Annotated in this window: 108 protein-coding genes, 6 tRNA genes and 1 pseudogene (1 of these 115 cut by a window edge); 79 read left to right on the forward strand and 36 right to left on the reverse strand. The window is 66.5% G+C overall.

Annotated elements, in window-relative coordinates:
• Positions 1-122 precede the first annotated feature (122 nt).
• From ABE434_RS05200 to ABE434_RS05210, 3 genes are read right to left on the reverse strand one after another with little or no spacing between them, the layout of a single operon-like run.
• Positions 123-287 (reverse strand): DUF5668 domain-containing protein, encoded by a 165-nt coding sequence (locus ABE434_RS05200; RefSeq protein ID WP_167390309.1) that lies wholly within the window; start codon positions 285-287, stop codon positions 123-125.
• A gap of 15 nt (positions 288-302) precedes the next feature.
• Positions 303-725, reverse strand: coding sequence for an HIT family protein (locus ABE434_RS05205; RefSeq protein WP_176989270.1), 423 nt, complete (start codon positions 723-725; stop codon positions 303-305).
• On the reverse strand, positions 722-1399 hold the full coding sequence (locus ABE434_RS05210) for a dienelactone hydrolase family protein (RefSeq protein ID WP_346478084.1): 678 nt from the start codon (positions 1397-1399) through the stop codon (positions 722-724). Before ABE434_RS05210 ends, ABE434_RS05205 begins: the two co-directional genes overlap by 4 nt.
• A gap of 204 nt (positions 1400-1603) precedes the next feature.
• On the opposite strand from ABE434_RS05210, the gene rimO reads away from it, so the two are divergent.
• Both rimO and ABE434_RS05220 read left to right on the forward strand, forming a co-directional pair.
• Complete coding sequence (gene rimO / locus ABE434_RS05215) at positions 1604-2968, forward strand: 30S ribosomal protein S12 methylthiotransferase RimO (RefSeq protein WP_176989272.1); 1365 nt, start codon at positions 1604-1606, stop codon at positions 2966-2968.
• Positions 2965-3798: a DUF3025 domain-containing protein gene (locus ABE434_RS05220; RefSeq protein WP_346478085.1), complete on the forward strand. Its 834-nt coding sequence runs from the start codon at positions 2965-2967 to the stop codon at positions 3796-3798. Before rimO ends, ABE434_RS05220 begins: the two co-directional genes overlap by 4 nt.
• 29 nt (positions 3799-3827) lie before the next feature.
• Here ABE434_RS05220 and greB read toward each other — a convergent pair whose 3' ends face one another.
• Both greB and ABE434_RS05230 read right to left on the reverse strand, forming a co-directional pair.
• The gene (gene greB, locus ABE434_RS05225; protein ID WP_346478086.1) at positions 3828-4331 is read right to left on the reverse strand and encodes a transcription elongation factor GreB; all 504 of its coding nucleotides are present in this window, start codon (positions 4329-4331) and stop codon (positions 3828-3830) included.
• A gap of 55 nt (positions 4332-4386) precedes the next feature.
• Entirely contained in the window at positions 4387-5892 is a 1506-nt protein-coding gene (locus tag ABE434_RS05230; protein ID WP_346478087.1) for a helicase HerA-like domain-containing protein, read from the reverse strand.
• A gap of 121 nt (positions 5893-6013) precedes the next feature.
• Here ABE434_RS05230 and ABE434_RS05235 point away from each other — a divergent pair, with 121 nt between their 5' ends.
• Positions 6014-7624: a transglycosylase SLT domain-containing protein gene (locus ABE434_RS05235; RefSeq protein ID WP_346478088.1), complete on the forward strand. Its 1611-nt coding sequence runs from the start codon at positions 6014-6016 to the stop codon at positions 7622-7624.
• Between the two features lie 113 nt (positions 7625-7737).
• The gene (locus tag ABE434_RS05240) at positions 7738-8079 is read left to right on the forward strand and encodes a ribonuclease E inhibitor RraB (RefSeq protein ID WP_176989277.1); all 342 of its coding nucleotides are present in this window, start codon (positions 7738-7740) and stop codon (positions 8077-8079) included.
• Between the two features lie 187 nt (positions 8080-8266).
• On the opposite strand, the gene asd is transcribed toward ABE434_RS05240, so the two are convergent.
• Positions 8267-9109, reverse strand: coding sequence for an archaetidylserine decarboxylase (asd, locus tag ABE434_RS05245; RefSeq protein ID WP_346478089.1), 843 nt, complete (start codon positions 9107-9109; stop codon positions 8267-8269).
• Positions 9106-9756 carry an SCO family protein gene (locus ABE434_RS05250; protein WP_179458333.1) on the reverse strand — a complete coding sequence of 217 codons (651 nt, stop codon included), beginning with the start codon at positions 9754-9756 and terminating at the stop codon, positions 9106-9108. The genes asd and ABE434_RS05250 overlap by 4 nt, the downstream gene beginning before the upstream one ends.
• A gap of 148 nt (positions 9757-9904) precedes the next feature.
• Here ABE434_RS05250 and prmB point away from each other — a divergent pair, with 148 nt between their 5' ends.
• From prmB to ABE434_RS05290, 8 genes are all read left to right on the forward strand, one after another.
• Positions 9905-10834: a 50S ribosomal protein L3 N(5)-glutamine methyltransferase gene (prmB, locus tag ABE434_RS05255; RefSeq protein WP_176989280.1), complete on the forward strand. Its 930-nt coding sequence runs from the start codon at positions 9905-9907 to the stop codon at positions 10832-10834.
• On the forward strand, positions 10831-11934 hold the full coding sequence (gene aroC, locus ABE434_RS05260) for a chorismate synthase (RefSeq protein ID WP_176989281.1): 1104 nt from the start codon (positions 10831-10833) through the stop codon (positions 11932-11934). Before prmB ends, aroC begins: the two co-directional genes overlap by 4 nt.
• A complete protein-coding gene (locus ABE434_RS05265; protein WP_346478090.1) occupies positions 11927-12982 on the forward strand; it encodes a D-glycerate dehydrogenase in 1056 nt (351 codons plus the stop codon). The genes aroC and ABE434_RS05265 overlap by 8 nt, the downstream gene beginning before the upstream one ends.
• A 202-nt stretch (positions 12983-13184) precedes the next feature.
• A complete protein-coding gene (locus ABE434_RS05270) occupies positions 13185-14210 on the forward strand; it encodes an aspartate-semialdehyde dehydrogenase (protein WP_319212422.1) in 1026 nt (341 codons plus the stop codon).
• Between the two features lie 95 nt (positions 14211-14305).
• Entirely contained in the window at positions 14306-16351 is a 2046-nt protein-coding gene (locus ABE434_RS05275) for a FimV/HubP family polar landmark protein (RefSeq protein ID WP_346478091.1), read from the forward strand.
• Positions 16348-16731 (forward strand): VOC family protein, encoded by a 384-nt coding sequence (locus ABE434_RS05280; RefSeq protein WP_179458340.1) that lies wholly within the window; start codon positions 16348-16350, stop codon positions 16729-16731. The genes ABE434_RS05275 and ABE434_RS05280 overlap by 4 nt, the downstream gene beginning before the upstream one ends.
• 50 nt (positions 16732-16781) lie before the next feature.
• Positions 16782-17555: a tRNA pseudouridine(38-40) synthase TruA gene (gene truA / locus ABE434_RS05285; RefSeq protein WP_176989286.1), complete on the forward strand. Its 774-nt coding sequence runs from the start codon at positions 16782-16784 to the stop codon at positions 17553-17555.
• The gene (locus tag ABE434_RS05290; protein ID WP_346478092.1) at positions 17552-18208 is read left to right on the forward strand and encodes a phosphoribosylanthranilate isomerase; all 657 of its coding nucleotides are present in this window, start codon (positions 17552-17554) and stop codon (positions 18206-18208) included. The genes truA and ABE434_RS05290 overlap by 4 nt, the downstream gene beginning before the upstream one ends.
• Positions 18209-18253: 45 nt before the next feature.
• On the opposite strand, the gene ABE434_RS05295 is transcribed toward ABE434_RS05290, so the two are convergent.
• Complete coding sequence (locus ABE434_RS05295) at positions 18254-19144, reverse strand: LysR family transcriptional regulator (RefSeq protein ID WP_346478093.1); 891 nt, start codon at positions 19142-19144, stop codon at positions 18254-18256.
• Between the two features lie 95 nt (positions 19145-19239).
• Between ABE434_RS05295 and trpB the strand changes: the two genes are divergently transcribed.
• The 5 genes from trpB (at position 19240) to glmM (ending at position 24338) form a co-directional block, all read left to right on the forward strand.
• Positions 19240-20466, forward strand: coding sequence for a tryptophan synthase subunit beta (gene trpB, locus ABE434_RS05300; RefSeq protein WP_123730627.1), 1227 nt, complete (start codon positions 19240-19242; stop codon positions 20464-20466).
• Entirely contained in the window at positions 20463-21149 is a 687-nt protein-coding gene (locus ABE434_RS05305) for a hypothetical protein (RefSeq protein WP_346478094.1), read from the forward strand. Before trpB ends, ABE434_RS05305 begins: the two co-directional genes overlap by 4 nt.
• A gap of 1 nt (position 21150) precedes the next feature.
• Positions 21151-21963 carry a tryptophan synthase subunit alpha gene (gene trpA / locus ABE434_RS05310; RefSeq protein WP_346478095.1) on the forward strand — a complete coding sequence of 271 codons (813 nt, stop codon included), beginning with the start codon at positions 21151-21153 and terminating at the stop codon, positions 21961-21963.
• A 138-nt stretch (positions 21964-22101) separates the two neighbouring features.
• Positions 22102-22986: an acetyl-CoA carboxylase, carboxyltransferase subunit beta gene (gene accD, locus ABE434_RS05315; protein WP_019182669.1), complete on the forward strand. Its 885-nt coding sequence runs from the start codon at positions 22102-22104 to the stop codon at positions 22984-22986.
• The gene (gene glmM / locus ABE434_RS05320) at positions 22986-24338 is read left to right on the forward strand and encodes a phosphoglucosamine mutase (RefSeq protein ID WP_346478096.1); all 1353 of its coding nucleotides are present in this window, start codon (positions 22986-22988) and stop codon (positions 24336-24338) included. The genes accD and glmM overlap by 1 nt, the downstream gene beginning before the upstream one ends.
• Positions 24339-24421: 83 nt before the next feature.
• On the opposite strand, the gene ABE434_RS05325 is transcribed toward glmM, so the two are convergent.
• Together ABE434_RS05325 and ABE434_RS05330 are read right to left on the reverse strand one after the other, a co-directional pair.
• Entirely contained in the window at positions 24422-25276 is an 855-nt protein-coding gene (locus tag ABE434_RS05325; protein ID WP_346478097.1) for a polysaccharide deacetylase family protein, read from the reverse strand.
• On the reverse strand, positions 25263-26414 hold the full coding sequence (locus ABE434_RS05330) for a glycosyltransferase family 4 protein (protein ID WP_346478098.1): 1152 nt from the start codon (positions 26412-26414) through the stop codon (positions 25263-25265). The genes ABE434_RS05325 and ABE434_RS05330 overlap by 14 nt, the downstream gene beginning before the upstream one ends.
• A gap of 397 nt (positions 26415-26811) precedes the next feature.
• Between ABE434_RS05330 and ABE434_RS05335 the strand changes: the two genes are divergently transcribed.
• The 29 genes from ABE434_RS05335 to ABE434_RS05475 all read left to right on the forward strand — a co-directional run bounded on the left by ABE434_RS05335 (position 26812) and on the right by ABE434_RS05475 (position 57936).
• On the forward strand, positions 26812-27747 hold the full coding sequence (locus ABE434_RS05335; protein ID WP_346478099.1) for a 2-oxoglutarate and iron-dependent oxygenase domain-containing protein: 936 nt from the start codon (positions 26812-26814) through the stop codon (positions 27745-27747).
• 300 nt (positions 27748-28047) lie between these two features.
• Positions 28048-28803: a triose-phosphate isomerase gene (gene tpiA, locus ABE434_RS05340; RefSeq protein WP_346478100.1), complete on the forward strand. Its 756-nt coding sequence runs from the start codon at positions 28048-28050 to the stop codon at positions 28801-28803.
• Between the two features lie 55 nt (positions 28804-28858).
• On the forward strand, positions 28859-29299 hold the full coding sequence (gene secG / locus ABE434_RS05345; protein ID WP_346478101.1) for a preprotein translocase subunit SecG: 441 nt from the start codon (positions 28859-28861) through the stop codon (positions 29297-29299).
• Positions 29300-29348: 49 nt separating this feature from the next.
• A tRNA-Leu gene (locus ABE434_RS05350) sits at positions 29349-29433 on the forward strand.
• A 112-nt stretch (positions 29434-29545) separates the two neighbouring features.
• On the forward strand, positions 29546-29902 hold the full coding sequence (locus ABE434_RS05355) for an NADH-quinone oxidoreductase subunit A (RefSeq protein ID WP_026069699.1): 357 nt from the start codon (positions 29546-29548) through the stop codon (positions 29900-29902).
• Entirely contained in the window at positions 29893-30447 is a 555-nt protein-coding gene (locus tag ABE434_RS05360; protein WP_019182677.1) for an NADH-quinone oxidoreductase subunit B, read from the forward strand. Before ABE434_RS05355 ends, ABE434_RS05360 begins: the two co-directional genes overlap by 10 nt.
• 32 nt (positions 30448-30479) lie before the next feature.
• Positions 30480-31232, forward strand: a complete 753-nt coding sequence (locus ABE434_RS05365; protein ID WP_346478102.1) for an NADH-quinone oxidoreductase subunit C — start codon at positions 30480-30482, stop codon at positions 31230-31232.
• A complete protein-coding gene (locus ABE434_RS05370) occupies positions 31229-32536 on the forward strand; it encodes an NADH-quinone oxidoreductase subunit D (RefSeq protein ID WP_346478103.1) in 1308 nt (435 codons plus the stop codon). Before ABE434_RS05365 ends, ABE434_RS05370 begins: the two co-directional genes overlap by 4 nt.
• Positions 32537-32630: 94 nt before the next feature.
• Positions 32631-33158 (forward strand): NADH-quinone oxidoreductase subunit NuoE, encoded by a 528-nt coding sequence (gene nuoE, locus ABE434_RS05375; RefSeq protein WP_121038421.1) that lies wholly within the window; start codon positions 32631-32633, stop codon positions 33156-33158.
• A 3-nt stretch (positions 33159-33161) separates the two neighbouring features.
• Entirely contained in the window at positions 33162-34502 is a 1341-nt protein-coding gene (nuoF, locus tag ABE434_RS05380; protein WP_123730636.1) for an NADH-quinone oxidoreductase subunit NuoF, read from the forward strand.
• Positions 34499-36733, forward strand: a complete 2235-nt coding sequence (gene nuoG / locus ABE434_RS05385) for an NADH-quinone oxidoreductase subunit NuoG (protein WP_346478104.1) — start codon at positions 34499-34501, stop codon at positions 36731-36733. The genes nuoF and nuoG overlap by 4 nt, the downstream gene beginning before the upstream one ends.
• Positions 36730-37821, forward strand: coding sequence for an NADH-quinone oxidoreductase subunit NuoH (nuoH, locus tag ABE434_RS05390; protein WP_121038412.1), 1092 nt, complete (start codon positions 36730-36732; stop codon positions 37819-37821). Before nuoG ends, nuoH begins: the two co-directional genes overlap by 4 nt.
• A 3-nt stretch (positions 37822-37824) precedes the next feature.
• A complete protein-coding gene (nuoI, locus tag ABE434_RS05395) occupies positions 37825-38313 on the forward strand; it encodes an NADH-quinone oxidoreductase subunit NuoI (protein WP_121038409.1) in 489 nt (162 codons plus the stop codon).
• A 9-nt stretch (positions 38314-38322) separates the two neighbouring features.
• Positions 38323-38979: an NADH-quinone oxidoreductase subunit J gene (locus ABE434_RS05400; protein ID WP_346478105.1), complete on the forward strand. Its 657-nt coding sequence runs from the start codon at positions 38323-38325 to the stop codon at positions 38977-38979.
• A complete protein-coding gene (nuoK, locus tag ABE434_RS05405) occupies positions 38976-39281 on the forward strand; it encodes an NADH-quinone oxidoreductase subunit NuoK (protein ID WP_019182685.1) in 306 nt (101 codons plus the stop codon). The genes ABE434_RS05400 and nuoK overlap by 4 nt, the downstream gene beginning before the upstream one ends.
• A 7-nt stretch (positions 39282-39288) precedes the next feature.
• Complete coding sequence (gene nuoL / locus ABE434_RS05410; protein WP_346478106.1) at positions 39289-41493, forward strand: NADH-quinone oxidoreductase subunit L; 2205 nt, start codon at positions 39289-39291, stop codon at positions 41491-41493.
• 23 nt (positions 41494-41516) lie between these two features.
• On the forward strand, positions 41517-43025 hold the full coding sequence (locus tag ABE434_RS05415; RefSeq protein WP_019182687.1) for an NADH-quinone oxidoreductase subunit M: 1509 nt from the start codon (positions 41517-41519) through the stop codon (positions 43023-43025).
• A 36-nt stretch (positions 43026-43061) separates the two neighbouring features.
• A complete protein-coding gene (gene nuoN / locus ABE434_RS05420) occupies positions 43062-44522 on the forward strand; it encodes an NADH-quinone oxidoreductase subunit NuoN (RefSeq protein ID WP_176989302.1) in 1461 nt (486 codons plus the stop codon).
• 126 nt (positions 44523-44648) lie between these two features.
• Positions 44649-44725, forward strand: a tRNA-Met gene (locus ABE434_RS05425).
• A gap of 193 nt (positions 44726-44918) precedes the next feature.
• Positions 44919-44995 (forward strand) — tRNA-Met (locus tag ABE434_RS05430).
• Positions 44996-45763: 768 nt separating this feature from the next.
• Positions 45764-46354 carry a ribosome maturation factor RimP gene (rimP, locus tag ABE434_RS05435; RefSeq protein WP_176989303.1) on the forward strand — a complete coding sequence of 197 codons (591 nt, stop codon included), beginning with the start codon at positions 45764-45766 and terminating at the stop codon, positions 46352-46354.
• A 4-nt stretch (positions 46355-46358) separates the two neighbouring features.
• Positions 46359-47870, forward strand: a complete 1512-nt coding sequence (gene nusA, locus ABE434_RS05440) for a transcription termination factor NusA (protein ID WP_176989304.1) — start codon at positions 46359-46361, stop codon at positions 47868-47870.
• 95 nt (positions 47871-47965) lie between these two features.
• Positions 47966-50608, forward strand: coding sequence for a translation initiation factor IF-2 (gene infB / locus ABE434_RS05445; RefSeq protein WP_346478107.1), 2643 nt, complete (start codon positions 47966-47968; stop codon positions 50606-50608).
• A gap of 75 nt (positions 50609-50683) precedes the next feature.
• Positions 50684-51112, forward strand: a complete 429-nt coding sequence (gene rbfA, locus ABE434_RS05450) for a 30S ribosome-binding factor RbfA (RefSeq protein WP_176989306.1) — start codon at positions 50684-50686, stop codon at positions 51110-51112.
• A gap of 118 nt (positions 51113-51230) precedes the next feature.
• The gene (gene truB, locus ABE434_RS05455; RefSeq protein ID WP_346478108.1) at positions 51231-52142 is read left to right on the forward strand and encodes a tRNA pseudouridine(55) synthase TruB; all 912 of its coding nucleotides are present in this window, start codon (positions 51231-51233) and stop codon (positions 52140-52142) included.
• Positions 52143-52314: 172 nt separating this feature from the next.
• The gene (gene rpsO / locus ABE434_RS05460) at positions 52315-52575 is read left to right on the forward strand and encodes a 30S ribosomal protein S15 (RefSeq protein WP_038687260.1); all 261 of its coding nucleotides are present in this window, start codon (positions 52315-52317) and stop codon (positions 52573-52575) included.
• Positions 52576-52722: 147 nt separating this feature from the next.
• Positions 52723-54831: a polyribonucleotide nucleotidyltransferase gene (pnp, locus tag ABE434_RS05465; RefSeq protein ID WP_346478109.1), complete on the forward strand. Its 2109-nt coding sequence runs from the start codon at positions 52723-52725 to the stop codon at positions 54829-54831.
• 270 nt (positions 54832-55101) lie between these two features.
• On the forward strand, positions 55102-56286 hold the full coding sequence (locus ABE434_RS05470; RefSeq protein WP_346478110.1) for a glycoside hydrolase family 18 protein: 1185 nt from the start codon (positions 55102-55104) through the stop codon (positions 56284-56286).
• Between the two features lie 51 nt (positions 56287-56337).
• Positions 56338-57936 (forward strand): winged helix-turn-helix domain-containing protein, encoded by a 1599-nt coding sequence (locus ABE434_RS05475; RefSeq protein ID WP_346478111.1) that lies wholly within the window; start codon positions 56338-56340, stop codon positions 57934-57936.
• On the opposite strand, the gene ABE434_RS05480 is transcribed toward ABE434_RS05475, so the two are convergent.
• The 4 genes from ABE434_RS05480 to ABE434_RS05495 form a co-directional block, all read right to left on the reverse strand.
• The gene (locus ABE434_RS05480; protein WP_346478112.1) at positions 57905-58981 is read right to left on the reverse strand and encodes a serine hydrolase; all 1077 of its coding nucleotides are present in this window, start codon (positions 58979-58981) and stop codon (positions 57905-57907) included. The two genes, ABE434_RS05475 and ABE434_RS05480, sit on opposite strands and share 32 nt — an antisense overlap.
• Positions 58982-59089: 108 nt before the next feature.
• Positions 59090-60655 (reverse strand): PepSY-associated TM helix domain-containing protein, encoded by a 1566-nt coding sequence (locus tag ABE434_RS05485; RefSeq protein ID WP_346478113.1) that lies wholly within the window; start codon positions 60653-60655, stop codon positions 59090-59092.
• A 10-nt stretch (positions 60656-60665) separates the two neighbouring features.
• Positions 60666-60929: a hypothetical protein gene (locus ABE434_RS05490; protein WP_346478114.1), complete on the reverse strand. Its 264-nt coding sequence runs from the start codon at positions 60927-60929 to the stop codon at positions 60666-60668.
• Positions 60929-61225, reverse strand: a complete 297-nt coding sequence (locus tag ABE434_RS05495; protein WP_179458364.1) for a hypothetical protein — start codon at positions 61223-61225, stop codon at positions 60929-60931. Before ABE434_RS05495 ends, ABE434_RS05490 begins: the two co-directional genes overlap by 1 nt.
• 349 nt (positions 61226-61574) lie before the next feature.
• Between ABE434_RS05495 and thrS the strand changes: the two genes are divergently transcribed.
• The 10 genes from thrS (at position 61575) to ABE434_RS05545 (ending at position 70729) form a co-directional block, all read left to right on the forward strand.
• Positions 61575-63479 carry a threonine--tRNA ligase gene (thrS, locus tag ABE434_RS05500; protein WP_346478115.1) on the forward strand — a complete coding sequence of 635 codons (1905 nt, stop codon included), beginning with the start codon at positions 61575-61577 and terminating at the stop codon, positions 63477-63479.
• Between the two features lie 48 nt (positions 63480-63527).
• Positions 63528-64067 carry a translation initiation factor IF-3 gene (infC, locus tag ABE434_RS05505; RefSeq protein WP_172838068.1) on the forward strand — a complete coding sequence of 180 codons (540 nt, stop codon included), beginning with the start codon at positions 63528-63530 and terminating at the stop codon, positions 64065-64067.
• Between the two features lie 435 nt (positions 64068-64502).
• A complete protein-coding gene (gene rpmI, locus ABE434_RS05510) occupies positions 64503-64700 on the forward strand; it encodes a 50S ribosomal protein L35 (RefSeq protein ID WP_017355265.1) in 198 nt (65 codons plus the stop codon).
• Positions 64701-64710: 10 nt separating this feature from the next.
• On the forward strand, positions 64711-65070 hold the full coding sequence (gene rplT / locus ABE434_RS05515; protein ID WP_017355264.1) for a 50S ribosomal protein L20: 360 nt from the start codon (positions 64711-64713) through the stop codon (positions 65068-65070).
• Positions 65071-65265: 195 nt separating this feature from the next.
• Complete coding sequence (pheS, locus tag ABE434_RS05520; RefSeq protein ID WP_176989316.1) at positions 65266-66261, forward strand: phenylalanine--tRNA ligase subunit alpha; 996 nt, start codon at positions 65266-65268, stop codon at positions 66259-66261.
• A gap of 93 nt (positions 66262-66354) precedes the next feature.
• Positions 66355-68736 carry a phenylalanine--tRNA ligase subunit beta gene (pheT, locus tag ABE434_RS05525; RefSeq protein WP_346478116.1) on the forward strand — a complete coding sequence of 794 codons (2382 nt, stop codon included), beginning with the start codon at positions 66355-66357 and terminating at the stop codon, positions 68734-68736.
• Between the two features lie 26 nt (positions 68737-68762).
• Complete coding sequence (locus ABE434_RS05530; RefSeq protein ID WP_005410432.1) at positions 68763-69062, forward strand: integration host factor subunit alpha; 300 nt, start codon at positions 68763-68765, stop codon at positions 69060-69062.
• Entirely contained in the window at positions 69043-69399 is a 357-nt protein-coding gene (locus tag ABE434_RS05535) for a MerR family transcriptional regulator (protein ID WP_019182707.1), read from the forward strand. The genes ABE434_RS05530 and ABE434_RS05535 overlap by 20 nt, the downstream gene beginning before the upstream one ends.
• A 67-nt stretch (positions 69400-69466) precedes the next feature.
• Positions 69467-69543: transfer RNA gene (locus ABE434_RS05540), tRNA-Pro, on the forward strand.
• A gap of 877 nt (positions 69544-70420) precedes the next feature.
• Positions 70421-70729, forward strand: a complete 309-nt coding sequence (locus tag ABE434_RS05545; RefSeq protein ID WP_346478117.1) for a hypothetical protein — start codon at positions 70421-70423, stop codon at positions 70727-70729.
• A gap of 33 nt (positions 70730-70762) precedes the next feature.
• Here ABE434_RS05545 and ABE434_RS05550 read toward each other — a convergent pair whose 3' ends face one another.
• On the reverse strand, positions 70763-71224 hold the full coding sequence (locus ABE434_RS05550; RefSeq protein ID WP_319210467.1) for an Lrp/AsnC family transcriptional regulator: 462 nt from the start codon (positions 71222-71224) through the stop codon (positions 70763-70765).
• A 120-nt stretch (positions 71225-71344) separates the two neighbouring features.
• Here ABE434_RS05550 and ABE434_RS05555 point away from each other — a divergent pair, with 120 nt between their 5' ends.
• From ABE434_RS05555 to ABE434_RS05590, 8 genes are all read left to right on the forward strand, one after another.
• Positions 71345-71962, forward strand: a complete 618-nt coding sequence (locus ABE434_RS05555) for a LysE family translocator (RefSeq protein ID WP_346478118.1) — start codon at positions 71345-71347, stop codon at positions 71960-71962.
• Positions 71963-71993: 31 nt separating this feature from the next.
• Positions 71994-72839, forward strand: a complete 846-nt coding sequence (panB, locus tag ABE434_RS05560) for a 3-methyl-2-oxobutanoate hydroxymethyltransferase (protein WP_179458413.1) — start codon at positions 71994-71996, stop codon at positions 72837-72839.
• Between the two features lie 125 nt (positions 72840-72964).
• Positions 72965-73489: a sigma-70 family RNA polymerase sigma factor gene (locus ABE434_RS05565; RefSeq protein WP_346478119.1), complete on the forward strand. Its 525-nt coding sequence runs from the start codon at positions 72965-72967 to the stop codon at positions 73487-73489.
• Positions 73486-74541, forward strand: a complete 1056-nt coding sequence (locus ABE434_RS05570) for a FecR domain-containing protein (RefSeq protein ID WP_346478120.1) — start codon at positions 73486-73488, stop codon at positions 74539-74541. The genes ABE434_RS05565 and ABE434_RS05570 overlap by 4 nt, the downstream gene beginning before the upstream one ends.
• Positions 74542-74700: 159 nt before the next feature.
• Positions 74701-77751: a TonB-dependent receptor gene (locus ABE434_RS05575; protein WP_346478121.1), complete on the forward strand. Its 3051-nt coding sequence runs from the start codon at positions 74701-74703 to the stop codon at positions 77749-77751.
• A gap of 76 nt (positions 77752-77827) precedes the next feature.
• Positions 77828-79210, forward strand: coding sequence for a hypothetical protein (locus ABE434_RS05580; RefSeq protein ID WP_346478122.1), 1383 nt, complete (start codon positions 77828-77830; stop codon positions 79208-79210).
• Between the two features lie 90 nt (positions 79211-79300).
• A complete protein-coding gene (locus tag ABE434_RS05585; protein ID WP_346478123.1) occupies positions 79301-79756 on the forward strand; it encodes a GNAT family N-acetyltransferase in 456 nt (151 codons plus the stop codon).
• 96 nt (positions 79757-79852) lie between these two features.
• Entirely contained in the window at positions 79853-80026 is a 174-nt protein-coding gene (locus ABE434_RS05590) for a DUF1328 family protein (protein WP_019182774.1), read from the forward strand.
• Positions 80027-80119: 93 nt separating this feature from the next.
• Here the strand turns inward: ABE434_RS05590 and ABE434_RS05595 are convergent, their stop codons facing one another.
• The 4 genes from ABE434_RS05595 to ABE434_RS05610 all read right to left on the reverse strand — a co-directional run bounded on the left by ABE434_RS05595 (position 80120) and on the right by ABE434_RS05610 (position 82501).
• The gene (locus ABE434_RS05595) at positions 80120-80890 is read right to left on the reverse strand and encodes a transporter (RefSeq protein WP_346478124.1); all 771 of its coding nucleotides are present in this window, start codon (positions 80888-80890) and stop codon (positions 80120-80122) included.
• Between the two features lie 152 nt (positions 80891-81042).
• On the reverse strand, positions 81043-81459 hold the full coding sequence (locus ABE434_RS05600; RefSeq protein ID WP_346478125.1) for a hypothetical protein: 417 nt from the start codon (positions 81457-81459) through the stop codon (positions 81043-81045).
• Positions 81460-81497: 38 nt separating this feature from the next.
• Positions 81498-81710: a hypothetical protein gene (locus tag ABE434_RS05605; RefSeq protein WP_121038335.1), complete on the reverse strand. Its 213-nt coding sequence runs from the start codon at positions 81708-81710 to the stop codon at positions 81498-81500.
• A gap of 2 nt (positions 81711-81712) precedes the next feature.
• Entirely contained in the window at positions 81713-82501 is a 789-nt protein-coding gene (locus ABE434_RS05610; RefSeq protein WP_346478126.1) for a MipA/OmpV family protein, read from the reverse strand.
• A gap of 114 nt (positions 82502-82615) precedes the next feature.
• Between ABE434_RS05610 and ABE434_RS05615 the strand changes: the two genes are divergently transcribed.
• The 6 genes from ABE434_RS05615 to ABE434_RS05640 all read left to right on the forward strand — a co-directional run bounded on the left by ABE434_RS05615 (position 82616) and on the right by ABE434_RS05640 (position 87338).
• Entirely contained in the window at positions 82616-83290 is a 675-nt protein-coding gene (locus ABE434_RS05615) for a response regulator transcription factor (RefSeq protein ID WP_179458421.1), read from the forward strand.
• Complete coding sequence (locus ABE434_RS05620) at positions 83287-84651, forward strand: HAMP domain-containing sensor histidine kinase (protein WP_346478127.1); 1365 nt, start codon at positions 83287-83289, stop codon at positions 84649-84651. The genes ABE434_RS05615 and ABE434_RS05620 overlap by 4 nt, the downstream gene beginning before the upstream one ends.
• Before the next feature lie 69 nt (positions 84652-84720).
• The gene (locus tag ABE434_RS05625) at positions 84721-84969 is read left to right on the forward strand and encodes a hypothetical protein (RefSeq protein WP_176989366.1); all 249 of its coding nucleotides are present in this window, start codon (positions 84721-84723) and stop codon (positions 84967-84969) included.
• A gap of 258 nt (positions 84970-85227) precedes the next feature.
• Positions 85228-86286 (forward strand): linear amide C-N hydrolase, encoded by a 1059-nt coding sequence (locus tag ABE434_RS05630; protein WP_346478128.1) that lies wholly within the window; start codon positions 85228-85230, stop codon positions 86284-86286.
• Between the two features lie 118 nt (positions 86287-86404).
• Complete coding sequence (locus ABE434_RS05635) at positions 86405-86608, forward strand: hypothetical protein (protein ID WP_176989368.1); 204 nt, start codon at positions 86405-86407, stop codon at positions 86606-86608.
• Positions 86609-86774: 166 nt separating this feature from the next.
• Positions 86775-87338, forward strand: a complete 564-nt coding sequence (locus ABE434_RS05640) for a DUF3011 domain-containing protein (RefSeq protein WP_346478129.1) — start codon at positions 86775-86777, stop codon at positions 87336-87338.
• Between the two features lie 126 nt (positions 87339-87464).
• Here the strand turns inward: ABE434_RS05640 and dxs are convergent, their stop codons facing one another.
• The 5 genes from dxs to ABE434_RS05665 form a co-directional block, all read right to left on the reverse strand.
• Positions 87465-89375: a 1-deoxy-D-xylulose-5-phosphate synthase gene (dxs, locus tag ABE434_RS05645; protein ID WP_176989370.1), complete on the reverse strand. Its 1911-nt coding sequence runs from the start codon at positions 89373-89375 to the stop codon at positions 87465-87467.
• A 116-nt stretch (positions 89376-89491) separates the two neighbouring features.
• Positions 89492-90151: an HNH endonuclease gene (locus ABE434_RS05650; RefSeq protein ID WP_176989371.1), complete on the reverse strand. Its 660-nt coding sequence runs from the start codon at positions 90149-90151 to the stop codon at positions 89492-89494.
• A gap of 238 nt (positions 90152-90389) precedes the next feature.
• Entirely contained in the window at positions 90390-92183 is a 1794-nt protein-coding gene (locus tag ABE434_RS05655) for an acyl-CoA dehydrogenase C-terminal domain-containing protein (RefSeq protein WP_179458429.1), read from the reverse strand.
• Between the two features lie 46 nt (positions 92184-92229).
• The gene (locus ABE434_RS05660) at positions 92230-92715 is read right to left on the reverse strand and encodes an LEA type 2 family protein (protein WP_346478130.1); all 486 of its coding nucleotides are present in this window, start codon (positions 92713-92715) and stop codon (positions 92230-92232) included.
• A gap of 165 nt (positions 92716-92880) precedes the next feature.
• Complete coding sequence (locus tag ABE434_RS05665; RefSeq protein ID WP_346478131.1) at positions 92881-93420, reverse strand: lipocalin family protein; 540 nt, start codon at positions 93418-93420, stop codon at positions 92881-92883.
• A gap of 124 nt (positions 93421-93544) precedes the next feature.
• On the opposite strand from ABE434_RS05665, the pseudogene ABE434_RS05670 reads away from it, so the two are divergent.
• Together ABE434_RS05670 and ABE434_RS05675 are read left to right on the forward strand one after the other, a co-directional pair.
• Positions 93545-93807, forward strand: a pseudogene (locus ABE434_RS05670) (hypothetical protein); the annotation flags it as partial.
• Positions 93797-94225 (forward strand): hypothetical protein, encoded by a 429-nt coding sequence (locus ABE434_RS05675; protein WP_346478132.1) that lies wholly within the window; start codon positions 93797-93799, stop codon positions 94223-94225. The pseudogene ABE434_RS05670 and the gene ABE434_RS05675, both read left to right, overlap by 11 nt.
• A 29-nt stretch (positions 94226-94254) precedes the next feature.
• On the opposite strand, the gene ABE434_RS05680 is transcribed toward ABE434_RS05675, so the two are convergent.
• Positions 94255-94647 carry a hypothetical protein gene (locus tag ABE434_RS05680; protein WP_346478133.1) on the reverse strand — a complete coding sequence of 131 codons (393 nt, stop codon included), beginning with the start codon at positions 94645-94647 and terminating at the stop codon, positions 94255-94257.
• Positions 94644-95066: a hypothetical protein gene (locus ABE434_RS05685; RefSeq protein WP_346478134.1), complete on the reverse strand. Its 423-nt coding sequence runs from the start codon at positions 95064-95066 to the stop codon at positions 94644-94646. Before ABE434_RS05685 ends, ABE434_RS05680 begins: the two co-directional genes overlap by 4 nt.
• A 306-nt stretch (positions 95067-95372) precedes the next feature.
• Here ABE434_RS05685 and ABE434_RS05690 point away from each other — a divergent pair, with 306 nt between their 5' ends.
• The gene (locus ABE434_RS05690; protein ID WP_346478135.1) at positions 95373-95558 is read left to right on the forward strand and encodes a hypothetical protein; all 186 of its coding nucleotides are present in this window, start codon (positions 95373-95375) and stop codon (positions 95556-95558) included.
• 22 nt (positions 95559-95580) lie between these two features.
• Here ABE434_RS05690 and ABE434_RS05695 read toward each other — a convergent pair whose 3' ends face one another.
• From ABE434_RS05695 to ABE434_RS05705, 3 genes are all read right to left on the reverse strand, one after another.
• Complete coding sequence (locus ABE434_RS05695; RefSeq protein WP_346478136.1) at positions 95581-95979, reverse strand: hypothetical protein; 399 nt, start codon at positions 95977-95979, stop codon at positions 95581-95583.
• A gap of 134 nt (positions 95980-96113) precedes the next feature.
• Positions 96114-96189: transfer RNA gene (locus tag ABE434_RS05700), tRNA-Phe, on the reverse strand.
• A gap of 203 nt (positions 96190-96392) precedes the next feature.
• Positions 96393-97574, reverse strand: coding sequence for a YbfB/YjiJ family MFS transporter (locus ABE434_RS05705; protein WP_346478137.1), 1182 nt, complete (start codon positions 97572-97574; stop codon positions 96393-96395).
• Between the two features lie 94 nt (positions 97575-97668).
• Here ABE434_RS05705 and ABE434_RS05710 point away from each other — a divergent pair, with 94 nt between their 5' ends.
• Positions 97669-98475, forward strand: a complete 807-nt coding sequence (locus ABE434_RS05710; protein WP_346478138.1) for a helix-turn-helix transcriptional regulator — start codon at positions 97669-97671, stop codon at positions 98473-98475.
• Here ABE434_RS05710 and ABE434_RS05715 read toward each other — a convergent pair.
• The gene (locus ABE434_RS05715; protein ID WP_346478139.1) at positions 98465-98854 is read right to left on the reverse strand and encodes a hypothetical protein; all 390 of its coding nucleotides are present in this window, start codon (positions 98852-98854) and stop codon (positions 98465-98467) included. The genes ABE434_RS05710 and ABE434_RS05715 overlap by 11 nt on opposite strands.
• Positions 98855-99077: 223 nt before the next feature.
• On the opposite strand from ABE434_RS05715, the gene ABE434_RS05720 reads away from it, so the two are divergent.
• Both ABE434_RS05720 and ABE434_RS05725 read left to right on the forward strand, forming a co-directional pair.
• The gene (locus ABE434_RS05720; protein WP_346478140.1) at positions 99078-100100 is read left to right on the forward strand and encodes an NADP-dependent oxidoreductase; all 1023 of its coding nucleotides are present in this window, start codon (positions 99078-99080) and stop codon (positions 100098-100100) included.
• A 134-nt stretch (positions 100101-100234) separates the two neighbouring features.
• Positions 100235-100405: a hypothetical protein gene (locus ABE434_RS05725; protein ID WP_183073677.1), complete on the forward strand. Its 171-nt coding sequence runs from the start codon at positions 100235-100237 to the stop codon at positions 100403-100405.
• A gap of 70 nt (positions 100406-100475) precedes the next feature.
• Here ABE434_RS05725 and ABE434_RS05730 read toward each other — a convergent pair.
• Together ABE434_RS05730 and ABE434_RS05735 are read right to left on the reverse strand one after the other, a co-directional pair.
• A tRNA-Ala gene (locus tag ABE434_RS05730) sits at positions 100476-100551 on the reverse strand.
• Between the two features lie 103 nt (positions 100552-100654).
• Positions 100655-101983, reverse strand: a complete 1329-nt coding sequence (locus ABE434_RS05735) for an acetamidase/formamidase family protein (RefSeq protein WP_346478141.1) — start codon at positions 101981-101983, stop codon at positions 100655-100657.
• Positions 101984-102316: 333 nt separating this feature from the next.
• On the opposite strand from ABE434_RS05735, the gene ABE434_RS05740 reads away from it, so the two are divergent.
• Positions 102317-104647: a TonB-dependent receptor gene (locus ABE434_RS05740; RefSeq protein ID WP_346478142.1), complete on the forward strand. Its 2331-nt coding sequence runs from the start codon at positions 102317-102319 to the stop codon at positions 104645-104647.
• Between the two features lie 119 nt (positions 104648-104766).
• Here the strand turns inward: ABE434_RS05740 and ABE434_RS05745 are convergent, their stop codons facing one another.
• From ABE434_RS05745 to rnd, 3 genes are all read right to left on the reverse strand, one after another.
• The gene (locus ABE434_RS05745; protein WP_346478143.1) at positions 104767-106833 is read right to left on the reverse strand and encodes a DUF4034 domain-containing protein; all 2067 of its coding nucleotides are present in this window, start codon (positions 106831-106833) and stop codon (positions 104767-104769) included.
• A gap of 195 nt (positions 106834-107028) precedes the next feature.
• On the reverse strand, positions 107029-108201 hold the full coding sequence (locus ABE434_RS05750) for a serine hydrolase domain-containing protein (RefSeq protein ID WP_346478144.1): 1173 nt from the start codon (positions 108199-108201) through the stop codon (positions 107029-107031).
• A gap of 214 nt (positions 108202-108415) precedes the next feature.
• A complete protein-coding gene (gene rnd / locus ABE434_RS05755) occupies positions 108416-109498 on the reverse strand; it encodes a ribonuclease D (RefSeq protein ID WP_346478145.1) in 1083 nt (360 codons plus the stop codon).
• Between the two features lie 208 nt (positions 109499-109706).
• Here rnd and ABE434_RS05760 point away from each other — a divergent pair, with 208 nt between their 5' ends.
• Entirely contained in the window at positions 109707-111581 is a 1875-nt protein-coding gene (locus ABE434_RS05760) for a formylglycine-generating enzyme family protein (RefSeq protein WP_346478146.1), read from the forward strand.
• A gap of 102 nt (positions 111582-111683) precedes the next feature.
• The gene (locus ABE434_RS05765) at positions 111684-112586 is read left to right on the forward strand and encodes a M48 family metallopeptidase (protein ID WP_319210538.1); all 903 of its coding nucleotides are present in this window, start codon (positions 111684-111686) and stop codon (positions 112584-112586) included.
• 30 nt (positions 112587-112616) lie between these two features.
• On the opposite strand, the gene xseA is transcribed toward ABE434_RS05765, so the two are convergent.
• Positions 112617-113365 carry the 3' portion of an exodeoxyribonuclease VII large subunit gene (gene xseA / locus ABE434_RS05770; RefSeq protein ID WP_319210540.1) on the reverse strand. Its footprint extends 592 nt past the window's final position, so 749 of the gene's 1341 nt are visible here — the last part of the coding sequence; the start codon falls outside the window, past its right edge — the gene reads right to left on this strand; the stop codon is at positions 112617-112619.

The raw sequence follows: 113365 nt of genomic DNA on the forward strand, positions 1-113365 counted from the left end.
GGCCGGCAGCAGGCAGCGGGCAAAAAAAAGCGCGGATCGCTCCGCGCTTTTTTTATTTCACCCGTTGCCGGCCAGCGGCCGGCACTACCGTGGTTTCAGTGCTTGCCGGCCAGCGACCGGCGTTACTTGCGGCCGAACAGCAACCCGATGCCGACCGCCACCAGGACCACCGGCCACCAGGTGAGAATCAGCTTTCCCATGTTCATGTTGGTCCAGCCCAGATTGCTGGCCAGCAGGAACAGGCCAACGAGGATCAGGACGATGGCGGCGACAAGGTTGGAACGCATCAGGGGCAGGGTCCGCTAGGGCTGGGGCGAATATCCTAGCCGTTCCTTCCAGTGTGCGACACGCTCGGCCAGCACGCCCGGATCAAAACGGTGCGCCTGCCCCTGGCCCCAGACCGGGCCCGGCCACGCCGGATCGCCGACATGGCGGCCGATCACGTGGAAATGCAGCTGGCGGACAATGTTGCCCAGCGAGCCGATGTTGATCTTCTCGACTCCATCGGTGCCTTTGAGCGCCTTGCACGCCCGGTTCAATTCGGTGCGCAGCTTGTCCTGCTGCTCGCCGTCCAGGTCGATCCATTCGGTCACGCCGGCCAGGCGCGGGACCAGGATCAGCCAGGGATACCTTTCATCGTTCATCAATCGCACTTGCGATAACGGCCCTTCTGCTACCAGTACGCTGTCGGTGGCCAGGCGTGAATCCAGTTCGAACTCGCTCATCCAAGATGCTCCGCAAAGAAGTCCAGGGTGCGTTCCAGCGCCAGGTGGGCGCTGTCTGGATCATACGCATGTCCGACGCTGCGGTTGAAGGCGTGATCGGCCGGGTAGACGAAGGTGGCCATCTGCGGGAGCTTTTCGCGGTGGGCCTTGATCGCCTCCGGCGGGATGCTCTTGTCCTGGGCGCCGAAGTGGAACATGACCGGTGCCTTGGGCGTTTCGTCCAGGTACTTCACGTTGCGGGCGCCGTAATAGCTGACCGAGGGCAGCCCCAGCCGCAGTGCGGAGAGCAGGGCGATGCTGCCGCCCCAGCAATAGCCGACCGTACCGACCTTGCCGGCCGGGGCCAGCCGCGAGGCGGCCGCGCGGACAATTTCCAGCGCCTTTTCGACCCCGAGCGCGTCGACCATGGCCAGGCCGGCGGCCACGCCATCGCTGTCGTAAGGCAGTTCCGGCGGTTCGGTGCCGTCCGGGGCCGACTCGGCCAGATCGAAGAACGACGGGGCCAGCACTGCATAGCCCTTGGCGGCGTAGTCGTCTGCCACCGCGCGGATGTGCGGGTTGGCGCCGAAGATCTCCTGGATCACCACCAGGCCCCCGCGCGGCTTGCCTTCCGGCGTTGCCTGCCAGGCGCGGACCGGTCCGTAATGCGTATCGAGCGTGACCCACTCACCCATGGTGCGAGACTCCAGTTGGTTCAGGCATTCATTATCGGCCCCGCGCGGGTTAGCGCGATGTCAGGGGGGATGCCGCATCTGGCGGGATCGGCCCGATCCGGTTCAGGGGCGCGGACTGAACGCCGGTATACTTGCCGCCGTTTCCGGCCCCAGGTCCCCACGCCATTCCGGCATGGGCCCAGGCCCCCAGAGTCCCGCGATTCCATGTCACAGCTGAACCCCAAAGTCGGCTTCGTCAGCCTTGGCTGCCCGAAGGCCCTTGTCGATTCCGAGCGCATCCTCACCCAGCTGCGGTCCGAGGGTTACGACATCGTTCCCTCATACGACTCGGCCGACGTGGTGGTGGTCAACACCTGCGGCTTCATCGATTCGGCCGTGACCGAGTCGCTGGATGCGATCGGCGAGGCGATGAACGCCAACGGCAAGGTGATCGTCACCGGCTGCCTGGGCAAGCGCCCGGAGCAGATCCGCGAGGCCTACCCGAACGTGCTGGCGGTCTCCGGTCCGCAGGACTACATGAGCGTGATGGAGGCCGTGCATGCCGCGCTGCCGCCCAAGCACGATCCGTTCGTGGACCTGGTGCCCGATTACGGCATCAAGCTGACCCCGCGCCATTACGCGTATCTGAAGATTTCCGAAGGCTGCAACCACAAGTGCAGTTTCTGCATCATCCCCTCGATGCGCGGCAAGCTGGTCTCGCGCCCGGTCGATGAGGTGCTGCGCGAGGCCGAGCGGCTGGTGCGCGGTGGCGTCAAGGAACTGCTGGTGGTCTCGCAGGACACCTCGGCCTACGGCGTGGACGTCAAGTACGCCGAACGCATGTGGCGCGACAAGGCCTACCAGACCCGGTTGAAGGCGCTCTGCGAAGGCCTGTCCGAGCTCGATGCCTGGACCCGCATGCATTACGTCTACCCTTACCCGCACGTGGACGAGATCGTGCCACTCATGGCCGAGAACCGGATCCTGCCGTACCTGGACATCCCGTTCCAGCACGCCAGCCCGCGCATCCTCAAGCTGATGAAGCGGCCGGGCGCGGTCGACAAGACCCTGGAGCGCGTGCAGCGCTGGCGCCAGCTGTGCCCGGACATCACCGTGCGGTCGACCTTCATCGTCGGCTTCCCGGGCGAGACCGATGCCGAGTTCGAGGAGCTGCTCAGCTTCCTGGACGAGGCGCAGCTGGATCGCGTCGGTGCGTTCGCCTACTCGCCGGTCACCGGTGCGACCGCCAATGACCTGCCCGGTGCGGTGCCCGAAGAAGTGAAGCAGGAGCGCCTGGCCCGCTTCATGGAGCGCCAGGCGGAGATTTCCGCCGCGCGCCTGGAAGCCAAGATCGGCACCGTGCAGCAGTGCCTGGTCGATGCCATCGAAGACGGCATCGCGGTGGCGCGTTCGAAGGCGGATGCGCCGGAGATCGACGGCCTGGTGCATATCCAGAATGCCGACGAAGCCAAGCTGCGTGTCGGCCAGTTCGTCGATGTCGAGATCACCGAGAGCGACGATCACGACCTCTTCGGTGACGCGATCATCGCCGCCGAAGCGCGCAAGCCGTTCGATCTGCAGGTGCTGTGACCGCATCGGCGTCGACGGCCGATAGCGGCGGTCGACGCCGCTTCATCGCGCCGCCGCGCGATGCGGTGGAGGCGGCCTGCTTCGCACAGCCGATCTACGCGGGGCTGGGCGGGTTCCAGGACCTGATGGTCGCGCCCGACTGGCCCACCGTCGCCGCGCTGGACGCGCGCCTCGCATTGCCGGACAAGCAACTGGTCGAGCAGGACGCGACGCTGCTCGCCGACGGCATGCACTATGAAACGCGCATCGCCGGGCGCGGCCGGATCGCTACCCGTGCGGATAACTGGCACGACCTGTTCAATGCCCTGGTCTGGGCGCGTTACCCGTCCATCAAACAGGCGCTCAACCGGCAGCAGTGCCGGCATATCGCGGCGATGGCACCGGGGCAGCGCAACCGCGCGCAGGCGGCACTGACCCAGTTCGACGAGACCGGCGTGATCGTGCGTGTGCGCGATCCGGCGCTGCTGGGCGCATGGGACCGGCACGACTGGCCGGCGCTGTTCGTGGAGGGGACAGGGCACTGGCGCACCGGTGGGATCGCGGTCGCGGCGGTGATCGGGCATGCGCTGATGGAGCAGGCCCTGTTGCCGGAGCGCCTGCTGGTCGGCAAGTGCGTGGTGGTGCAGGGCGATGACGATGCCGCCGCGATCGCCGTGGCAGCGCGGGCGATCACGGACGGTGCGGTGCTCACTGATCCGCTGCAGCTGCGGCCCTTGCCGCTGGCCGGGATACCCGGGTGGCACGTCCACCAGGATGGGGGGTTCTACGCGCAGATCGAGTACTTCCGGCCGCTGCGCGAAGGGCGCGTGTATCCCGCAGCGCTGCGGTAGATCCACGCCATGCGTGGATGCGCTCCCGGTCAGCCCGGATACGCCACCGACAGGATCGCGAACCCGTGGCGCCCGCTCGGCAGCTCCACCTCGAACTCATCGTCCACGCGCTTCTTCAACAGCGCACGCGCCAATGGCGAATCGATGCTGATCCAGCCCGCACCGGCGTCGGTCTCGTCCGGGCCCACGATGCGATACACGTGGATGTCGCCCGAGTCGACGTTCTCCAGCTCGACCGTCGCACCGAAGAACACCGCGTTCGGATCGGTCGGCGCGGTGCCGACGATCCGCAGCGCTTCCAGCCGCTTGGTCAGGTAGCGCACGCGCCGATCGATCTCACCCAGCTGCTTCTTGCGGTAGGTGTACTCGGCATTCTCGGAGCGGTCGCCTTCCGCGGCGGCCGCCGCCAGTGCCTTCACCACTTCGGGGCGCTTGTGACGCCACAGCTCATCCAGTTCGGTCTTCAACCGCTGATGGCCCTGTGCGGTGATCAGGGCCGTGCTTTTTTCCGCGGGGGGACGCCAACGCGACATCAGGTCTGCTTGTGCTCGTCAAAAGGTGCCGCGCCACAGGGCGCGACACGCAGTATCAACGCTTTCCGCCGAAAATGCCGCCGAGCAGGCCACGCACGATCTGGTTGCCAAGCCGGGTGCCGACGGTGCGCGTGGTCTGCTTGGCCATGGTTTCAATCATGCCCTGGCGGCGCTTGGTGCCGAAGATCGCATCCTTGATCGACTGCCCGAAGCCCCCTTCCTGCGCCTCGTCCTGCTGGCGGGTGCGGGCCTTCGGTGCATCGGCCTGCTCGACGGTCTTCTGCGCGCGCTGCGCCAACAGCTCCGCGGCGGATTCGCGGTTGATCGCGGTGTCGTAGCGGGTGCCGACCGGGCTGCCGGCGCGTACCTGGGCACGTTCGGCCTCGGTGATCGCGCCCATCCGGCAGCGCGGCGGTGCGATCTGGGTCTGCTGCACGGGCGAGGGAATCCCCTTGTCCTGCAGCGTGGACACCAGCGCTTCACCGGTACCCAGCTTGGCCAGCGTAGCGGCCACATCCAGTTTCGGATTGGGCACGAAGGTTTCGGCGGCGACCTTCACCGCTTTCTGGTCGCGCGGCGTGAACGCACGCAGCGCATGCTGCACGCGGTTGCCAAGCTGGCCGAGGATGTTGGCCGGCACGTCATCCGGGAACTGCGAGCAGAAGTACACACCCACGCCCTTGGAGCGGATCAGCCGGACCACCTGCTCAATGCGCTGCACCAGCGCCGGCGGTGCGTCATCGAACAGCAGGTGCGCCTCATCGAAGATGAAGACCAGCTTCGGCTTCTCCAGGTCGCCGACTTCCGGCAGCGTTTCGAACAGCTCCGAGAGCAGCCACAACAGGAAGGTCGAATAGAGCCGCGGCTTGAGCACCAGCTGGTCGGCGGCGAGGATGCCGATCACGCCGCGGCCATCATGGTTGACCCGCATGATGTCGGCCAGCTCCAGCGCCGGCTCGCCGAAGAAGGCTTCACCGCCATCCTGGGACAGGCGCAGCAGCGAGCGCTGGATCGCCGCGACCGTCTGCGCACTCACCAGGCCGTACTCGGTGGAGATGTCCTTGCGCTCCTCGGCGACCAGGCCGAGCAGGGCGCGCAGGTCATCCAGATCGAGCAGCAGCAGGCCGCGGTCGTCGGCGAGCTTGAACACGATGTCCAGCACGCCGGCCTGGGTGTCGTTGAGCTCCAGGATGCGGGCGAGCAGGGTCGGGCCCATTTCGCTCACCGTGGTGCGCACCGGGTGGCCGAGCTTGCCGTACAGATCCCAGAAAATGGTCGGGCTGGCGGCGGGCGCATAGTCGGCCACGCCCAGGTCCTTCGCGCGCTGCAGCAGCGCATCCGTCCCGGCACCGGCTACGGCCAGGCCGGAGACGTCACCCTTCACATCGGCCAGGAACACCGGCACGCCGATCCGCGAGAAGCCCTCGGCCAGCGTCATCAGGGTGACGGTCTTGCCGGTGCCGGTCGCGCCGGCCACCAGGCCGTGCCGGTTGCCCAGCCGCGGCAACAGGGTGACGGGGATATCGTCGGTGATGCCTTTGCCGAGCAGAATCGGATCCATGGTCAACTCGCAGTGTGAATAGGCGGGATTCTAAACGTCGGCATGGGCCGGCCGGCAGACGGGTTGCCCCGATGCAAGCGGCACGGCTACTCTGCCCCATCGTTCGCACACAGTGCCAAAAATGCCCGTTCCTGTCTTGCTTGTCCGTGGTTGGCCGTTGCTTGCCGTCACCGCGATGCTGTCGTTCGTCCCCGAGGCCCATGCCCAGCGCGTCTCCGCCCGCGACAAGGCCAAGGTGGAAGCGCTCGATCAGCGCATGACGGCTGCCGAGAAGCGCTACAACGCGGCGCTGGTGCTGGTGAACAACGCCGACCCCAAGGGCACCAACGAGGCCGACGCCGCGCTGGAGGACATGGAGGATGTGATCAGCGCCTGCGTGGCCCAGAAGGGCTGCCAGGTCAGCAATCTGCTGCCGACCTACAAGCGCCTGCTCAAGAGCAACGCCGACAGCCAGCAGGACAGCGAAGACGGCGCGGCCATCGCCGACGGCACCCTGCTGGAGGCCGACCCGGACCATGTCGGGCCATTGGCTGCCGATGTCCCCGAAGCTGCCCGCGCCGCGGCGCTGCTCAATGACAAGCGGCACGCCTTCGACACCATGGTCGAGTACAACCCGGCCGTGCAGGCCGGCATCCGCCGCTGGCTGACCGACATGCGCCCGGCGCTGCTTACCAGCTACGAGAATTACCAGAACCTGCGCGCGGTGATGTGGCCGGAGTGGGAGAAGCGCGGCCTGCCCGAGGCGCTGCTGTTCGGCATCATGGCCAAGGAATCCAACGGCCGCGTGCATGCGTCCTCGCGCGCCGGCGCGGCCGGGCTGATGCAGTTCATGCCGGCGACCGGCCGTCGTTTCGGGCTGGGCCCGGACGGCACCGGCTTCGATACCCGGTTCGATGCGCGCAGTGCCGCCGAGGCCAGCGCGACGTACCTCAACGAACGCATGCGCGAGCTCAACAACAGCGTCGAGCTGTCGCTGGCCGGGTACAACGGCGGTGAAGGCCGCGCCATCCGCGTGTTCCGGCAGTACCCGGGGCAGGGCTTCTGGACCGACAGCGTCTACAACCAGTTCCCGGGCGAGACCAAGGACTACGTGCCGATGGTGATCGCCGCGGCATGGATCTACCTGCACCCGCAGCAGTACGGCGTGGAGTTCCCGAAGATCAGCGCGCAGCCGGCCACGATCCGCCTGGCCAAGTCGACCACGATCTACGAGCTGACCATCTGCCTGGGCAGCAGCGGCACCCGCGACGGTTACATGCGCGCGCTGCGCAACCTCAATCCGCGCTATGAGGCGGACGGCTGGATTCCCGCTGGCACCATCATCAACGCGACCACCCGCATCGCCGGCCTGTACAACCGCTTCTGCGTCAGCGGTCCGCGCGCCGATCTGGCCCGCACCCTGATCACCGCCGATCTGAATGCCGCGATCGTGCGGCCCACCGCGGTCAGCTATACCGGCAACGTGGCGGTGGGCAGCGTGGTCCCGGTCGCCCAGGCCCAGGCCATGCCGGCGGTGACCCCGGCCGCGCCTGTCGCTGTTCCGGCCGCCAAGCCCAAGGCCAAGCCGGCCCGCAGTTACAAGGTCGGCAAAGGCGAGACCCTGGGCAGGATCGCGGCAAAGTTCCAGTGCGATGTGCCCACCCTGGCGCGGGCCAACGGCCTCAAGGCACCGGCCTATTCGCTCCGGCAGGGCCAGAGCATCAAGCTGCAGGGCTGCGACAAGGACAAGTAAGCCATAACCGGGTAGGCTCGCCGGCATCACGCCTGCGGCCGCCCGGCCCAGCACATCCATCGCAGCGCCGGCCGTGCCCGGCGCTCACCGCAACACGCATACAGGACAGCAAGATGGATATCACCGCGATCAACGAGATGTTCGCCAACATCCGTGAAAACACCGATTGGGACCTCAACGGCCCGATGCTGTGGGGTTACTTCTTCGTCAACACCACCCCGGAGCCGCTGCACGGCCTGGGCGAGAAGCTGGTCGAGCTCGGTTACACCCTGGTGGAAGTGTTCGAGCCGGACCTGGAAGAGGGTGAAGCCCCGTACCACGTGCTGCACGTGGAGCGCGCCGAGGTGCACACCGAAGCCTCGCTGGACGCCCGCAACCATGAGCTGCAGGCCCTGGCCGAAGCGAACGGCGTGGAAGACTACGACGGCATGGACGTCGGCCCGGTCGAGATCTGATCGGCGCGATCCGATCGAACCGGACACAACGAAAAACGCCCCGGTTTCCCGGTGCGTTTCTTTTGTGGGCGCCGATCGCGCACTTGAACCACCGGTAGTGCCGGCCGCTGGCCGGCTCCCCGGAACACCTGCGATGCCGGCCAGCGGCCGGCACTACCGCAATGCCGGCCAGCGGCCGGCACTACCGTTACTTCAACGTCGCCAGCGCCTGCCCCAGCTGCACCGCATGCTCGGCATCCAGATGCGGCGCGAACTCGGCCACGCCGGGCGGCAGCAGCACGATCACGGTCGAGCCGTAATTGAAGCGCGCCATCTCCGCGAAGCGCTCCAGGGTGATGCCCTTGCCGCGGTAATCCTTGCGCGTGATGGTATCGCCGTAGGCCGGAATCTCCTCGCCGCCCCACACCGTCTCCACGCCGGAGACCAGCAGCGCGCCGACCATCACCGAGACCATCGGGCCGAAATCGGTATCGAAGTGGCAGACCAGGCGCTCGTTGCGGGCGAACAGCCCCGGTACCTTGTTCACCGCGGCCGGGCCGACACTGAACAACCGCCCCGGCACATGCACGGTCTCGCGCAGGGTGCCGGTCCACGGCATGTGCACGCGGTGGTAATCCTTCGGCGACAGGTACACCGTGGCGAACAGGCCGTGGTGGAACACCTCGGCATCCTTGGCATCGCCCAGCAGTTCGGCGGCGGTGAAGGACTGGCCCTTGGCCTGGAAGATGCGCCCGTCTTCGATCGTGCCCAGCTGGCTGATCCGGCCATCGGCCGGCATCACCAGCGTGCGCGGATCGGCATCGGCCACGCGTGCGCCCGGCTTCAACGCACGGGTGAAGAACTGATTGAAGGTCGGATAGCTGCGCGGGTCCGGATTGGCCGCTTCAGCGAGGTTCACCCCGAACTTCGTGGTCACGGTGTCGATCAGCCAGCGCGAGATCCGCGGGTTGCTGGAATACGCCAGTCTGCGCGCCATGGACGACAGCAGGCGGTGGGGCAGGGCGTAGCTCAGCGTGGTCATCAGACTCATGGGGCGGATTTCTCGGTCAGCAGGTGCAGGTCGCGGGCGATGGCCTGCGCTTGGAAAGGAGGGCGGATCAGGCCGGCCAGGCGGCCTTCCGGGTCCAGCACGGCCAGGCTGGCCGAGTGTTCGAGGGTGTAATCCTCGGGATTTTCATCGAAGTGCTTGCCCGGCACCTTCTGGAACACGAAGCCCAGCGAGGTGGCAAAGCGCTCCAGCGACGGCACATCGGCGGTCGCGGCCAGGGTGTCCTTGTGGAAGGCGTGCACGTACTCGCCCAGTCGAGCCGGGGTGTCGCGCTCGGGATCGACCGAAATGAAGACCAGCCGCGGACGCAGCGTCTCGGGCAGGGCTTCCCACTGTTTCTGGGCCTGGGCCAGGTCGGCAAGGGTGGTCGGGCAGACGTCCGGGCAGAAGGTGAAGCCCAGGAACACCAGGGTCCAATGGCCCTTCAGCTCGCCCGGGATCAGGCGGGTGCCGTCGGATTGGCCGAGGTTGAAATCGGGCAACGGGCGCGGTTGCGGATAGAACGTGATCGATTCGGTGGCGGGGCGGTCACCGCCCGGCGTGGGCGCGAAGACCTTCTGCGCCACGACCAGGCCCAGCCCGGCGGCGAGGGCGATCAGCAGGATGATGCCGACATTGCGATTGAACATAAGGGCCCCGTCCCGGAAGTGGCCACCATGATAGAGGGATGGGGGCGGCGGCGTCCTGTGGGTGGCCAGTCCACCGTTTCGACTGCAACGGATGCCCCGGCCCGCCCCAGCGCCTATAATCGAGGGCCACATTGTCTGTTGCCCCGCCATGACTGCCGAAACGGCCGCCGAACTCCACACGATCATCGATCTGATCCGCTACGGCACCAGCCGTTTCAACGCCGCCGGGCTGACCTTCGGGCACAGCTATGACAACGCCCTGGACGAAGCCACCCAGCTCGTCCTGCACAGCCTGCACCTGCCGCATGACCTCGGCCCGGCCTATGGCCAGGCGCGGCTGCTGCAGGAAGAGAAGGTGCGCGTGCTGGACCTGTTCCAGCGTCGCATCGACGAGCGTGTTCCGGCCGCCTACCTGACCGGTGAGGCCTGGTTCGCCGGCCTGAGCTTCAAGAGCGACACGCGCGCGCTGGTGCCGCGCTCCCCGATCGCCGAGCTGATCGAATGTGGCTTCGAACCCTGGCTGGCGGGCCGCGACGTCCATCGCGCGCTGGACCTGTGCACCGGCTCGGGCTGCATCGCCATCGCCATGGGCCACTACTACCCGAACTGGGAAGTGGACGGTGTCGACCTCAGCGACGAGGCGCTGTCGCTGGCCGAAGAGAACAAGGAACGTCTCCAGGCGCACAACGTCACCCTGCTCAAGTCCGACCTGTTCAACGGCCTGACCGGCCGTCACTACGATCTGATCGTCACCAATCCGCCGTACGTCACCAACGACGAGACCGATGCCCTGCCGCGGGAATACTCCTACGAGCCGGACATGGGCCTGCGCGCCGGCGACGATGGCCTGGACCTGGTGCTGAAGATCCTGCGCGACGCCCCGCTGCACCTGAGCGAGGACGGCCTGCTGATCTGTGAAGTGGGCGAGTCCGAACAGCACCTGATCAAGCTGCTGCCGGAAGTCGACTTTGCCTGGGTCGAGTTCAAGGTCGGCCAGATGGGCATCTTCGCGGTCGAGTGCCGCGAACTGATCGCGCACAGCGCCCGCATCACCGAGCTGGCGGCGCAGCGGCCGTGAGTTCCAACAGCTTCGGCAAACTGCTGACCGTCACCACCTTCGGCGAATCGCACGGTCCGGCGATCGGCTGCGTGGTGGACGGCTGTCCGCCGGGGCTGGAGATCAGCGCCGACGAATTCGCCCACGACCTGCAGCGGCGGGCCACCGGCAAGAGCCGGCATACCTCCGCGCGACGCGAAGCCGATGAGATCGAGATCCTGTCCGGTGTGTACGAAGGCCGTACCACCGGCACCCCGATCGGGCTGCTGATCCGCAATACCGATCAGCGCAGCAAGGATTACACCACCATCGCCCAGCAGTTCCGTCCGGGCCATGCCGACTACAGCTACTGGCAGAAGTACGGCATCCGTGATCCCCGCGGTGGCGGCCGCTCCTCCGCGCGCGAAACCACCATGCGCGTCGCCGCCGGCGTGATCGCCAAGAAGTGGCTGCTGCAGCGTCATGGCGTCACCGTGCGGGGCTACCTCTCGCAGCTGGGCGAGATCACCCCGACCGGCTTCGACTGGTCCGCGGTGGAAGACAACCCGTTCTTCTGGCCGGTCGCCGACCAGGTGCCCGCGCTGGAGAGCTACATGGACGCGCTGCGCAAGTCCGGCGACTCGGTCGGCGCGCGTGTCAACGTCGTGGCCGATGGTGTCCCGCCGGGCTGGGGCGAACCCATCTACGGCAAGCTCGACGGCGATCTGGCTGCGGCGCTGATGAGCATCAACGCGGTCAAGGGCGTGGAGATCGGCGACGGCTTTGCCAGCGCTGCGCAGAAGGGCACCGAACACCGTGACCTGCTGACCCCGCAGGGCTTTGCCAGCAACCATGCCGGCGGCATCCTCGGCGGCATCTCCACCGGCCAGCAGGTCACCGCCTCGATCGTGCTCAAGCCGACCTCGAGCCTGCGACTGCCCGGCGCCACGGTGGACGCCAGCGGCGCCTCGGTGGAGGTGATCACCACCGGCCGTCACGATCCCTGCGTCGGCATCCGCGCCACCCCGATCGCCGAGGCGATGATGGCGCTGGTGCTGATGGACCAGGCGCTGCGCCACCGCGCCCAGTGCGGCGATGTCGGCGAGATCACCCCACGCATCCCGGGCACGATCGATGGCTGATCGGCGCCCCAGGGTCTGGGTCAGCCAGCCGCTGTTCGACGATGTCGTCGATCAGCTCGGGCAGCATTTCGACCTGGCCATGACCGGCGACGTCACCCGCTATACGCCGCAGATGCTGGCCGAACAGCTGGCCCACGTCGACGGCGCGCTGATCACCCTCAACGAACGCATCGGCGCGGCCGAGATCGCCCGTGCGCCGCAGCTGCGTGCGATCGCCAACGTCGGCGTCGGCTACAACAACCTGGATATCGACGCGCTCAGCGCCGCCGGCATCCTGGCCAGCAATACGCCGGATGTGCTGACCGAAACCACCGCCGATCTCGGCTTCGCGCTGTTGATGGCCACCGCGCGCCGCATCACCGAATCGGAACGCTGGCTGCGTGACGGCCAGTGGGGGCAGTGGTCGTTCCAGACCATGCTCGGCGCCGACATCCACGGCAGTACGCTGGGCATCCTCGGCATGGGCCGCATCGGCCAGGGCATCGCCCGCCGCGGCGCGCACGGTTTCGGCATGCGCGTGCTGTACCACAACCGTTCGCGGCTGCCAGAGGCCACCGAGGCCGAGGTCGGCGCGCAGTACGTGGACCTGGATACCCTGCTGACGCAGGTCGATCACCTCGTGCTCGTGCTGCCCTACAACGCCTCCTCGCACCACATCATCGATGCCGATGCACTGGCGAAGATGAAGCCGACCGCGACCCTGGTCAACATCGCCCGCGGCGGCATCGTCGACGAGCTGGCGCTCGCCGATGCGCTGGCCAACGGACGCCTGGCCGCCGCCGGACTGGACGTGTTCGAAGGCGAGCCCACGGTGCGCCCCGAGCTGCTCGCCCTGCACAACATCGTGCTGACCCCGCATATCGGCAGCGCCAGCCAGGCCACCCGCCGGGCGATGGTGCAGCTGGCCGTGGACAACCTGACCGCCGCACTGGGGCAGGGCCCGGATGCCGGCCACCCGCCGAGCGCGATCAACGCCGATGCTGTCGCCGTCGCGAAAGCCGGCGGCGCGACCGTGGGCGGCAAAAAAATCGACGACGCAAAACGATAGGGAACCGCGCCGGCCAACAGGCGAGGTTCCCGAACCGGTAGGTACCGACCGTGGGTCGGTGCAGATCTCCAAGGCATGGCAGGTACCGATCGTTGGTCGGCACGCACATTCAACATTCCGGCAGGTACCGACCGTGGGTCGGTACACATCCCCAAACAAGGTAGCTACCGGCCGTTGGTCGGTAGGCCCAACAGAGGTTCTCATGAGCAATCCAGATCGTCGTTTCCACGTCGCCGTTGTCGGCGCCACCGGTGCTGTCGGTGAAACCATGCTGGCCATCCTGGCCGAGCGCAACTTCCCGATCGCCACGCTGAGCCTGCTCGCGTCCTCGCGTTCGGCCGGTGGCGAGATCGAGTACCAGGGCGAGAAGATCAAGGTCCAGGACCTGAGCACGTTCGATCCGAACGGCGTGGACATCGCGCTGTTCTCCGCCGGTGGCAGCGTCTCCAAGGAGTTCGGTCCGAAGTTCGCCGCCGCCGGTGCGGTGGTGATCGACAACTCGTCGGCCTTCCGCTACGACGATGACGTGCCGCTGGTCGTCTCCGAAGTGAACCCGGAGGCGCTGAAGAACCGCCCGCGCGGCATCATCGCCAACCCGAACTGCTCGACCATGCAGATGCTGGTCGCGCTCGCCCCGCTGCACCGCCAGTACGGCATCGAGCGCATCAACGTGGCCACCTACCAGTCCGTCTCCGGCGGCGGCCGCTCGGCGCTCGAAGAACTCGGCAAGCAGACCGGCCAGCTGCTCAGCTTCCAGGAAATCGACCCGCAGCGCTTCCCGGTGCAGATCGCGTTCAACCTGATCCCGCACATCGATGATTTCCAGGAGAACGGCTACACCAAGGAAGAGATGAAGCTGGTCTGGGAAACCCGCAAGATCCTCGGTGATGACAGCATCCTGGTGAACCCCACCGCCGTGCGCGTGCCCGTGTTCTATGGTCACTCCGAAGCGGTCACCATCGAAACCCGCGACAAGGTCACCCCGGATGCCGCGCGCGAGCTGCTGGCGCGTTCGCCGGGCGTGGAAGTGGTCGACCGGCATGAAGCCGGCGGCTATCCGACCCCGGTTACCCACGCCTCGGGTACCGATGCGGTGTATGTCGGCCGCATCCGCGAGGATCTGTCGCATCCGCGCGGCCTGAACCTGTGGATCGTCTCGGACAACATCCGCAAGGGCGCGGCCCTCAATGCGGTGCAGTTGGCCGAACTGGTTGCTGCCGAAGGCTGATCGCAGGGGTGGGGGCGGCGGGGGGGGGGCGCCCCCCCCCCGCACCCCGCATCGAAACATCGCCGATCACGGGGGGAGCCGCTATATTGGCCGCCATGAAGAACCGGGCTCCGGGCGCAGTGCGTCCGCTCAAGTATGTGTCGACGCTGCTGCTGGCCCTGGCCAGCAGTTCCGCCCTGGCCCTGGGCCTGGGCGATATCCGGGTGCTGTCCAAGCCGGGCCAGCCGCTGCTGGCCGAAATCCCCGTCATCTCCGCCGATCCGGCCGAGCTGGAGAACCTCCGTGTGGCGCTGGCCTCGCCGGCGACCTTCGCCCGGGTCGGGCTGGAACGGCCGTCCGGGCTGGTCAGCGAGCTGCAGTTCGAGTTGACCCGCAATGCGCAGGGTCGCGCGGTAGTGCGCGTCAGCAGCCAGAGCTCGGTGGTGACCCCGTCGCTGAACTTCCTGATCGAAGCCGATTGGGGGCAGGGCCGTCTGATCCGTGAATATTCCGCCCTGGTGGACGCGCCCAACAGCGCGGCCGCCGTGGCCGAACCGGAGATCGTCGCCCCGGCGGGCGCGATGTCCAATGCCATCATCCGCGAGCCGGCACCGGCGGCAGCACCCGTCGCCGCGACGTCGCCGCGCCGTGCGGAGCCGGCTGCCACGCCGCGCCCGGCCGCGCCGCGCGCTGCGCCCGGCACACCCGCGGCCGCTGATGGCAGCGTCACCGTGCAACGGGGACAGACGCTGTCGCAGATCGCCGGTTCGCTGGCGCGCGAGCAGGGCGTCAACCGCGACCAGGCGATGATCGCGCTGCTGCGGGCCAATCCCGAAGCCTTCATCCGGGGCAACGTGAACCTGCTCAAGCAGGGCGCCGTGCTGCGCACGCCGGGCGCCGAGGGCGTGGCCGAGATCGATGCACAGCAGGCTGCGGCGATCGTCCGCGAGCACACCGCGCGGTGGCGGCAGTCGCGCGCCGCCATCCCGCAACCGGCAGACAGTGGCGTCGCCTCTGCGCCGACACCTGCCACCGCGACCGCGGCAGCGAGCCAGGGCGCGCGCCTGGAAATCGCGCCGGCCGTCGCCGCCGCCGGCACCACCGCAGGCACAACCACCGGCACCGCTGCCGGCACCGAGGGCGACATGCTGGGTAACGAACAACTGCGTCAGGCCAAGGAAGACGTCGCCACCCGCGATGCCGAGATCCAGGAACTGCGCGAGCGCGTGGCCGAGCTGGAAAAGCTCAAGGCCCAGCAGCAGTCGCTGATCGCAATGAAGGACAACGATCTGGCCGCCGCGCAGCAGCGGCTGGAGCAGGCACCCGGGGCGCGCGACAGCGCCAGCGGTGGCTGGTACTGGCTGGGCCTGGTGGTGCTGCTGCTGGTGGTCGGAGGCTGGGCGCTGGTGCGCCGGCGCAAGCCATCGCCATTGCCGCCGCTGTCGCGTGATGGGCTCGATGGCGCCTCGCTGGCGGCGGCCGTGCCGGCCGTCGATCCTGCGGATGCGCTGGCCGCACAGCAGGATGACGCGCACCGTGCGCCTGATGAAGAGGCCATTGCAGAGGCCGACGTCTACGCCGGGCTGCGTCGCGAGCCGGTCTTCGCGCGCGATGCTTCCCCGCACGAAACCGTCCCGCAGGACCGCATCGACGATACGCGCTGGAGCACCTCCGCGACGGACGAGGCGCCGATGTTGCCGGAGGTCGAGGCAACCGCTGCGTCGGCCTACGGCATCGACGCCGATGCCCAGCATGTCAACGTGGACGACGCGCTGTTCCGCGAACCGGCCCCGCTGATCGAGCCGCCGGCCCACGCGCTGGAAGCTGCGGCGCAGCCGTCGTTCCGCGGTGTGTTCGAGTTCCCGGACGAGTCGGTGACCGCCGAAGAACACGCTTTGGATGCGGGCGCCGATCGCGCCGGCCACGATGCTGCGCCGGCCCTCGCCAGCGGAGACGAGACCTCCGACGCTGCCGATCCGGCCGTCGACGAGGCGCCCATCGCGCCGATCGGCAGCCCCGGGCGTGATCGCCTGGAACTGGCCATCGCGTACCTGGATCTGGGTGACGCCGAAACCGCGCGTACCCTGCTGCATGAAGTGGCCGTCGGCGCCGATCCGCACAGCCAGGCCGAAGCGCGCGAACTGCTGGCGCGGCTGGGATGAGCGACGCCCGCCCGGTAGCAGTGCGGGAGCGCCGCCTGGACTACGTGGAGTTCGCCTCGCGCGATCCCGCCGCCAGCCGCCGCTTCTTCGAACAGGTGTTCGGCTGGTCGTTCGTGGATTACGGTCCGGACTACACCGCCTTCGACGACGGCCGCTTCCAGGGCGGGTTCTTCCGTGCCGAGCCGCAGACCGCCTCCGCGGGTGGCGCACCGTTGCTGGTGATCCATGCCGACGACCTGCCGCCCATGCTCGAGGCCGTGCTGGCCCAGGGCGGGCAGGTGGTCAAGCCGGTGTTCGCCTTCCCGGGCGGCAGCCGGTTCCAGTTCCTGGAGCCCGGCGGCAACGAGCTGGCCGTGTGGTCCGAGCGCGACGCCGCCTGATGCACTACCCGGCGCCTGCGCCGGTTCTCCCGAAAACACAGAGGTTCACCATGCGCTACGCACTGGGCGTGGAATACGACGGCAGCGAATTCAAAGGCTGGCAGCAGCTCGGTGAGAGTGGCTGTCCCAGCGTGCAGGCCAGCCTGCAGGACGCGTTGTCCTCGGTGGCCAATGCGCCGATCCAGGTGGTGTGTGCCGGGCGTACCGATGCCGGCGTCCACGGCGAATGCCAGGTCGTGCACTTCGATACCGATGTCGTGCGCGATCCGCGCAGCTGGATGCTGGGGACCACCACCCGCCTGCCACGCTCCATTGCGGTGCGCTGGTGCGTGCCGGTGGCCGACGAGTTCCATGCGCGTTTCGCCGCGCGTGCGCGCCGCTACCGTTATCGCCTGCTCAATCGCCAGGTCCGCCCGGCGCTGTACCGGCAGACGCTGAGCTGGGAGCGCCGACCGTTGGACGCCGGGCTGATGCACGCGGCCGGCCAGGCCCTGCTCGGCGAGAACGACTTCAGCGCCTTCCGCAGCGTGCAGTGCGAGGCCCTGCACGCACGCCGGAACATGCAGTCGCTCTCGGTGACCCGTCAGGGCGAGGTGGTGGAGGTCGCCGTTCAGGCCAATGCATTCCTTCATCACATGGTGCGCAATATCGTCGGTTCATTGATCCTGGTCGGTTGTGGTGAGCAGCCGGTCGCGTGGATGGGGCAACTGCTGGCCGGGCGCGACCGCACCGTGGCCGGCCCGACGGCTCCGCCACAGGGATTGGTCTTCGTTGGTCCCCTGTACCCCGACAACTGGCAGCTGCCTGCCGAGGTCACCTTATGAGCCGCTCCTTCTACCGCACCCGTATCAAGTTCTGCGGCATGACCCGTGCCGGCGACGTGCGCCTGGCCGGCGAACTCGGCGTGGACGCGGTCGGTTTCATCTTCGCCCGCGAGAGCAAGCGCCGCGTCGCGCCGGCCGAGGCCCGGGCCATGCGCCAGGCAATCGCGCCGATGGTCGACGTGGTGGCCCTGTTCCGCGACAACAGCAAGGAAGAGGTGCGCGAGGTGCTGCGCACCGTGCGGCCGACCCTGCTGCAGTTCCATGGCGAGGAAGACGAATCGTTCTGCCGCAGCTTCAACATGCCGTACCTGAAGGCCGTGGCGATGGGCGGCAAGGACGAGGTCAATGCCCGCCAGCTGCAGCTGCGTTACCCGAGCGCGGCCGGCTTCCTGTTCGACAGCCATGCGCCCGGCGGTGGCGGCGGAACCGGCGTGGCCTTCGACTGGACCCGCCTGCCGACCGGCCTGCATCGGCCGTTCCTGTTGGCCGGCGGGATCACCCCGGACAACGTGTTCGACGCGATCGTGGCGACCCTGCCGTGGGGCGTGGATGTGTCCAGCGGCATCGAATCCGAGCCGGGCATCAAGGACGGCTACAAGATGCGCAAGTTCGTGGAAGAAGTCCGCCGCGCCGATTGCCACGAAGCAGATTGATCAGCCGGCCCTGCGGGTAGGCCACGACCGTCGGTCGTGGCGCACTCATCCCTGCAGCTGCGCCTGCAGCCACCCGGCCAGCGCATCCACCCGCGGATCCGCCGCGCCCTCGGGCGTGGCCAGCACCCAGAACCCGCCGGTGGCGCCAAATCCCCAGGGGGCCAGCAGCCGGCCGGCCGCCAGCTCATCGGCCACCAGCGGCTCCGGCGCGATCGCCACGCCCAGTCCGGCCACCGCCGCTTCCAGCAGGTAATACAGATGCTCGAAGCCGCTGCCCAGCTGCAGCTGCGCAGGCTCCAGCCCATGCGACAACGCCCACGCCGGCCACGCCTGCGGGCGTGAGGCGGTGTGCAGCAGCGGTTCGCCCAGCAGCGCGGAGGGCGGTTGATGCCGCAGCCGTGCCGCGGCCGGGTGCTGTGGACTGACCACCACGCCCACCCGCTCCGGCGCCAGCTCCCGCACCTGCCAGCCGCGCGGCCACGGTGGCTGGGCCAGCAGCAGGACCGCATCCAGACCCTGCTGCCCGGGGGTGAAGCTGCCGTCCTGCGCGGACCAGTGCAGCGGCAGCTGGGGCAGGGCAGTCTGCAGGGCCTGCAGGCGCGGGATCATCCAGCGCGCCAGGATGCTGCCGCTGCAGCCGAGCACCAGCGCTTCGGGCCGCTGTTGGCGCTTGAGGACCACCACCGCCTCGCGGATCTGCTCGAAGGCGCCCTCGCAGGCGGCCTGCAGATCCTCGCCGGCGCGGGTCAGGCGCAGCCCACGCCCTTCGCGCTGGAACAGCACGACGCCCAGGTGGTCCTCCAGCAGGCGCAGCTGGCGGCTGATCGCGCCATGGGTGACATGCAGGGCGTCGGCGGCCCGACCGACGCCGCCCAGGCGGGCGGCCGCCTCGAAGCTGCGCAGGGCATTGAGCGGGGGCAACGGTCCGTCGGTCATGTGAGTTTTCCTGACAGGTCGTGGCAGATATTATCGATATTCCTGTCATGACAGGTGCGTTAAATTGGCAGCCTGTCTCCACCGGCTGTCGCGCTATGTCTGCTTCCCCCGTCTCCCCCATCGTCGATTTCCACGCCTACCCCGATGCCAACGGCCATTTCGGCCGCTATGGCGGGAGCTTCGTCGCCGAGACCCTGATCGGGCCGCTGCAGGAGTTGGCCGCCGCCTATGACGAAGCACGCCGTGATCCGGCCTTCATCGCCGCCTACGACAAGGACCTGACCCATTACGTGGGCCGTCCCAGTCCGATCTACCACGCCGAGCGGCTCAGCCAGCAGGTCGGCGGCGCGCAGATCCTGCTCAAGCGCGAGGACCTGAACCACACGGGCGCGCACAAGATCAACAACACCATCGGCCAGGCGCTGCTCGCCGCACGGATGGGCAAGACGCGCATCATCGCCGAGACCGGCGCCGGCCAGCACGGCGTGGCCAGTGCCACCGTGGCCGCGCGGCTGGGCCTGGAGTGCGTGGTGTACATGGGGGCCACCGACATCGAGCGGCAGAAGATCAATGTCTACCGCATGAAGCTGCTCGGGGCGACGGTGGTGCCGGTCACCTCCGGCTCCGCCACGCTGAAGGATGCGCTCAACGAAGCGATGCGCGACTGGGTCACCAACGTGCGCGACACCTTCTACATCATCGGCACCGTGGCCGGCCCTGACCCGTACCCGCGCATGGTGCGCGATTTCAATGCGATCGTCGGCCGCGAGGCGCGCGCGCAGATGCTCACCGACTACGGCCGCCTGCCCGATGCGATCACCGCCTGCGTGGGCGGTGGCAGCAATGCGATCGGCCTGTTCCATGCGTTCCTCAATGATCGCGACGTGCGCATCGTCGGTGCAGAAGCAGCCGGCGACGGCATCGAGACCGGGCGCCATGCTGCCTCGATCGCGGCCGGTCGCCCGGGCGTGCTGCACGGCAACCGCACCTATGTGATCTGCGACGACGACGGCCAGATCACCGAAACCCACTCGGTCTCGGCCGGCCTGGACTATCCGGGCGTTGGTCCGGAGCACGCCTTCCTGGCCGATGCCGGGCGCGCCGAGTATGTCGGCATCACCGATGACGAAGCCTTGGCGGCGTTCCACCAGCTGGCCCACAGCGAAGGCATCCTGGCGGCACTGGAGTCCAGCCACGCGGTGGCCCAGGCGATCAAGATCGCGCGCGATCTGCCACGCGACAAGCTGGTGCTGTGCAACCTGTCCGGGCGTGGCGACAAGGACGTGCACACCATCGCCGCCCGGGAGGGTCTGGTCCTGTGAATCCGCTGCTGCGCCAGGGAAGTGCGCTGCTGATGGTGGTCGGCCTGACCGGATGTGCGCCGCCGGACCCGCCGGTGTTGCCGGCCCCTGCGGCACCGCTCGGTGTGGTGGCGCCGGCACGCGAACAGGCCAGCAATGACGATGACATCGCCAACCGTCCGATCGAGGACGCACCGGCCGCCGAGGCAGCCGTGGCGGCCGACGCCGTGCCGTCGGTGGTCTCGGTCGCGCTGGATCATGCGGGCGATGTCGTGATCGGGCAGCGGTTCACCGAGCTCGCCGCCGACGGCCCCTGGCATTCGGCCGGCCTGAGCGAAGGCGAACCCGCCGGCGCCTGCGAGTATTACGAGCGGGGCAACCTGCCCGAAGGCGTGTCGATGATGGTCGAGGACGACCACGTGCAGCGCTTCGAGCTGGCCCCGATTGAAGATTCCTACGAGGCCATCACCCAGCCCGGGCCGTTCGGCCTGCGCCTGGGCATGACCCGTGACGAGGCGCTCCAGCGGTTGCCGCCCGGCAGTACGCGCGCACCGCACGCCTATGACCCGGAAACGGGCGAATACCTGACCTGGCAGGATCCCGGTTCGGATCTGGCGATCCGGCTGGAGATCTTCGACGGGGTGATATCGAAGCTGTACTGGGGCGCCAGTGGCGCCGTTGAACTGATTGAAGGATGTGCCTGAGATGTCCGTGGACCGTATCGATGCCTGTTTTGCCCGCCTGCGCGCTGAGCGTCGCAAGGCGCTGATTCCCTTCATCACCGCCGGTGATCCGGGCCTGGATGCCACCGTGCCGGTGATGCACGCACTCGCCACCGCCGGCGCGGACGTGATCGAGCTCGGGGTGCCGTTCTCCGACCCGATGGCCGACGGCCCGACCATCCAGCGCAGCTCCGAGCGTGCGCTGGCCCGTGGGGCAGGGCTGCGCTATGTGCTGGAGACCGTCGCCACGTTCCGCAAGGACGACGCCACCACCCCGGTGGTGCTGATGGGCTACCTCAACCCGATCGAGATCCACGGCACGGCCCGCTTCGCGCAGTCGGCCATCGCCGCCGGCGTGGACGGCATCCTGCTGGTCGACCTGCCGCCGGAGGAGGCCGCCGAAACCCGCGAGATCTTCACCGCCGCCGGCCTGGCGCTGATCCTGCTGGCCTCGCCGACCACGGCCGATGCGCGCCTGGATGCGCTGTCCGCGATGGCACAGGGCTATCTGTACTACGTCAGTTTCGCCGGCGTGACCGGGGCGTCGGATCGTTTGGACAGCAGTGCCGCCAGTGCCCGCCTGCGCGACCTGCGCAGCCGGTCGGCGGTACCGGTGGTGGCCGGCTTCGGCATCAAGGATGCGGCCAGTGCCGCGGCCATGGCCGTGGAGGCCGATGGCGTGGTGGTGGGCAGCGCGCTGGTGGCTGCGTTGGGCGAGGCCCCCGATGCCACGACCGCCGCACAGGCCGCGGAGACATTCCTCACGCCGCTGCGACGCGCACTCGACGCCGCCTGAAGCACGCAAACGTACGTACCAGAATGGTTTACGCCAGCCCCCCGGCAACCGCCGGGGGGTGCCCGAGCATGGAAACGGTGAGCTAGACTGTCCGTCTTTGCGGCCCCCGGGCCGCCCTGAACGGAAGTAGCATCCCGCATGAGTTGGCTCAGCAAGTTGATGCCGTCTGGCATCCGCACCGACAACGTCCCCAGCAAGAAGCGCAGCGTCCCCGAGGGCCTGTGGGAGAAGTGCAGCAGCTGCGGCAGCGCGCTCTACCGTCCTGAGCTGGAAGAGAACCTGGAAGTCTGCCCCAAGTGTGGCCATCACATGGCCATCCGCGCGCGCGCGCGCCTGGCCGCGCTGTTCGACGCGGACAGCACCACCGAGATCGGTGCGCGCCTGGGCCCGACCGACCTGCTCAAGTTCAAGGACCAGAAAAAGTACAGCGAGCGGATCAAGGCCTCGCAGAAGAACACGGGCGAGTACGATGCCCTGATCGCCATGCAGGGCCTGATGAAGGGCCGCCCGCTGGTCGCCTCGGCCTTCGATTTCGCCTTCATGGGCGGCTCGATGGGTTCGGTGGTCGGTGAGCGCTTCTCGCTCGCCGCTGAAAAAGCGCTGGAGATCGGTGCCCCTTACGTGTGCTTCTCCGCCAGTGGCGGCGCGCGCATGCAGGAAGGCCTGTTCTCGCTGATGCAGATGGCGAAGACCTCGGCCGCGCTGGGTCGCCTGCGCGACGCCGGCCTGCCGTACATCTCGGTGCTGACCCATCCGACCACCGGCGGCGTGTCGGCCTCGTTCGCGATGCTGGGCGACATCAACATCGCCGAGCCGCAGGCGCTGATCGGCTTCGCCGGCCCGCGCGTGATCGAACAGACCGTGCGCGAAAAGCTGCCGGAAGGCTTCCAGCGCTCGGAGTTCCTGCTCGAGCACGGCGCGATCGACCAGATCTGCGACCGCCGCGAAATGCGTGACCGCCTGTCCGAGATCCTGGCCATGCTGGCGCGCCAGCCGGCGCCCGCACCGGATGCAGCGGCCTGATGGCGTCGCGCAAGTACTTCGGCACCGACGGCATCCGCGGCAAGGTCGGTGAGGGCGTCATCTCCGCCGATTTCGTGCTGCGCCTGGGCAATGCGCTCGGGCGCGCGCTGACCGAGCGCAACGGGCGCCGCCCGGTGGTGGTGATCGGCAAGGACACCCGCATCTCCGGCTACATGTTCGAGGCCGCGCTCGAAGCCGGGCTGGTCGCGGCCGGCGCCGATGTGCAGCTGCTCGGCCCGATGCCGACCCCGGCGGTGGCCTTCCTCACCCGCACCCTCGGTGCGGATGCGGGCATCGTCATCAGCGCCTCGCACAACCCGCACTACGACAACGGCATCAAGTTCTTCTCCGCCGATGGCGAGAAGCTGGATGACGCCACCGAGCTGGCGCTGGAAGCCGCGCTCGATGCACCGTTCACTACCGTCGAGTCCGAACGTCTGGGCAAGGCCATGCGCGCGCGCGATGCGGTCGGCCGCTACATCGAGTTCTGCAAGGCCAGCGTGCCGCGCGGCTTCGACCTGCGTGGCCTGAAGATCGTGCTCGACTGCGCGCACGGTGCCACCTACCACGTCGCCCCGCTGCTGTTCCGCGAGATGGGCGCCGAGGTGATCAGCATCGGTGATGCGCCCAACGGCCTGAACATCAACGATGGCGTCGGCTCGATGCACATCGACAATCTGGCCGAGAAGGTCCGCGAGGTCGGCGCCGATTTCGGCATCGCCTTCGACGGCGACGGCGACCGCGTGCTGATGGCCGACGACGAGGGCAACCCGGTCGACGGCGATGACCTGCTGTTCGTGCTGGCCCAGGCCTGGCAGCGCAGCGGGCGCCTGCATGGTCCGGTGGTCGGCACGCTGATGACCAACTTCGGCCTGGAGCAGGCACTGGAACGGTTGAACATCCCGTTCCAGCGCAGCAACGTCGGCGACCGCTACGTGCATCAGGCGCTGGTGGAAAACAACGGTGTGCTCGGCGGCGAAGCCTCCGGCCATCTGCTGTGCCTGGACCGTGCCACCACCGGTGATGCGATCGTCAGTGCGCTGCAGGTGCTGGAAGTGCTGCGTCGCGACGGCACCTCCCTGCGCCAGGTGCTGTCGGTGCTCGACAAGGTGCCGCAGAAGACCGTCAACGTGCGTCTGCAGGGCGCTGCCAAGGCGACCGTGCAGGCCGAGAGCGTGCAGGCCGCGCTGGTGGCCGCGCAGCAGGCGGTGAAGGGACGCGGTCGCGCGTTCCTGCGCCCCTCCGGCACCGAGCCGGTGGTGCGCGTCACCGTCGAAGCGGACAGCGCCGAGCTGATGCAGTCCACGCTGGACAGCCTGTCGGCAGCGGTGAAGGCGGCGGCTGCGGCCTGAGCCAGCGGAAACACGGCTGAATTGAAAACGCCCCGGGAGACCGGGGCGTTTTCGTTGCGGATCCGCTGCGGATCCGCTGCGGGTCAGGGCCCTGCCACCATCTTCTTTTTCTTCGCCTTGAAGCGGTTGAACAGCGGCGCGATCAGCGGGTGGTAGCTGTAGGCGATGCGCTTGCGCAGCCAGCGGGCAGGACGGTCGCGGATCGCGAACCGGTAGATGTGCTCCGGATCGCCGCCGACCACGTTGCGGCCGAACGGGTGGGTGGTGTGCAGGTACTTGAAGCCCTGCGCCCGCGCGATCTGCACATAGTCCTCGTCGAAATCGCCGTAGGGCCAGCACAGCGTGTCCGATACGTCGCCCAGCTGCTGCCGGAGCACGTCGCGTGCCACCGACAGGTCGCCGCTGATGCCCTGGCGCTTGTGTTCGCGGGAGATGTCCTGCTTGAGCCAGCGGGTATGCGTGTGCGTGTGGCAGTGCACTTCGAAGGTGCCGGCGGCGATCATCTCGCGCGCTTCGCTCCAGCGCATCATGACGTCGTCGGGGCGGTTCTCGTGCAGGATGGCCGCCTCGCAGCCGCGATGGTCCGGCGTCGCGGGCAGGGTGGCGCCGGGCTGCCCGGCATGCGGGCGGACTTCGCCTTCGCCCATCCAGCCGGTGACCACGAACACCACCGCGTGCATCCCGTACCGCGCCAGGATCGGGTGCGCGTACACCCAGTTGTCCAGGTAGCCGTCATCGAAGGTGATCACGATCGACTTGGCCGGCGTCGGCTTGCCGGCGAGGAAACCGGCGTACTGGTCCAGGGTCAGCGAGGTCCAGCCGTTGGCTGCCAGCCAGGCGATCTGGCTTTCGAAGTTCTCCGGCGAGACCGTGATCATCCCCGGCGACGGGGAGACGTGGTGGTGCATCAGCACCGGGACGGATCTAGCGTTGGCCATGGCCCAGTTCCTTCAACCACTGGTGGTAATAGTATTCGGTCGCTTCAGTGTGACCGGTCGGGGTGAAGCGGTGGGCGCTGCGCATCCATTCCCAGCCGGCCAGCCCCATCTGCTCGCGTCGGTCGGGCTGTTCGATCAGGGTGCGCAGCGCGCCGGTCAGCGCGGCCTGGTCGCCCAGTGGCGCAAGCAGGGCATTGCTGCCCTCCACCACCATTTCCGGGACCCCGCCGACACGCGTGGCGACGATCGGCACACCCACGTAAGCGGCCTCGAGAAACACCGTGCCGGCCGCTTCCTTGTGGGTGGCGAGGGCGAAGATATCGAAGGCGGTCATCAACCGGCAAGCACCCTGGCGGTAGCCGAGCAGGTGGACCTGCGCGGTGATGCCGAGCTGCTCGCGCAGGGCGATCAGGCGCTCCATCACCGGCTGGCCGTCGCCCACGATCACCAGCTGCACGCGTGGATCGGCGCGGCACAGCGGGGCGATCGCCTGCAGCAGCTCGAGGTGGCCCTTGGGCTCGCGCAGCACGGCGACGCAGCCGACCACGATCTGGTCGTCGCCGAAGCCCAGTTCGGCGCGCGTTTCCGCACGGGTGTCCTGCCGGCACTGCCAAGGATCGCGCTTGGCGATCTGCGACCACTGCGGCGGCACCGCGATCGGCGGGACGATCCCCACGTGTGCGTCGTCGATGCCGCGGCTGACCATCAGCTTCTTGACGAAGCTGCTCACCGTCATCACCCGGTGGGGCAGGCCGGTGTAGGTCAGCAGCGAGTTGATCGGGCTCATCAGGTGGCGCGAGCGCACCACCAGTGGCGTACCCCCGAGCCGGGCGCCGGCCGCGGCGATCAGGCTGTCGCGGCGGCTGGTGGTGTTCACCACGTGGTAGCCATGGCGGCGCACCAGGCGCGACACCGACCAGATCCCGCGCAGCATGCGCAGCAGGCCGCCCATCTTGAGCGCGTGGACGGTGAAGCCGGCTTCGCGCGCCAGCTCACCCAGGCGCGCGTCGGGCTGGCACAGCAGGGAGACGTCGTGGCCGCGGTCGCGCATCGCCAGCATGTGGCGGTAGATGTAGATCTCCTGCCCGCCAAATCCCTTGGCAGCCTCGGTATGGAGAATTTTCAGTGGAACGTTCATCGGTGGACAGTCCATGTGTGGAAACGCGCCCGCGGCGTGCGCGGGCGGCCGTCGTCATTGCCTGCGGGATCGCGCCAGCGCATCCCATGCGCTGTGCGGTGCCGTGGGTGGGAGGTCGTGCGGGGTCGGCAGCCACGGGCGCGGCCCTGCCGGCGTGGGCCAGCGCAGCGCCGTCGGCGATGAGGGGGAGGGCAGGGCAACCATGGGGCGGACCGGGCGACGCAAGGAGTAAAGGGGGCGGCGCGTGAGCGTCGCCGGTGGCCCGTTGTGGCCGTCCGGGCGCGCGCATTGTATCGGTTTGTATCAATGTATCGGTGGCGGGGGTGGCCCGATCTGGCACAATGTTCAGCCGGGCCACAGCTGGCCCACCGACCACCATGAACAAGCAGGAATCGCTGTGAGCCAGATCCCCACCCTCGACATCACCCGTTTTGACACCGACCGCGACGCGTTCGTGGCCGAGCTGGGTGCGGCCTACCGCGAATGGGGCTTTGCTGGCATCCGCAACCACGGCATTCCGCAGGCCGACATCGACGCCGCGTATGAGGTCTTCAAGGCCTTCTTCGCGCTGCCGGAAGAGACCAAGCGCCAGTACCACGTGCCCGGCAGCGGCGGCGCACGTGGCTACACCGCCTTCGGCGTGGAGACCGCCAAGGGCTCCCAGCACTTCGATCTGAAGGAGTTCTGGCACATCGGTCGCGAGATCCCGGACGACTCCAAGTACCGTGACGTGATGGCCCCGAACCTGTGGCCGAGCGAGGTCCCGGGCTTCCGTGAGCGTGGCTACGGCATCTACCAGGCTCTGGACAAGCTGGGTTCGCGCGTCCTGTCGGCGCTGGCCCTGCATATCGGTCTGCCGGAAGATTTCTTCGCGGACAAGACCAACAACGGCAATTCGATCCTGCGCCCGATCCACTACCCGCCGATCACCGCCGAGAACATCCCCAACGTGCGCGCCGGCGCCCATGGCGACATCAACTTCATCACCCTGCTGGTCGGCGCCAGTGCGGCCGGGCTGGAAGTGCAGTCCCGCGAGGGCAAGTGGGTGCCCTTCACCTCGGACGCGGACACCATCGTGGTCAACATCGGCGACATGCTGCAGCGCCTGACCAACCATGTGTATCCGTCCACGATCCACCGCGTGGTCAATCCCCCGGGTGAACAGGCGCGCCAGCCGCGCTATTCGGTGCCGTTCTTCCTGCACCCGAACCCGGATTTCCTGATCGACGTGCTGCCGACCTGCATCACCCCGGAAAACCCGAGCCGCTATCCGGAGCCGATCACCGCCCACGGCTTCCTGGAAGAGCGCCTGCGCGAGATCAAGCTGAAGTAAGCGATCCTGCCGGGACAAGAACGAAGGCCGCCGAAAGGCGGCCTTCATCGTTCCAGTAGTGCCGGCCGCTGGCCGGCTCCACGCAATGCTGGCCTCGCCGCATTCGGCTATTCGCTCTGCTTGGTTGGGCGATCGCTGCCATGCCCAGCCCGGGCACGTCCACCGGCCCCGTCGCCCTTGCTTTTGATCTGGGACTGCGGCCGAAAATAAATATCCAATTGAAATGTAAGCGTTTTCCCGCCCACGCCATTTCGTTGCATCCGTTATCATGGCCGGCTGATACCCAAAGGAGCCATCGCCATGCGCCGCAAGATCGTCGCCGGTAACTGGAAGCTGCACGGCAGCCGCCAATTCGCCACCGACCTGGTCAGTGACCTGGTTGCCGACCTCCCGCTGCAGGGCGTCGAAGTCGTGGTCCTCCCGCCGCTCCCGTACCTGGGCGAACTGGTCGAAGCCTTCGAGGGCCGCGCCGTCGCCTTCGGCTCCCAGGATGTCAGCAGCAACGAAAAGGGCGCCTACACCGGTGAAGTCTCGGCCACCATGCTGGCCGAAGTCGGCGCCCGCTACGGCCTGGTCGGTCACTCCGAGCGCCGCCAGTACCATGCGGAAAGCAGTGAGCTGGTCGCGCGCAAGTTCGCCGCCGCCCTGCATGCCGGCCTGACGCCCATCCTGTGCGTGGGCGAAACCCTCGAGCAGCGTGAGGCCGATCAGACCGAGGCAGTCATTGCGGCCCAGCTCGCCCCGGTGCTGGAACTGGTCGGCGCCGCCGGCTTTGCCCAGGCCGTGGTCGCCTACGAGCCGGTCTGGGCCATCGGTACCGGCCGGACCGCCTCCAAGGAGCAGGTCCAGCAGGTCCACGCGTTCATCCGTGGCGAAGTGGCCAAGCTGGATGCTAGAATTGCGGATTCACTGTCGATCCTCTATGGCGGCAGCGTGAAGCCCGACAACGCCGCGGAACTGTTCGCACAGCCCGATGTCGATGGTGGGCTGGTGGGCGGCGCCTCGCTGGTGGCCGCGGACTTCCTTGCCATCGCTGCCGCGGCGGCGGGGCGCTAATTAGTAATGTTGCCGGCCCAACCGCCGGCACGACATGTCCGAGGACGGATTCGAAATGCTGATGTTGATCCTCAATGTGGTCTACGTGCTGGTCGCAGTGGCCATGATCGCGCTCATCCTGATGCAGCGTGGTTCCGGCGCGGCCGCAGGGTCGGGTTTCGGTGCCGGCGCCTCGGGTACCGTGTTCGGCGCGCGTGGCGCGTCCAACTTCCTGTCCAAGTCGACCAAGTGGCTGGCCGTGGTGTTCTTCGGCATCAGCCTCTTCATGGCCTGGTACGCCAGCCATGGTTCGCGCCCGGCGGCGCAGCAGGACCTGGGTCTGATGTCGGCTCCGGCCGCATCCGCGCCGGCCGCACCGGCAGGCGAGCTTCCGGCCGTGCCGAAGGCCCCGGAAACCCCGGTCCAGCAGCCTGTTCCGTCGGCCACTGTGCCGGCTCAGGCGGAAACTCCGAAATCTGGTGAAGAAAAGCCTTCGGAAGGCACCCAGACTCGCTGAAGACGGTTACAATATGCGGCGCACTGGAGAACAACCGGTGCGATCGTAAGCCCAGGTGGCGGAATTGGTAGACGCACTACCTTGAGGTGGTAGCGACGAGAGTCGTAGGGGTTCGAGTCCCCTCTTGGGCACCATTTGTTTGTAAGCGGGTTCGTCTGGCGCGCAAAGCGCCAGGTAGCGGTATCCGTCCACTCCCCCATGCCAAAGCGCCTGCAGGCGCAGCGGCAGAGGCAAGAGAGAATCGCTGTGCTGGCCGAATATTTGCCGTCTCTGCTGTTTCTGATCGTTGCCACTGGTATCGGCGTTGCGCTGATGCTGGTTGGCCGATTCCTCGGTCCCCGACGTCCTGATCTGAAAAAGCTCTCGCCGTACGAATGCGGCTTCGAGGCTTTCGAGGACGCGCGCATGAAGTTCGATGTGCGCTACTACCTGATCGCGATTCAGTTCATCGTATTTGATCTGGAAATCATCTTCATCGTGCCGTGGACCCAGGTGTTCATGGAACTGGGCGCACGTTCGCTGGTCACGATGGGCCTCTTCGTAGGCATGCTTTTCCTCGGTTTCATTTACGTCTGGAAGAAGGGAGCGCTGGAATGGGAGTAATTCAGACGCTCGACGGCCTGATGAACAACCCGGTCCCGGAAGGGCGGGTCGATGACATCCTGCGCCCCGAAGGCGACAACCCCCTGCTCGAAAAGGGCTACGTGACCACCAGCGTCGATGCGCTGTTGAATTGGGCGCGTACCGGTTCGATGTGGCCGATGACCTTTGGTCTGGCCTGCTGCGCAGTGGAAATGATGCACGCCGGCGCGGCGCGCCTGGACCTTGACCGCTACGGTGTGGTGTTCCGCCCGTCGCCGCGTCAGTCCGATGTGATGATCGTGGCCGGCACCCTGGTCAACAAGATGGCTCCGGCCCTGCGCAAGGTCTATGACCAGATGCCGGACCCGAAGTGGGTCATCTCGATGGGCAGCTGCGCCAACGGTGGCGGCTACTACCACTACTCGTATGCAGTGGTGCGTGGCTGTGACCGCGTCGTGCCGGTGGACATCTATGTCCCCGGCTGCCCACCTACCGCCGAAGCGCTGGTGTACGGGATCCTGCAATTGCAGAAGAAGATCTGGCGTACGCAGACCATCGCCCGCTGACATCCCTCCTGACAAGAGCACGCCAAGCCCCCATGGCAGAGCAAGCACCTTCCTTCATCGACCGACTTTCCGCACGTTTCGCAGGTGCGCAGGTCTTCGTGGTCGAACCCCGCGGCGAAGTGACGCTGGAAGTGCCCGCCGCTGACTGGCATGCCACCGCTCTGGCGCTGCGCGACGAATTCGGTTTCGAGCAGGCGGTTGACCTGTGCGGCCTGGATTACCTCGGCTATGGCAGCGACGAATGGGATACGGCCGATGTGTCGTCCCAGGGCTTCAGCCGTGGCGTCGAGGGCAAGTCCGTCGGTCGTTTCGCCTGGGGTGAATTCCCCACCCGCGAAACCAGCGATGGCGCCCAGCCGCAGCCGATCCCGCTGCAGCGTTTCGCCGTGGTCACCCAGCTGCGTTCCTACCAGCACAACCTCACGATGCGCATCCGTTGCTTTGCGCCGAACGAGGAACTGCCGGTGGTCGCGTCGTTGACCAACATCTGGCCGGGCCTGAACTGGTTCGAGCGCGAAGCGTTCGATCTGTTCGGCGTGATCTTCGAAGGCCACCCGGACCTGCGCCGGATCCTGACCGACTACGGTTTCGTCGGGCATCCGTTCCGCAAGGATTTCCCGCTGATCGGCAACGTTGAAGTGCGTTACGACGAAGAGAAGCAGCGCGTGATCTACGAGCCGGTGACCTCGGTCGAGCCGCGCGTCGGCGTGCCGCGTGTCATCCGTGACGACGCCCGTTTCCAGACCGCTGCCGGTGAATCCGCGCAGTCGGAGGCAAGCAAGTGAGCGAATTCACCCAGGCCCACCAGGCCTTTGCGAGCAACCCGGCCGAACTGCGCCAGGAAATCCGCAACTACACCATGAACTTCGGTCCCCAGCATCCGGCCGCGCACGGTGTGCTGCGCCTGATCCTGGAAATGGACGGCGAAACCATCATGCGTGCCGACCCGCACGTGGGCCTGCTGCACCGGGGTACCGAAAAGCTGGCCGAGTCCAAGCCGTTCAACCAGTCGATCGGCTACATGGACCGCCTGGATTACGTGTCGATGATGTGCAACGAGCACGCCTACGTGCGCGCGATCGAGACCCTGATGGGAATCGAGGCGCCGGAGCGTGCGCAGTACATCCGCACCATGTTCGACGAAATCACCCGCATCCTGAATCACCTGATGTGGCTGGGTTCCAACGCGCTCGATCTGGGCGCGATGGCGGTCATGCTGTACGCCTTCCGCGAACGCGAAGAGCTGATGGACTGCTACGAAGCGGTCTCCGGCGCGCGCATGCACGCGGCGTATTACCGTCCGGGCGGCGTCTACCGCGACCTGCCGGACCACATGCCGAAGTACAAGGAATCGCGCTGGCACAAGGGCAAGGCCCTGAAGAGCCTCAACGCCTCGCGCGAAGGTTCGCTGCTGGACTTCCTGGAGAACTTCACCGTCGAGTTCCCCAAGCGCGTCGACGAATACGAAACCCTGCTCACCGACAACCGTATCTGGAAGCAGCGTACGGTCGGCATCGGCGTGGTCACCCCGGAACTGGCCCATGCGTGGGGCATGACCGGCGTGATGCTGCGCGGCTCGGGCGTTGCCTGGGATCTGCGCAAGAAGCAGCCGTATGCCAAGTACGACGCGGTCGAGTTCGACATCCCGCTCGGCAAGGAGGGTGACTGCTACGACCGTTACCTGTGCCGCGTGGCCGAGATGCGCGAATCCAACCGCATCATCAAGCAGTGCGTCACCTGGCTCAAGGCCAACCCGGGCCCGGTCATGGTCAAGAACTTCAAGGTCGCGCCGCCCAGCCGCGAAGACATGAAGGACGACATGGAAGCGCTGATCCATCACTTCAAACTGTTCAGTGAAGGCTACTGCGTCCCGGCCGGCGAAACCTACGCCGCCGTCGAAGCGCCCAAGGGCGAGTTCGGCTGCTACCTGATGTCCGATGGTGCCAACAAGCCGTTCCGCGTGCACCTGCGCGCGCCGGGCTTCGCCCATCTGTCCTCGATCGACTCGATCGTGCGCGGGCACATGCTCGCCGACGTGGTGGCCATGATCGGCACCTACGATCTGGTGTTCGGTGAGGTGGACCGGTGATCGCATCCGCCTGCACGATGCCTGACACCCGCCGGCTGCTGCCGGCGCTGCAGGTTCTGGTTTTTAACGATTTCGTATTCGCTGAGGTCGGCCGATGAAGGCGACAGGTAATTTCGAGGCGGCGCGCGACGTCGACCCGATGGTGGTCTTGAATGACAAGACCCGTGCGCACATCGATCACTGGCTGGCCAAGTTCCCGCCGGATCGCAAGCGTTCGGCTGTCCTGCAGGGCCTGCACGCCGCACAGGAACAGAACGCAGGCTGGCTGACCGACGAGCTGATCGCCGGCGTCGCCAAGTACCTGGATCTGCCGCCGGTGTGGGCCTACGAGGTCGCCAGCTTCTACTCGATGTTCGAACTGGAGAAGGTCGGCCGCCACAATGTCGCCTTCTGCACCAACATCAGCTGCTGGTTGAACGGTGCCGAAGACCTGGTCGCGCACGCCGAGAAGAAGCTCGGCTGCAAGACCGGTCAGTCCACCGCCGATGGCCGCATCTACCTCAAGCGCGAAGAAGAATGCCTGGCCGGTTGCGCCGGTGCGCCGATGATGGTCATCAACGGCCATTACCACGAGCGCCTGACCGTCGAGAAAGTCGACGAGCTGCTGGACGGGTTGGAGTAAGACATGGCACATCATCACGCACCCAGTGGTCCGGTCGGTCCCGCACCGTTGCCGCACCAGGTGGTCTACACCACCCTGCATTACGACACTCCGTGGTCGTATGAGAGCTACCTCAAGACCGGTGGCTATGCCGCCCTGCGCAAGATCCTCGAAGAGAAGATCTCGCCGGAGCAGGTCATCGAGATGGTCAAGCAGTCCAACCTGCGCGGCCGTGGCGGCGCGGGCTTCCCGACCGGCCTGAAGTGGTCCTTCATGCCCAAGGGCACCATGCAGAAGTACATCCTGTGCAACTCGGATGAATCCGAGCCGGGGACCTGCAAGGACCGCGACATCCTGCGTTACAACCCGCATTCGGTCGTGGAAGGCATGGCGATCGCCTGCTACGCCACCGGCTCGACCGTGGGCTACAACTACCTGCGTGGCGAGTTCCACCACGAGCCGTTCGAGAACTTCGAGCAGGCCCTGGCCGACGCGTACGCGAACGGCTGGCTGGGCAAGGACATCCTCGGCAGCGGCGTGGACATCGATATCTACGGTGCGCTGGGCGCCGGCGCCTACATCTGCGGCGAAGAAACCGCGCTGATGGAGTCGCTGGAAGGCAAGAAAGGCCAGCCGCGCTACAAGCCGCCGTTCCCGGCCAACTTCGGCCTGTACGGCAAGCCGTCGACGATCAACAACACCGAGACCTATGCCTCGGTGCCGGCGATCATCCGCAACGGCCCGGAATGGTTCGCAGGCCTGAGCCTGACCAAGAACGGCGGTCCGAAGATTTTCTCGGTCTCCGGTTGCGTGCAGAAGGGCGGCAACTTCGAAGTGCCGCTGGGCACCACCTTCGACGACCTGCTGGAAATGGCCGGTGGCCTGAAGCCGGGCCGCACGCTCAAGGGCGCGGTCCCGGGCGGCGTCTCGATGCCGGTGCTGAAGGCCGAAGAGCTCAAGGGCCTGCAGATGGACTACGACACCCTGCGTGCCCTGGGCACCGGTCTGGGCTCGGGCGCCATCGTGGTGCTGGATGACAGCGTCTGCTGCGTCAAGTTCGCCTGCCGCATCTCGCAGTTCTTCCACAAGGAATCCTGTGGGCAGTGCACCCCGTGCCGTGAAGGCACCGGCTGGATGCACCGCGTGCTGGAGCGCATCGTCGCCGGCAAGGCCACGATGGAAGACCTGCATCAGTTGAAGACGGTGGCCGGCCAGATTGAAGGCCACACCATCTGTGCGTTCGGTGAAGCGGCGGCATGGCCCATCCAGGGCTTCCTGCGCCAGTTCTGGGACGAATTCGAGTACTACATCGTCAACGGTCATTCGATGGTTGACGGCAAGAAGGTGGAGGCAGCCGCCGCATGAGCGCGCAACCCGTAAACCCGAGCGTGCCACCGGATCATGTGACCGTCGAAATCGACGGCCAGTCCCTGGTCGTGCCCAAGGGCTCGATGATCATCCAGGCCGCCGACAAGGCCGGCATTCCGATCCCGCGCTTCTGCTACCACGAGAAGCTGCCGATCGCCGCCAACTGCCGCATGTGCCTGGTCGACGTGGAAAAGTCGCCCAAGCCGGCGCCGGCCTGCGCCACGCCGGTCATGGATGGCATGAAGGTCGCCACCCGCAGTGAAAAGGCGCTGAAGTTCCAGCGCTCGGTGATGGAATTCCTGCTGATCAACCATCCGCTGGACTGCCCGATCTGCGATCAGGGCGGCGAGTGCGAGCTGCAGGACGTTTCGCTGGGCTATGGCCGTTCGGTCAGCCGCTTCAACGAGCGCAAGCGGGTGGTGCCCGACGAGGACATCGGTCCGCTGGTCGCCACCGAAATGACCCGCTGCATCCAGTGCACCCGCTGCGTCCGCTTCACCGCCGACGTTGCCGGTACCTATGAACTGGGTGGCATGTACCGCGGTGAGAACCTGCAGATCGGCACCTATGACGGCAAGCCGTTGACCACCGAGCTGTCCGGCAACGTCGTCGACGTCTGCCCGGTCGGCGCGCTGACCAACAAGGTGTTCCAGTTCCGCGCCCGTCCGTGGGAACTGACCGCGCGCGAATCGCTGGGCTACCACGACGCGATGGGCTCGAACCTGTTCCTGCACGTGCGTCGCGGCGAAGTGCTGCGCGTGGTGCCGCGCGACAACGAGTCGGTCAACGAATGCTGGCTGTCCGATCGCGACCGCTATTCGCACCAGGGCCTGTACAGCGAAGACCGTGCGGTCAAGCCGCTGCGCAAGGTCAATGGCGAGTGGAAGGAAGTGAGCTGGGCGGAAGGCCTGGCCGCCGCCAAGGACATCTTCGCCGCCCACCAGGGTGACGACCTCGGCGTGCTGGTGCACCCGTCGGCCTCGAACGAGGAGGGCGCACTGCTGGCCCGTCTCGCGACCGGCCTGGGCACCACGAACATCGATCACCGCATCAACAACCGCGATTTCTCCGACGCCGCCACCGCCGAAGTGTTCGGCCTGCCGCTGGCTGAGATCGAAGGCGCGGACAGCATCGTCGTGCTCGGCAGCAACATCCGCCACGAGCTGCCGTTGCTGCACGCCCGCCTGCGCAAGGCGCAGACCACGCGCAACGCGAAGATCCACGCCGTCAATCCGGTGGACTTCGATTTCGCTTTCAAGCTGGCCAGCAAGCAGATCGTCGCCCCGTCGGCCTTCATCGACGCACTGGGCAACGCCGAGCTGCGTGACGCCGTGAAGGGCGCGAGCAACGCCGTGCTGATCATCGGTGGCATCGCCGAAAACCACCCGCAGGCCGCCGCGATCCGCGCCGCTGCGCGTGATTTCGCCGCCGCGACCGGTGCCAAGCTGTGCCGCATCCCGCAGGGCGCCAATGCCGTGGGCCTGACCCGCGCCGGCGTGCTGCCGGCCGGCAAGGACGTCAACGCCATGCTGGCCCAGCCGCGCAAGGCCTATGTCATCTACGGCATCGAGCCGGGCCTGGACTTCGCCGACGCCGCTGCTGCCCGCAAGGCGCTGGCCGGTGCCCAGGTGGTGGCTTTCAGCCAGTTCGCCTGTGCCTCGACCCGCGACGTCGCCGACGTGATCCTGCCGATCGGCGCACTGCCGGAAGTGGATGCCACCCTGACCAACCTCGATGGTCGCGAGCAGTCGGCCCGTGCCGGCGGCAAGCTGCCGGGCGAGGCGCGTGAAGGCTGGCGCGTGCTGCGTGCACTGGGCGGCGAGATGTCGCTGGCCGGTTTCGAGTTCACCGACCTGGCCGGCCTGCGCGCCAGCCTGGCCCCGGTCAGCGTCAACGTCTCGTCCTCGGCGGCAACGCCGGTAGCGGGCGAGGGCCTGGAAGTGACCTCGACCGCCGCGATCTACCGCACCGATGCGGTGGTCCGTCGCGCCCAGGCGCTGCAGTCGCATCCGCTCAACAACGCCCCGCGCATCGTGCTCAACGCCGACGACGCCGCCCGCCTGCAGTTGGTGGAAGGCCAGATGGCCAAGGTCGGCACCGATGCCGGCCGTGCCACCTTGCCGGTGGTGGTCGACGCCCGCGTTGCCGCAGGGTCGGTCTGGATTGAATCGGGCCACGGTGCAACCGCACCGCTGGGTGCCGCACGCGTAACGGTGGTGGCTGCATGAACGAATTGCTGTTGAACGCGGTCGACCCGCTGCACCAGTGGCTGCTGTCACTGGGCGACATCGGTGCGCTGCTCTGGATCATCCTGAAGATCCTGGTGATCGCCATGCCGGTGATCATCTCGGTGGCCTTCTACGTGGTCTGGGAGCGCAAGCTGATCGGCTGGATGCACGTGCGTCATGGTCCGATGTATGTCGGCATGGGCATCTTCCAGGCCTTCGCCGACGTCTTCAAGCTGCTGTTCAAGGAAATCATCCAGCCCAGCAGCTCGCACAAGGCGATGTTCATCCTGGCGCCGCTGATCACGCTGGGCCCGGCCTTCGCGGCCTGGTCGGTGATTCCCTTCGACGCGCAGATCGTGCTGTCCAACGCCAACGCCGGCCTGCTGTACCTGCTGGCGATGACCTCGCTGGGCGTGTACGGCATCATCCTGGCGGGTTGGGCCTCCAACTCGAAGTACGCGTTCCTCGGTGCCATGCGCGCCTCGGCGCAGATGATCAGCTACGAAATCGCGATGGGCTTTGCCCTGGTCGGCGTCATGATCGCCTCGGGCAGCCTCAACCTGAGCAGCATCGTGATGGCGCAGGCGGGCAACTCCGGTCTGTTTGACTGGTTCCTGCTGCCGCTGTTCCCGCTCTTCATCGTGTACTGGGTGTCCGGTGTCGCCGAAACCAACCGCGCGCCGTTCGACGTCGTGGAAGGTGAATCGGAAATCGTTGCCGGCCACATGGTCGAATACTCCGGTGGTGCGTTCGCGCTGTTCTTCCTGGCCGAATACGCGAACATGATCCTGATCAGCTTCCTGATCTCGATCTTCTTCCTCGGTGGTTGGCTGAGCCCGCTCCAGGGCTGGATCACGGCAGACATCTCGCCGTGGATCGACTGGATCTGGAAGGGCGGCTGGCCGTGGCTGCTGCTGAAGGTCTTCTTCTTCGCCAGCTCCTACATCTGGTTCCGTGCCAGCTTCCCGCGCTTCCGTTACGACCAGATCATGCGTCTGGGCTGGAAGGTCTTCATCCCGCTCACCATCTTCTGGATTGCAGTGACGGCGTTGATGGTGTTTTACGGCGTGATCCAGAAGGGCGTCTAAGCGATGAACCGAATTACCCATTACTTCAAAAGCCTGCTGCTCCTTGAGCTGCTCGGTGGTCTGTGGCTGACCCTGAAGTACGCCTTCAAGCCGAAGTACACGATGATGTACCCGATGGAGAAGTTCCCGCAGTCGCCGCGTTTCCGCGGTCTGCATGCACTTCGCCGCTACCCCAACGGCGAGGAACGCTGCATCGCATGCAAATTGTGCGAAGCGGTGTGCCCGGCGCTGGCGATCACCATCGATTCGGCCAAGCGCGAGGACGGCACCCGCCGTACCACCCGTTACGACATCGATCTGTTCAAGTGCATCTTCTGCGGCTTCTGTGAAGAAAGCTGCCCGGTGGACTCGATCGTCGAGACCCACATTCTCGAGTACCACTTCGAGAACCGTGGCGAGAACATCGTTACCAAGCCGCAGCTGCTGGCCATCGGTGATCGGCTTGAAGCCGAGATCGCCGAGCGTCGCGCCGCCGATGCCGCTTTCCGCTGAGGTCGAATGATGGATTGGGTAAATATCAGTTTCTGGGTCTTCTCCATCGTGGCGGGCATTTCCGCCGCGGCGGTGATCAGCGTGCGCAATCCGGTCTATGCCGTGTTGTGCCTGATCCTGACCTTCTTCTCCGTGGCCTGCATCTGGATCCTGGTCGGCGCCGAGTTCCTCGGTGTCGCGCTGGTGCTGGTCTACGTCGGCGCGGTCATGGTGCTGTTCCTGTTCGTGGTGATGATGCTGGACATCGATCCCTCCAACCTGCGTGAGGGCTGGGTGCGTTACCTGCCGCTCGGCCTGGTGGTGGCGGTGACGATGCTCGTGCAGATGCTGGTGCTGATCGGCGTGAAGGGCAGGGCGGTCAATCCGTTCCCGGCCGACAACGCTGCCGCGCTGGCGGCCGACACCTCCAACATCACCTGGCTGGCCCGCAGCCTGTTCACCGAATACCTGCTGCCGTTCGAGTTCGCCGCCGTCATCCTGACCGTGGCCGTGGTTGCTGCCGTGATGCTGACCCTGCGTCGCCGCACCGGCCTGAAGACCCAGAACCCGTCCGAGCAGACCATGGTGAAGGCACACGATCGCCTGCGCGTGGTCAAGATGGACGTCGAGAAGCCGGTCGTGCACACCAACATCAAGCCGTCCAGCAACGAGGAGGCGCAGCCATGATCACTCTTGGCCACATTCTGGCGCTGGGCGCGGTGCTGTTCTGCATCAGCCTCGCCGGCATCTTCCTCAACCGCAAGAACATCATCGTGCTGTTGATGTCCATCGAGTTGATGCTGCTGTCGGTCAACATCAATTTCGTCGGGTTCTCGCGTGAGATGGGTGATACGGCCGGACAGCTGTTCGTCTTCTTCATTCTGACCGTGGCCGCGGCCGAGGCCGCCATCGGCCTCGCGATCCTGGTAACCCTGTTCCGTACTCGCCGCACCATCAATGTCGGCGAAGTCGATTCGCTGAAGGGCTGATCCGTAGATGGAAATCACTCTCTCCAAGAGTCTGTTGATCGCAGTGGTGCTCGCACCGCTGTTCGGCAGCATCATCGCCGGCCTGTTCGGTCGTCAGGTCGGTCGCGCTGGCGCGCAGGCGGTCACCATCCTCGGCGTGGCGGTCAGCTGCGTGCTGTCCAGCTACGTGCTGTACATGCTGCTGTGGGGCGGCGCCCAGCCGTTCAACCAGAACATCTATACGTTCTTCGAAGTGGGCCAGTACTCGGCGCACGTCGGCTTCATGGTCGACAAGCTGACCGCGATGATGATGGTCGTGGTGACCTTCGTGTCCTTCCTGGTGCACGTGTACACCATCGGCTACATGCAGGATGACCCGGGCTACCAGCGGTTCTTCAGCTACATCTCGCTGTTCACCTTCTCGATGCTCACCCTGGTGATGAGCAACAACTTCCTGCAGCTGTTCTTCGGCTGGGAAGCGGTGGGCCTCGTCTCGTACCTGCTGATCGGCTTCTGGTTCAAGCGCCCGACCGCCATCTTCGCCAACATGAAGGCCTTCCTGGTCAACCGTGTCGGTGACTTCGGCTTCATCCTCGGCATCGCCGGCGTGTTGTGGGTGTTCGGCACCCTCGATTACGCCACCGTGTTCGCCAATGCCCAGGTGCTGGGCCACCCGGATGCGGTGATCCAGATCTGGTCGGGCACGATCGACCTGTTCGGGACCTCCATCCCGGTGATGAGCGAGCCGGTGATCTGGTCGGTCGCCACCGTGATCTGCATCTGCCTGTTCATTGGTGCGATGGGCAAGTCGGCCCAGGTGCCGCTGCACGTCTGGCTGCCGGACTCGATGGAAGGCCCGACCCCGATCTCGGCGCTGATCCACGCGGCGACCATGGTCACCGCGGGCATCTTCATGGTCACCCGCATGTCGCCGCTGTTCGAGCTGTCGCAGACCGCGCTGAACTTCGTGCTGTTCATCGGTGCCACCACCGCGTTCTTCACTGGCCTGATCGGCATCGTGCAGAACGACATCAAGCGCGTCGTCGCGTACTCCACGCTGTCCCAGCTGGGTTACATGACCGTCGCCCTGGGCGTGTCCGCGTACTCGGCGGCCGTGTTCCACCTGATGACCCACGCCTTCTTCAAGGCGCTGCTGTTCCTCGGCGCGGGCTCGGTGATCATCGCCATGCACCACGAGCAGGACATGCGGAAGATGGGCGGCCTGCGCAAGTACATGCCGATCACCTTCGTCACCATGTGGATCGGTACGCTGGCCCTGGTCGGTACGCCGTTCTTCTCCGGCTTCTACTCGAAGGACACCATCATCGAGGCTGCCAAGCACCACGCCGAGATTTCCTCCAACTGGGTGGCCACCTATGGCTACTGGGCGGTGCTCGGTGGCGTGATCGTGACCAGCTTCTACAGCTTCCGCCTGCTGTTCCTGACCTTCCATGGCAAGGAGCGCTTCCGCGATGCGCATGACGACCACGCGCATGGCCATGATGATCATCATGCCGACGCGCATGGCGCCGATGCACATGCTGCCGACGCTCACCACGGCGACGCGCATCATGACGACCACGGCCATGGTCACGGCCCGCATGAACCGCATGAAACCTCGTGGGTGGTCACCCTGCCGCTGATCCTGCTGGCGATTCCCTCGATCTTCATCGGTTACTTCAGCATCGGCCCGATGCTGTACGGCACCGACTGGAAGGGCACCCACGCCGAGCACGCGATCCCGGGACAGGTGCATTCGTTCTTCACCGGCATCGTTGATTTCTACGTCCCGGCGCGAGACACCATCGGTGCGCTGGCCGGTGAGTTCCATGGCCCGCTGGGCTTTGTCGGTCACGCCATGAAGGGCCCTGCGGTATGGCTGACCTTGGCAGGCTTCCTGCTGGCGGCGCTGTTCTACCTGTGGAAGCCGGAGCTGGCCGGCAAGGCCCGCAAGACCTTCGCGCCGATCGTGTCGGTGCTGGAGAACAAGTACGGCTTCGACAAGCTCTGGATCGGCGGTTTCGCCGGCGGCGGTATCAAGCTCGGCAAGGTTTCGCGCGCGATCGACACGAATGTGGTCGATGGTGTGGTGGTCAACGGTTCGGCGCGCCTGATCGATCTGGCGGCCAACCTGCTGCGTCGCACCCAATCCGGTTTCCTCTATCACTACGCCTTCGCGATGATCATCGGCCTGATTGCCCTCCTGGGCGTCCTGATGCATTACCTGCGTTGATGACCTGTACGGAATAAGAAGACGTGTCGAACTGGCCCCTACTTAGTGTTCTCATCTGGCTGCCGATCATCGGCGGTGCATTGATCCTTGCCATCCGGGATGCCCAAACCGCCCGGTGGGCGTCCCTGGGCGTCGCGGTGCTGACCTTCGTGGCCAGCCTGTCGCTGCTCAGCGGCTATGACACGGGAATCGACGCGCTGCAGTTCGTCGAGACCCGCGCCTGGATCCCCGCCTACGACATCGGCTACAACCTCGGCGTCGACGGCATCGCGATCGCGCTGATCCTGCTGACCACCCTGGTCTCGGTGCTGGCCCTGATCGGTGCCTGGAGCGCGATCGACAAGCGCGTGAACCAGTACGTGGCCGCCTTCCTGATCCTGGAAGGCGTCACCGTCGGTATCTTCTCGGCGACGGACGCGATGCTGTTCTACGTGTTCTTCGAAGCGATGCTGATCCCGATGTTCCTGATCATCGGTGTCTGGGGCGGCCCGCGTCGCATCTACGCCGCGTTGAAGTTCTTCCTGTACACCTTCCTCGGCTCGGTGCTGATGCTGGTGGCCCTGATCTACCTGTACCTGAAGGGCGGCAGCTTCCAGCTGGCCGACCTGTACCAGCTGCAGCTGTCGGGCAAGGAACAGACGTGGATCTTCTTCGCCTTCCTGATCGCCTTCGCGGTCAAGGTGCCGATGTTCCCGGTCCACACCTGGCTGCCGGACGCCCACGTGGAAGCGCCGACCGCCGGTTCGGTGATCCTGGCGGCAATCGCCCTGAAGATCGGTGGCTACGGCTTCCTGCGCTTCAACCTGCCGATCGTGCCGGACGCCTCGCACGAGTGGGCCTGGCTGGTGATCGCGCTGTCGCTGGTGGCGGTGATCTACGTCGGCCTGGTCGCCCTGGTGCAGGACGACATGAAGAAGCTGATCGCCTATTCGTCGATCGCGCACATGGGCTTCGTGACCCTGGGTACCTTCATCGCCATGTGGCTGGTGCGTGACGCCGGCAACCCGGACGCGGCCCGCCTGGGTCTGCAGGGTGCGATGGTGCAGATGGTCTCGCACGGCTTCGTGTCCGGCGCGATGTTCTCCTGCGTCGGCGTGCTCTACGACCGCATGCACAGCCGCCGCATCGCCGATTACGGCGGCGTGGTGAACGTGATGCCCTGGTTCGCCACCTTCGCCATGCTGTTCTTCATGGCCAATGCCGGCCTGCCGGGTACCAGCGGTTTCGTCGGTGAGTTCATGATCATCATGGCCAGCTTCCAGCGCAATCCGTGGCTGGCACTCGGCGCGGCGAGCACCCTGGTGATCACCGCGGCGTATACGCTGTGGCTGTACAAGCGCGTGTTCTTCGGTGAAGTGGCCAATGCCCATGTCGCCGAACTGAAGGACATCAACGGTCGCGAGTGGCTGGTGTTGGGTGTATTCGCCGTGGGCACCCTTGCCCTGGGCCTGTACCCCAAGCCGCTGACCGACCTGATGGAGCCCTCGATCGCGAAGCTGGCGATGCAGATCGCATCCAGCAAGCTGCTGTAATCGGGCCGTCGAGAGTATTGATTCCAGGATTTGATGATGACCACCTCGCCGCTGTTGCCACTGACCGCCGCTGACCTCCCGCCGCTCGCTCCCGAGCTGGTGCTGGTCGGCAGTGCGTTCGCCCTGTTGATGCTTGATCTTTTCATCAGTGAGAAGAACAAGATCTGGACCCACCTGTTCTCGATCGCTGCGCTGGCGGTCGTGTTCTTCATGCTCGCCACCGGAGTGGGCGGGCAGGGCGAGGTCTTCCACGGCATGTTCGTCCGCGACAACGCGGCCGACGTGATGAAGACCGTGATCGTGCTGTGCAGCGGGCTGACCCTGATCTACGGCTGGAGCTACCTGCGCGAGCGCAAGCTCTACCAGGGTGAGATTCCGGTGCTGATCCTGTTCGCCACCGCGGGCATGATGATCCTGGTCTCGGCCGGCAGCCTGCTGATGGTCTACCTGGGCCTGGAACTGCTGGCCCTGTGCTCCTACGCACTGGTCGCCAGCAACCGTGAGAACGGCCTGGCCTCGGAAGCGGCGATGAAGTACATCGTGCTGGGTTCGCTGGCCTCGGGCCTGCTGCTGTACGGCATGTCGCTGATCTACGGCGCCACCGGCTCGCTGCACCTGGACGCCATCAATGCGGCCATCCCGCACACCGAAGAGAAGATGCTGCTGCTGACCGGCGCGGTGTTCATGATCGCCGGCGTGGCCTTCAAGCTCGGTGCGGCTCCGTTCCACATGTGGCTGCCCGACGTCTACCAGGGTGCCCCGGCACCGGTCGCGCTGTTCATCAGCTCGGCCCCGAAGCTGGCTGCGTTCGGCATGGCCTACCGCCTGCTGGAAATGGGCGTGGGTCCGCTGGCCGACGAGTGGAAGTACCTGATCGGTGGCCTGGCCGCACTGTCGCTGGTGATCGGCAACCTGATGGCGATCGCGCAGACCAACCTCAAGCGCATGCTGGCCTTCTCGACCGTCTCGCACATCGGCTTCCTGCTGATGGGCATGGCCGGGGGTGGCGAGCGGGGTTACTCGGCGGCGCTGTTCTACGCCCTGAGCTACGCGATCATGTCCACCGCGGCGTTCGGTGCGATCATCGCGTTGTCGCGCAATGGCTTTGAAGCCGAGAAGATCGAAGACTTCAAGGGCCTCAATGCCCGCAACCCGTGGATGGCCGGCCTGGTGCTGTGCATCATGGCGTCGCTGGCAGGCATCCCGCCGTTCCTGGGCTTCTGGACCAAGCTGGCCGTGCTCGGCGCGGCGATCCAGGGCGACATGCTGTGGCTGGCCATGGTCGGCGTGATCTGCGCCGTGATCGGCTGCTTCTACTACCTGCGCGTCATCAAGGTCATGTACTTCGATGAGCCGGTGGGCGAGCCGCTGCCGGCCAACAACGACCGCGTGCTGGGCGTGGTGCTGGGCGTGAATGCCCTGGCGCTGCTGGCCCTCGGCGTGGCGTGGAACCCGATCATGGTGTGGTGCCAGCAGGCATTTGCACATATTTCGTAAAAAACGATACAAACGTGCGCAACTCGTGTAATATTCATCTCCTGAGTTGTTGATGCAGCGGTTTCGCCAGAACATCGTTGCGGTAGGTGCCCACCTTTGGTTGGCACGCAACTCATCCGCTTCTGCTGCGGGGTGGAGCAGTCTGGCAGCTCGTCGGGCTCATAACCCGAAGGTCGCAGGTTCAAATCCTGCCCCCGCTACCATATAGCTCCGGTGCAAACCGGAGGCAGTGGACGAATCAAGCGATACCGGAAACGGTGTCGCTTTTTTCGTTCCAGGGTTCGGCTCGCGCTGGTTGTTTGGCGTTGGCGTTGGCGTTGGCCAATGGCTGCCGCACAGCAAATGTTTCAAAGGGGTTGCACGGGATCTCAAACTCCCTTACAATTCCGCTTCTGCTGCGGGGTGGAGCAGTCTGGCAGCTCGTCGGGCTCATAACCCGAAGGTCGCAGGTTCAAATCCTGCCCCCGCTACCACAGAAAATCTGCAGTGCAGATGCAGTAGACGAAAAGGCGATCTCGGCAACGAGGTCGCTTTTTTCGTTATGGCATCGGCATCGGCATCGGCATCGGCATCGGCATCGGCATCGGCATCGGCATCGGCATCGGCATCGGCGCGGCAGTGGAAGGGCGGCGATGGCGGCAGCGGTTGCGGTTGTTGTTGCGCCAAAGATGATCGACGCACGCCCAGGGTCAACGACAGTCTGTCGCTTCGAATGCTGCCCGCTTTTGCTTGTGACCTCAGTGACTGACCAGGCATCTCCGTAGGCAGCGGTGGGGGCAGGTTGGCGGGACCATTGGGGCGACATGGATGTCGCCCATGAGCCCCCATGGACGGGTTCACGGCGCGTCCCGCGGACCTGCCCCCGCCGCTGCCCACGACGAAGGTCACACGCCCGCTTGGCTGTTCAGCTTTCCGAATAGGGACACCAGAAGCCACCCCAACCATTGCACCAGCGCGGTGCAACGGCTATCATCAGTGGCTTAGCGGACTGTCTACTCATATCCCCTCAACGGATATGAACAGGCCCCGCAACCGGCTTCCAGGAACGGCAACCTGTACCCAGGCCGCCGTGACCCCCGGAACGCTGGGCTCGCAGACGCGCACCACGTGCGCATCTGCACCGGAATCCAGCATGACCGGAGTTGTACCGGACAGGGGCCCAACGGGCCCTTTGTTGTTTCCGGAAGGTGGTCCATGCACTGGACCAGACCGTATTTCTTTTCAACGAATCAAGGCCGACTGTGAGCGACAAGGCAACCGAAATCGCGAATCTGCTCGCCCCCACCGTTCAGTCGCTGGGTCTCGAGCTGCTGGGCGTGGAGTATCTGACCGCACCGGGCGGCGCAACGCTGCGCCTGTACATCGACGTGCCGCTGGCCGAACAGCCCGAGCGCATCGTCAACATCGACGACTGCGAGCGCGTCAGCCGCGAAGTGTCCGCCCAGCTGGACGTCGAAGACCCGATCACGGCGAACTACACGCTGGAAGTGTCTTCGCCGGGCGTGGATCGCCCGCTGTTCACCGGCGCGCAGTTCGAGCGCGCCATCGGCGAATCCGCCAAGGTGACGCTGAGCCTGCCGCAGGACGGCCGTCGCCGTCTGCAGGGCGAGATCCTCGCCGTGGATATCGAACAGGGCACCGTGACCTTCAAGGTCGACAATGCTCCGTTCACCGCCGACATCGAGAACATCGACAAGGCACGCATCATGCCGGACTGGGCCGCCCTCGGCCTGGCTCCGACCAAACCGACTGGCCCGGCACCCAAACAGGGTGGCAAGGCGAACAAGAAACCATCCAACGAGCCGGCGGCCAAAAAGCCGCGCGCGGAGTGAGCCAATGAGCAAGGAACTTTTGCTGGTAGTGGATGCGGTCGCCAACGAAAAAGGCGTCCCGCGCGAAGTCATCTTCGATGCCATCGAGGCCGCGTTGGCTTCGGCTGCCAAAAAGCGTTACCCGGAAGAAGAAGTGCTGGCCCGTGTGTCGATCGACCACAAGGACGGCAACTACGAAACCTTCCGCCGCTGGGAAGTGGTGGCCGATGACGTGGTCATGGAGTCTCCGGACCGCCAGATCCGTCTGATGGACGCCATCGATGAAGCCGACGGCGTGGAAGTCGGCGATTTCATCGAAGAGCAGATTGAAAACCCGGACTTCGGCCGTATCGCCGCACAGGCCGCCAAGCAGGTGATCGTCCAGCGCGTGCGCGAGGCCGAGCGTCAGCAGGTGGTCGATGCGTGGAAGGATCGCGTCGGCGAACTGGTCACCGGTGTGGTCAAGCGCGCCGAGCGCGGCAACATCTATGTGGACCTGGGCGGCAACGCCGAGGCCTTCATCCCGAAGGACAAGGGCATTCCGCGCGACGTACTGCGCGCTGGCGACCGCGTGCGCGGTTACCTGGCCGAAGTCCGTTCGGAACCGCGTGGCCCGCAGCTGTTCATCAGCCGCGCCGCCCCGGAATTCATGATCGAACTGTTCAAGCTCGAAGTGCCGGAAGTCGGCCAGGGTCTGGTCGAGATCAAGGCCTGTGCACGTGATCCGGGCGACCGCGCCAAGATCGCCGTGCTGGCCCACGATTCGCGTACCGATCCGATCGGTGCCTGCATCGGCATGCGCGGTTCGCGCGTGCAGGCCGTGTCCAACGAGCTCAATGGCGAGCGCGTGGACATCGTGCTGTGGAACGAGAACCCCGCCAACTTCGTCATCAATGCGATGGCGCCGGCGGAAGTGCAGTCGATCATCGTCGATGAAGAAAAGCACTCGATGGACCTGGCCGTGGCGGAAGAGCGCCTGGCCCAGGCGATCGGCAAGGGCGGCCAGAACGTCCGTCTTGCCAGCCGCCTGACCGGTTGGCAGCTCAATGTGATGACCCAGGACCAGGTGACCGCCAAGTCCGAGGCAGAGCAGACCGTTGCCCGCCAGCTGTTCATGGACAAGCTGGAAGTGGATGAAGAAATCGCCGCCATCCTGGTGACCGAAGGCTTCAACACCGTGGAAGAAATCGCCTACGTCCCGGTCGGCGAACTGCTGGCCGTGGAAGGCTTCGACGAAGACATCGTCGAAGAGCTGCGTGCCCGTGCCCGCGATGCGCTGCTCAACGAAGCGCTGGCGGTGGAAGAAGGTCTGGAAGACGGCTCGCCGTCGGAAGACCTGCTCGCCCTGGAAGGCATGGACGAGGCGACCGCCTACGCCCTGGCCGGTCATGGCGTGCGTACCAGTGAGGACCTGTCGGACCTGGCCGCCGACGAGATCCTCGAGTTCGGCATCGAGGACATGGACCAGGAGCGCGCCGCCGCCCTGATCCTTGCCGCCCGAGCCGAGGAGATCGCCCGCCTGGAGCGCGGCGAATGAGCCAGCGATGAACAGTGCCCTGACCCGCTCAGGGCTTAGACTCCGCGCTGCCTTCGCACGTTTCGAGGGAGCGCCAACCAGATCATAGGATCCGAATGTCGCAGCAAACCACCATCCGCAAGCTTGCCGAACTGGTCAATACCCCGGTCGATAAACTGCTCGTACAACTTGCCGAAGCCGGCATGAAGTTCAGCGGTCCCGACCAGGTCGTGACCAGTACCGAGAAGGTGAAGCTCCTGGGCTTCCTTCGTCGCTCGCACGGCAAGACCGAGCAGCCCGTCGAGAGCACCGACGAAGCCGCCAAGAAGATCACCCTGAACCGTCGCAAGTTGCAGGAAGTGACCGTCAGCGCCGGCCGCAGCAAGACCACCGTCAACGTGGAAGTGCGCCAGAAGCGTACCTACATGAAGGACGCCAGCGGCAAGCCGATGACCGCGGATGAGGAGCGCGCCGACATCCTGCGCAAGCTGGAGGAATCCCGCCAGCGCAATCTGGACGAGCAGCGCGCACTGGCCGAGAAGGACCGTGCGCGCGATGAAGAAATCGCCCGCAAGCGTCAGGAAGAAATCGACGCCAAGGAACGTGCCGAAGCCGAGCGCAAGGCGGCCGAAGCCGCTGCCGAAGCGGCCAAGAACGCACCGCCGGCTCCGGCCCCGGCTGCGGCCAAGCCCGCTGCGGCCGATGCTCCGGCCCGCAATGCGCGTCCGGCCGCACCGTCGGCTGCCCGTCCGGCACCGCGTTCGGACGATCGCAACTCGAACAACAACAACAACCGCCCGGGCGCCAAGCGCGACGACGATGGTGGCAACCGCTTCGCCGGTCAGCTGCATCTGTCGGCCGCCGATCGTGCCCGCCGCGGCAACAACAGCAACTCGCGCGGTCGTCCGACCGGGCGCGTGCAGCACGGCAGCCGCCGTGACAGCAACCAGTCGCGCAGCGGCGGTGGTGCCCATGGCTTCGAACGTCCGGTCGCTCCGATCGTGCGTGACGTGACCATCGGCGACACCATCACCGTCGCCGATCTGGCCCAGAAGCTGGCCGTCAAGGGCGGCGATGTGGTCAAGGCGCTGTTCAAGATGGGGGTCATGGCGACCATCACCCAGACCATCGACCACGATACTGCCGCGCTGGTGACCGAAGAACTCGGCCACAACGTGATCCGTGCCAACACCAACGACGCCGAAGACGCGCTGCTGGCGCTGGCCGGTGGCAACCAGGGCGAGCCGGTGGCACGTCCGCCGGTCGTCACCATCATGGGCCACGTCGATCACGGCAAGACCTCGCTGCTGGATTACATCCGCCGCACCAAGGTCGCCACGGGCGAAGCCGGTGGCATCACCCAGCACATCGGTGCGTACCACGTTGAAACGCCGAAGGGCGTGATCAGCTTCCTGGATACCCCGGGCCACGCGGCGTTTACGTCCATGCGTGCCCGCGGTGCCAAGCTGACCGACATCGTGGTGCTGGTGGTGGCTGCCGACGACGGCGTCATGCCGCAGACCAAGGAAGCCATCCAGCACGCCCGTTCGGCGGGTGTGCCGCTGATCGTGGCGATCAACAAGATCGACAAGTCCGGCGCCGATCCGATGCGCGTCAAGAACGAGCTGCTCACCGAGCAGGTCGTGTCCGAAGACTTCGGTGGCGACACCCAGATGGTCGAAATCTCGGCCAAGGCTGGCCTGGGCATCGACGACCTGCTGGATGCGATCTCGATCCAGGCCGAACTGCTGGAACTGAAGGCCGTGGCCGACGGTCGCGCCACCGGCGTGGTCATCGAGTCCTCGCTGGACAAGGGCCGGGGCCCGATCGCCACCGTGCTGGTGCAGCAGGGTTCGCTGAAGAAGGGCGATTACCTGGTCTGCGGTATCCAGTACGGCCGCGTGCGCGCCCTGTTCGACGAAACCGGCGCACAGCCTGAGCAGGCGGGTCCGTCGATTCCGGTCCAGGTGCTGGGTCTGTCCGGCGTGCCGGATGCTGGCGATGACTTCGTCGTGGTCGAAGACGAGCGTCTGGCCAAGGACGTCGCGCAGCAGCGCGAAACCAAGCGCCGTGAATCGCGCCTGGTGCAGTCTGCCGGCAGCCGCATGGAAGACATCATGGCGACCCTGGGCAAGGGCGATGGCCAGCAGGTGCTGAACCTGGTGATCAAGGCCGATGTGCAGGGTTCGGTGCAGGCGCTGAGCCAGGCACTGGTCGCGCTGTCCAACGACGACATCCGCATCAACGTGATCCACTCCGGCGTGGGCGGCATCACCGAGTCGGACGCCAACTCGGCGGTTGCCTCCAAGGCCACCGTGATCGGCTTCAACGTGCGTGCCGACGCCTCCGCGCGTCGCATCATCGAGTCCAACGGCGTGGACCTGCGTTACTTCTCGATCATCTATGACGTGATCGATCAGGTGAAGCAGGTGGCATCCGGTCTGCTCGGCGTGGAAATCCGCGAAGAGATCATCGGTATCGCCCAGGTCCGCGATGTGTTCCGCAGCTCGAAGTTCGGTGCGGTCGCAGGCTGCATGATCATCGAAGGTACGGTGAAGCGCAGCAAGCCGATCCGCGTCCTGCGCGACAGCGTCGTGGTCTTCGAAGGCGAGCTGGAATCGCTGCGTCGCTTCAAGGAGAACGTCGAGGAAGTCCGCAACGGTACCGAATGCGGTATCGGCGTGAAGGCTTACAACGACGTCAAGCCGGGTGACCAGATCGAGTGCTTCGAGCGTATCGAAGTGCCGCGCACCCTGTAATGTTCCAGGCCGGGCCGCATCACGCGGTCCGGCTTTTTCGCTTACGCATCACCCTTCAAGACGAGTCCGCCTACCGTGCCAAAGACCTTCCATCGAACCGACCGTGTTTCCGCCCAGATCCGCCGCGAACTGGGGACGCTCGTGCACAACGCCGTGCGTGTACACGGCCTGCCTTCGGTGAGCGTCTCGGACGTGGAAATCACCCGTGACATGGCGCATGCCAAGATTTTCGTCACCGCGCTGATGCCCGAACGTTCGGTGGAAGCGATGAAGGGCCTGAAGGAACTGGCCTGGGAATTGCGCATGGAGCTGGCGCGTGCGATGAAGCTGCGCCACGTGCCCGAGCTGCACTTCCACTACGATGATTCGGTGGACCGTGGTGAGCGCATCGACAACATCCTGCGCGACCTGCCCGATACGCTGGCGGCAGAGAAGAGCCGGCAGGGTGATGAAGGCGATGAAGGTGTCGAAGACGACACCGACGAAGGCGAAAAGAAAGTCTGATGGACCAACAGCCCGAAAGGGCTGTTGTCTTATGGGGCGGGGCCTGTCGCAGCGCGACCGCTTCGCCGGAGGCCGGATTGACCGGCAGCGCCACACGGCGCCGTTTTGAATTGAATGCATGGCACCTCGAATTTCGTTCCGTCGCCTGGATGGCATCCTGCTGCTCGACAAGCCCACCGGCATGAGCTCCAACGCGGCCCTGCAGGTGGCACGTCGCCTGTACCGGGCAGAGAAGGGCGGCCACACCGGCAGCCTGGATCCGCTGGCCACCGGCCTGCTGCCGCTGTGCTTCGGTGAAGCCACCAAGATCGCCGGCCTGCTGCTCGGCTCGGCCAAGGCGTACGACGCCGAGGTGGTGCTGGGCCAGACCACCGATACCGATGACGCCGATGGCACCGTGCTGCGCGAGCGGCCTGTTCCTTCCATCAGCGCAGCGGAGCTGGAGGCGGCGCTGGCCCCGCTGCGCGGTCGGATCCGCCAGCGCGCCCCGATCTATTCCGCGCTCAAGCAGGGCGGTGAGCCGCTGTATATGAAGGCCCGTCGCGGCGAGGCGATCGAGGCACCCGAGCGCGATGTCGAGGTGCACGCGCTGGAGGTGCTGGACCAGCAGCCGACGCGTCTCTCCCTGCGGGTGACCTGCGGTTCAGGCACCTACATCCGCAGCCTGGCCCGGGATCTCGGCGAGACCCTGGGCTGCGGTGCGCATATCGCCGGCCTGCGCCGGCTGTGGGTGGCCCCCTTCCGCGAGGCCCCGATGGTCACCCTGGAGACCCTGCGGGCCCTGGCCGAGCAGGGCGATGAGGCCGGCATGGAGGCCCTGTTGCTGCCGCTGGACGCGGGTCTGGCCCATTACCCCCGGGTCACGCTGGACGACGAGCAGACCCCCCGCTTCCGCGTGGGTCAGCGCATCCGCGACGCCGGCTGGCCGCAGGGTGGGGTGGTCGTCTTCGGCCCGGGCGAGGCGATCCAGGGCCTGGGGCAGGTCGATGAGACCGGTCTGCTGGCGCCGCAGCGCCTGTTCAACCTCTGACCGACCCGGCCCGGGACCCGCCCGGTCCTTGTTCCGGAGGGCCGCGGACGTTACAATTCCGCGGCCTTTTCAGGCTTCCCGCGTTCTGCGGGTTCATCCTTTCGTTCACGGCGAGTCGCGCGGTACGTCAATGGGACGTTTCTGCGGGCCACGCATCCAAGAGAAAAAAGATATGTCGATCGACACCCAGAAGGTCATTGAAGACAACAAGCGCAGCGCGGCTGACACCGGCTCCCCGGAAGTCCAGGTCGCTCTGCTGACCGCCCGCATCGAACTGCTGACCGGCCACTTCAAGACCCACAAGAAGGATCACCACAGCCGTCGTGGTCTGCTGCAGATGGTCAACCGTCGCCGCAGCCTGCTCGACTACCTGAAGAAGAAAGACGCTCCGCGTTACAAGGCCCTGATCGAAAAGCTCGGCCTGCGTCGCTAAGCACGAACCCCCACCGCGGCGCAGGAATGCGCCGCGGTTTTGTTTTGGCAGTACCGCATCAAACGTATGGGCCGGACAACCGGTCACCCGTCGGCGGCAAGGGTCGCCCGCGGTCCATTGAAGAAAGCATCATCCAAGGAAACCCCCGTGGCAAAAATCACCAAAACCTTCCAGTACGGCAAGCACACCGTCACGCTTGAAACCGGCGAAATCGCCCGTCAGGCCGGCGGTGCCGTCATCGTCAAGTTCGACGACACCGTGCTGCTGGTCTCCGCCGTTGCCGCCAAGAGCGCGCGTGAGGGCCAGGACTTCTTCCCCCTGACCTGCGACTATCAGGAGAAGTTCTACGCAGGTGGCCGTATCCCGGGCGGTTTCTTCAAGCGCGAAGGCCGCGCGACCGAAAAAGAGACGCTGATTTCGCGCCTGATCGATCGCCCGATCCGTCCGCTGTTCCCGGAAGACTACAAGAACGAAGTCCAGATCATCGCTACCGTGATGTCGCTGAACCCGGACATCGATGGTGACATCGCTGCCCTGATCGGTGCCTCGGCTGCGCTGTCGCTGGCCGGTACCCCGTTCAAGGGTCCGATCGCCGCCGCCAAGGTCGGTTACAAGAACGGTGAGTACATCCTCAACCCGACCGTGACCGAGCTGAAGGATTCGGAGCTGGAACTGGTTGTCGCCGGTACCGCCAACGCCGTGCTGATGGTGGAATCCGAAGCCGCGCTGCTGTCCGAAGACGTGATGCTGGGCGCCGTGACCTTCGGTCACCGCGAAATGCAGAAGGTCATCAACGCGATCAACGAGCTGACCGTGGAAGCCGGCACCAAGCCGTCGACCTGGGAGGCCCCGGCCAAGAACGACGTGCTGATCAGCGCCCTGCAGGAAGCCATCGGCCCGCGCCTGGGCGAAGCCTTCCAGGTGCGCGACAAGCTGCAGCGCCGTGACGCCATCTCGGCGATCAAGAAGGACGTGGTCGAGTCGCTGGCTGGCCGTGTGGCCGCCGAAGGCTGGAACCCGGCCGAGCTGTCGAAGGAATTCGGCGAGCTGGAATACAGCACCATGCGCAACTCGGTGCTGGACACCAAGGTCCGCATCGACGGCCGTGCGCTGGACACCGTCCGCCCGATTTCCGTGAAGACCGGCATCCTGCCGCGTACCCACGGCTCCTCGCTGTTCACCCGCGGTGAGACGCAGGCGATCGTGACCATCACCCTGGGCACCGCCCGTGATGGCCAGGTCATCGATGCCGTCGCCGGTGAGTACAAGGAAAACTTCCTCTTCCATTACAACTTCCCCCCCTACTCGGTGGGTGAGACCGGCCGCATGATGGGCCCGAAGCGTCGCGAAATCGGCCACGGCCGCCTCGCCAAGCGCGGCGTGCTGGCAGTGATGCCGTCGCTGGAAGCCTTCCCGTACACCATCCGCGTGGTCTCGGAAATCACCGAATCCAACGGCTCCTCGTCGATGGCCTCGGTCTGCGGTTCCTCGCTGGCCCTGATGGACGCCGGCGTGCCGGTCAAGTCGCCGGTGGCCGGTATCGCCATGGGTCTGGTCAAGGAAGGCGAGCGCTTCGTCGTCCTGTCCGACATCCTGGGTGACGAAGATCACCTGGGCGACATGGACTTCAAGGTGGCCGGTACTGCCGAGGGCATCTCCGCCCTGCAGATGGACATCAAGATCGAAGGCATCACCGAAGAGATCATGAAGCAGGCACTGCAGCAGGCCAAGGCTGGCCGTCTGCACATCCTGGGTGAAATGGCCCACGGCCTGACCGCCCCGCGCGAAGAGCTGTCGGACTACGCGCCGCGCCTGCTGACCATCAAGATCCACCCGGACAAGATCCGCGAAGTGATCGGCAAGGGTGGTTCCACCATCCAGGCCATCACCAAGGAAACCGGCACCCAGATCGACATCCAGGATGACGGCACCATCGTCATCGCGTCGGTCAACGCCATCGCTGCGCAGGCTGCCAAGGCCCGCATCGAGCAGATCACCTCGGACGTCGAGCCGGGCCGCATCTACGAAGGCAAGGTCGCCAAGATCATGGACTTCGGTGCGTTCGTCACGATCCTGCCGGGCAAGGACGGCCTCGTCCACGTGTCGCAGATCTCCAGCGACCGCGTCGAGAAGGTCGGCGATGTGCTGAAGGAAGGCGATGTGGTCAAGGTCAAGGTCCTGGAAGTCGACAAGCAGGGCCGTATCCGCCTGTCGATGAAGGCCGTCGAAGAAGGCGAGGGCGTCACCGCCGAGTAATCGGCCCACGCCGATCTCGCGGTAGGTGAGGACCGCTGGTCCTCACGCTTTCGCAGACACGAAAAGCGGGCTTCGGCCCGCTTTTTTTGTGCCCGATGCGACCCGCGTGACACGAACAGTCACGCTGCAGCACGTTGCATGACGTCACGAGGCTGCACGGAAGACCGCATTGACTGTCCGCCGGACGGATTCGCAGGACATCGTCACCGATGGCACGCACAGCGTGCGCCGCACTGCTAACGTGGCCTCGCCTTCGACCGGGGAGATCCCATGTTCCGTCCTGCCGTCGCTGTTCTCGCCGTCCTGATCGCCAGCGTGTTGCCGCAGGCGGCCTCCGCCGCCGAGCCGTTGCCCAGGGTCATCGGCGCGTATTACCCCGGCGGCTCCGCCGACCGCTATCCGGTGGAAAACATTCCGGCCGACACGCTGACCCATCTGTTCTACGCGTTCGCCACCATCGACCAAGGTGAGTGCGTCGTCGCGCCGCAGGCCGACGCGCACTTCAAGGCACTGGCCACGCTCAAGCGCGCGCATCCGACGCTGCATACGCTGATCTCGATCGGTGGCTGGAACGCCGGCGGCTTCTCCGATGCAGCGCTGACCGCGGAAAGCCGCCAACGCTTCGTGTCCTCCTGCGTGGCGATGTTCTTCGAGCGTCATCGCGGCAGTTTCGACGGCGTGGACATCGATTGGGAGTTCCCCGTGTATGGCGGCCCGACCGAGATCACCGACCGCCCGGAGGATCGTCGCAACATGACCCTGCTGGTGCAGGAGTTCCGGCGCCAGCTTGATGCGCTGGACAAAGCCGACGGCCAGCATCGGCTGGTCACCGCCGCATTGCCTGCGGGTCGGGTGCAGACCGATGGTCCGTACGATCCGGCACGCAGTTATGAGCTCAAGGCGCTGGGCCGCACGCTCGATTTCATCAACCTGATGAGCTACGACATGGGCACCGGCTTCTCGGCGGTATCCACCTTCAACGCGCCGCTGCACGCGGTGCCGGAGGATCCGCTGGCGCCGGAACTCAAGCGCTGGAACAGCGTGGCCGGGGCGGTGGCCTACTACGAGCAGCAGGGGGTGCCGAAAGAGAAGCTGGTGCTCGGCCTACCGTTCTACGGTCGTGGCTTCACGCTGGAGGGCGACGCCAACCATGGCCTCTACCAGCGCTACAGCGCGCCGCATCCGGCCGGTGACTGGCGGCAGATCCAGGCCGGCATGCTCGGCCAGCCCGGCTGGGAGCGGCACTGGCACCCGGTTGCGCAGACCCCGTGGCTCTACAACGCTACCGAGAAGGTCTTCGTCAGCTTCGAGGATCCCACCTCGATCGGCCTGCGCGCGAGCTTCGCCAGGGACAACGGCCTGCGCGGCGTCTTCATGTGGGAGCTGACCGGCGACGATGCGCAGGGCAGCCTGCTCAAGGCCATGGTGGCGCCGTTCCAGGGCCCTGCGAAGTAACCCCACGGGAAGGGGCGCCGCGACGCAGTCGCGTGCCCTATGCTTGCCCGCATGGAGAGCGTCCGCCTGCTGGATCTGCACATCGACCGCAACGCACAGCACGTGCGGCGCGGGGATGAGCTGTTGCCGGTCAACGGGCTGAGTTGGCGGCTGTTGGAGTGCCTGTTGGCCCATGGCAACGCCGTCGTCGATTTCGACACACTGGCCGATCAGGTGTGGGCACCGGCGGTGGTCGGCGAGGATGCGATCAGCCAGCGCGTGAAGCTGCTTCGGCAGGCGCTGGGCGATGACAGCCGACGGCCACGGTATGTGCGCTCGGTGCGCGGCCGTGGCTACCAGCTGTGCGCGCCGCCGCAGCCGGTGATGCACGACACCGTGGCCACCGTCAGCGCGGAGGGCGCCCTCGCGCCACGCCGGCACGGCGGTGCTCGCTGGATCTGGTTGGGGGCGGGCGTGACCGTCGTCGCGGTGGCTGCCGCGTTGATCGCGGTCCGTCCCGGCAACGCGCCGGTGTCGCCTGCCGATCCGGTCCTGCAGCGCGCTGCGTACTACGCGGGCATCGGGCAGGCCAGCAACAACGAGCGTGCGATCGGGCTGTACCGCCAGGCGCTGCAGATGGATCCGGAATCGTTGATGGCCAAACGTGGGCTCGCCCGTGCACTGGCGGCCGACGCCTGTCTGTTCAACGGCGCACGCGAACGCGCGCAGGAAGCGCTGGTGTTGGGCGACGAACTGGTGCGCAAGGTGCCGGACGATGCGGCCAGCTGGGCCGCGCGCGGTTATGCCCACGATTGCCTCGGCGCGATGTCGCAGGCCATGGCGGACTACCGGCAGGCCCTGCAGCACGACCCGGGTGACGAGCGCACGCGCGCGTCGCTGGCCTATCTGCAGCAGGAAAAGGGCGACCTCGCGCAGGCCCTGCAGGACAACCTGTCGCTGCGCGCGCCCGAGCGTGTCCGCTTCCGCGACGTGCAGGTCGCGCGCGAACTGGAACTGCTGGGTTTCACCGATGCCGCCGCGCGCCGGCACGCACGCAACTTCCAGCTCTATCCGGACAATGTGTTCGCCAACATCGCCTGGCCGCACAGCCTGTTGTCGATGGGCGAGCCGGGCAAGGCACGGCAGGCACTCGATCAGGCACTCGCTCGCGGGACACCGCACCCGCAGTTGCTGCGCCTGCAGGGCGAGATGCTGTTGTTGAGCGGGAATCGCAAGGGCGCCGCTGAAGCCTTCGAGCAGAGCCGTGCCCTGCGCCCGCAGCAGTCGATGGGCCAGACCTTGGCCGGCCTGTACGGCGATGCCGCAGCCACACCCGCGTGGATCGCCGGGCACCTGCAGGTGCTGGAGCGCCAGGCCGACGATGGCTGGTCCGACACCGCGCTGGAGCGCGCGATGTTGCTGCAGGCCCAGGGCGACGACGCCGCAGCGCTGGCCGCCCTGCATCACGCGGTGAACGCCGGCTTCCGCGATGCGGGGTGGTTGCGCGCCACCCCCTTGTTTGCGCCGCTGCACGGTGCGGCCGGCTGGCAGGGACTGCTCGACACGATCGAGACGGACGTAGCTGCCCAGCGTGCCCAGGTGTTGGCCGCCCCGTGGCGGCCAACAGACCTCGAGGGCCTCAGCGCAGCGCGGGCAGCAGGAACTCGGTGAGGATGCGGCGCGACTGCGGGTGGGCGAAGCTGCGGTTGTAGGCCTGGCTGGTGATCACCGCCACCAGCTTCTTCTCCGGCATCACGAACACGTAGTTGCCACCGTTGCCGGACATCGTCCAGACCGTGCGTTCGTGCCCCTCCACGGGAAGCTTCAGCCCCCACCACTGGTAGCCGTAATCGCTGCCGTCACCGGTGGTCGCCTGGGCGCTGAGCATCGCCCGGACATAGCGGGCCGGGATCAGCTGCCGGCCCTGCCAGCGCCCCTCGGCCAGCACCAGCTCGCCCAACCGCGCCAGGTCACGGCTGCGGTAGCGCGTTCCGCCGCCACCCATGCCGATACCTTCGGGTGAGCGGTTCCACCTGCTCGCGGTGATGCCCAGCGGGCGCTCCAGCACCTGCGCGGCGTAATCGGCCAAGGGCCGCTTCGTGGCCTGCTCCAGTACCGCGCCGAGCACGAAGGAGTTGGCCGTGCAGTAGGCGTGTGACCGGCCATGCGGGCTGTCCTCCGGGCGCGTCATCCACGGTGCGAAGCCTTTGACCGGCAGCGACAACGCGAAGTCCAGCCAGTGCTCGGTCACGTACATGCGCTCTTCGTTGCCGGCCGAGAACGCATTCTCGTCATCGCACTCCCACAGCGTGCTCATCGTGAGCAGGTCTTCCACCGTCATCGAGCGCAGCCGTGCATCCACCGGATGGCGGGCGGTGAACGCGGGGAAGTAGTCATACACACGGGCCTGCACGCCGGGCAGGTGACCATCGCCGATGGCCGCGCCGATCAGCATCGCGGTCACGCTCTTGCTGGCCGAGCGCACGTCATTGAGGGTCTCCGCCGTGCCGCCGTTGAAGTAACCCTCGTAGGCCACCTGGCCGTCCACCAGCAGCAGGACGCTGGTGACCTGTTTGATGTCCTGGGTGGCGATCGCCGACTCCAGTGCGGTGATCCGGGCGCTATCCAGCGCCGCGGGTGCGGCGGGAGAGGTCAGTGGCAGCGCGGCCGCCAGGGCGAAGGCCAAGGCGGCAAGTCGGTGTCGGTAGTGGTGCATGGGCAGGGCTCCTCGAGATGAGGGCCGACTACGCCATGACGCGGTCTGAAGTGCTGGAAACGCGGCTGAAGAATTCTGAAAGCCCGCCGCAGCAGGCGTCCAGGGTGATCAGCGCGGTGCACTCCACACGCTGTTCGGGTCGCCATGCCGCGCGCGGCGCAGGCTCGCACGGGCCAGCGTGGCAAACCCGAAGGCCAGTGCCAGCGCCACCGCGTCCACCCAGAACAAGGGCCAGTAGCCACGTGCCGCGCTCGCCCACGGCCAGTAGCCGGTCAGCGCCCCGTGTACCACCGCCACCAGCGTGGTACTGATGGCGGCCGCCCAGAGCAGCTCACGGGCGGCCTGGTCGGGGCGACGCAGTGCCGCCCACAGCGCACACGCGGCCCAGGTGGCGAAACAGATCCAGCGGATGCCGTGATCGACGGCCTGCGGCGCGACCTGCTCCAGGATCTGCGCGCCCACGAAGCTCGCCGAAACCGCGACGCACAGCCCGATGCACACGCCCACGGTGGCCCGGGCCATGTTGATCTGCGCGCGCCCCTGTTCCACCTGGCGCCGCTTGCGCCGCGATTCGATCCACAGCAGGTTGCCGGAATAGAACAGGAAGGCGCCGCCCAGGCCGAGCAGGAAGTACAGCCAGACCACCACGCCATTGCCGAACTCGCCGAAATGCAGCGCGTAGGCCGCACTCAGGGTGGCGTGGTTGGCATCGCGCTGGCCGGGCAGCTGGCTGCTCAGCAGCCGTCCGCTGGCCGCATCCAGGCCGACCGCGCCGAGCGGTCCCAGGGTGCCGCCGGATTCACCGGTGATCTCGATCGTGGCATTGGCATCGCCGGCATGGGCAAGCTTCAGGAAGGCCGGTTCGAAATCGGCCACGCCCTGGGTGCGGGCCACCTCGATGGCACGGGCGTGCAGCATGCGCAGGTTCGTTCCATTGCCGGACTGGCCGCTGGGCTCGCGTACCGGCGCGGTGTCCATCGCGGCCGGCACCGCCTGCAGCAGCTTGCCGTCGAAGATCAGCGGATTCAGCGCCGCCATCTGCAGGAAGATCAGGCAGAGCAGCGCGCCGGTGACCGCGAACATCAGGTGGAAGGGCAGGCTGAGCACGCCGATCACGTTGTGCGCGTCCTGCCACATCTGCTTGAGGTTGCGACCCGGGCGCAGCGCGAACAGATCACCGAACAGCTTGGGCAGGTGGATGACCAGGCCGCTGAGCAGGGCCACGCCATACAGCAGGCTGACGATGCCCATCAGGTAGGTGCCCGCGACCGGCAGGCCGAGGCTGTAGTGCAGTTCGTTGACCAGCTCGGCCAGCCCGGTCTGCGGCGGCGTGATGCTGCCGTCGTAATGGTCCAGCCAGGCATACAGCCAGGTGCCCTTGGCATCCTGCCAATACGCGATCGGTTGCGGGTGGTCGCCGCCGGGGAAGGTCATGCCCACATGGGTGCGTGCGGCCGGGTGGCGCTCGAGCACGCCGTCGAGCAGGCGCTGCGCGTCGTCCAGGCTGGCGGCGGGCGTGTCCACCGCATGCGGGGTCTGCCACAGCGGCAGATCGTGGTGGAACAGGGTCAGCGCGCCGGCGTAGAACGCCACGAACAGCGCGAAACCGGCGACCAGGCCGACCCACGTATGCAGCGTGGTGAAGGTGCGCAGGGTGGTGGAACTGAACTTCATCGCATCGCTCTCATTGCACCGCGCCGGTCAGGCGCAGCAGCCACAACAGGCCGAACCCGGCCACGGCGGTCGCGCTCATCACCGCCCACGCGCGCGCGCCGGTGCGGAAGCTGAAGGCCCAGATCGCGGCCAGCATCCACAAGGGAATGAAGGCGATCAGGCTGGGCACCAGCGCGTTCTGCCACGGCCCCGGCGGCAGCCAGGCGACCAGGCCGGTGGCCGCGGCCGCGACGAAGAACCCCGCCAGGAGGCCGGCGCCGGCGCGGGCCCACATCAGCGCATCACCTGTGCCGGGCGGTGCCACGCGGCCAGCAGCGGGAGCAGGATCGCCACCAGCATCCAGCTGCACAGCATCACCACCACACCGGTGGCGATGCCCAGGTTGGCGATCCACAGCCACAGCGCCGCCACGGCAGCCACCAGGCTGATCTGCCGGCCAAGGCGGCCGGCGCGGCGCAGGCGCGGCCAGCGGCAGTGCGGTGAGGCGGCATACAGCGCCAGCGCGGAAAAGGCGGAGCCGGCCAGCGCCAGGCTGCAGAAGCCGAGCGAGGTCAGCGCAACAGTGATCATCGGGAATCCAATCGGCAAACCTGTCCTGGGCAGGACAGTAATGCGCGCATGGTAATCATTGCGGTTTGTGGGCGCCACACGGACGCATTCAGGCGGTCCTGTCCGTTGGCCGCCGCCGGGGCGGCGCATTCATCGGCGGATTGGTTTAAGATCAGGGCAACTCTATCGAGGCAACAAAGGTGGCCCGCGCCCTGCGCCGGTCTAGCGTGTGACATGAGCACTACCACCGCCCACCGCTGAACGCCCCCGACGGCCCCTGACGCAGGCGCCTTCGTGGCGCTTTTTTTGTTGCCGCCTCGCCCCCGGATTCTCCAGGCCCCCTTGCGGGCCACCAGACCAAAGCACTCTCATGATCGCGATCACGCTCCCCGACGGCAGCCGCCGTGAATTCGAACATCCCGTCAGTGTCATGGACGTCGCCCAGTCGATCGGCGCCGGCCTGGCCAAGGCCACCATCGCCGGTTCGGTGGATGGCGTGCTGGTCGATGCCAGTGACGTCATCGACCACGATGCCAGCCTGCGCATCATCACCGCCAAGGACGAGGAGGGCGTTGAGATCATCCGCCACTCCGCCGCCCACCTGGTCGGCCACGCGGTCAAGCAGCTGTACCCGGACGTCAAGATGGTGATCGGCCCGGTCATCGCCGAAGGCTTCTACTACGACATCTACTCCGAGCGCCCGTTCACGCCCGACGACATGGCCGCCATCGAAAAGCGCATGGGCGAGCTGATCGCGCAGGACTACGACGTCATCAAGAAGGTCACCCCGCGTGCGGAGGTCATCGAGATCTTCAAGGCGCGTGGCGAAGACTACAAGCTGCGCCTGATCGAAGACATGTCGCCGGAGATCCAGGCGATGGGCATGTACTACCACCAGGAATACGTAGACATGTGCCGCGGCCCGCACGTGCCCAACACGCGCTTCCTGAAGGCCTTCAAGCTGACCCGCATTTCCGGTGCCTACTGGCGCGGCGATGCCAAGAACGAGCAGCTGCAGCGCATCTACGGCACCGCCTGGGCCGACAAGAAGCAGCTCGAGGCCTATATCAAGCGCATCGAAGAAGCTGAAATGCGCGATCACCGCCGCATCGGCAAGCAGCAGGAGCTGTTCCACCTGCAGGAAGAGGCGCCGGGCCTGGTGTTCTGGCACCCCAAGGGCTGGGCGCTGTGGCAGGTGGTCGAGCAGCATATGCGCCGTGTGTACCGCGACAGCGGCTACGGCGAAGTGCGCTGCCCGCAGATCCTGGACGTGTCGCTGTGGCAGAAGTCGGGCCACTGGGACAACTACCAGGAAAACATGTTCTTCACTGAATCGGAGAAGCGCACCTACGCGGTCAAGCCGATGAACTGCCCGGGCCACATCCAGGTGTTCAACCAGGGCCTGCACAGCTACCGCGACCTGCCGATCCGCTACGGCGAGTTCGGCTCGTGCCACCGCAACGAGCCGTCCGGCGCGCTGCACGGCATCCTGCGCGTGCGTGGTTTCACCCAGGACGACGGCCACGTGTTCTGCACCGAGTCGCAGATCGAAGCCGAAGTGACGGCCTTCCACCAGCAGGCGCTGGCGGTCTACACGACCTTCGGTTTCGACGAGATCCAGATCAAGATCGCGCTGCGCCCGGAAAAGCGCCTCGGCGATGACGCCACCTGGGACAAGGCCGAAGCCGCGCTGCGTTCGGCGCTGGGCAACTGTGGCGTGGAGTGGCAGGAGCTGCCGGGCGAGGGCGCCTTCTACGGCCCGAAGATCGAGTACCACCTCAAGGACGCCATCGGCCGTACCTGGCAGCTGGGCACGATGCAGGTCGATTTCATGATGCCCGGCCGCCTCGGCGCCGAGTACGTGGACGAAAACAGCCAGAAGAAGCACCCGGTCATGCTGCACCGGGCGATCGTCGGCTCGATGGAGCGCTTCATCGGCATCCTGATCGAGCACCACGCCGGGTCCTTCCCGTCCTGGCTGGCCCCGACCCAGGTGGTGGTGGCCAATATCACCGACGCCCAGGCTGAATACGTCAGCGAAGTGCGGAAAACCCTTGCAGATCAAGGCTTCCGCGTGAACGCCGATTTGCGCAACGAGAAGATCGGATATAAGATTCGCGAGCATACGCTGCAGCGGGTCCCGTACCTGCTGGTGGTTGGCGACCGTGAGAAGGAAAATGGCGCCGTGGCCGTGCGTACGCGCTCTGGCGAAGATCTGGGCAGCATGTCCGTCCAGGCCTTCATCGAGCGGTTGCAGGCAGAACAGTCCGTGTAAGAAAGTCCCGGCCCTGCGGATGCTCCGCGATGGGCCGGTTTGATTCCTCTGGGAGATTGCAATATCAGTACCCCTGACAACAAACAGAACCGCAAGAATCAGGAAATCCGGGTGCCGCGCGTCCGCGTGATCGGCAGCGACGGAGAAATGATTGGTGTGTTGACGCGTGACGAAGCGCTGTCGATGGCCGAAGACGAAGGTCTGGACCTGGTCGAGATTCAGCCGCAGGCTGATCCGCCGGTGTGCAAGATCATGGACTTCGGCAAGTTCAAGTTCGAAGCGCAGAAGAAGGCCAACGAGGCCAAGAAGAAGACCAAGCAGGTCGAGATCAAGGAAGTGAAGTTCCGCCCGGTCACCGATGAAGGTGATTACCAGATCAAGCTGCGCAAGATGCGCGGATTCCTGGAAGAGGGCGACAAGATCAAGGTCAACATCCGCTTCCGTGGCCGTGAAATGAGCCATCAGGAACTGGGTCGCGAGATGGCCAGCCGGATCGAAGGTGATCTGGGCGAGGACATCGTGATCGAGTCCCGTCCGCGCCTTGAAGGCCGGCAGATGGTGATGATGATCGCGCCGAAGAAGAAGTAACAGGCCGGCCCCAGCCCGAACGGGTGGGGCGTAGAGCCGGGCCATGCCCGGCTGCCGGCGCCGCCGGAGTCGATTGCTTCAGATTCGCGTCAGAAGGCAAGGGCGTTCTTTCAGGCGCCTGTTGCCGTTTGCCGTGGCCGCAGCCTCCTGTGGCCCGCCCGGCGGGCGTTCCACGCCCTGCCGGCACCGGTAAACACCCGCCCAATCAAGCGTTTGCAACTGCCTGGATTCACGGGCATAATGGGCGGCCCCGTTTTGCGGGGGTGCTGTTTTGAACGGTTTCCCGCCCCACAAAGGCACGCTATTTCAACGGCAAACAGGACCGGCCTGGTTCCCATAGGGGATCCCGGGCTTACAAGCAGGCAAGGGCACGGACGGAAAGTGTGGCAATGCCACCGCCCTGGTCAGTGACAAAACATCATCAAGGACATAGCAATGCCCAAGATCAAGACCAACCGGGCGGCGGCCAAGCGCTTCCGCAAGACCGCGTCCGGCAAGTTCAAGGCTGGCCACGCCAACCGTAGCCACATCCTCACGAAGAAGTCGACCAAGCGGAAGCGCAATCTGCGTCAGACGAACCATGTTCGTGCAGAAGACGCAGGCCGTTTGAACCGTATGCTTCCCTACCTCTGAGGACTGACCCATGGCACGAGTAAAGCGTGGCGTACAGGCGCGTCGCCGCCACAAGAAAATTCTGACCCTGGCGAAGGGTTACTACAACGCTCGCCGCAAGGTCTTCCGCGTTGCCAAGCAGGCCGTGATCAAGGCGCAGCAGTACGCCTACATCGGTCGTAAGCAGAAGAAGCGCAACTTCCGTTCGCTGTGGATCACCCGCATCAACGCGGCTGCCCGCATCAACGGCCTGAGCTACAGCCGTTTCATGAACGGCCTGCTCAAGTCCGGCATCACCCTGGACCGTAAGGTTCTGGCTGACATCGCCGTGCACGACGCAGCTGGTTTTGCTGCACTGGCCGAAAAGGCCAAGGGCGCACTGGCGGCATAAGTCCATTCCCCTGCCGTTGCCGTTCACGCGCAACGGCTGTGGGTAAGGCAAATGCATGGGGAAGGGCGCAAGTCCTTCCCCATTCTTTTTTGTGTTGGCGGTGGCCCTCCCGGTGCCATCGATCGACAGCGGTGGCGACGGGGGTCGGCCCGACGCGCATCGCGATGGCATACCGACGCGAGGCTCCGGCTATCCATGAGTGACATCCAATCCCTGACCACGCAGGCACTGGCCGACGTGGCCGCTGCCCAGAGCCCCGATGCGCTGGAAGCCCTGCGCGTGGCCCTGCTGGGCAAGAACGGCAGCATCACCGCACAGCTCAAGCAGCTCGGTGGCCTGCCGGCCGATGAGCGCAAAGCCGCCGGCGAAGCCATCAACCGTGCCCGTGACGCGCTGACCAGCGCGCTGGGTGATCGCAAGACCGTGCTGGAAGACGCTGCGCTGGACGCGCGCCTGGCCGCTGAAGCGATCGACATCACCCTGCCGGGCCGTCGCGATGAGCGCGGTGGCCTGCACCCGGTGACCCGTACCCTGGAGCGCATCACCGAGATCTTCGGCCGCCTCGGTTACGAGCTCTCCGAAGGCCCGGAAATCGAAGACGACTGGCACAACTTCGAAGCGCTGAACTTCCCGCCGCACCACCCGGCGCGTGCGATGCACGACACCTTCTATTTCGGCGACGGCCGCCTGCTGCGCACGCATACCTCCGGGGTGCAGGTGCGCTACATGGGCGAGCATGCGCCGCCGCTGCGCATGATCGCGGCCGGCAAGGTGTACCGCAGCGACAGCGACCAGACCCATTCGCCGATGTTCCACCAGGTCGAAGGCCTGCTGGTCGATGAGCATTCCACGTTCGCCGATCTGAAGGGCACGCTGTCCGAGTTCGTACGCGCGTTCTTCGAACAGGATTTCGAAATGCGCTTCCGCCCCAGCTACTTCCCGTTCGTGGAACCCGGTGCGGAAGTGGACATCGCCTGGCAGCAGCCCGACGGCAGCACCCGCTGGCTGGAAGTGCTCGGCTGCGGCATGGTCCATCCGAACGTGCTGCGCAGCGTCGGCGTCGATCCGGAGCGCTATACCGGCTTCGCCTTCGGTATGGGCGTGGAGCGCTTCGCGATGCTGCGTTACGGCGTCAACGACCTGCGCGCGTTCTTCGAAAACGACGTGCGGTTCCTGAAGCAGTTCGCGTAAGCGCGTCAGCGTAGCGCCGGGCCATGCCCGGCTGGACAGGATTCAAGACCATCACGGCCCAGGCGCCTGCGCCGGGCCCACCAGGGTGACACCATGAAATTCTCTGAAAACTGGCTGCGCAGCCACGTCCCGACCACCGTTTCGCGCGATGAACTCAGCGCGGTGCTGACCGCGATCGGTCTGGAAGTGGAAGAGATCGATGCGCTGGGCAATGGCCTGCAGCATGTCGTCGTAGCCAAGATCATTTCCGCCGAGCGCCATCCCGAAGCCGACCGCCTGCAGATCTGCCAGGTCGATGCGGGGCAGGGCGAGCACCTGCAGATCGTGTGTGGCGCGCCGAACGCACGGCCGGGCCTGGTCGCCCCGCTGGCGATGGTCGGTGCGCAGATCGGCGACCTGAAGATCAAGCCGGCCAAGCTGCGTGGCGTGGAGTCCAACGGCATGCTGTGCTCGGCCAAGGAGCTGGGCCTGGACACCGATGCCTCCGGCCTGTTCGAACTGCCGGACGATGCGCCGGTCGGCCAGACCCTGGTCGAGTACCTCGGCCTGCCGGACGCCAGCATCGAGATCAAGCTGACCCCGAACCGCGCCGACTGCTTCAGCATCCGCGGCATCGCCTTCGACGTGGCCGCCGCGTGCGCCAGTGAAGTGGTGCCGTTCGACGCCGCCCCGGTGCCTGCCGTGGGCACGCGTGAGCTGGCGATCCGCCTGGATGCCGGTGCCGAAGCGCCGCGTTATGTCGGTCGCGTGATCGAGGGCGTCAACGCCCGCGCCGCGACCCCGCTGTGGATGGCCGAGCGCCTGCGCCGCAGCGGCGTGCGCCCGGTCTCGCTGCTGGTGGACGTCACCCAGTACGTGATGCTCGAGCTCGGCCAGCCGATGCACGCCTTCGATCTGGGCACCCTGCAGGGCAGCATCGGCGTGCGTCGTTCGCGCGCCGGTGAAACCCTGAAACTGCTCGACGGCCGCGACGCCGCGCTGGACGACAGCTTCCTGCTCGTCACCGATGCCGACCGCCCGATCGCGCTGGCCGGCCTGATGGGCGGCTTCGATACGCGCGTCACCGACGACACCACGAACGTATTTCTGGAAGCCGCGCATTTCGCGCCCGCCGCGATCATGGGCCGGGGCCGCAAGCTCGGCCTGCACACCGATGCCGGCCACCGCTTCGAGCGCGGCGTTGACCCGGTGCTGCCGCGCACGGCGATCGAGTACGCCACCCGCCTGATCCTGGACCTGGCCGGCGGCACCCCGGCGCCGGTCACCGAGGCCGTGCGTGAGGCCGACCTGCCGGCGACCGCCACCATCGCCCTGCGCCGCGCCCGTATCGCGCGCGTGCTGGGCATCCAGATCGCCGATGCCGATGTGGAGCGCATCCTGCGCGCGCTGGGCATGGACGTGACCGCGTCCGCCGATGGCTGGCAGGTCACCGCGCCGAGCCGCCGCTTCGATATCGCCATCGAAGAAGACCTGATCGAAGAACTGGCCCGCATCCACGGCTACGAGCAGATTCCGACCACGCTGCCGGGCGGTGCCTCGCGCGTGGCGATGCCGACCGAGACCCGCCTGGACGACCTCAGCGTGCGCCGCCAGCTGGTCGCCCGTGACCTGCAGGAAACCATCAACTACGCCTTCGTCGATGCCGCGCTGCTCGCGCAGTGGCAGCTGGACGAGGGCCTGGTCGCGCTGGCCAACCCGCTTTCCGCCGAACTGGCGGTGATGCGCCCGTCGCTGCTGCCGGGCCTGGTCGCGACCCTCGGCCGCAACGCCGCGCGCCAGCTGGGCCGCGTGCGCCTGTTCGAAATGGGCCGCGTGTTCCATCAGCAGGCCGGTGAGGGCCAGCCCGCCCCGCTGGAGACCCTGCGCGTGGCCGCTGCGATCTGTGGCGATGCCGACACCCAGCAATGGGGCCTGCCGACCCGCAAGGTCGATTTCCACGACCTCAAGGGCGACCTGGAATCGCTGGCGGCCGCCAGTGGCGCCGAGCTGGAGTTCAGGCCGTCGCAGCGTCCGTATGGCCACCCGGCACGCTCGGCCGAGGTCTACCGTGACGGCGTCAGCCTGGGCTGGATCGGCCAGATCCACCCGCGCCTGGCCAAGGCCATGGATATCGACGTGGACGTGTTTGCCTTCGAGCTGGACCTGGCCCCGCTGGCCACCCGCGCGCTGCCGCGGGCGACCGAGCTGTCGCGGTTCCCGTCGATGCGCCGCGATCTGGCCTTCCTGGTGCCCGAGGCCGCGGCCTGGGCCGACCTGGAAGCCACCCTGCGCCGGGCCGTCGGCCCGCTGCTGCGCGAGGTCACCCTGTTCGACCGGTACGTCGGCCAGGGGGTCGAGCCGGGGTTCAAGAGTCTCGCTATGGGCTTGATTTTGCAGGACAAGTCGCGCACTCTGACGGACCGCGACGTGGATGCGGTGGTGGCCGAGGCGGTCTCTGCCATGGAGCGTGAACATCACGCCCGGATCCGCGGCTGAGCGGGAAGCATGGGGGATAGCAGGCAATGGCATTGACCAAGGCGGAGATGGCCGAGAAGCTGTTCGACGAAGTCGGTCTGAACAAGCGCGAAGCCAAGGAATTTGTCGACGCGTTCTTCGATGTGCTGCGTGAAGCATTGGAACAGGGACGTCAGGTGAAGCTGTCCGGCTTCGGGAATTTCGACCTGCGGCGCAAGAACCAGCGCCCGGGTCGCAACCCCAAGACCGGTGAGGAAATTCCGATTTCCGCCCGTACGGTGGTCACCTTCCGTCCGGGCCAGAAGCTCAAGGAAAGGGTAGAGGCATATGCTGGATCCGGGCAGTAACCGAGAACTTCCGCCGATACCGGCCAAGCGCTACTTCACCATCGGTGAGGTCAGTGAGCTGTGCGACGTCAAGCCGCACGTGCTGCGCTACTGGGAAACCGAGTTCCCCAGCCTCGAGCCGGCCAAGCGCCGCGGCAACCGCCGCTACTACCAGCGCCACGACGTACTGATGGTCCGCCAGATCCGCGGCCTGCTCTACGAGCAGGGCTACACGATCGGCGGCGCGCGCCTGCGCCTGGAAGGTGCCGATGCGCGCGAGGAATCGGCGCTGAGCAACCAGATCATCAAGCAGACGCGGATGGAACTGGAAGAAGTGCTGCAATTGCTGCGCCGCTGAACCATTTTTCACGCAAACCCGTTATACTCGTCGGCCCGCTGAGAGGCGGGGACATTGCCAGCATCATCGGGGCGTAGCGCAGCCTGGTAGCGCATCTGCCTGGGGGGCAGAGGGTCGTCGGTTCAAATCCGGCCGTCCCGACCAATGTTGGTGATTCGATCAAAGGCTTGTGCAGCGATGCGCAGGCCTTTTTTCTTTTTCGTTCCTGGTCGTTGGACTACGCCCTGATGCGTGAGTCGACTGGACAGATCGCCCTGGTGACCTGTCCAGATTCCTACCTGCCATTGCTCGTAAATCCCAGTCCTTCGAGAGGGCTCGACTGATGGCGTGGCAAATAAGATCCCGTCAATGTGGGTCCTCTTCGTCGCGAACCAGTTTCTGCCGCAACGTGCGGCAAGAGCTGACGAGCACGTTCATATGACTCGATAGGAGAGGCTCCATGGCGATACGCCCGCAGTCCTTTGTTTTTGCCTGTGCACTGATCTGCGCAATACCCGTTCTTTCCCATAACGCTTCTGCCGCCGTCCCAGACAAGATGACCGTAGAAACCCAAGCGAGGTATACGGTGGGCCGGTCGGAAGCGGATGCCCTTGACCGTTGGCTCGCAAGTACACGGGAGGCCGAACCCCGTACTTTGGACTGGGGAACGGTGACCATTTCGTCGTTCAAGCGTGTAGATCTCCGCGCCATAACAGTGGCGAATCGTCCTCCCGTCCCGCTGCCCACAAGGGGCGCGCCTGGAGAGCGGATAACCATCATCAATGAGCTGCCTGGCGGCTTCAAGGAGCGTTGGACGTTCCAGTGGGTTCCTGCGAGCAGTGGTGGTGGTGGTGGAGATTGGAAGCAGACACACTATGAATCACACGCGCCTGTCAGCGGCGAGGATCGAGCAGACGAGGTGTGAACATGCGCATGCATCATCCACGCGCAGTGCGACCTGCGTGTACGAACCACTCAACGCGGAGCGCATCTGCGCGCGGTGGATCACCGATCAGGCTCGCGCTGGGGATAATGGGGAAGGGTGGTCAGGGATCGATACTCGCCGACACCTTCGGTCCGCATTCCGAATAGTCCTTCAGCGGACGTCGCCGCATCGTGGGGCGGACAGTCGCTGGTCGACAGTGCGCTGATCCAGATTCACGTGCTGATCGTGCGCGGCGAATGGGATCACGTCACCACCGATGAGGACGCGCGACGTCTCTTCGATGCACTGCGCGGTGCCAGCGACAAACGCGACGTCAAGATTTCCGGGGGCAACCATTGGCTGCACCTGCAGCCGCGCCGTGTCGCGTTGTGGGCCGAGGTCAGAAGCTTCCTCGGCGAGCGTTGAGCCACCGGGCGGGGGAACGCTTCAGCGCGGGCCTCAATGCCCGTTCAACGGCAGCGGCCGGTCGATCACCACGTCCTTCATCACCAGGGTCGAGGTCAGCCGCTGCACGCCGGGCAGGGCGGAGAGGTGTTCGTCGTACAGGTGCCGGAACGCGGCCAGGTCGCGGGTGACCACGTGCAGCAGGTAGTCCGGGTCGCCGAACAGGCGCTGTGCCTGCAGGACCTGCGGCACCTCTGCCACTGCGTGTTCGAAGGCGTCCACGGCGTGGCGGTCGCCGTCGCGCAGGGTGACGAAGACCAGCGCTGAGAACTTCAGGCCCAAGGCGGCGGGATCGAGCTCGGCACGGTAGCCGCGGATCGCGCCGGACTGCTCCAGGGCACGCACGCGGCGGTGACAGGGCGAGATGCTCAGGCCGATGCGCTCGGCCAGCTCGGTCACGGTGAGGCGGCCGTCTTTCTGCAGCTCGGCAAGAATTCGCTGGTCGGTGGCATCCATGCGCAAGAGTTTCCTCCTGCAGGCCGGCGTGGGGCAAGTATTTGGAAGCACATTCCAGAGACGCGGGAATATTCTTCTGTCCATCCCGCAGATCGCGGCAAGACCGCCCCCTTGGATCCCATGCAACCCAGCGTCATTGCCGCCTTCTGGGCGGTGTCCATCCTCTTCGTGCTCACCCCCGGTGCGGATTGGGCGCACGCGATCGCCGCCGGCCTGCGCGGGCGGGCGGTGGTGCCGGCGGTGGCCGGATTGCTGTCTGGTCATCTGCTCGCGATCGGGCTGGTCGCCGCGGGCGTCGGTGCGATGCTCGCCCGCGTGCCGGTCGCGCTGCACGTCCTGACCGTGCTGGGTGCGGTGTATCTGCTCTGGCTGGGCATCGGCCTGCTGCGCCACCCGCCGGTGGCTGCGGCCGACGCTGCGGGGGCGGTGACGGGGTGGCGCCATTGGGCGCTCAAGGGCGCCTGCGTCAGCGGGCTCAACCCCAAGGTGCTGCTGCTGTTCCTGGCCCTGCTGCCCCAGTTCATTTCCGCCAGCGCGGCGTGGGCGATGCCCGTGCAGATCATCGCGCTGGGCATGGTCCATCTGGTCAGCTGCGGCGCGGTCTATCTTGCGGTCGGATATGGCGCCGGTGCCTTGCTGCGCACGCGCCCGCGTGCATCACGCGCCGTCGGCCGTGTCTCTGGCGCTGCGATGATCGTGATCGCCGCGCTGTTGTTGAGCGGAACCGGCACACTCTGACCCCACGTTGTTCTCTACCAGGATGCTTCGCATGACCGAACAGCTCCATCCCTACGCGACGCCGGGCACTGCCCCGGTCCCGGCACCGCGCGTGCGCATTCCGCACCTGCAGCAGATGAAGGAGCGCGGCGAGAAGTGGGCGATGCTCACCGCCTACGACATGTACACCGCGGCGATCTTCGAAGATGCCGGCATTCCGGTGCTGCTGATCGGCGACTCGGCGTCGAACAATGTGTTCGGCAACGACTCGCTGCTGCCGGTCACGGTCGATGAGTTGATGCCGCTGGTGCGCGCGGTCAGCCGCTGCACGCGGCGCCCGCTGGTGATCGCCGATCTGCCGTTCGGCTCCTACCAGGCCTCGCCGGAGCAGTGCTTCCACACGGCCGTGCGTTTCATGAAGGAGGGCGGCGCACACGCAGTGAAGCTGGAAGGCGGCATCGAGATGGTGCCGCAGGTGCGCAAGCTGGTCAGCTGCGGCATCCCGGTAATGGCGCATATCGGCTTCACGCCGCAGTCGGAGCATCAGCTCGGCGGCTTCCGCGTGCAGGGGCGGGGCGAGGATGGCGCACGGCTGATCGAGGAAGCGCGCGCGCTGGAGGCTGCCGGTGCGTTCGCGGTACTGATGGAAATGGTCCCCGGCACGGTGGCCGCACAGATCACCGCGGCGCTGAAGATTCCCACCGTCGGCATCGGAGCGGGCAGCGACTGCGATGCGCAGGTGCTGGTCTGGCAGGATATGGCAGGGCTGCGCACCGGCAAACTGCCGCGCTTCGTGAAGCAGTACGCGGACATGCACGGGCTGCTGGAAAAGGCCGCGCGTGAGTTCGCGGAAGAGGTGGGGGCAGGCACGTTCCCCGGTCCGGAACACACGTTCTGACCGACGCACGTCCCGGCTGAGGCGCGTTTCCACGGTACCGCCGCGCGGCGGTACCGTGCTCCCCGCGTCATCCAATCGTCATGCAGGCCACGTACCTTCGCCGCACCTGGGGGCGAGGCGGGATCGTGGCCGAACACGCAAAACGGCGTTTGGCGCGCATGTTTCTGGAGCAGGGGCCGGTGCTGAGGGGATTCTTCACCCGCCGCGGTGCGCGTCAAGATGCCGAGGACATGGTGCAGGAAACCTATCTGCGCCTGCTGCGCGCACATGAGGATCAAGGCGAGGCGATCGCCAATCCGGAGGCCTATCTGTTCACCGTCGCGCAGAACCTGGCGCGCGAGCAGGCCGCGCGTCGGCGCTGGTCGATGCTTCCGATCGATGATCTGGAAAACCTCACCACGCTGCTGACCGGCGAAGAATCCGTCGAGGATGCCGCCGAGCGCGAGCAGCGCCGCACGCACCTCCAGACGTTGCTGGGCACCTTGCCCGAGCAAACCCGTGCGGTGTTGGTGATGCAGTACCGCGATGGACTCAGCTACAAGGAGATCGCCGAGCGGCTGGGCGTGTCCTCCCATATGGTCAAGAAGCACGTAGTGCGTGGCTTGTCCGTGTGTCGCCGCGCGCTGGCCGGTCATGCGGAGGCGTGGTGAGCGAGAGTCCCGCGCCGCGTCCTTCCCTCGCCAACGAAGCCGCGCACTGGCATGCGCTGCAGCGCCAGGGCGGGGTGACCCCTGATCAGCAACGCCAGTTCATGACCTGGCTGGTGACCTCGCCGGCCCACCTGCGCGAGTACATCACGGTCAGCCGCGTGGCCAGCGAGCTCAGCGATGCGCTGCGGGGCATGGCGGTCGACCTGGATGCACTGATTGCTGCAGGGCCACCGCCGGCCGACGACAACGTGGTGGCGCTGCCGGTGCGGCGGCGTCCGCAGCAGCCGATGGCGTTGCGTGCGTCACGCCGGCACCTGCCGAGTATCGCCGCGGCCGCCGCGCTGCTGCTGGGCGTGGGGGTGGTCGGCCACATGGCTTGGCCACAGACCCGCCACTACGTCGCGGCGCATGGCGCGCCGCGCAGCTTCGCGCTGCCCGATCACACCGTGGTGCATCTGAACGCGGAGAGCGAACTGTCGATCCGCTTCACCCTGCTGAGCCGCCGCGTGGAGCTGTCGCGCGGGCAGGCCAGCTTTGTGGTCGCCGAGGAACATCGTCCCTTCGCCGTGCATGCGGCCGGGCTGGAGGTGCGCGATATCGGCACGACCTTCGACGTGTCGCTGCGGCGCGAGCAGGCGAGGATCGAGGTGGCCGAAGGCAGCGTGCAGGTACGCGGCGACTCGGGCCAGGGCCGTCTGCTCGCCGATCTTCGCGCCGGGCAGAGCGCCCATATCGACTACCGCGACCAGTACGTCAGCATCCGCCAGCAGCATGCGGACACGATGACCGCATGGTGGCGACGCCGCGTCGTGTTCCAGGACGAGCCACTGCGCGAGGTCGCCGAGCAGTTCAACCGGCTCAACGACGTACGCCTGCAGGTGGATGACGATGTCGCCGGCGCGCTGCGCCTGACCGGCAACCTGCGTGGCGATGATCTTGCATCGCTGCGTAACTTCCTCGATCAGCAACCCTCGCTGCATATGCGTGTGGTCGACAGGAAGATCCGTGTGGGCAGCCGCTCTGCCGCTGGGGCCGCGCAGAAACCGCAGTAATGGCAGTTCCCCGCGTGACCGAGCGGGGCACTGGCAAGGGCTGTCAAAAAAAATTCATCGAAATACCGGTGCCCGATCCTCGCCCTGCGCCCTCGTAGTCCAGGCAAGCGCGAACGATTCCGTCTCGCGACGCTCACACCACCCCACTGGACTTCTACGATGCGCCGCATTCTTTTCCTTTCGATCGCTCTTGCCCTGCAGAGCGCTGCCGTCACCGCCACCGCGCAGGAATCGCGTGTTGCCAGCGAGGCGATTCCGGCCCAGCCGCTCGACCGTGCGCTCAATGATCTGTCGCGCCAGACCGGGCTGCAGTTCGTCTACAACGCGCAGCAGGCCGGCAACCCGCGCACCCGCGCCATGCCTGCCGGCCTGGCGCCGCAGCAGGCCCTGGAGCAGCTGCTGGATGGAACCGGCCTGCGCTATCGCTATCTCAACGACACCACGGTCACGATTGAAGCGCGCAGTGACGCCGCACCGTCGGGCACGTCTGCCGTGCCCGTCGCCACATCCGCCGTGGCGTTTGAAGCGGCACCCGCGGGCGCGGGCGATGTCAGCCTGCAGCAGCTGGAGCGCATCGACGTGGTCGGCAGCTACAGCCGCAGCCTGGAGCAGGCCGTGGACATCAAACGCGCCACCATCGGCTTCTCCGATTCGATCGTCGCCACCGACGTGGCCGACTTTCCCGAGCAGAACCTGGCCGAAGCCCTGCAGCGCATGCCCGGCGTGACCATCGAGCGCGACAAGGGCCTGGGCAGTCGCGTCAATGTGCGTGGCCTGCCATCGGAGTACACCCATGTCTCGATCAACAACCTGGCCACCGCGTCGGGCAGCGGTGGGCGTGACATCGAGTTCGACATCTTCGCCTCGGAGATCATCCAGCAGGTGACGGTGCTGAAGTCGCCGACCGCGGCGGACGAGGAGGGCGGCATCGCCGGCTCGGTGCAGATCTCCACCGCGCGCCCGTTCGATTACACCGGCCGCAAGCTGGTGGCGTCGGTCGAAGGCGCGCACAACTCGATCTCCGAAGAGGTCGATCCCAAGTTCTCGTTCCTGGCCAGTGATACCTGGGGCGACTGGGGTGGCCTGGTGTCCTTCGCCACCGCCAAGCGCAGCAACCGCACGGACGCGACCTCCGGGATCAACTTCCGTCCGATGTCGCGCTTCCTGGGGGCCTCCGGCACGCGCGGTACGCAGGCTGCCGCGGTGCTGGCCCGCGATGCCGGTGTGGTGGTCAAGAACCGCAACGACACCGATGAAAGCAACCTGATCGTGTTCCAGGACAAGGTCGGTGACCGCGTGTTCGTGAATGACCAGGACAAGTGGGGTGCCACCGCCTCGCTGCAGTACCGCCCGAGCAGCCGTTTCAGCGTGACCTTCGATGCGATGCTCGGCGGCTACGACACCACCGAAGATGAGTACGACGCGGCCGCGTATTCCGCCTCGAGCCGCAGCACGCTGGAGACCATCCATGACTACGACGCCAGTACGCTGTCGCAGTACGGCATCGTGGTGCTGCGCGATGTGTCCTACACCGCCACCCAGCACGAAATGCTGAGCAAGGAGCGGATCAACAAGACCGATTTCAGCCAGTACAGCATGGCGATGGATTGGAAGGGCGATACCTGGGGCGTGGATGCGATGGTCGGCTATTCCGGCGCCGACAAGACCCTGGATGCCAGCAACCTCAAGCACGTGGCCTACGCGCCCTCGCGGACCCGCTGGACCGGCAAGAGCGGCGAGACGATCCCCAGCGCCAACCCGGCCAGCATCGACATGTACAACGCTTCGGACAAGTACCTGTTCGAGGCCTATGAAACCACGCTGGAGAAGGTCAGCGATGACAAGTACGCCGCCCAGGTGGATGTGACCAAGGCGCTGGAACTGGCCTTCCTGCCGGCCCTGCGCAGCGTCCAGTTCGGTGCGCGCTACACCGACAAATCCAAGCAGCGCGAGTACGGCGAAGCGAAGATCTACGGGCCGGGTTCGGGCAACAACAGCTGGGTCAACAAGCGCACCCTGGCCGACAGCCCGTTGCAGTCGATCGGCGACATCGTGCCGGGCGGTGGCTACTCGGTGAAGGACCTGGACTGGAAGATGGTCTCCAACGACTACGCACGCAATGCCTTCCGCTATCCGGGCTTCGCGACGCCGTTTGATCCGGGCCAGTACTACCGGGTCGATGAGAACGTGACCAGCCTGTACGCGATGACCGACATCGGCTTCGATGTGGGCCGCGTGCCGGTCTCGATCAACGCGGGCGTGCGCTATGTGGATACCTCGGTGCAGTCCTCCGGCTTCCACCCGATCCAGCGGGCAGACGGTACCACCGGCTATACCGACACGCCTGTCTCGCGCAAAGGCAGCTACAACGATCTGCTACCGAGCCTGAATGCCACCGCCGAACTCGCCGAAGGCCTGATGCTGCGTGGCGCGGCCTCCAAGACCTTCATCCGACCGGCGTTGACCGACATCGCCTACAAGCGCACCGCCAGCTGGAGCTCGTTCCGCTTCACCGATGGCAACCCGGATCTGCAGCCTACCTATGCCAAGCAGTGGGAGCTGGGGCTGGAGAAGTACCTGGACAACGGTGGCCTGCTCGCGACCTCGTACTTCCACAAGAAGATCGACGGCGTGGTGATCAATGCGCTGACCGGCGTGGTGCCGGATGTGGCGGTCTACAACGCCAACGGCTCGCTCAACGGCACCTATGATTTCGATGTGTACCAGCCGATCAATGCCGAGGGCACCTATGTCGTGAAAGGTGTCGAGCTGATCGCGCAGCTGCCGCTGAGCATGCTGCACCGTTCGCTGGAAGGCTTCGGCATCAACGCCAACTACACGATGCTGGACAGCTCGCTGGCCGGGGAATCCGACCTGGGCGTCAGTACGCCGATGCCGGGTCTTTCGGAGAAGTCATACAACGTCACCGTGTACTACGAGAACGCGCGCTTCGACGCGCGCGTGTCGTACAACCACAAGGGCGAGTATGTCGAATCGATCGGCTACAACATGTACCCGATCTGGCGCGATGACTACGGCCAGGTGGATGTGTCGATCGGCTATCGCCTCACCGACAGCATCAAACTCAGCCTGAAGGGCATCAACCTGACCAACCAGGCGACCACCGGCTACACGATGGATCCTGCGTTCCCGACGATGTACGAACGCTCCGGCCGCCGCATCAGTCTCGGCCTGCGCGCGGACTTCTGAGCCGCCCGCTTCGCGGTGCATCCGGAGGCGCGTACGCGTGCCCCGGATGCGGCCGCCCGTTTGTGAGGAATACTTGATGCGACATTTCTTTTTCCTGCCGCTTGTGGCCGTGCTGGCGTGGCCGGTGGTCGCCCAGGCGGCGGATGACGATGCCGGCCGCAGCTGGCAGGCCGGTGATCACCATGTCCACAGCGAGTGGAGCGTGGACTGGGATCGCAGCACCCTGCCGCCGACACCGATCCGTGGCGGCGACTCGTCCTACACCCGCACCCATAACGCCCGGCAGGCGCTCGCCAATGGGCTGACCTGGATGGTGCATACCGATCATGGCGGGCCGGGGCATTCCGCGGTCACCCGGGACCATGCGTGGCCGGCGCTGCTGGATGCGCGGCGCGAGGTGCCCGGGCTGATCCAGTTCAACGGCATGGAATTCGACGTGCCGGCGGGCGAACACGCTTCGCTGATCATCGCGCCAAGCCCGGATGAGCGCGATCAGCTGGTCGCGATCGAACGCGGGTACAGTCGCAGCGAGCCGCTGCAGGGCAGCCGTGATGATGGGCAGACGATGCTCGATGCACTGGCCCACATGCGGGCGCTGCCGGCACCCCCGTTGATGTTCATCAATCACCCCTCGCGCACCGCCACGGCGATGGGCCGGTGGGGCGATGTCGAGCCCGATGAACTGCGGGCGTGGCATGGCGCCGCACCGCAGGTCCTGGTCGGCATGGAAGGCGCGCCGGGCCATCAGGCCACCCGTGTCCATCGTGGCCTGTATCGCAATGCCGATGCACCGACACTGGGCGGCTTCGACCAGATGACCGCGACGGTGGGCGGGATCTGGGACACGCTGCTCGCCGAAGGCCACCGCTTCTGGATCACGGCCAGCTCCGATTCGCACGTCAACCAGCGCGATGGCGGCAGTGACTTCGATCCCGGCCAGTACAGCAAGACCCATGTCTGGGCGCGGCGGGATGCCGATGACATTCTTGATGGCCTTCGCCACGGGCGCATGTTCGCGGTGACGGGCGATCTGATCGATGCACTGGAGCTGCGGGTGAGTGCGGACGGTCACGATGCACGCACTGCAACGATGGGCGGCACGCTGTCGATGTCGCCTGGCGCCTCCATGCGCGTTGAACTGCGGGTGCGTGCGCCGGCCTCAGCCAATCACGCTGGGCGGCACCCGGTGCTGGATCACGTCGAATTGATCGTAGGCGGCCCCGGCAGTGGAAATGGACCTGTGATGCAAACGCGTGTGTTCGGCGCCAGCGACTGGCAGGTGGACGGCGCATGGCGCTCGGTGTCCTGGGTGTTGCCGGTCCCCGCCCGGGGCGGTTTCGTCCGTGCCCGCGGCAGTAGTACTGCGGAGCGGACGCCGCTGCCCGATGTGCCAGGCGAAGATCCCTGGCAGGACCTGTGGTTCTATTCCAATCCCGTCTTTGTGGAGGCCGTGCGCTGAGCGGGTGTCGATCCGCTGGCGCGGCGTGCGCGGCGCGGGGCCAGCGGGGTAGAGTGATCGCTGACCTCATGGACGCGAAAGGAGAAGCAGATGGCGGTACGAACCCTGATGGCAGCGGATCTCGAAAAGGCGAGCCACATCTGCATGGCGGCCTTCATGGGGGCGGTGGCGCAATCGCTGCCTGACCTTGGGATCGAGACCTTTGCCCGTATCGCCTCGGTGGAGGGGTTCCGCGCGCGCATGGCGCAGGACAATGTGATGCTGGCCTACGCGCATGAGGATCGGCTCATCGGTATCGCCGAGCTCAAGGAAGGCCGTCACGTGGCCATGCTGTTTGTCGACCCGGCGGACCAGCAGCAGGGGGTCGGCAAGGCCCTGATGGCGGCCATGATCGAGCAGGCGCGTGTGGAGGTGCTGACCGTGAGCGCGTCGCTCTCGTCGGTACCCGCCTATGAGCGCTATGGCTTCACCTGCACAGGGGAGGCAGCGGAATCTTCCGGGCTGCGCTACCAGCCGATGGAAATGCGCTTGGCGCCGCGCGCCTGACTTCACGCCGTTCAGTCGGCGCGTTCACGAAGGTGAGACAGCCGGCTGGCTACCGTGGAGTCCTGTCATTCAACCCGATTCGGGGAAAGGATCATCATGATCAAGTGGGCCATCATTTTTGCCGTCATCGGCCTGATCGCCGGTGCCCTCGGTTTTGCCGGCATCGGCGGCGCTGCGATTGGCATCGCCAAGTTCCTGTTCTGGGCCGGCATCATCATCGCCGTCGTGCTGTTCGTGCTGGGCATGACGATCGCCAAGAAGGTGACCTGACCCGTCGCGTAAACACGCGGCGGTGCCAGATAAAGGCCTGCGCGGTTTCGCGCAGGCCTTTTCGTTGGCGAGGCAACAGGTGCCCCGCAAGGCTCAGTTGAAGTACACCGACACGCCCAGCCCGGCCTGGGTATCCGGGCTGTCGTCGTCCAGCCCCACATCGAAGGACGCATCGAGCTGCACGGTCGGGCTCGCCATCCAGGTGATCCCTGCGCCTGCGATCGTGCTCGACGGCTCGCCGTCCGTATGGGTGAAGCCCGCTTCCAGGTAGGTGCTGACCGTGTCGGTGGCGGCGAAACTCAGGCTGGGCGCCCAGGTGACGCTGTCCTCGCTGCCGCCGCGGGTCACGTTGGCGTAGAGCGCGCCGGTCCAGCGGTCGCTGACCTCGTACTCATAGCTGGCGCCCAGCGCGTACTGCGTCGCGCCCTCGCTGAAGTCGCGTGAGCCGGTGGCAAAGGTGGTGGTGGCCAGCAGGGCCACGGCGTGCCTGTCCGATGGCAGGGGCAGGGCGACTTTGAGGCCGATGCCGAGATCCCCGGCCCCACGGCTGCGCGCAGCCGGCGCATCGCGCGGCGCCACGCGCAGGTGGTTCCAGGGCGAAGTGAAGGCCTGCAGCTCAACGTGGCTGGCCACGCCGATCCGCAGGGCGAGGTCGGCACTGTACTGCGTGCTCAGCACCCCGTCCGCGTCGCGGTCGCGGCTGAAGCTGGGCAGTCCCGCCTCCAGCGCTACGCCACCGCGGGGCAGCGTCGAAGCCGCAAACCCGATGCCCGGGCGATCAAAGGCCAGCTCGGGTGGCGCATCCTCCTGCGCGGATGCGGCAGTGGAAAACAGCAGGGACAGCAGCAGCGCTGTACATCGCATGGAAATACTCCAGGCCGGACTATCACGGCATCAAGGAGCAGCCAGCCTGCTCCTTGGCCGGAATGTAGCACGGTGATTTTCGCGCTTCCGTGCAGATCCCGGCGCAGCGTCCTGCGCCGCGGCGCCACCGCGACGGAGTGGCGCTGCAGCGCTCAGTGTGCCGGGCGGGTCATGGCGATGAGAGCATCGCGCATGCGCACGGTCGCTCCGTCGGGTGTCGCGTCACAGCCGAGCACGCAGGCGCGGAGCAGGAATCCATCGGCGGCGTGCCGGGCGGCGGTCAGCTGCGCATCGCGACGGTCGAGCGGATGCTCGCGCAATACGGCATCCAGCCACGAACGCCGCGCGGTGACCCATTCGCTGTCAACGTGGTGCGGCCGGCACTCGACGCTGATGGTGCGCCCGATGTCGAACAGCTCGGCGATGTAGGCACGCGAGAACCGGCCGTGGGCCTGGCTGTCGCGGTCCATGCGGTGCTGGATCGCGCGGTGGAGATTGGCCACGATCGCATGCGCGGCGAGGTCATCATTGGCTGCTTGCAGCAGCGAGGTATCGGTTGCGTTGTGCATTCGCGCCTCCAGGACACCGGTGGGGGAAAAACGAGGAATCAGCCGCGCGGCAGGACGGGATCACCCTGCCGCAGCAGGGTGTCCAGCAGCGCGACGACGCGCTCGCCCTGGCCCTCGCAGGCCAGTTCGAACGTGGTCTGCCCGTCGAGTGCGGGCAGCGGGGAATGCAGAATCCATTCAAGAACGGCGGCGCGGTCCGGCTCGATCTGCAGGGCCAGATCCGCGACACGACGTACGATTCCCTGACGCATGATCAGAATCCGTAACTGAGGGAGAGGGCGGCGGTATCCATGTGGTCGCCACGGGTCATCGGGCTGTCACGCACGGCATCGGCCAGCGAGGTGCGGCGGATCGAGGCGGTAGCGGTCCAGCGCGGCCCCAGCGGCATCACTGCGGCGATGTCCAGGTAGGGCGACACGCCGCTGCCGGCGGAGTAGTGCGCCAGGCCGCTGCGGGCGGCTTCGCGCTCGCTGACACCGAAGTAGTAGTCGTTCAGATCGGAGCTGGCGTAGTTCAGGCCCACCGCAGGCATGAAGGTCACGCGGCCGGCCGGGACCGGATAGGCATAGCGGGCGTCGGCCGAGAAACCGCCGCCGTGCCCGGTCACTTCTGCCTGCGCATTGGCCTGCAGCACGCCCCATTCGGCCTGGTGCCGCCAGGAGACGCCGAGCATGCCGGACAGGCTGCGGTTGTCGAGCTGGCGCAGCTGCGGGTCGTGGCTGTCGCGGCGCTTGAAGCGCATGACGTAGGGCGAGGCGGTCAGGGCCAGCTCGGACTGCGCCGTCTGGTGCAGGCGATAGCCTACGCTGCCCCCGCGGAAGAAGAACGACCGGCCTTCCCAGCTCACGATCGGGGCGGCCAGGCGATCGGTGTCATAGCCGGCGTAGGGGGCCTTGAGCGCGACGACGGCAATGCCGACGCTGCTTTTCCTGCCCGTCTCGGGGGCATCGGCTGCCTGGGCGGCCGATGCGGTGAACGCGCTGGCCAGGGCCAGGCCAGTCAGGGTGGGAAGCGGACGCGAAAAACGAAAACGGACGTGCATGGACCTGCCGAAGGGGAACAACCGGAGTGTCATGGTGGGCGCCCTACATTGTCGGAACGTTACGTCCGGCTGCGCGGTACCATCGCCTCCTTCGTACCCGCAGGCACCGCTCCCATGCGCCTTCTTCTCCTGGAGGATGATCCGGAAATGGCCAGCGCGATCCAGGTCAGCCTGGCGCGCCACGGCATGGTGGTCGACGTGGTCGGCACGATGGCGCAGGCCGATGAAGCGCTCAAGGCCGGCGTCCACCAGATCCTGCTGCTGGACCGGCAGCTGCCTGATGGCGATGGCGCCAGCTTCGTCCGGATCGCGCGCGAGCACGTGCCGAACCTGCCGGTGATCATGCTGACCGCGCGTGCGTCGGTGGCCGACCGGGTCACCGGGCTGGACGTCGGCGCGGACGATTACCTGACCAAGCCGTTCGCCGTCGAAGAGCTGCTCGCGCGGATCCGCGCGATCTCGCGGCGGCCCTCGCAGATCACCTTGCCGGTGTTGTCGCTGGGCCGGCTGCAGTTCGATTTCGTCTCGCGCGAGGCGCGCGTGTCCGAGGTGCTGCTGGCGCTGCCGCGACGGCAGCTGCTGGTGCTGGAAGCACTGGCGCTGCGCCAGGGGCGCACGGTGGGGCGCGCCTCGTTGCTGGAGGCCGTGTACGGGTTCGACGACGCGATCCAGTCCAACGCGCTGGACGCGCATGTCTCCAAGCTGCGCAAGGCGCTGCTGGAAGCGGATGCGGGCGTGGAGATCCACGTCATGCGCGGGATTGGTTATCTGCTCAAGGACACGCCGTGAGATTGCTCAAGCCCGATTCCCTGGCGTTCAACCTGGTGTGGAAGGTCTGCCTCATCCAGGCCGCCACGATCGCGCTGGCATTGAGTGCGATGGTGCTGACCTACGGCGATCGCCGCTCGGCCTACATCGACTGGAAAACCAGCGACCAGATCGCCTCGGCGATCAGCCTGGGTCCCCGGGGACTGGAAGCAGATCTGCCGAAGGTCGCGGCAGTGGTACCACGGCCGCCGGCGACCTTCTGGTTCGCCGCCGCCGATGAGCATGGCCGACGCCTGGTGCATGGCGATGTTCCCGTGCAGTACCGCCAGTTGGTGGCACGGCTGGATCAGATCGAGCAGACCGACATCCGTACCCGCATCAATGCCGATGCGCTCGCCGTGCGCGTGGTGGTCGCCGATCGGCCGGAAGGGCGACTGCACGTGGCGGTGGGGGGCATTCCCGAGCGCAGCATCGTGCGCCAGCTGCTGTTGATCTTCCGCTATCTGGGCGGCTGGATCGCGCTGCCGGTGCTGGTGATCACCCTGGTGGTGGCACCGTGGGTGATCCATCGCGCGCTGCGCGGGGTCAACCGTGTGGCCGCGCAGGCGGCCGCGATCCAGGTCAACGAGCGTGGCAGCGGCCTGGATACCCGCGCGGTACCGCTGGAAATCTACCCGCTGGTGGACGCCTTCAACGCGGCCGTCCGCCGCATCGGTGAAAGCTACGACGCGCAGGACCGCTTCCTGGCCGGTGCGGCGCATGAACTGCGCATGCCGATCGCGATCCTTGCCACGCGCCTGGCCGACCTGCCGCCGGGCGATGCGCGTTCGCGCCTGCAGCTGGACCTGAGCCGCCTGAGCAACATTGCCGAGCAGCTGCTGGATCTGCAGCGGCTGGACCGGCATGGCAGCCAGTCCCAGCGCATCGACCTGTCCGCGCTCACCCGCGACGTGGCCGCCGATGTGGCGCCGCTGGTGGTGGATGCCGGCTACGGGTTCTCGGTGGATGCCCCGGAGCAGCCGATCTGGGTGCGCGGCGACCCGCATGCGCTGCACCGGGTGATCGCCAGCCTGCTGCAGAACGCCATTGCCCACGGCGGCGGGCGGGGCATGATCGCGGTGGCGCTGCACGACGACGGCTGCCTGTCGGTCAGCGATGAGGGCCCGGGCGTACCGGAGGCCGAGCGGCTGTCCGTGTTCGAGCCGTTCCATCGCTTGCGGCCCAGTGGCAGCGGCAGCGGCCTTGGCCTGCATCTGGCCCGGGAAATCGTGCTGCGCCATGCCGGGACCATCGCCGTGGATGGCGCGCCCGGTGGCGGTGCGCGGTTCCGGGTCGTGCTGCCGGTGGATCCGCGGCCGCAACCGGGGCTGGCCCCGGCATGACCAATGGCAGGTGATCCGGCCCGGGCATCGTGGGACAACAGGCGCGTCCCCCTTTCAGGTGCCGGTTCGATGCGCGTACGTTCGCTGTTCCCTGTGATCGCGGTATCCGCCCTGTCCCTGCTGGGCCTGTCCGGGTGTGCCACCTATGACGACGTCGCTTCGCGCCCGCAGTGCGAGGATTCGCCGCAGGTGAAGGACCTGCCGGCGCAGGTCGCCCGCCGTGAAAGCCGCTGCAATGAGTTGAACATCCGGTTCAACGACGATCGTGGCGGCGACAGCAAGCCGCTCGATTTCGGCGGCAAGAACAAGGACGGTTGATCCCGCGTTGGTCAGCGTTTCGCCGGCCCGGCCGGCGGCGCAGCACAGTAGGCGGCAGGATGCAGGGTTCACTCCTCCATCACCGGGCGTGGGCTGATATGACGCTCGACGATTCTGCCGATGCTGCGTTGTAGTCCGTGACGAGCACCGCGGAACGCGATGATGCGTTGAAGCAGGATGCGTGCGACCCGCCTGTGTGGACATCGCCGGTATCAGGTTTGACGCCAGGTTGTCAGCGCCACTGCCAGGAGGCACGTCATGAAAACACTGTTTTCGCTGCGTCACATCGCACTCGCTGCGGCGCTTACCTGTGTCTCCGCCCAGGCCGATGCCTGCACGCGCGTGGTCTACCTGGGCGACAACCAGGACGTCATCACCGCCCGCTCGATGGACTGGAAGAGCGACGTCGCCACCAACCTGTGGGTGCTGCCGAAAGGCATCGCCCGCGACGGTCAGGCCGGCCCGCGTTCGATCCGCTGGAGCTCGCGCTACGGCAGCGTGGTCGCCACCGGCTATGACATCTCCACCACCGATGGCCTCAACGAAGCCGGGCTGTCGGCCAACCTGTTGTGGCTCGCCGAATCCGAATACCCGCAGCAGCGCAGCAGCAGGCCAGGGCTGGCGATTTCGTTGTGGGCGCAGTATGTGCTCGACAATTTCGCTACCGTCGCCGAGGCCGTCGCCGCGCTCGAACGCGAACCGTTTTCGATCGTGACCGACAAGGTGCCGGGCGAGTCGCGGCTGGCCACGCTGCACCTGTCGCTGTCCGATGCCAGCGGCGACAGTGCCATCGTGGAATACATCCACGGCAGGCAGGTGATCCACCACGACCGTGCCTACCAGGTCATGACCAACTCGCCGGTGTTCGATCAGCAGCTGGCGCTCAACGCGTACTGGCAGGACATCGGCGGCACCGTCATGTTGCCCGGCACGAACCGCTCGGCCGATCGTTTCGCGCGCGCGAAGTTCTACATCAACGCCATTCCCAAAAGCGAAGACCCGGTGGTGGCGCTGGCCAGTGTCTTCAGCGTGATCCGCAACGTCTCCGTGCCCTATGGGATCACCACGCCGGGTGAACCGAACATCTCTTCCACGCGCTGGCGGACCGTGGCCGACCACAAGCGCAGGCTGTATTTCTTCGAATCGGCGATGACGCCCAATACCTTCTGGGTGGACCTCAACAAGGCGGACTTCTCGCGCGGTGCACCGGTGCTGAAACTCGATCTGGGCCCGGACCAGCGCAATGTATTCGCCGGCGACGCGCTGCCCCGGTTCCAGCCGTCCGAACCGTTCCAGTTCCTCGGCACCGACGGCTGAGCAGAATCAGACTAATCCGATACCGGCAGGCTGCGGCCTGCTCTATCGTTCCTGGCGAGGGAAGGATCCCTCCCGTCGTGAGCTTCCCGCCCTGACATGCCGCAAAGGAACGATCCACATGGTGATCAAACTGCAACACATCGAACGCCGCTGGCACGTCGTGCACCCGGCCAAATCCGCGCCGATCGCCTTCCGCAGCGGCGCCATCGCCTTCGATTTCGCCGATGCGCTGGCGCGCGAGCACTACGCCGAGACCGGTCACAGCAGCGCGGTCCGCGTGCAGGTGCTGGAAACCTACGTGGACGCGGTCCGCTACGGCTGAGCCGGCCAGCGGCGGCTGTGGGCCGGGTGTGACCGCCCACCGGCCATCCAGTCAGCCTCGCGTCGGGTACCTAAATAGGGGATGAAATCAGCGACTTCTGGCCTATGTCGCCGCGCAGGACGATCACCGATCCTGTGCGCCTCCCCCAACACGTAACGAGGTTCCCATGTCGAACAACAGCCCCTCCCCGGCGGCCAGACGATTGCGCTGGGCCGTGGTGCCGGCACTGATGGCGCTTGCTGGCGCCGCCCAGGCGCAGAACTACGACCGCTATTACGACGACGGCTACAACGGCGGCCCGGTGCGCTGCGAATCCATCAAGAACCGCACCCAGCAGTGTGCGCTGCCCGGTCGTGCACGGCTGGTGCGGCAGATCTCCGGCTCGCCCTGTGTCGAAGGCCAGACCTGGGGCCAGGCACGCGGCGGCGTATGGGTGACGCAGGGCTGCCGGGCCGAGTTCATCGCCGAAGGTGGCCGCGGTGGCGGCCGCTGGAATGGCGGCGGTAACGGCTGGGGGCACAACGGCGGCGGCAACAGCGGCCGGGGGCAGATCCTGACCTGCGATTCCAACGACCATCGCCGTCAGCGCTGCGTGGCCAATGTCCGGCGCGAGGCGCGCCTGATCCGCCAGACCTCACGCAACGCCTGTATCGAAGGCCGTACGTGGGGCTGGGACCGGACGGGCGTGTGGGTGGACGGCGGCTGCCGCGCCCAGTTCCAGATCTACTGAGTACCGGCGTACGGCGCCTGAGCGCCCCATCAGCGCTCCATGCACGCTCAAACAAACGAGGCCGCGTCGAATCGACGCGGCCTCGTTGTTGCTGGGGAAATGCCCACCCCTGGGTGAGGGGGCGCTTCAGCCTGTTGCGCTGAGCGGCTGGCCGCTCTTGACCAGCATCGGCCAGCGCTTGAGCACGGCCTGGCGGATGCCGGCGGCATCGATGCCGGCCTCGGCCAGCAGGTCTTCGCGGCTGGCATGGTGCTGGAAGCTGTCCGGCAGGCCCAGGTGCAGGAACGGCCTGAGCACGTCTTCGGCGTTGAGCAGCTCGGCCACACCGGAGCCGGCACCGCCGGCGACCACGTTGTCCTCGATGGTCACGAAGCCTTCGTGGCGCTGCGCCAGTTCCAGCAGCAGGGCGCGGTCCAACGGCTTGATGAAGCGCATGTTGACCACGGTCAGGCCCAGCTCGCGACCCACCTGTTCGGCGGCGCTCACGGTGCTGCCAAAGGCGAGCAGGGCGATGCGGCTGCCCTGCAGACGCAGGTCGGCCTTGCCGATCTCCAGCGTGGACAGGTCCGTGCCGGCAGCGATACCGGTGCCACTGCCGCGCGGATAGCGCACGGCGGCCGGGCCGGCGTAGCGCAGGCCGGTGGTCAGCATCTGGCGGCACTCGGCCTCGTCGGACGGCGCCATCACCACCATGTGCGGCACGCAGCGCAGGAAGCTCAGGTCCAGGTTGCCGGCATGGGTCGCGCCGTCCGGGCCGACCACGCCGGCGCGGTCGATCGCGAACAGCACATCCAGCTCCTGCACGGCCACGTCGTGGACCAGCTGGTCATACGCGCGCTGCAGGAAGGTCGAATAGATCGCCACCACCGGCTTGGCGCCCTGGGTGGCCATGCCCGCGGCCAGGGTCACCGCGTGCTGCTCGGCGATGGCCACGTCGAAATAGCGCTCCGGGAATTCCTTGCTGAAGCGCACCAGGCCCGAGCCTTCGCGCATCGCCGGGGTGATCCCCATCAGCTTCGGCTCGGCGGCCGCGGCATCGCACAGCCAGTCACTGAAGACATCGGTATAGGTCGGCTTCTTGGCCCCGCCCTTGGAGACCAGGCCCTTGTCCGGATCGAACGGGCCCACGGCGTGATAACCGATCTGGTCGCCCTCGGCGCGCTCGTAACCCTTGCCCTTGGTGGTCATCACGTGCAGCAGCTTCAGGCCCTTCAGGCTCTTGAGCGTCTTCAGCGTGGCGACCAGCGCCGGCACGTCATGGCCGTCGATCGGACCGGTGTAATGGAAGCCCATTTCCTCGAAGAACGTGGAGGGCACGAACATGCCTTTCCAGTGCTCTTCCCAGCGCTTGACGAAGCGCGCGGTCGGGTTGTGCTTCTTGTCGCCGAGGATCTTCTTGCCACCTTCGCGCAGCGCATTGAGCGTGCGGCTGCCGGTGGCGCGGCCGAGCATCTTGGTCAGCCCGCCGACCGCCTCGGAGATCGACATGTTGTTGTCGTTGAGGATCACCAGCAGGTTCGGCTCGCTGTCCATGCCGCCGGCGTGGTTGAGCGCTTCATACGCCATGCCGGCGGTCATCGCGCCGTCGCCGATCACGGCCACGACCTTGCGGTCATCACCTTCGGCCTGGCGTGCGATCGCCATGCCGAGCGCGGCCGAGATCGAGGTGGAGGAATGGCCGACGCCGAAGGTGTCGTACTCGCTTTCCTCGCGCTTCGGGAACGGCGCGACGCCGTCCTTCTGCTTGACCGTGTGGATCTCGTCGCGGCGGCCGGTCAGGATCTTGTGCGGGTAGGTCTGATGACCGACATCCCAGACGAGCTGATCGACCGGTGTCTGATACAGGTAGTGCAGGGCAACGGTCAGTTCGATCACGCCCAGGCCGGCGCCGAAATGGCCGCCGCTCTTGCCCACCGATTCAATCAGGTAGGCACGCAGTTCATCCGCGATCGCGGGCAGTTCGGATTCATCGAACCTGCGCAGGTCATCCGGTGACTGGATGCGCGCAAGGCGGGGATAGCGGGCGGAGTCGATCATGTTTATCGCGCTTCTTCTGAGCGCCTATTTTCCCCCCCAAATGGGGGTGGGGCAAGCAAACCGCCTTTTCAGTGAGTAAACGGTGACGGTGGCTGCGACAGAACGTCGCAGCGCGCTCAGGCGGAGAGCTTGGAACGCTTGGGAAGCTGCGCCTTCAGGAACGCCATCTGATCGGCCAGGATGTTGCGGTTGGACAGGATCATGTGTTCGATCCAGCTCGGCCGGTAGGGCACCGCGAGCAAGGGCATGCTGGCCTGCTGCGGGGTTCGGTTGCTCTTGCGCGAATTGCAGTGGAAGCACGCGCTGACCACGTTCTCCCACACGTCCAGGCCGCCCTTGGAGATCGGCATGACGTGGTCGCGGGTCAGCTGGGGGCGATTGAACTGTTGCCCGCAGTACAGGCACAGGTGCGAATCGCGCGCGAACAGCGCGGGATTGGACAGGTTCGGGGTGGGATCGATCGCGCGGGAGCGGGCGTGGCCGCGGGCGGCGATGATCGGGTGCAGGTCCAGGCCGCTCTGCAGGCCGGTGGTGCGGCAGATGCCGCCATGGATGTGCAGGCAGGGGTCGCCGAGGGTCCAGGCCACCGCGCCGCGCGCGTAGAGGCAGGAAGCATCCTGCCAATTGATCCAGTCGAGCACGCGCCCGTGGGCGTCCAGGGCCAATAACCGTACCGAGCCGGGCCGATGCAGCGTAACGATCGGCGACACCTCGGCGACCGGGGCTGACGAGGCTCCGGTATCGATCAGACCCAAGCGTGTAGTGTCTGTCTCCATCGGGAAAACAGCTTATACCCGAATCGTTACGAATTGGGTATAGGGGCTTGCGCCCCTACCCGATTCGTAACGATTCGGACAGGCATTCCACCTAAGCCCCGTGCCTGTCGGCGCGCCCCCGTGAACATCAAGGGGGCGTTTCTCCAGAAGGTGTATCGGGGTGCCGACCAACGGTCGGCACCTACCCGGGTTGATCGACCGGTAGCCACCGACCGTTGGTCGGTGGTCTGGCGACCGATCAACCTTCGCCGAAGTGCGCGTCGGTCATCGCCATCAGCGGCTCGGCGCCGGCCTGGATCGCGGCGGCGTGGCTGAGCGTGCGCGGCAGCACGCGGGCGAAGTAGAACCGGGCGGTTTCGCGCTTGGCCTGCTTGAACGCCGCGCTCTGCGCGGAGGCATCGGCGGCGGCGACGCTGCGCGCCCACCAGTAGGCCAGCACCACATAGCCCGAGTAGAACAGGTAATCGAAGCTGGCCGCGCCGAGCTCATCGGGGTTGCCGGCCGCGCGCTGCAGCGTTGCCATGGTCAGCTTGCCCCATTCGTCGGCCTTGGCGCGCAGCGGCGCGATGAACTCGGCCAGCGCCTCGTTGCCTTCATTGGCCTTGGCGAAGGCCTCGATCTCGGCGAGCATCAGCTTCAGTCCGGCGCCCTGGCTGGACGCGGTCTTGCGGCCGATCAGGTCCAGCGCCTGGATGCCGGTGGTGCCTTCGTACAGCGTGGTGATGCGCGCATCGCGGGCCAGCTGCTCCATGCCGTGCTCGCGGATGTAGCCGTGGCCACCGAAGCACTGCAGCGCGTTGTAGGTGTTCTCGATGCCCCATTCGGTCTGGCAGGCCTTGGAGATCGGGGTCAGGAAGCTCACCAGCGTATCGGCGCGCTCACGCTCGCCGGCATCGTCGGCATGGTGGGCGATGTCGATCAGGGTGGCCGCGTGCAGCGCGAGCAGGCGGCTGCCTTCGACCAGCGATTTGATGGTCAGCAGCATGCGCCGCACGTCCGGGTGGACCAGGATCGGATCGGCCGGCTTTTCCGGGTTCTTCGGGCCGCTCAGCGAGCGCGACTGCAGGCGCTCGCGGGCGTACTTGAGCGCGTTCTGGTAGGCACGCTCGGACAGGCCGATGCCCTGCAGGCCAACCCCCAGGCGTGCGGTGTTCATCATGGTGAACATTGCCTGCAGGCCCTTGTGCGGCTGACCGACCAGGTAGCCTTCGGCACCGTCGAAGTTCATCACGCAGGTGACCGAGCCCTTGATGCCCATCTTGTGTTCGATCGAGCCGCAGCGCAGCGCGTTGCGCTCGCCGACCTTGCCCTCGCGGTCGACCTTGAACTTGGGGGTGACGAACAGCGAGATGCCCTTGGCACCGGCGGGGGCGTCGGGCAGCTTGGCCAGCACCAGGTGCACGATGTTGTCGGTGAGGTCGTGCTCACCGGCGGTGATGAAGATCTTGGTGCCGGTGATGGCGTAGCTGCCGTCCGCGTTCGGCTCGGCCTTGGTCTTGAGCAGGCCGAGGTCGGTACCGCAATGCGGTTCGGTCAGGCACATGGTGCCGGTCCAGCGGCCTTCGATCAGCGGCTTGAGGAAGGCATCCTGCTGCCACGCCTCGCCGTGCTGCTTGAGCGCTTCGATCGCGCCGTGCGAGAGCAGCGGGAAGTTGCCCCAGGCCAGGTTGGCGGCGTTGATCATTTCGTTGAGCGGCACGCCCAGCGTATGCGGCAGGCCCTGGCCACCCAGCTCCGGCGCAGCGGTCAGGCCGGTCCAGCCGCCGTCGACGAACTGCGTGTAGGCCTGCTTGAAGCCGGGCGGGGTGGTGACCTCGCCGGTGGCCTGGTCGAGCACGCAGCCGATCTCGTCGCCCACGCTGTTCAACGGTGCCAGCACGCTGGTACTGAAGCGGCCGGCTTCTTCCAGCACGGCATCGACCACATCGGCGGTGGCATCGGTCAGGCCGAGGCGCGCGAACAGCGGCTCGACCTTCAGCACGTCATGCAGGGCGAAACGGATATCGGAAAGCGGGGCGGTGTAGCTGCTCATCGGGTACGGTCTCGATCAGTGGCGAAGGAAGGCGGAAAGCCGCCGGTCAGCGCAGGACGCCGGGCAGGCCGGGGGCCTGGTTGAGCGTGCTGCGGCTGTCAATCTCGAAGGTGCGTTGCTTCTTTTCCTGCGGGGTGGCGCTCACCGACCCCTTCAGCGAATACCCCAGGGTGCGGTTGCCGGCGAGTGCATCGGCCATCACCAGGCGTGCGCCCGAGCTTGGCTTGAGCTCCACGTTGACCACATCGGCCGACACCCCGCCGATCGACAGGGCCGGCTGCAGCTGCAGCTGGCCGGCGTCCTGGTCGCTGACCGTGAGCTGGAGCGAGACGGTGTCGAAGGTCATCGGCATCGAGCTGAAGTTCTGCAGGCGCAGCGCGACCGTCCAGCTGCCATCGGCACGCACCGTCAACTCCTGCACGCTGGCGGCCGGCTCGGAAACGCGTTTGACCGTCTTGTTGCAGGCGGTCAGGGCCAGCGAGGCGATGACGATCAGGGCGAGGGCGAGGCGGGGACGGAAGCGGTGGGACATGGCGCAATCCTCAGGCGGGTGTTGCATGGGTATGAGCATACTACGGCGTATGGTGTTCGCGCTGCCTGTGGCAGCGTGACGCAAGGGTAGGGCACCGGGAGGAGGACGCCACGTGCTTTTAGTCTTGGGCGCGCGCCCGGCAGGCCGCCGGGCGGCGTGGGCGGGTCAGTCCAGCGGCGCCATCACCCGCAGCGGGGCGAGGTCATAGCCCATCGCCTCGGCGCGGGCCTTGAGCTGCCCGAACAGGGCGGTGTCCATGCTCGGCGAGCGCGACAGGATCCACAGGTACTTGCGGTCCGGCTCGCCGACCACCGCCCATTGGTACTCCGGGTCCAGTGCGATCACCCAGTAGTCGGCCCAGACCAGCGGTACCCAGGACAGCCAGTCCGGCACGAAGCGCACCTGCAATTGCCCAGGGTGGCCCTCGACCGGGCGCGCCACGCCATCGGCGGCCACGCGGTCGCCATCGGCCACGCGGCAGGCGTTGTGCACGCTGATCCGTCCATCGGCACGCAGGCTGTAGGTGGCGGTGATGTCGCCGACGCACTTCTTCTGGAACGAGACCGGCAGGTGTGCGATTTCATGCCACTGGCCGGCATAGCGGTCCATGTCCAGCGCCTCCACCGAGGTCACCGGCGCGGCGGCCCAGGCCGACCCGGAGGCGGCGAGGGCGAGCAGGGCACTGATCAGATAGCGGCGGCGCATTCTCGACACTCCACACAAGACGCAGCGAGCTTAGGCACAGGCAGGACGGAAATTGTGAATATTCCGTCATTCGGTGCTGGGAGGTCGCCGCGGATCAGGCGAAGCCAGCCAGCGTGACGTGTGGCTGCCGGCGGGCCGCCTGCACCTGTGGCTGGACTTCTACCAGGCGCCGGGCAAGAGGCTGCCGGACGACGACGACATGCACGGCCGCTGCAACGGGTACCGGGACGGGATCGCCCAGGCTCTGGGCATAGACGACAAGCGGTTCAAGAGCCCCCCGGGCGTGAAGACCGAGCGCCGCCCGGGTGCGGGCAGGTGGTGGTGCGGATCACGGGCGGGCCGGAAGAGACCGCCCAACAGCGACAGCAGCGGGGCAATGCAGGTTGATACTTTTGGGGCCTACGTCCGCGCGGAACGTGAGCACTGGGGCAGGGAGTATGTGTTGCATCGGGAAGGCGACTACTTGGGCCACCAGTCGAAGAATGTGCTGCAGGTGCTGATCGAGCACAAGGAGGACATGCCCGGCAGGGCGCAGGGTTACAAGCCGCTGGAGTCGGACAGCCGCGCGCACATGATCGAGGACATCGTATCAAGCATGGCGCGGGACCATGCGGTGATGGCTTGCTGCCTTCGCGCGTACCATTGCGGGCTGGGGCGGCGCAAAGTCGAGCGGTACGAGAGGGCTAACATGTTAGTAGCGCGCTATTCCCTTGGGCCTGTTTCAGCCAGGCAGTACCTATCTATGGTGGAACTTGGATTCCAGCGGATAGGCGGTAGGCTCGAAGGGTTCGCGCAGGTCGCGTAAGCGACCTGCGTCAGGGATAGTGGTGAGTTTCACTCGTCAGTCTCCCCGAAGCCAGAAAAGGAGGGGGGGGGAGAGTGCTCCCAACCGCTCACTTCAACGAGCACGGCGCTGTTCTTGCCACTCGCCCATTGGGGTTCATTTAATCCCCAATAGTAGAAATGAGCTCGGCGTCCTGCCGTAAGGTCTTTTTGCTTTGCCGTGCCTGTCTTTGTATAAAGAACGACAAGATCGCCGTTGGAAATATCGTCGTCGGGGAACCAAAATGCCGCCTGTGTGCCGCTCAGCACTTCGCCCTTGTTGTTGATCGGAGATGCAAAAACTGCGTAGTCACCAATCAGTAAATCTTCATAGGCTCGGAAGACAACACGTTCTTTCGCAAGTTCTCCAGCATTGGCATACTGAGTGAACCTAATCTCCCTCATTTCAGTGTCCTCGCCCAGATTCCGGCACCAAAGATGAGTGCGAAAAAGATGGTTAGAAAGAGGGCAGTGTCTTGCTGTGTACCCCATAGCGTCAAGCCATAGCTAACCCCGGCTCCACCAACGGTGGTGCCTGCTGTGGAGAATATGTCTCCTTTCATCTTCACTGTGAGTTGAGACTCAAGCTTAGCTGTCTTCACTTGTTCCTTGTGAAGATCGGCCTCGCACTGCTTAAGGTCCATCTCTACGTCTGCCAGTTCGTCAAGCCTGTGGGCCATCATCTTGGCGACACCGCTACTCTGTTGCTCAGTCTGAGTTAGCCGTCGAGTAGCATCCCAAGGCTTAACCTTCTCCTTTGTCGCTACCCGCGTCGTCGCTCCGCTTTCATCGGGTGCTTCTTCCTGTCCGGGCTGCGTACGCACGTTTCCACAATCCTTGGTAGGGCAGTCGATCCAATTCTCGTCCACTCACCGCTATCTCGCCACTGTTTGACAGGTGCGCACCTCTAGACTAGCTAGACTAGATTGTGCTTCACGATGACATAGAAGCCTCCGGTTCCCGCCGGGGATTTTTCTTTGCTCGCTTTCCAGACCGGATCAACCCTTGCCCCCAGCCGGCGGCGGGGCGGGGGCCCGACAGAGAATGACCATGGCACGCATCACTCCCCAACAAGCAGGCGGCGTGAACGTCGTGGCGTTCCTAGACATGCTGGCCTGCACCGCGTCCGGATGATTGCTGACTACCCGTTCCCCACTGCGCGCGCCGCCCGTGTGCTGTTGATGGGCGACAGCATCACCGAGGGCTCGCAGATCGGTGCCGCCAACTATGGCAAGACTTGGTGCTGCATGGAGGTCGCGCGGTTTGACGGTGTCGCCAGGCGGCTCGTCTATGCGATGGGAGAAAAGATCGCCTAATGCGCTCTGTTGGCGGCGCGTTCTAAAGCCTTATGCCCACAGCGGACTTGCAATGCGGGCAAGTGAACTTTGCCAGCCGTGCAAAACGCCCTTGTAATGCGGTCAAACGGATTTGAAGCTTGCTCGCGTCCCAGCAGGCGGGGCAGTAGCCGCTTTCGTCTCCATCCTTGCGGTAGACAGTCCCATCGAAGGTCATCTGATCAACCGCGGCGACCGCTCCCTCCAAAATCGCGATCCGTGCTCGCAGCTCTGAGCCTTCCACAACGAGATCAGCGATACGAACTTTCGCCTCTGCCAGCTCTAGCTGTAGCTCAGCGAGCAAGCCGCTGAACTCAGCGTTGCCGATCGTATTGTTGATATCGCGTAGTCGGCCTGCGAGAGAGATCGCCTCTGAAAGTAGACCCATACCGGTTGCGGCCATGGAGGTCATCCTGACGTGTCTGTGATTTGCTGAGTATAGAGGGTGAGCTGATAGGTGGCTCCATACCCATCCGTGCAAATTCCGTGCAACACGCTCAAAGAAAAAGGCCCGCATCGCTGCGAGCCTTTGAAAAGTGGTGGCCGGGGACGGAATCGAACCGCCGACACGGGGATTTTCAATCCCCTGCTCTACCAACTGAGCTACCCGGCCACTTCATCGCTGCGTTGCCGCTGGCGAGGACGCGAATAATACGGAGGTATGCAGGGTTCGGCAAGCGTTTCGCGAAAAAAATTTCACATTTGTTTCCGAGCCCTTGTCCGCAGGCGTCCAAGTACTTGATCCAGCGGGTGAGGGCGCGTCACCCGAGCGCATGAACATCGGTTCAGGCGGCCGCGCGGCGCGGCTGCCCTCGATCACGCCGCGGTCGATCCTGCATCGTCGGGCATGCACCACAACAGCACGATGCCGATCGCCATCATGGTCGCCGCCAGCACCAAGGCGCCTTGGTAGCTGCCGCTCTCGCGCGCCAGCGTGCCGGCGATCGCGGGGGCGATGATCTGGGCGACGCCATAACTCAGCGTCAGCGTCGCCATCGCCTTGGCCGGGTTGTGCGGATAGTGGCGGCCGACCACGGTCAACGTCAGGCTGACGATGCCGGCGAAAGTCAAGCCGAACAACACCGCGCTGGCCGCGCCCGCCGCTATTCCATCGTCGAGCAGGGGCAGCACGAACGAGACCACCTGCAGTGCATACGCGAGCATCAACGCGCGAATCAGCCCCAACCGTGCCGCCAGCCGGTCCCAGGCAAACGTCGAGGGAATCGCGGTGATACCGACCAGTACCCACACCCAGCTGCCGCGACCGGCGAAGGCAGGGGTCTGCACCAGGATGGCAACGATGAACGTCGCGCTGACCACGAAGCCGAACCCCGCGCAGAAATACGATGCGATCAACAGCCCGCGCCAACGCCTGCCAGGCGCGGGAGGAGCGGCCGCACCGGTCGCGTTGGAGATGGGTACCGGCGCCGGCATCCAGGCCCAGGCCGGGACCAGGAACACGATCGCCACTGCGCCCAGCGCCATCCATTGTCGGGAGGAGGCCAGCTGGTCGGCCATCACCGCGGCCGCCAGCCCGGAGACCGCGATTCCCAGCCCAAGGCCGGCGAAGTGCAGGCCCAGCTGCGGGCGTCGCTGGTGGGCGAGCAGCCAGTTGAGCACCAGCCCCGAGGCGAGCAGCAGGCCGGCGGTGCTGGACAGGCCCGCCACGAAGCGCAACACGCCCCAGCTGCCCATCTGGCCGGTCGCGCCCATCAGGCCGGTGGAGACCACCGCAAGCACCAGGCCGATGCGGTAGAAGCGGAACTTCAGCTGCATGTCACCGACCCGGGCGACCAGCAACGTGCCGGCCAGGTAGCCCAGATAGTTGAACGTCGCCAGCCAGCCGCCCCCGGCTGCCGACAGTCCCGCGTCGGCGCGCATCACGGGAAGCAGGGGCGTATACGCGAAGCGTGCCAGGCCCACCGTAAGCACCAAGGCACAGATGCCGGCAGCGATGACCTGCCAGGCATGACGGGGCGGCGGGGCGACAGGGGACATGTGCGTCGGTGGCAGCGGGGAGAACCCTATCGTGCGGCGAACGCAGTGACGGCGTCTTTCGATAGAATGACCGCTTATGTCGATGAGGCGTCACATGGCCGCGATCGAGCGAACTGCCCCGGGCTGGCGTGAAGTCCCCGTGCCGCCGCTGCGCCGGTTGCCATGGCCGGTGGTGGCACGCAGCCAGCGGCTGGACGCCGGCGAGCGGTTTCCGCCGCACGTCCACGCCTGGAACCAGCTGGTATACGCCAGCACGGGCGTGCTCCAGGCCAGTGCCGGACACGCCCGCCACGTGATCACGCCGCAGCAGGCGCTGTGGGTGCCGACCGGTACGCTGCATCACACCGGTGCATTGAGTACCTCGGCCTTCCGTAATCTGTATGTGGGTGACGACCCGGCGCTGGGGATGCCGACGCACTGCGTGGTGCTGGGCGTGTCACCGCTGCTGCGCGAGTTGATCATCGAACTCGACCGCGCCGTGCCCGATCACGACCGCACCTATTACGCCACCTTGTGCACGCTGATCACCGCGCAGCTGCCGCGCCAGCCGCAGCATGCCCGGCATCTGCCGTGGCCGCAGGATGCCCGCCTGCAGCGCTGGTGCCAGGCGCTCTACGAGCAGCCTGCCGATACCCGCAGCGTGGAGGACTGGGCGCGGCTGCTGGGGGCATCACCACGCACCCTGGCACGCCACTTCGAACGCGAGACCGGCATGCGCCTGCGCGACTGGCGGTTGCGGCTGCGCCTGCTGCGCGCCATCGAGTGGCTGGCGCAGGGGCGTTCGCCGACGGTCATCGCACACGCGCTGGGCTACGCCTCGGCGTCGGCGTTCAACTACATGTTCCGGATCGAGATGGGCATGAGCCCGCTGCAATGGAAGCGGGCACGCACTACGGCGTAACCGGGCACGCCAGGCTGACCAAGCGCTCGTTCTTGAAGCGTGCGTGGATCATGCCGTTGTCGGCTTTGCCTTCGGGCCACTCTGCTTCGTCGCCCGCGCCGGGCAGGGGATCGCCCAAGTGGAAATACACGCGGCCACGGCTGTCGCCGATCCGCACCTTGTCGCATGCCGCGGCCGGCGAGGCCATCTCGCCGCAGTCGCCCTGCAGCAGGCACAGGCGGGTATGGCACTTGCCCGCACCGGACGACCAATGGCCCTGCGCGACCAGGCAACCGGGCTCGGTCGCCAGGATCGCCCAGCATGCCAGGCCGAACACGGTCGTGGCGGACATCAGCACCGGCAGCAGGTAGCGACGTCGGCGGGAAAAGGAAGCATTCATGACGCGATGATGCGCCCTGGCCGGCGGCAAGGGCAACGCATGCGCGGTGCAGCGTACGGATGGAATGCTGTGACGCCATCCGGATCATCGGTCGCTGTCGCACAAGGCGATTCCACCGCCGCGTCGTCCTGCACCGATGGAACGCTGTTTTACCCCCCTCCTGGACGTGTCCGGAAGGCTTACTGTCCAAGTTCCTTTTTCGTTTACCCGGAGCGATTCGCCGATGAACACGCTTACCAACACCCGCATCGTGCTCGCCTCGCGCCCCAGTGGTGCCCCCGTCGCGGCCAACTTCCGCGTTGAACAGGTGCCGGTTCCCGCGCCCGGCCCGGGTGAGGTGCTGCTGCGCAATCGCTATCTGTCGCTGGATCCCTACATGCGCGGTCGCATGGAGGAAGGGCCGTCCTACGCGGCGCCGGTCGCGCTGGATGCGGTGATGGAGGGGCGCACTGTCTCTGAAGTGCTCGCCTCCAACCATCCCGGTTTCTCCATCGGCGAGCACGTCCTGGCGCCCGGCAACTGGCAGACCCATGCGGTCATCCCCGGTGATCAGGTGAGCCGCACGCTGGAGGACGACGGCCTGCCGATCAGTACCGCACTTGGGGTCTACGGCATGCCCGGGTTCACCGCCTATGTGGGCCTGCAGGAAATCGGCAGGCCGCAGCCGGGCGAAACCCTGGTGGTGGCTGCTGCCAGCGGGCCGGTCGGCGCGACGGTGGGGCAGATCGCCAAGCTGCAGGGCGCGCGAACGGTCGGCATCGCCGGGGGCGAACAGAAGCGTGCGTATCTGGAAACACTGGGCTTCGATGTGGCGCTGGATCATCGCGCCGACGATTTCGCCACGCAGTTGCGCGCGGCGGTTCCCGACGGTATCGACGTCTACTTCGAAAACGTCGGGGGCCACGTCTTCGATGCGGTCGCGCCATTGCTCAACGACTTCGCGCGCATTCCGGTCTGCGGCACGATCGCCACCTACAACGCACGCGGCGTGGTGTTGCCCGGGCCGGACCGGCTGCCGGGTTTCATGAGCCAGGTGCTGCGCCAGCGCCTGACCGTGCGCGGCTTCATCCAGTCCGATCTGCACGCCTTCTTCCCGGCGTTCCTGCGCGACATGGGGCAGTGGCTGAAGGACGGCCGCGTGCAGTATCGCGAGGACATCGTGCAGGGACTGGAACGCGCGCCGGAGGCCTTCTTCGGCCTGCTCAAGGGCCACAACTTCGGCAAGCTGGTGGTCAAGCTGGATTGAGCGGCGCTGCCCGGCGCGGCGCGTGTGAATGCGACGTGTGCAGGAGCGGGCCGATCATGATTCGTGCCTCACGATCGGCTGGTTAGTCTGCCCATGAACGCGCCGCGCCGGCGCCCGCACGAGTGAGTAGACCCATGGCAGACACCAAGCCCAGCGAACACGGCAAGCAGGAAGGCATCGAAGAGAGCCAGCAGGACCGCAAGCAGGATGAAACCGCCAAGCAGCGGCCGGGGCAGACCGATCAGGCGATCCACGATGCGGGCACGCGTCGGCCGGAGCGCAAGGACAATCCCGAGGGCGCGTAAGCGATCGCGCGCAGGCGGTGAAAACAAGAACGCCCCGGGAAGCTGCTTCCCGGGGCGTTCTGTTGAATAGTGGTGGAGCCAAGGAGGATCGAACTCCTGACCTCGTCGATGCGAACGACGCGCTCTCCCAGCTGAGCTATGGCCCCACGGGTGGTGCAACTGCGTGGCGTACCCGACCTCGGCCGTACCTCGCGATGGGCCTAGTCTAGCGCCGACCGGCGTTGCCTGCCAAGTGGGGCCTGGTCCGGATCACGGCCGGGCGCCGGGTGTACTGCCCGGTGCCCGTTCGACCTGCCGCAGCAGGGCTTTATCCAGTTTGGCCGCCACCCCGACGCTGCGCCCGGCCAGATTGGCCACCACGAAGCTGACCGAGCTGCCCAGCACCTGCGCCGTCTCGGACAGGCTCAACCCGTAGTCCTGTTCCAGCCACTGCGCCATGCCCGCGGTGGCCGCGCGCAGCGCATCGTCCAGCGAGCCGGCCTGGCCCAGCACCATCACCTGCGTGGCCGATTCCACCCGGGGCGCGGACTGCGCGCGGGACTTGATCACGTCCACGCTGAATTCCACGTCCATGGAGGTCTCCAGCGCGTACTGCGAGGTCTCGCCATCGCCCTGCAGCGCATGCGCATCGCCCAGGTAGAGCAGGGCGCCGGGCTGGGACACCGGCAGGTATACGGTGGCGCCCTCGCGGATTTCGTTGAAATCCATGTTGCCGCCGAAACGGCCGGTATCGCCGGTGGAGATCGGCGCGTTGCCGAAGCCGGGGGCGACCGCCAGCCCGCCGAGCATGGGCCGCACCGGCACCCAGAAATCCTTGAGCTTGCCGGTGGCGGCTTCCGGCCGCGCGCGCCCGCGCTGGCGGTCCAGCGTCCAGCGCACGGGCTTGTCCAGTGCCGTCGCCTTGGCAGCCAGCGCCGGCGTCTGTGCGCGGCCGACGATGCTGTCCAGGCTGTCGGCATAGTCGCGGTTCAAGCGCAGCCGCTTGATGTGGATGGCCAGTACATCGCCGGGCTCGGCATCCATCACGAAGAACGGGCCGGTCTGCGGATTGCCGAACAGGGCCCGGGTCTGGCCCTGCGCGTCAACGCCGCCGGAATCCAGCGTGGTGGTGCGTACGCTGTCACCCGGCCAGACGGTCAGTACAGGTGCGCGGTGGGGCGAGAACTCGTTGGCGTACGAGGTAGGCACGAAGTCGTGCTGCCGCGGACCTCCGGCCGGCCGATCCGGCAGGCGGCGCGCGCTGAAGGAGTGCGTCGCGCGCCGCTCGCTGGCGTTGGTATCGGGGTAGTCGGCGGTTCCGCGCAGCGTCCCGCCGGCCTGCGTGCCATGGAAGCGGTAGGTCGCCCCATCACTGCCGGTCACGACAAACGCCAGCGCGTCCCCCTCGCGGCTGCCCTGCAGCGCATCCCCGTCGAAACGGCCCTGCAGCGGACCCTGCTGGTCGGGCAGGGTCAGCAGTTGATAGGCCGGGTTTCCCCACAGGTCGGTGGTGACCAGCCACTGCGCAGGGGGCTCCCCGGCCTGGGCGGCCGAGGCGGACAACAGCAGGAGCAGGGCGGCCAGGCGGTAACGGGACATGCGGGAATCTCGTGGGTGACCGGCGCAGTGTTTGCGGGAGGTACACGGACGACAAGTGCCGGGCGGCACGTGACGGATGGCAGGTAACGCGCCAAACGCGAAGCCCGCCCTTCCGGCGCGCGCGCGGGGCGGGCATAATCCGCGCCAGAAGACACGGCCGCATAGCCAAGTGGACCAGGGGGGCCGGACAGCCGTCGCCCATAACGCCCTGACACCAATCTGCAACATCCAGCCAATACCGTGCCGCATCGCTGTTTCCACGGCGATGTCGATTTCCTATGGTGCCCGGCCATGCCGCCGGCTGCCCCGATCTGTACTACCAGAGACCTCTGCATGCCCGCTCTACGCCACGCTTCAGTGTCGACGCGTCTTCTTTCCCGTTCCCTGCCGCGCCGCCGCGCCCTGGCGCTGGCCTGTGCCTCGGCCGCGCTGATGCTGTCCGCCGCCGCCTCGGCGCAGGACGCCCAGTCCGCCAGCGCCACCTCGCTGGACACCATCACCGTCACCGCCGACCACCGCGAGCGCAACCTGCAGGAAGTGCCGGTCTCGGTCGGCGTGGTGCAGGGCGAGAAGATCCGCGACTACACCGCCGGCGGCGATGACACCCTGCTGGCACTGTCGGGCAAGGTACCCAGCTTCTACGCCGAAACCACCACCGGTCGCATCTTCCCGCGCTTCTACATCCGCGGCCTGGGCAACATCGACTTCTACCTGGGTGCCTCGCAGCCGGTGTCGATCATCCAGGACGACGTGGTGCTCGAGCACGTGGTGCTGAAGTCCAACCCGGTCTACGACGTGGACCAGATCGAAGTGCTGCGCGGCCCTCAGGGCACGCTGTTCGGCCGCAACACCACCGCCGGCATCGTCAAGTTCGACACCATCAAGCCGAGCCAGGATTACAGCGGCCGCGTGCAGGCCAGCTACGGCTCGTACGGCAGCGTGGCGATCGATGGCGGCTTCGGTGGCCCGATCAACGACATCGCTTCGTTCCGCGTGTCGGCCCTGTACCAGCACCGCGATGACTACGTCGACAACACCTACAGCGGCCCGAGCGCCGATGGCACGGTCTCGCCGAAGAAGAACGCGATGGGCGGCTTCGACGACCGCAACGTGCGCGCGCAGCTGCTGCTGCAGCCCACCGACAACTTCTCGCTGCTGGCCTCGGCCCACGCACGCGACTACGACGGTACCTCGACCCTGTTCCTGCGCAGCGCGCTGACCAAGGGCTCCAACAAGACCGACGTGGCGCGCGACAAGGTCGCCTACGACGAAGCCGACAACAACCCGCAGGCCTACAAGACCTACGGCGGCTCGGTGAAGGCCATCTACGATTTCGGCAATGTCTCGCTGACCTCGATCACCGCCTACGAAACCACCTCCGGCTACAGTCGTGGTGACACCGATGGCGGCGCGGCGGTGAACTACCCGGTCAACGGCGTCCCGAATGGCTACGGCCAGTCGATGGGCCAGATCCGCGACCTGGACCAGTGGACCCAGGAATTCCGCCTGGCCAACGCCGATGACAACCGCCTGAAGTGGCAGGTCGGCGCGTTCTACTTCGACGGCCGCGACACCACCGATTTCTACCAGCGCGCCTGGTTCCTGAACACCGCTGCCCGCAACCCGAACAACTGGGTGCGCCTGCGCAACGTCAACACCTCCTGGGCCGGCTTCGGCCAGGTCAGCTATGACGTGACCGACAAGTTCACCCTGACCGCCGGCCTGCGCCAGACCAAGGACGAGAAGAAGACCCGTCTGCTCAAGACCGCCGATACCGCTGCCGGTGCCGTGACCTACAAGGGCCGCACCTACGTGGAGATGTCCGACACCACGCCGAGCTGGGACCTGAGCGCGATGTATGCGTTCAACCCGCAGCTGAGCGTGTACGCGCGCGTGGCCCGCGGCTTCCGCGGCCCGACCATCCAGGGCCGTTCGGCCGTGTTCAATGCCGATTTCACCACGGCGAACTCGGAAACCATCCTGTCCTGGGAAGCCGGCATCAAGAGCAGCCTGTGGGACAACCGCCTGCGCGTGAACGCCGCCGCGTTCACCTACGTGGTCAATGACATCCAGCTCAACGGCAACGATTCGGACGGCAACGGCGTGCTGTTCAACGCCGACAAGGCCAAGGCCTACGGCCTGGAAGCGGACATGGAACTGCGTCCGATCCCGAACCTGGCGCTGAGCGCCGGTGTCAGCCTGCTGCACAGCGAAATCCAGGACGACCGCGTGTACGCGCAGGTCTGCGCCCTGAACGGCGCCGTGGTCTGCACGGTGAACGATCCGACCATCAAGGTCGGGGCCAACACCTTCGCGCAGATCAACGGCAACCCGCTGCCGAACGCACCGAAGTACAACATCAACCTGGCCGCGCGTTACGACATGCCGGTCAACGACAGCGATGTGTTCTTCGTCTCCACCGACTGGAACAAGCAGGGCTACACCAGCTTCGTGCTGTATGACTCGGCCGAGTTCAACTCCAAGGGCAGCTTCGAAGGCGGCCTGAAGCTGGGCTACTCGGCCAACTACGGTGCCTGGGAAGTGGCGCTGTTCGCGCGCAACATCACCAATGAGAAGAACCTCAAGGGTGTGATCGAGAACTACATGGCCGCGGTCTACAACGAACCGCGCACCGTGGGCGTCTCGCTCAACATGAACTGGTAAAACACGCGACCACCGGTGCCATGGGCACCGGTGGCAGCGAGTGGTTCCGGCAACGCCCCGCGATCGCGGGGCGTTTCTGTTTGTGCACCCCGGTCAGCGACGTGGCGTAGTCATGCCGCTCATACCGACTGCATATCCTGGCGGTCCGGCACGGAGTCGAAGCCGAAGGTGAGCTGCCAGCTGCGCAGGTCCACAGTGTCGCGGTCGCGCGCCTGTTGCCTGGCCGCCCGGCTGGCACCGAACAGTTTGCCCTGGCCCTCGATCAGCGGGCGCATGCGCAGTACGTCGGCATTGTCCGGCTCGGCTTCGGCCGCCCGGCCCACCCAGACCTTGGCCAGGAACGCGTTGGCGGGCACGCCGTTGCCGAAGTGGAACACGTCGGCCAGGAAGCCGGCGGCCCAGGCCTTGGTGGCAGTGTCGCCACGCCACCAGAGCGGGCCGAGCAGGTCGAACACGGCTTCCTGTTTGTCGCGGTCATCCTCGCCCTGGTACAGCAGCACCGCCAGGTTCATGTGCGCCGGCTGCCACACGCGGTCGTGGGGGGCGGCCTCGTCCACGCAACGGCGGTACAGCGCGCGCGACTGCTGCTGCAGGGCTGGGTCGGACGTGTGCTTGAAGGTTTCGCTCAGCTCCCAGGCACGGTTGTAGATCGCCACCAGGTCGCCCGCGTCGATGGCGCGCTCGGTCCACGCCGCGGCCTGGGCCGGATCGGCGAACGCAGGGAAGTCGCGGCCGGCCACGCGACCACGGTACAGGTCCACCATCGCCGCCATCGCGCGGCGGTCGCCGCCTTCGGCAAGCTGCTGCATCATGTGCAGGCCGGCCGGTATGGATACGTCGCAGAACAGGTTGGCCGCCACCGTGGAGAGGTTCACCTCGTCCTCGTCCGCCATCGCCATCGCGCGTTGCAGATGCCGTGCGGCCAGGGGCGTGTCGACGCTGAAACCGAACAGCCCGGTATGGCGCGCGGCGGACAGCCACGCCAGCGCATGTGCGCTGTCGGTAGACGCCTCGACGCTGGCCAGCACCTGCGCGAACAACGCATCGGCGCCTTCGACGTGCGCGAACAGCGCGCAGGCTTCCAGTGCGTTCATGCCTTCCTCGACCACGGTGGCCGGGTCCAGCGCGAACGCCTCGGCCAGGCAGGTGTAGGCATGTGTCATGCGTGCCGCGTCCCAGCGCACGTCGTTTTCTTCGGGTTCGTCACGGCCCAGCTTGTAATCCAGCGTCGCCCACCAGCACAGCACCAGCGCGCGCGTGGGCGCATCCAGGTGCAGGTCAAGCAGGTTCGCGTAGGCGGTGTCGTGCTGGGCGATCGCCTCTTCTTCATCGGCCTCCGGCGCGAACCAGAGCCAGTCGCGTTCCTTCATCACGCGCAGGCGGTTGCGCTGCGGCAGCATCAGCCGGGCCGCGTACGGGCCGTCGATGAAGTCCTGCATCAGCGCGTGGCTGCCGCCCCAGCGCGGGTACAGGTAGTACAGGAAAGTTTCGAGCAGGCCGACATCGTCCGCGCGCAACGCCAGCGCGTGCTGCAACCAGTAATCGGCGACGTACTCGAAGTCGTCTTCGGTGCGCTGCGCCAGCCGTGCTGGCAACGCCGGCAGTTCCGCCAGCGGTGCGCCGTAAGGCGCCAGCAGCGCCAGTGCCGCCGCATAGCCGTCCGGATCCTGCTGCTGCAGGGATGCGTACAGTTCGGCCCGCCCACCGCGCTGCAGCTGATGCAGCCAGCGCGGTTCCCCCAGGTAGCAGGTCAGTCGCATCACCTTGCCCAGCACGAAGGCCGGGCGCGGATGCAGCGCGATCGCGCGCAGCCACGCGGCCAGCGCATGGTCGCGGGCAAGGCTGGCACCGGCCCACTGCGCGTCGCGGATCAGGTCGGCGGTCTCGCTTGACCGGATCTGGCTGGCCACGCGCTCCCACACCGACCCCAGCGCCACCCAGGGGTGGGGGCTGTGCGGCTGCTGCGCGCACCAATGTTGTGCCTGCTGCAGTCGTGCGGGCAGGGTCTGCGCCGGGTCGATCAGGCTGGACAGCAGCCAGCCGTAGCCGTAGCGGGGCGACCCGCCGTCGAGCCAGCGCTGTTCGAGCCCGGCGAGGAGCCGGTCGAGATCGTCGAAGCGCGCTTGCTGCAGCGCGTCGCGTGCGCGCTGGCGCAGCTCAAACGCGTCGCTGGGGGAATCGGTCATGGGGACCACGTCCTTGTCGAAGATCAATCGCGCATTCTAGGCAATCGACCTGCTAGAAAGTACTGAAGGTAAGCAATCACGATGTTTGAGGCGGTACGTGAGTTCTGCGGCCACAGTGGAAAGTGACCGGCAAGATCTGCGTAGATCTTCCGGCCACTGCCAACTCGGTAGCGCTGAATTCGCCAGCGCCGCGTGCTACTTCGCGGGCGTGGCCGCCGGCGCCAGCTCGGCGAACAACCCACCCAGCACGCCCATGGTGGCCTGGTCGGCGCCCATGTCCTCGGCGGCATTGGCGATGGCGATCACGCCGTTGTTCTGGCCGGGGAACAGCACCACCCAGGCCAGCCAGTTGCCGTCCGAGCCGCCATGCACCAGCACCGGGCCCTGACGGCCGGCGATCGACGGCTGTACGCCCCAGTCCAGCCCGGATCCACTGCCCGGTTGCGCGGTCTGCATCAGTGCATACGAGGCCGGCGTCAGCAGCGTGCCCTTGCCTTGGCTGCCCGCGAGCTGGTCGATGGCGAACAGCGCCAGGTCCTGCAGGCGCATGTGCAGGTTGCCGGCTGCGGTGTAGATTGGCGGCACTCCGTCATCGGCTTTCTGCGGTGCGGTGGTCACCGGCTTGCCGCCGCGGTGGCCGAGCGGCTGGCCCGCAGGTGTCGGACCGAAGCCGGCACCGGTCATGCCCAGGGGCTGGAACACTTCGCGCTGCATCAATGCTTCGACCTCTTTGCCGGTCGCACGCTCGGCGATCACCGCCGCGATCAGGAAACCGCTGTTGCTGTAGGCGAACTCAGTGCCAGGCGGATGCACCGGCGCTTCGGCCAGGGCGGCGTTGACATAGGCCTCCCGCTGTACCGGCAGGGCGCGCGTGTCGACGAAAAACGCATCCAGCGCCGCGGCATCGGTGAGGTTCTCCGGCAGCCCGGCGCGATGCGAGAGCAGCTGCACCAGGGTGACGTCGCGGTAGGCCGGCTGCATCTGTGCCGCGAGGTCGGGCAACAGGGTCGACAGCGGCGTATCCCAGCCCAGCACGCCTTGCTCGACCAGGCGCGCGATCATCGCCACGGTGATCGGCTTCCCGGTCGAGCCGATCATCCATTGATCGTCGATGGTGGCCGGCGGTGCCGCATCGTTGCGGCGGACGCCCTGCACAGCATGTTCGGCGACCTTGCCATTGCGGATCACGAGAACACCCATCGCCGGCGTTGTGGTGCCCTGCATGGCCTGGGCGATCCGGGCCTTCAGGTCATCGGCCGCGCTGGCGGTGGTGGCCGCCAGCAGCAGGGAGACGCCGAGCCAACGGCGCAGATGCGGCGTGGTGCGGCGAGGGGAGGGAGCGGTCCTTCGAGTCGCGATCAGATGCATGGGAGTCCTTTGCGCAGCCGCGGAGCGGTGCGTGCGATTCACTCTTGCATGCGCTCGAAAGGCGCGTATGTGTCTGCAGTCATGCCGATGGCGACGTGTCAGGCGCGCTGTGCGATTCGTTCAGGAAACCAGAGCAGTGCGCCGTCGCCAGCGCATTCGAACGGTAGGCATCGCAGTGCATCGGTGCAGTCGATACTGCACCGATGCGTGCCGATCACTCGGCCGGCGGCAGCAGCGCCGAGAGGATCGGCTCCAGCTGTGCCTGGCGCCAGCCCGCCAGCGCGGCCGGCCACTGGCGGCGTTCCAGATAGCTTTCCAGATGCTTGCGGGAGGCCAGCACGCCGTCGGGCAGGCCCAGTTCGGCGCTGCGCGCGGTGACGGCATCCTGCAGCCGCTTGAGGGCCTGCTTGTTGGCATCGTTGGCCGGCAGCGCCAGCGGTGCGTCGGCTTCGTCGGCAAGCGGGGTGATCAGTGCCTGCCATACCTGCGCGGCCAGCTTGCGGGGGGCCTTGGGGAAGCCTTCCATCAGCCTGGACAGCGCGTCCACATCGGCCGGCGGGGTGCGTGCGAGCACGGCGGCCAGCTCGTTGTCGAGCACCCAGCTGCGCGGTTTGTCGCTGGCACGCGCCTGCACGTCGCGCCAGCGCAGCAGCCGCAGCAGACGCAGCTGCGCAGGGGTGTCCATGAACTGTGCCGAGCGCATCGCCACGTGCGGCCAGCGCTCTTCATCGTTCTCGACACTGGCGAGCAGGCGTTCGGCGTCATCCTGCAGCCACTGGCGGCGGCCCAGTTCTTCCAGGCGCGCGTCGATGGTGTCGTGGATCTGGAAGAGGTATTCGACGTCGTCGGCGGCGTACTCCAGCTGCGCTTCCGAGAGCGGGCGGCGCATCCAGTCTGAGCGGGTCTCGCCCTTGGCCAGGGTGACGCCGGTAACGGCGGTGACCAGTTTCTGGTAGCCCATGCCGCCGCCGATGCCGGCCAGTGATGCGCCGATCTGGGTGTCGAACAGCGGGCGTGGCAGCACACCGCAGGCAACCTTGAAGGTGACCAGGTCTTCGCTGGCGCTGTGCATGATCTTGAGGATGGCGGTATCGGCCAGCCACGGCGCCAGCGCCTCGTTCATGCCGGGGATCAACGGGTCGATCAGCAGGATTTCGTCACCGACCGCCATCTGCACCAGCGCCAGTTGCGGCCAGTAAGTACGTTCGCGGATGAACTCGGTGTCCAGGCCGATTCGGGTGGGGCGCTGGCGGTAGCGCTCGTCCAGTTCCGCCGGGGTTTTGATCCAGTAAGCCACGTGGGATTCCATGTACTGCAAAGGGATGCTCAGGTCGGGGAGGATAGCCTAACCCCGTGCCACGGCCGGCATGCGGCCGCGCGGTGATGAACGCCCGGGCCGTTGGCGGTCGCCGCCCACGACGGTGGCGATTATGATGATCCCCTGTCCGCGCCGTCGGCATGCCGCCTGGACTGCACTGCGCGCAGGCACACCCCGAGGAGTTCAATTGCGACCGTCAGGCACATTGCCGCTGCTGTTCATTGCACTGTTGGGCCTGCTGGCCGGCTGTTCGCCCGCGCCGGCCCCGGCGCCCGCGGCAACGCCTGCCTCCGCCCCGGCCAAGGCAGCGGGCAAGGCGAGCGCGCCGGTGGCGCAGGTGACCATCGGCGGTGAGGACGCCGCCGAGACCGTGGAGCGCTGGCAGCCGCCCGCGGTGACCCTCGTCGAGGGCGGGGACGCGCAGGCCCGCCGGGATGCCGCACGCGCGTTCGAGGAAGGCCGGCTGTACCGCACCGCCGAGGACGCGATCCCGATCTGGCTCGCGCTGCTGCAGCACGATCCCAAGGACCGTGCGGCCGAGGCCGGCCTGAAACGCGCCCGGCAGCGCCTGCTGGAAGAAGCCTCCGCCTTGCTGGGTCGCCCGCTCAAGCAGCGCGAGGCGCTGGCGGAGGCCAGCGAAATGGCCCTGGTCCTGCTCACCTTGGCGCCGGACGATGCCAAGGTGCGCGAGCTGCAGTCGCGGGTGGAGATCGCCCAGCGCGTGGTCGCCTACAACCGCGCCGGCGAAGAGGATCTGCGTGCGGACCGCCTCGGCGAGGACGGCGATGGGGCCATTCCCAATTTCCGCGAAGCGCTGGCGCTGGATGCCGACAGTTCGCGTGCCCGGCAAGGACTGGCAGCGGCCGAGAGCGCCCTGATCCGGCGTGCGGAAACAGCCGCGCGGGCCACCGATTTCGCCACCGCGGGTACCTGGCTGGCGGAAGCGGCCAAAGTCCGTGACTCCTCGATCACCATCGCCGATGCCTTCGAACGCATCGAGAAAATCCGTGCCGATACGCTGGCGCGGCTGCGCAACGAAGGCCTGCGCGATCTGGCCACGCCGCAGGGGCTCAAGCCGGCGCGGCAGAAGCTGGAGGATGCACTGCGCATCGCCTTGCCCGGCGATCCCGTGGTCGGCCAGTTGCGCGAGCGCATCGAGCTGGTCACCCATTACGGCAGCTTCCGGCCGCGCCAGGTGTTCAGCGATGCGCTGCGCGATGGGGGCCGCGGGCCGCAGATGATCGTGGTGCCGCATGGCGGGTTCCAGATGGGCGCGGCCGAGACCGAGCTGGGCGCGACCGATGCCGAAAAGCCCTCGCATTACGTGCGGTTCGAACGCGGCTTCGCGATGTCGATCACCGAAGTGACCGTCGCCGATTTCCGGCGTTATGTGCAGGCCACCAAGGCCCGCCCCCGCGCCACGCGGCGCGGCCATTCGATCGTGTACGACGAGCGCAGCGGCAACTTCGTGCGGCGCAGCGGGGTGGACTGGCAGTCCGATTACAACGGCGCCGAGGCCATCGCCAATCTGCCGGTGATGCACGTCAGCGTGCGCGATGCCGAGAATTACGCCAGCTGGCTGTCCGAGCAGACCGGGCGCTCGTACCGGCTGCCCAGCGAGGCCGAATTCGAGTATGCCCTGCGCGCGGGCAGCAGCGGCCGCTACCCGTGGGGCGATGCGGGTACCCCGCCGGCGCGTGCGGGCAACTTCACCGGCGCCGAGGATGTCTCGCCGTCCGGGCGGCACTGGTACAACGCCTTCGTCGGCTATGGCGATGGGTATTGGGGGCCGGCGCCGGTCGCCAGCTTCGATCCCAATCCGTGGGGCCTGCACGACATCGCCGGTAACCTCAGCGAATGGGTGGCCGACTGCTGGCATGCGAGCTACCGGCGCGCGCCGTCCGACGGCGTGGCCTGGTTCAACCCGGGCTGCCGGCAGCGCGTGATCCGCGGCGGCAACTGGGCCAATGCGCCGGCCCAGACCCGCGCCGCATGGCGGCAGTCGCAGGACTCGGACACCACCAGCGCACGGATCGGCTTCCGGCTGGTGCGCGGGATCTGACCGATCGCCCGTGCGGCTGGATTTCACCCGGCCGCACGGCGCGCGTTCTAGGATTGGCACAGCGTCGGGCAGGGTGCCACGGCCATCTCAGGAACCAAGCGCATGCGCAACGATCCATTCGGCGGTCAGCAGCAGGGCCGCGCCCGGCGGCCGGGCCTGTTCGGCAACATCCGCTGGTGGGTGCTGCTGGCGTTTGCCGGCTATGCCGCGTTCTATTGGTTCTCCAACCGCGCCGTGGATCCGTACACCGGCGAAAGCGTGCTGATCGACAGCTCGCTGGATGCCACGCAGGAAAAGGCGCTGGGCCTGCAGGCCTACCAGGAGATCCTGGCGCAGGAGCGGCCGCTGGATCCCAACGCGCCGCAGTCGCGCGAGATCCAGGCGATCGCCCAGCGCCTGATCGCCAAGGTGGACGTGGTGGAGACCGCCCTCGCCGAAGAACATGGGCTGAAGCCGGCGCATTTCGCGCGTGATTTCGAGTGGGAGGTCAACGTGATTCCCTCCGAGCAGGCCAATGCGTTCTGCCTGCCGGGCGGCAAGATGGCGGTGTACACGGGGCTGATCCCGGTGGCGCGCACGGTGGATGCGATGGCCGTGGTGATGGGCCATGAGATCGCGCACGCGTTGCTGCGCCATGGTGCCCAGCGCATGGCCCAGCAGAAGATGACCCAGATCGGGCAGATGGCCGGCGCCGCCAGCGGCATGGACCCGCAACAGCAGCAGATGATGATGTCGGCGATGGGCTACGGCTACCTGCTGCCGTACGCGCGCAGCCATGAAACCCAGGCCGATGAAGTGGGCCTGATGCTGGCCGCGGCGGCCTGTTTCGATCCGCAGGAGGCGATCCCGTTGTGGGAACGGATGGGGCAGGCCAGCGGCGGGCAGTCGACCTCGGAATTCGCGTCCACGCATCCCAATCCCGGCACGCGCATCCAGAACCTGCAGGCGTTGATGCCGAAGGCGATGGAGTACCGGCAGAAATTCTGCGAGAGCGCGGGACGCTGACCGCCAACGCCTAATCGGCGATGCGCTGGATCAGCGCGCCGGTTCGTTGACCGTTACGTCGATCACGCCGTCCTGCACGCGCGCCTTGAGTGTATCGCCCGGACGCACCTGCAAGGGCGAGCGCACCAGGCTGCCATCGTCGTCACGGGTCAGGATCGCGTAGCCACGCGCAACCGTGGCCAGCGGACTGACCGCTTCCATGGAGCGGGCGAGGGCACGCAGGCGCAGGCCGTCGCGCTGCAGCTGGCGGCCGATCGCACTGTCCGCGCGTGGCTGCAGGCGCTGCAGGCGCTCACGCAGGGCGTCCAGCCGGCGCTGCGGATGGCCGCTGCGCAGTACGGCCGCGGCGTGGCGCAGGTGGGCAAGTCGGTTCTGATGCTGCGTGGTCCAGGCCGCGTGCAGGCGGCGCGCAACGTCCTGCTGCCGGCGCTGCAGCAGCTGCAGGCGCGACTGCGGGCTCTGGGCGTTGAGGCGGAGCAGGGCACGGTCGGCGCGCTGCATCGCCTGCCCCAGGCTGTGGCGCTGCAATTGCGCCAGGCGTGCATCGAGGCGACGCACGCGCAGCAGCAGGTCGCGCTGGTCGGGGACCAGCAGTTCGGCCGCGACCGAGGGCGTCGGCGCGCGCAGGTCGGCGGCGAAGTCGGCCAGGCTGAAGTCGGTTTCGTGACCCACCGCAGACACCACCGGGGTCTGGCTGGCCGCGATCGCGCGCGTCAGCTGCTCATCGTTGAAGGCCCAGAGGTCCTCCATCGAGCCGCCACCGCGGGTCAGCAGGATCA

Origin of the sequence: Stenotrophomonas sp. TWI1183, from assembly GCF_039673115.1 — a bacterium.
Taxonomy (GTDB): Bacteria; Pseudomonadota; Gammaproteobacteria; order Xanthomonadales; family Xanthomonadaceae; genus Stenotrophomonas; species Stenotrophomonas maltophilia_AA.

Coding starts and splice junctions, on each gene's coding strand:
- ABE434_RS05595 (WP_346478124.1), bottom strand. CDS start 80,890: ATGCGATGTACAGCGCTGCTGCTGTCCCTGCTGTTTTCCACTGCCGCA.
- ABE434_RS05580 (WP_346478122.1), top strand. CDS start 77,828: ATGCGACATTTCTTTTTCCTGCCGCTTGTGGCCGTGCTGGCGTGGCCG.
- ABE434_RS05720 (WP_346478140.1), top strand. CDS start 99,078: ATGAACACGCTTACCAACACCCGCATCGTGCTCGCCTCGCGCCCCAGT.
- dxs (WP_176989370.1), bottom strand. CDS start 89,375: ATGATCGACTCCGCCCGCTATCCCCGCCTTGCGCGCATCCAGTCACCG.
- greB (WP_346478086.1), bottom strand. CDS start 4,331: ATGTCGCGTTGGCGTCCCCCCGCGGAAAAAAGCACGGCCCTGATCACC.
- ABE434_RS05475 (WP_346478111.1), top strand. CDS start 56,338: ATGGAGAGCGTCCGCCTGCTGGATCTGCACATCGACCGCAACGCACAG.
- ABE434_RS05400 (WP_346478105.1), top strand. CDS start 38,323: ATGGATTGGGTAAATATCAGTTTCTGGGTCTTCTCCATCGTGGCGGGC.
- nuoN (WP_176989302.1), top strand. CDS start 43,062: ATGACCACCTCGCCGCTGTTGCCACTGACCGCCGCTGACCTCCCGCCG.
- glmM (WP_346478096.1), top strand. CDS start 22,986: ATGGCGTCGCGCAAGTACTTCGGCACCGACGGCATCCGCGGCAAGGTC.
- ABE434_RS05585 (WP_346478123.1), top strand. CDS start 79,301: ATGGCGGTACGAACCCTGATGGCAGCGGATCTCGAAAAGGCGAGCCAC.
- thrS (WP_346478115.1), top strand. CDS start 61,575: ATGATCGCGATCACGCTCCCCGACGGCAGCCGCCGTGAATTCGAACAT.
- truA (WP_176989286.1), top strand. CDS start 16,782: ATGCGCTACGCACTGGGCGTGGAATACGACGGCAGCGAATTCAAAGGC.
- ABE434_RS05630 (WP_346478128.1), top strand. CDS start 85,228: ATGAAAACACTGTTTTCGCTGCGTCACATCGCACTCGCTGCGGCGCTT.
- ABE434_RS05230 (WP_346478087.1), bottom strand. CDS start 5,892: ATGGATCCGATTCTGCTCGGCAAAGGCATCACCGACGATATCCCCGTC.
- ABE434_RS05235 (WP_346478088.1), top strand. CDS start 6,014: ATGCCCGTTCCTGTCTTGCTTGTCCGTGGTTGGCCGTTGCTTGCCGTC.
- nuoI (WP_121038409.1), top strand. CDS start 37,825: ATGAACCGAATTACCCATTACTTCAAAAGCCTGCTGCTCCTTGAGCTG.
- nuoG (WP_346478104.1), top strand. CDS start 34,499: ATGAGCGCGCAACCCGTAAACCCGAGCGTGCCACCGGATCATGTGACC.
- ABE434_RS05740 (WP_346478142.1), top strand. CDS start 102,317: ATGCCCGCTCTACGCCACGCTTCAGTGTCGACGCGTCTTCTTTCCCGT.
- ABE434_RS05660 (WP_346478130.1), bottom strand. CDS start 92,715: ATGTCCCACCGCTTCCGTCCCCGCCTCGCCCTCGCCCTGATCGTCATC.
- ABE434_RS05765 (WP_319210538.1), top strand. CDS start 111,684: ATGCGCAACGATCCATTCGGCGGTCAGCAGCAGGGCCGCGCCCGGCGG.
- ABE434_RS05600 (WP_346478125.1), bottom strand. CDS start 81,459: ATGCACAACGCAACCGATACCTCGCTGCTGCAAGCAGCCAATGATGAC.
- ABE434_RS05690 (WP_346478135.1), top strand. CDS start 95,373: ATGATTGCTGACTACCCGTTCCCCACTGCGCGCGCCGCCCGTGTGCTG.
- ABE434_RS05205 (WP_176989270.1), bottom strand. CDS start 725: ATGAGCGAGTTCGAACTGGATTCACGCCTGGCCACCGACAGCGTACTG.
- ABE434_RS05575 (WP_346478121.1), top strand. CDS start 74,701: ATGCGCCGCATTCTTTTCCTTTCGATCGCTCTTGCCCTGCAGAGCGCT.
- rpsO (WP_038687260.1), top strand. CDS start 52,315: ATGTCGATCGACACCCAGAAGGTCATTGAAGACAACAAGCGCAGCGCG.
- rimO (WP_176989272.1), top strand. CDS start 1,604: ATGTCACAGCTGAACCCCAAAGTCGGCTTCGTCAGCCTTGGCTGCCCG.
- ABE434_RS05590 (WP_019182774.1), top strand. CDS start 79,853: ATGATCAAGTGGGCCATCATTTTTGCCGTCATCGGCCTGATCGCCGGT.
- ABE434_RS05650 (WP_176989371.1), bottom strand. CDS start 90,151: ATGGAGACAGACACTACACGCTTGGGTCTGATCGATACCGGAGCCTCG.
- trpB (WP_123730627.1), top strand. CDS start 19,240: ATGTCTGCTTCCCCCGTCTCCCCCATCGTCGATTTCCACGCCTACCCC.
- ABE434_RS05365 (WP_346478102.1), top strand. CDS start 30,480: ATGGCAGAGCAAGCACCTTCCTTCATCGACCGACTTTCCGCACGTTTC.
- ABE434_RS05270 (WP_319212422.1), top strand. CDS start 13,185: ATGAGCAATCCAGATCGTCGTTTCCACGTCGCCGTTGTCGGCGCCACC.
- ABE434_RS05610 (WP_346478126.1), bottom strand. CDS start 82,501: ATGCACGTCCGTTTTCGTTTTTCGCGTCCGCTTCCCACCCTGACTGGC.
- ABE434_RS05290 (WP_346478092.1), top strand. CDS start 17,552: ATGAGCCGCTCCTTCTACCGCACCCGTATCAAGTTCTGCGGCATGACC.
- nuoE (WP_121038421.1), top strand. CDS start 32,631: ATGAAGGCGACAGGTAATTTCGAGGCGGCGCGCGACGTCGACCCGATG.
- ABE434_RS05665 (WP_346478131.1), bottom strand. CDS start 93,420: ATGCGCCGCCGCTATCTGATCAGTGCCCTGCTCGCCCTCGCCGCCTCC.
- ABE434_RS05710 (WP_346478138.1), top strand. CDS start 97,669: ATGGCCGCGATCGAGCGAACTGCCCCGGGCTGGCGTGAAGTCCCCGTG.
- ABE434_RS05530 (WP_005410432.1), top strand. CDS start 68,763: ATGGCATTGACCAAGGCGGAGATGGCCGAGAAGCTGTTCGACGAAGTC.
- ABE434_RS05480 (WP_346478112.1), bottom strand. CDS start 58,981: ATGCACCACTACCGACACCGACTTGCCGCCTTGGCCTTCGCCCTGGCG.
- ABE434_RS05615 (WP_179458421.1), top strand. CDS start 82,616: ATGCGCCTTCTTCTCCTGGAGGATGATCCGGAAATGGCCAGCGCGATC.
- ABE434_RS05605 (WP_121038335.1), bottom strand. CDS start 81,710: ATGCGTCAGGGAATCGTACGTCGTGTCGCGGATCTGGCCCTGCAGATC.
- ABE434_RS05675 (WP_346478132.1), top strand. CDS start 93,797: ATGCAGGTTGATACTTTTGGGGCCTACGTCCGCGCGGAACGTGAGCAC.
- ABE434_RS05705 (WP_346478137.1), bottom strand. CDS start 97,574: ATGTCCCCTGTCGCCCCGCCGCCCCGTCATGCCTGGCAGGTCATCGCT.
- ABE434_RS05200 (WP_167390309.1), bottom strand. CDS start 287: ATGCGTTCCAACCTTGTCGCCGCCATCGTCCTGATCCTCGTTGGCCTG.
- panB (WP_179458413.1), top strand. CDS start 71,994: ATGACCGAACAGCTCCATCCCTACGCGACGCCGGGCACTGCCCCGGTC.
- ABE434_RS05745 (WP_346478143.1), bottom strand. CDS start 106,833: ATGACCGATTCCCCCAGCGACGCGTTTGAGCTGCGCCAGCGCGCACGC.
- rplT (WP_017355264.1), top strand. CDS start 64,711: ATGGCACGAGTAAAGCGTGGCGTACAGGCGCGTCGCCGCCACAAGAAA.
- ABE434_RS05695 (WP_346478136.1), bottom strand. CDS start 95,979: ATGGCCGCAACCGGTATGGGTCTACTTTCAGAGGCGATCTCTCTCGCA.
- rpmI (WP_017355265.1), top strand. CDS start 64,503: ATGCCCAAGATCAAGACCAACCGGGCGGCGGCCAAGCGCTTCCGCAAG.
- pheS (WP_176989316.1), top strand. CDS start 65,266: ATGAGTGACATCCAATCCCTGACCACGCAGGCACTGGCCGACGTGGCC.
- infB (WP_346478107.1), top strand. CDS start 47,966: ATGTCGCAGCAAACCACCATCCGCAAGCTTGCCGAACTGGTCAATACC.
- ABE434_RS05735 (WP_346478141.1), bottom strand. CDS start 101,983: ATGTCCCGTTACCGCCTGGCCGCCCTGCTCCTGCTGTTGTCCGCCTCG.
- pheT (WP_346478116.1), top strand. CDS start 66,355: ATGAAATTCTCTGAAAACTGGCTGCGCAGCCACGTCCCGACCACCGTT.
- ABE434_RS05265 (WP_346478090.1), top strand. CDS start 11,927: ATGGCTGATCGGCGCCCCAGGGTCTGGGTCAGCCAGCCGCTGTTCGAC.
- ABE434_RS05325 (WP_346478097.1), bottom strand. CDS start 25,276: ATGGCCAACGCTAGATCCGTCCCGGTGCTGATGCACCACCACGTCTCC.
- nuoL (WP_346478106.1), top strand. CDS start 39,289: ATGGAAATCACTCTCTCCAAGAGTCTGTTGATCGCAGTGGTGCTCGCA.
- ABE434_RS05635 (WP_176989368.1), top strand. CDS start 86,405: ATGGTGATCAAACTGCAACACATCGAACGCCGCTGGCACGTCGTGCAC.
- asd (WP_346478089.1), bottom strand. CDS start 9,109: ATGAGTCTGATGACCACGCTGAGCTACGCCCTGCCCCACCGCCTGCTG.
- tpiA (WP_346478100.1), top strand. CDS start 28,048: ATGCGCCGCAAGATCGTCGCCGGTAACTGGAAGCTGCACGGCAGCCGC.
- ABE434_RS05750 (WP_346478144.1), bottom strand. CDS start 108,201: ATGCATCTGATCGCGACTCGAAGGACCGCTCCCTCCCCTCGCCGCACC.
- ABE434_RS05240 (WP_176989277.1), top strand. CDS start 7,738: ATGGATATCACCGCGATCAACGAGATGTTCGCCAACATCCGTGAAAAC.
- truB (WP_346478108.1), top strand. CDS start 51,231: ATGGCACCTCGAATTTCGTTCCGTCGCCTGGATGGCATCCTGCTGCTC.
- nuoK (WP_019182685.1), top strand. CDS start 38,976: ATGATCACTCTTGGCCACATTCTGGCGCTGGGCGCGGTGCTGTTCTGC.
- ABE434_RS05725 (WP_183073677.1), top strand. CDS start 100,235: ATGGCAGACACCAAGCCCAGCGAACACGGCAAGCAGGAAGGCATCGAA.
- ABE434_RS05655 (WP_179458429.1), bottom strand. CDS start 92,183: ATGAGCAGCTACACCGCCCCGCTTTCCGATATCCGTTTCGCCCTGCAT.
- ABE434_RS05490 (WP_346478114.1), bottom strand. CDS start 60,929: ATGTGGGCCCGCGCCGGCGCCGGCCTCCTGGCGGGGTTCTTCGTCGCG.
- ABE434_RS05715 (WP_346478139.1), bottom strand. CDS start 98,854: ATGAATGCTTCCTTTTCCCGCCGACGTCGCTACCTGCTGCCGGTGCTG.
- nusA (WP_176989304.1), top strand. CDS start 46,359: ATGAGCAAGGAACTTTTGCTGGTAGTGGATGCGGTCGCCAACGAAAAA.
- ABE434_RS05470 (WP_346478110.1), top strand. CDS start 55,102: ATGTTCCGTCCTGCCGTCGCTGTTCTCGCCGTCCTGATCGCCAGCGTG.
- ABE434_RS05550 (WP_319210467.1), bottom strand. CDS start 71,224: ATGGATGCCACCGACCAGCGAATTCTTGCCGAGCTGCAGAAAGACGGC.
- ABE434_RS05330 (WP_346478098.1), bottom strand. CDS start 26,414: ATGAACGTTCCACTGAAAATTCTCCATACCGAGGCTGCCAAGGGATTT.
- prmB (WP_176989280.1), top strand. CDS start 9,905: ATGACTGCCGAAACGGCCGCCGAACTCCACACGATCATCGATCTGATC.
- ABE434_RS05360 (WP_019182677.1), top strand. CDS start 29,893: ATGGGAGTAATTCAGACGCTCGACGGCCTGATGAACAACCCGGTCCCG.
- ABE434_RS05280 (WP_179458340.1), top strand. CDS start 16,348: ATGAGCGACGCCCGCCCGGTAGCAGTGCGGGAGCGCCGCCTGGACTAC.
- accD (WP_019182669.1), top strand. CDS start 22,102: ATGAGTTGGCTCAGCAAGTTGATGCCGTCTGGCATCCGCACCGACAAC.
- nuoF (WP_123730636.1), top strand. CDS start 33,162: ATGGCACATCATCACGCACCCAGTGGTCCGGTCGGTCCCGCACCGTTG.
- ABE434_RS05210 (WP_346478084.1), bottom strand. CDS start 1,399: ATGGGTGAGTGGGTCACGCTCGATACGCATTACGGACCGGTCCGCGCC.
- ABE434_RS05295 (WP_346478093.1), bottom strand. CDS start 19,144: ATGACCGACGGACCGTTGCCCCCGCTCAATGCCCTGCGCAGCTTCGAG.
- secG (WP_346478101.1), top strand. CDS start 28,859: ATGCTGATGTTGATCCTCAATGTGGTCTACGTGCTGGTCGCAGTGGCC.
- ABE434_RS05625 (WP_176989366.1), top strand. CDS start 84,721: ATGCGCGTACGTTCGCTGTTCCCTGTGATCGCGGTATCCGCCCTGTCC.
- nuoH (WP_121038412.1), top strand. CDS start 36,730: ATGAACGAATTGCTGTTGAACGCGGTCGACCCGCTGCACCAGTGGCTG.
- ABE434_RS05680 (WP_346478133.1), bottom strand. CDS start 94,647: ATGAGGGAGATTAGGTTCACTCAGTATGCCAATGCTGGAGAACTTGCG.
- ABE434_RS05250 (WP_179458333.1), bottom strand. CDS start 9,756: ATGTTCAATCGCAATGTCGGCATCATCCTGCTGATCGCCCTCGCCGCC.
- ABE434_RS05275 (WP_346478091.1), top strand. CDS start 14,306: ATGAAGAACCGGGCTCCGGGCGCAGTGCGTCCGCTCAAGTATGTGTCG.
- ABE434_RS05640 (WP_346478129.1), top strand. CDS start 86,775: ATGTCGAACAACAGCCCCTCCCCGGCGGCCAGACGATTGCGCTGGGCC.
- ABE434_RS05495 (WP_179458364.1), bottom strand. CDS start 61,225: ATGATCACTGTTGCGCTGACCTCGCTCGGCTTCTGCAGCCTGGCGCTG.
- ABE434_RS05535 (WP_019182707.1), top strand. CDS start 69,043: ATGCTGGATCCGGGCAGTAACCGAGAACTTCCGCCGATACCGGCCAAG.
- ABE434_RS05555 (WP_346478118.1), top strand. CDS start 71,345: ATGCAACCCAGCGTCATTGCCGCCTTCTGGGCGGTGTCCATCCTCTTC.
- trpA (WP_346478095.1), top strand. CDS start 21,151: ATGTCCGTGGACCGTATCGATGCCTGTTTTGCCCGCCTGCGCGCTGAG.
- ABE434_RS05485 (WP_346478113.1), bottom strand. CDS start 60,655: ATGAAGTTCAGTTCCACCACCCTGCGCACCTTCACCACGCTGCATACG.